Annotated in this window: 50 protein-coding genes (1 of these 50 cut by a window edge); 24 read left to right on the top strand and 26 right to left on the bottom strand. The window is 74.4% G+C overall.

All coding sequences use genetic code 11. The features are described 5' to 3' along the window. Together ACGFNF_RS25085 and ACGFNF_RS25080 are read right to left on the bottom strand one after the other, a co-directional pair. On the bottom strand, positions 1-13,623 hold a 13,623-nt coding region (locus ACGFNF_RS25085), incomplete at its 3' end, for a type I polyketide synthase (RefSeq protein WP_393171121.1). 44 nt (positions 13,624-13,667) lie between these two features. Beyond that, a complete protein-coding gene (locus tag ACGFNF_RS25080) occupies positions 13,668-19,229 on the bottom strand; it encodes a type I polyketide synthase (protein ID WP_393171119.1) in 5,562 nt (1,853 codons plus the stop codon). Positions 19,230-19,513: 284 nt separating this feature from the next. Here ACGFNF_RS25080 and ACGFNF_RS25075 point away from each other — a divergent pair, with 284 nt between their 5' ends. Then, the gene (locus ACGFNF_RS25075) at positions 19,514-20,275 is read left to right on the top strand and encodes a thioesterase II family protein (protein WP_151454782.1); all 762 of its coding nucleotides are present in this window, start codon (positions 19,514-19,516) and stop codon (positions 20,273-20,275) included. A gap of 68 nt (positions 20,276-20,343) precedes the next feature. On the opposite strand, the gene ACGFNF_RS25070 is transcribed toward ACGFNF_RS25075, so the two are convergent. The 3 genes from ACGFNF_RS25070 to ACGFNF_RS25060 form a co-directional block, all read right to left on the bottom strand. After that, positions 20,344-21,231, bottom strand: a complete 888-nt coding sequence (locus ACGFNF_RS25070) for a class I SAM-dependent methyltransferase (RefSeq protein WP_132240759.1) — start codon at positions 21,229-21,231, stop codon at positions 20,344-20,346. Positions 21,232-21,260: 29 nt separating this feature from the next. Continuing rightward, positions 21,261-22,838 (bottom strand): bifunctional 3-(3-hydroxy-phenyl)propionate/3-hydroxycinnamic acid hydroxylase, encoded by a 1,578-nt coding sequence (locus tag ACGFNF_RS25065; protein WP_393171117.1) that lies wholly within the window; start codon positions 22,836-22,838, stop codon positions 21,261-21,263. 79 nt (positions 22,839-22,917) lie between these two features. After that, positions 22,918-37,872 (bottom strand): SDR family NAD(P)-dependent oxidoreductase, encoded by a 14,955-nt coding sequence (locus ACGFNF_RS25060; RefSeq protein WP_393171115.1) that lies wholly within the window; start codon positions 37,870-37,872, stop codon positions 22,918-22,920. Between the two features lie 225 nt (positions 37,873-38,097). Between ACGFNF_RS25060 and ACGFNF_RS25055 the strand changes: the two genes are divergently transcribed. After that, positions 38,098-38,934: a hypothetical protein gene (locus ACGFNF_RS25055; RefSeq protein ID WP_393171113.1), complete on the top strand. Its 837-nt coding sequence runs from the start codon at positions 38,098-38,100 to the stop codon at positions 38,932-38,934. Further along, on the top strand, positions 38,915-39,955 hold the full coding sequence (locus ACGFNF_RS25050; protein WP_393171111.1) for a 3-dehydroquinate synthase family protein: 1,041 nt from the start codon (positions 38,915-38,917) through the stop codon (positions 39,953-39,955). Before ACGFNF_RS25055 ends, ACGFNF_RS25050 begins: the two co-directional genes overlap by 20 nt. Positions 39,956-40,053: 98 nt before the next feature. On the opposite strand, the gene ACGFNF_RS25045 is transcribed toward ACGFNF_RS25050, so the two are convergent. Next, positions 40,054-41,244, bottom strand: coding sequence for an ATP-grasp domain-containing protein (locus tag ACGFNF_RS25045; RefSeq protein WP_393171109.1), 1,191 nt, complete (start codon positions 41,242-41,244; stop codon positions 40,054-40,056). Between the two features lie 1,067 nt (positions 41,245-42,311). Between ACGFNF_RS25045 and ACGFNF_RS25040 the strand changes: the two genes are divergently transcribed. Together ACGFNF_RS25040 and ACGFNF_RS25035 are read left to right on the top strand one after the other, a co-directional pair. Further along, positions 42,312-46,061, top strand: coding sequence for an amino acid adenylation domain-containing protein (locus tag ACGFNF_RS25040; protein ID WP_393171107.1), 3,750 nt, complete (start codon positions 42,312-42,314; stop codon positions 46,059-46,061). A gap of 126 nt (positions 46,062-46,187) precedes the next feature. Next, entirely contained in the window at positions 46,188-49,898 is a 3,711-nt protein-coding gene (locus tag ACGFNF_RS25035) for an amino acid adenylation domain-containing protein (RefSeq protein ID WP_393171105.1), read from the top strand. 39 nt (positions 49,899-49,937) lie between these two features. On the opposite strand, the gene ACGFNF_RS25030 is transcribed toward ACGFNF_RS25035, so the two are convergent. From ACGFNF_RS25030 to ACGFNF_RS25010, 5 genes are all read right to left on the bottom strand, one after another. Further along, on the bottom strand, positions 49,938-50,216 hold the full coding sequence (locus ACGFNF_RS25030; protein ID WP_393171102.1) for a hypothetical protein: 279 nt from the start codon (positions 50,214-50,216) through the stop codon (positions 49,938-49,940). 490 nt (positions 50,217-50,706) lie between these two features. Next, positions 50,707-51,447: a hypothetical protein gene (locus tag ACGFNF_RS25025; RefSeq protein ID WP_393171100.1), complete on the bottom strand. Its 741-nt coding sequence runs from the start codon at positions 51,445-51,447 to the stop codon at positions 50,707-50,709. Positions 51,448-51,620: 173 nt separating this feature from the next. After that, the gene (locus ACGFNF_RS25020) at positions 51,621-52,289 is read right to left on the bottom strand and encodes an HAD-IA family hydrolase (protein ID WP_393171124.1); all 669 of its coding nucleotides are present in this window, start codon (positions 52,287-52,289) and stop codon (positions 51,621-51,623) included. 64 nt (positions 52,290-52,353) lie between these two features. Further along, entirely contained in the window at positions 52,354-53,487 is a 1,134-nt protein-coding gene (locus tag ACGFNF_RS25015; RefSeq protein WP_393171098.1) for a Gfo/Idh/MocA family protein, read from the bottom strand. Next, entirely contained in the window at positions 53,484-54,647 is a 1,164-nt protein-coding gene (locus ACGFNF_RS25010; protein WP_311413973.1) for a DegT/DnrJ/EryC1/StrS family aminotransferase, read from the bottom strand. Before ACGFNF_RS25010 ends, ACGFNF_RS25015 begins: the two co-directional genes overlap by 4 nt. A gap of 334 nt (positions 54,648-54,981) precedes the next feature. Here ACGFNF_RS25010 and ACGFNF_RS25005 point away from each other — a divergent pair, with 334 nt between their 5' ends. The 4 genes from ACGFNF_RS25005 to ACGFNF_RS24990 all read left to right on the top strand — a co-directional run bounded on the left by ACGFNF_RS25005 (position 54,982) and on the right by ACGFNF_RS24990 (position 57,376). Further along, the gene (locus ACGFNF_RS25005; RefSeq protein WP_311413974.1) at positions 54,982-55,413 is read left to right on the top strand and encodes a type II 3-dehydroquinate dehydratase; all 432 of its coding nucleotides are present in this window, start codon (positions 54,982-54,984) and stop codon (positions 55,411-55,413) included. Positions 55,414-55,504: 91 nt separating this feature from the next. Next, entirely contained in the window at positions 55,505-55,858 is a 354-nt protein-coding gene (locus ACGFNF_RS25000) for a DoxX family protein (RefSeq protein ID WP_132240772.1), read from the top strand. 9 nt (positions 55,859-55,867) lie between these two features. Continuing rightward, the gene (locus ACGFNF_RS24995; protein ID WP_393171095.1) at positions 55,868-56,803 is read left to right on the top strand and encodes an ROK family protein; all 936 of its coding nucleotides are present in this window, start codon (positions 55,868-55,870) and stop codon (positions 56,801-56,803) included. A gap of 12 nt (positions 56,804-56,815) precedes the next feature. After that, positions 56,816-57,376, top strand: a complete 561-nt coding sequence (locus ACGFNF_RS24990; protein WP_357578302.1) for an NAD(P)H-dependent oxidoreductase — start codon at positions 56,816-56,818, stop codon at positions 57,374-57,376. Positions 57,377-57,521: 145 nt separating this feature from the next. On the opposite strand, the gene ACGFNF_RS24985 is transcribed toward ACGFNF_RS24990, so the two are convergent. The 7 genes from ACGFNF_RS24985 to ACGFNF_RS24955 all read right to left on the bottom strand — a co-directional run bounded on the left by ACGFNF_RS24985 (position 57,522) and on the right by ACGFNF_RS24955 (position 66,398). Continuing rightward, positions 57,522-59,027, bottom strand: a complete 1,506-nt coding sequence (locus ACGFNF_RS24985; RefSeq protein WP_393171092.1) for an MFS transporter — start codon at positions 59,025-59,027, stop codon at positions 57,522-57,524. Continuing rightward, positions 59,024-60,856 (bottom strand): IucA/IucC family protein, encoded by a 1,833-nt coding sequence (locus tag ACGFNF_RS24980; protein WP_393171090.1) that lies wholly within the window; start codon positions 60,854-60,856, stop codon positions 59,024-59,026. The genes ACGFNF_RS24985 and ACGFNF_RS24980 overlap by 4 nt, the downstream gene beginning before the upstream one ends. After that, entirely contained in the window at positions 60,853-61,428 is a 576-nt protein-coding gene (locus ACGFNF_RS24975) for a GNAT family N-acetyltransferase (protein ID WP_393171088.1), read from the bottom strand. The genes ACGFNF_RS24980 and ACGFNF_RS24975 overlap by 4 nt, the downstream gene beginning before the upstream one ends. Further along, a complete protein-coding gene (locus ACGFNF_RS24970) occupies positions 61,425-62,723 on the bottom strand; it encodes a lysine N(6)-hydroxylase/L-ornithine N(5)-oxygenase family protein (RefSeq protein ID WP_393171086.1) in 1,299 nt (432 codons plus the stop codon). The genes ACGFNF_RS24975 and ACGFNF_RS24970 overlap by 4 nt, the downstream gene beginning before the upstream one ends. A gap of 28 nt (positions 62,724-62,751) precedes the next feature. After that, positions 62,752-64,308, bottom strand: a complete 1,557-nt coding sequence (locus ACGFNF_RS24965; RefSeq protein WP_393171084.1) for a pyridoxal phosphate-dependent decarboxylase family protein — start codon at positions 64,306-64,308, stop codon at positions 62,752-62,754. A 141-nt stretch (positions 64,309-64,449) separates the two neighbouring features. Then, complete coding sequence (locus ACGFNF_RS24960) at positions 64,450-65,691, bottom strand: MFS transporter (protein WP_393171082.1); 1,242 nt, start codon at positions 65,689-65,691, stop codon at positions 64,450-64,452. Continuing rightward, on the bottom strand, positions 65,688-66,398 hold the full coding sequence (locus ACGFNF_RS24955) for a siderophore-interacting protein (protein WP_357578295.1): 711 nt from the start codon (positions 66,396-66,398) through the stop codon (positions 65,688-65,690). The genes ACGFNF_RS24960 and ACGFNF_RS24955 overlap by 4 nt, the downstream gene beginning before the upstream one ends. 98 nt (positions 66,399-66,496) lie before the next feature. On the opposite strand from ACGFNF_RS24955, the gene ACGFNF_RS24950 reads away from it, so the two are divergent. Beyond that, positions 66,497-68,566, top strand: coding sequence for a penicillin acylase family protein (locus ACGFNF_RS24950; protein WP_393171079.1), 2,070 nt, complete (start codon positions 66,497-66,499; stop codon positions 68,564-68,566). Further along, entirely contained in the window at positions 68,563-69,123 is a 561-nt protein-coding gene (locus tag ACGFNF_RS24945) for a GNAT family N-acetyltransferase (protein ID WP_393171077.1), read from the top strand. Before ACGFNF_RS24950 ends, ACGFNF_RS24945 begins: the two co-directional genes overlap by 4 nt. Before the next feature lie 76 nt (positions 69,124-69,199). Here the strand turns inward: ACGFNF_RS24945 and ACGFNF_RS24940 are convergent, their stop codons facing one another. Then, positions 69,200-70,657 carry a cellulase family glycosylhydrolase gene (locus ACGFNF_RS24940; protein WP_393171075.1) on the bottom strand — a complete coding sequence of 486 codons (1,458 nt, stop codon included), beginning with the start codon at positions 70,655-70,657 and terminating at the stop codon, positions 69,200-69,202. Positions 70,658-70,946: 289 nt separating this feature from the next. Then, positions 70,947-72,182: a S8 family peptidase gene (locus ACGFNF_RS24935; protein WP_393171073.1), complete on the bottom strand. Its 1,236-nt coding sequence runs from the start codon at positions 72,180-72,182 to the stop codon at positions 70,947-70,949. 269 nt (positions 72,183-72,451) lie between these two features. Here ACGFNF_RS24935 and ACGFNF_RS24930 point away from each other — a divergent pair, with 269 nt between their 5' ends. Continuing rightward, positions 72,452-73,570: a cellulose binding domain-containing protein gene (locus ACGFNF_RS24930; RefSeq protein ID WP_393171071.1), complete on the top strand. Its 1,119-nt coding sequence runs from the start codon at positions 72,452-72,454 to the stop codon at positions 73,568-73,570. Positions 73,571-73,977: 407 nt separating this feature from the next. After that, positions 73,978-74,844, top strand: a complete 867-nt coding sequence (locus tag ACGFNF_RS24925) for a hypothetical protein (RefSeq protein ID WP_393171069.1) — start codon at positions 73,978-73,980, stop codon at positions 74,842-74,844. Between the two features lie 314 nt (positions 74,845-75,158). On the opposite strand, the gene ACGFNF_RS24920 is transcribed toward ACGFNF_RS24925, so the two are convergent. Both ACGFNF_RS24920 and ACGFNF_RS24915 read right to left on the bottom strand, forming a co-directional pair. Next, entirely contained in the window at positions 75,159-76,799 is a 1,641-nt protein-coding gene (locus ACGFNF_RS24920) for an MDR family MFS transporter (protein WP_393171067.1), read from the bottom strand. Further along, positions 76,796-77,263 (bottom strand): MarR family transcriptional regulator, encoded by a 468-nt coding sequence (locus ACGFNF_RS24915; protein ID WP_357580931.1) that lies wholly within the window; start codon positions 77,261-77,263, stop codon positions 76,796-76,798. The genes ACGFNF_RS24920 and ACGFNF_RS24915 overlap by 4 nt, the downstream gene beginning before the upstream one ends. 109 nt (positions 77,264-77,372) lie before the next feature. Here ACGFNF_RS24915 and ACGFNF_RS24910 point away from each other — a divergent pair, with 109 nt between their 5' ends. The 7 genes from ACGFNF_RS24910 to ACGFNF_RS24880 all read left to right on the top strand — a co-directional run bounded on the left by ACGFNF_RS24910 (position 77,373) and on the right by ACGFNF_RS24880 (position 84,155). Next, positions 77,373-78,044, top strand: coding sequence for a TetR family transcriptional regulator (locus tag ACGFNF_RS24910; protein ID WP_393171064.1), 672 nt, complete (start codon positions 77,373-77,375; stop codon positions 78,042-78,044). Between the two features lie 178 nt (positions 78,045-78,222). Then, complete coding sequence (locus ACGFNF_RS24905) at positions 78,223-78,861, top strand: HEAT repeat domain-containing protein (RefSeq protein ID WP_393171062.1); 639 nt, start codon at positions 78,223-78,225, stop codon at positions 78,859-78,861. A gap of 6 nt (positions 78,862-78,867) precedes the next feature. Further along, complete coding sequence (locus ACGFNF_RS24900) at positions 78,868-79,872, top strand: MerR family transcriptional regulator (protein WP_393171060.1); 1,005 nt, start codon at positions 78,868-78,870, stop codon at positions 79,870-79,872. 177 nt (positions 79,873-80,049) lie between these two features. Then, a complete protein-coding gene (locus ACGFNF_RS24895) occupies positions 80,050-81,018 on the top strand; it encodes a GlxA family transcriptional regulator (RefSeq protein WP_393171058.1) in 969 nt (322 codons plus the stop codon). 7 nt (positions 81,019-81,025) lie between these two features. Continuing rightward, on the top strand, positions 81,026-81,790 hold the full coding sequence (locus ACGFNF_RS24890; protein ID WP_393171056.1) for an HD domain-containing protein: 765 nt from the start codon (positions 81,026-81,028) through the stop codon (positions 81,788-81,790). 91 nt (positions 81,791-81,881) lie between these two features. After that, on the top strand, positions 81,882-82,862 hold the full coding sequence (locus ACGFNF_RS24885) for a DUF2804 domain-containing protein (protein ID WP_393171054.1): 981 nt from the start codon (positions 81,882-81,884) through the stop codon (positions 82,860-82,862). A 66-nt stretch (positions 82,863-82,928) separates the two neighbouring features. After that, positions 82,929-84,155 (top strand): MalY/PatB family protein, encoded by a 1,227-nt coding sequence (locus tag ACGFNF_RS24880; RefSeq protein ID WP_393171052.1) that lies wholly within the window; start codon positions 82,929-82,931, stop codon positions 84,153-84,155. 98 nt (positions 84,156-84,253) lie between these two features. Here ACGFNF_RS24880 and ACGFNF_RS24875 read toward each other — a convergent pair whose 3' ends face one another. Continuing rightward, a complete protein-coding gene (locus tag ACGFNF_RS24875; protein ID WP_393171050.1) occupies positions 84,254-85,396 on the bottom strand; it encodes a hypothetical protein in 1,143 nt (380 codons plus the stop codon). Between the two features lie 94 nt (positions 85,397-85,490). Continuing rightward, the gene (locus ACGFNF_RS24870) at positions 85,491-86,513 is read right to left on the bottom strand and encodes a carboxypeptidase regulatory-like domain-containing protein (protein ID WP_393171048.1); all 1,023 of its coding nucleotides are present in this window, start codon (positions 86,511-86,513) and stop codon (positions 85,491-85,493) included. A gap of 128 nt (positions 86,514-86,641) precedes the next feature. On the opposite strand from ACGFNF_RS24870, the gene ACGFNF_RS24865 reads away from it, so the two are divergent. The 3 genes from ACGFNF_RS24865 to ACGFNF_RS24855 all read left to right on the top strand — a co-directional run bounded on the left by ACGFNF_RS24865 (position 86,642) and on the right by ACGFNF_RS24855 (position 87,864). Continuing rightward, positions 86,642-86,767, top strand: a complete 126-nt coding sequence (locus ACGFNF_RS24865; RefSeq protein WP_393171046.1) for a twin-arginine translocation signal domain-containing protein — start codon at positions 86,642-86,644, stop codon at positions 86,765-86,767. Continuing rightward, positions 86,761-87,582, top strand: a complete 822-nt coding sequence (locus tag ACGFNF_RS24860; protein WP_393171044.1) for a M23 family metallopeptidase — start codon at positions 86,761-86,763, stop codon at positions 87,580-87,582. Before ACGFNF_RS24865 ends, ACGFNF_RS24860 begins: the two co-directional genes overlap by 7 nt. Positions 87,583-87,681: 99 nt before the next feature. Then, positions 87,682-87,864: a hypothetical protein gene (locus ACGFNF_RS24855; protein WP_393171042.1), complete on the top strand. Its 183-nt coding sequence runs from the start codon at positions 87,682-87,684 to the stop codon at positions 87,862-87,864. Between the two features lie 110 nt (positions 87,865-87,974). Here the strand turns inward: ACGFNF_RS24855 and ACGFNF_RS24850 are convergent, their stop codons facing one another. Then, a complete protein-coding gene (locus tag ACGFNF_RS24850) occupies positions 87,975-88,295 on the bottom strand; it encodes a hypothetical protein (protein ID WP_393171040.1) in 321 nt (106 codons plus the stop codon). 141 nt (positions 88,296-88,436) lie between these two features. On the opposite strand from ACGFNF_RS24850, the gene ACGFNF_RS24845 reads away from it, so the two are divergent. Then, on the top strand, positions 88,437-88,634 hold the full coding sequence (locus ACGFNF_RS24845) for a hypothetical protein (protein WP_393171038.1): 198 nt from the start codon (positions 88,437-88,439) through the stop codon (positions 88,632-88,634). Positions 88,635-88,770: 136 nt separating this feature from the next. On the opposite strand, the gene ACGFNF_RS24840 is transcribed toward ACGFNF_RS24845, so the two are convergent. Further along, a protein-coding gene (locus ACGFNF_RS24840) for a hypothetical protein (RefSeq protein ID WP_393171036.1) crosses the window boundary here: on the bottom strand, positions 88,771-88,968 show its final stretch. Its footprint extends 708 nt past the window's final position; 198 of the gene's 906 nt are visible here — the last part of the coding sequence; its start codon lies off the right edge, out of view; it ends in the stop codon at positions 88,771-88,773.

Below are 88,968 nucleotides of genomic sequence, written 5' to 3'. Positions count from 1 at the left end.
CGCACCCACACCCACCGCCCACAACGCCACCCGCGCACCCAACGCCCCCGTACCACCCGTCACCAACACCGTCCCCGACAACCGGAAACCACCCGAGCTTGCGCCCACCGCAGAACCCACACCCGCCGGAGAAACCGCACGCACCAACCGCCGCACAAACACACCCGACGACCGCAACGCCACCTGATCCTCACCACCAACCGACGACAACACCCCACACAACCGACCCCACACACCCCCATCCAACAACCCCGGCAAATCCACCAAACCACCCCACCGCAACGGCACCTCCAAACCCACCACCCGACCCAAACCCCACACCGCAGCACCCACCACGTCGGTCAGGGGCTCCGGGTCGTCCACGGAGACCGCCCCACGGGTGAGCCACCAGAGCCGCCCCTGGACCTCCGTGGTGGCCAGCGCCTGCGCCACCGCCAGCGCCTCGACCACGCCCGCTCCGGCCAGCGACAGCAGCGAGACCAGCCCGGCGACCGGCTGCCCGGCCTCCACCGCTCCGGCCAGTCGGCGCGCGATCCCGTCCCGGTCCAGCGCGTCCAGCACCACCGGCACCACCTCGGCGCCCCGCTCCGCAAGCCCGGCCAGCAACGGGTGGTCCTCCTGGCCGGGAACCATCAGCACCAGCCAGGAGCCGGTCAGGTTCTCGTTCCCGGTCACGTCCTGGCGTCGCCACACCACGCGGTAGCGCCAGGAATCCACCGTCGACCGCTGCTGTGCGGCCCGCCGCCACTGTGCGAGCTTCGGCAGGACCGCGCTGAACGGTTCGTCCGCGCCGACGCCCAGCTCGCCGCCGACCAGGTCGGGGTCGCCGGACTCCACGGCCGCCCAGAACCGCCCGTCGAGAGCCTCGCCGTGCGCGTCCCGGCGGGCCACGGGCGCCGCCTCGGGCCAGTACCAGGTGTGGTCGAAGGCGTACGTGGGCAGGTCGACCACGCCCGGCCGGGCACCGACCTGACCGTGGTAGGCAGCCCAGTCGACAGGCACACCCGCCACCCACAACTGCCCCAACGCCGCCGTCACCGCGGCGACCTCCGACTGGTCCCGCCGCGACGCCGGAACCCGCCGCACCGCCACATCCGCGACGATCTCCGCCACCATCGCCGTCAACGTCGCATCGGGACCCACCTCCAGGAAGGTGTCCACCCCCTGCGCCCGCAACGCCACCACACCATCGGCGAAGCGCACCGGCTGCCGCACGTGCCGCACCCAGTACTCCGGATCCACCAGCTCCAACGGGTCCGCCACGGCACCCGTCACGTTCGACACCACCGCGACGCGCGGCACCCGCCAGTCGAGCCCCGCCACCACCGACCGGAACTCGTCGAGCATCGGCTCCATCAACCGCGAGTGGAACGCGTGACTGACCGCCAGTTCCTTGACCCGCCAACCCCGCTCACGGGCGGCAGCCACCACCGAGGCCACCTCATCGGCGGCACCCGACACCACCACCGACGCCGGACCGTTCACCGCCGCCACGTCGACCGCCGCACCCGACGCGCCGAGCAGCTCGGCGACAGCCTCCTCCGACGCACCCACGGCCGCCATCACGCCACCGGCCGGCAACGCCTGCATCAACCGACCCCGCGCCGCCACCAGCGCGCAGGCGTCCGACAGCGACAACATCCCCGACACGTACGCGGCCGTCACCTCACCGATCGAGTGACCCGCCAGGAAGTCCGCCCGCACACCCCACGACGAGAGCAACTCCCACAACGCCACCTCGACCGCGAACAGCCCTGCCTGCGCGAAGACGGTCTGGTCCAGCAGAGCCCCATCGGCGGTACCCGGCTCGGCGAACACCACCTCGCGCAGCGCACGCGGCAACAAGCCGTCGAAGCGCGCGCACACCTCGTCGAACGACGCCGCGAAGACCGGGAACGCGTCATACAGCTCGCGACCCATGCCCACGCGCTGCGAACCCTGGCCCGTGAACAACACCGCCCGGCGGCCCGCCGACACCACACCCGAGACCCGGCCCTCGGCCACCGCCGACAGACCGGCGACCAGCTCATCGACGTCTGAGCCCCACACCACCGCCCGGTGCTCCAGCGCGGCGCGGGTCGTCGCCAACGACCACGACACGTCCACCGGCGAGACGGACCGGGACCGCACAAACGACGCCAACCGCCCCGCCTGACCCGCCAGACCCCGCTCGGAGCGCCCCGACACCACCCACGGCACCGGCAGACCCACGGGCGCGGGAACCGGCAGCCCGTCCGCCGATCCGCCCCGGTCGGTCTCGCCGCGCTGCTCCGCACCCGAGGGGTGGACGGACTCCGCCGCCGCCACCGGCTCCGCAGCCGACGCCACCGGCTCCGCAGCCGCCGCCACCGGCTCCGCAGCCGCCGCCACCGGCTCCGCAGCCGCCGCCACCGGCTCCGCAGCCGACGCGGCCACAGCCCCCAGCACCGGCTGCGAGGCGGGCTCCGCCGCCAACTCCGGCTGCTCGATGATCACGTGCGCGTTCGTGCCGGAGATGCCGAACGACGACACACCCGCGCGCCGGGGACGCTCCACCCCCGGCCACTCACGCGGCTCCGTCACCAACTCCACCGCACCCGACGCCCAGTCCACATGCGACGACGGCGCATCCACGTGCAACGTCGCCGGCACCGTCCCATGCCGCATCGCCAAGATCATCTTGATGATCCCGGCCACCCCCGCAGCCGCCTGCGTGTGACCGATGTTCGACTTCACCGACCCCAACAACAACGGCACATCCCGACCCTGCCCATACGTCGCCAACAACGCCTGAGCCTCGATCGGATCGCCCAACGACGTACCCGTACCGTGCGCCTCCACCACGTCCACATCAGCCGCCGACAGACCCGCAGACGCAAGAGCCTGCCGGATCACCCGCTGCTGCGACGGACCATTCGGCGCCGTCAAACCGTTCGACGCACCATCCTGGTTCACCGCCGTGCCCCGTACCACCGCCAGGATCCGGCGCCCGTCACGCCGCGCGTCCGACAGGCGCTGGACCACGAGCACGCCGACGCCCTCGCCCCACGCGGTGCCGTCCGCCGACTCGGCGAAGGCCTTGCAGCGGCCGTCCGCCGACAGCCCGCCCTGGCGGGAGAACTCGATGAAGGCACCCGGGGTGGCCATCACGGTGACGCCGCCGGCCAGGGCCAGGTCGCACTCGCCCGACCGCAGCGCCTGAACCGCCAGGTGCAACGCCACAAGCGACGACGAACACGCCGTGTCCACAGTCACCGCCGGCCCCTCGAACCCGAACGAGTACGCCACCCGACCCGACAACACGCTCGCGGAGGCGCCGGTCGCGCCGAATCCGGCGAGGGCCTCCCCGGCCTGACGTACGACGGTCTCGTAGTCCTGCCCGTTCGTGCCGGCGAACACCCCGACCCGGTCGCCGCGCAGCGCGAGGGGCTCGATCCGGGCGTCCTCGAACGCCTCCCAGGCGACCTCCAGCAGCAGCCGCTGCTGCGGGTCCATGGCCAGCGCCTCGCGCGGCGAGATGCCGAAGAACTCCGCGTCGAAGCCACCCGCGTCGGCCAGGAAGGCCCCGCGCGAGACGTAGGAGTCGGTTCCGGCCAGGGACTCCAGGTCCCAGTGCCGGTTGGTCGGGAAGTCCGACATCGCGTCGGCACCGGCCGTCAGCAGGCTCCAGAGCCCCTCCGGGGACTCGGCTCCGGCCGGGAAACGGCAGCCCATGCCGACGATGACGATCGGGTCGTCGCCCACGACGGGGCCGGTGGCGGCGGGGACGGGCAGCGCCTGCCCGCCGAGCAGCTCGGCGTGGATGTGGCCGGCCAGGGCCGCCGAGTTCGGGTAGTCGAAGGCGAGCGTGGTCGGCAGCGCGAGGCCGGTCGCCGCGTCGAGCCGGTTGCGCAGCTCGACCGCCGCCAGCGACGTGAAGCCGAGGTCCTGGAAGGCCCGGTCCGGCGCCACCCGCTCGGCGGACTCGTGGCCCAGGACGGCCGCGACCTCGGCACGCACGAGGTCGCCGAGGGCGCGCAGCTGCTCCGCACCGGACATTCCCGCCAGGCGGAGGCGCAGGTCGGCCGCCGGCACGGGGGCGTCGGCCGCCCCCGCCGCGCCGGCCTCGGCCAGCAGGTCACGGACCAGCGGGTGCGGGCGCCGACCGCCGGCGGCAGCCACCCGGGCCCAGTCGATGTCGGCCACCACGAGGTACGTCTCGTCGCGCTCCAGCGCCCGGGTGAGGGCGCGTACGGCCGTCCCCGGTGCCATCGCGCCGAAGCCGGTGCGGCTCAGCCGCTGCTCGAACTCACCGGCGCTCACCCCGCCGTCGGCCCACAGGCCCCAGGCGAGCGAGGTCGCCGGCAGCCCCTCCGCGCGACGCCGCTGCGCCAGCGCGTCGAGGAAGGCGTTGCCCGGCGCGTAGGTGGTCTGCCCGGCGGCGCCCATGAGGCCGGCGAGGGAGGAGAAGAGGACGAAGGCGGAGAGGTCGGTGCCCCGGGTCAGCTCGTCCAGGTTGCGCGCGGCGTCGACCTTCGCCCGCAGGGCGGTGTCCAGTTGGTCGACGCTCACGGCGTCGACGACGTTGTCGTCGAGGGCGGCGGCGGTGTGCACGACCGCGCCCAGCGGAAGCTCGGCGGGGATCGAGTCGAGCAGCGCCGCGAGCGCGGCCCGGTCGGCCACGTCGCAGGACGCGAGGGTGACCCGGGCGCCGAGCCCGGCGAGTTCCTCGGCGAGGGCGGTCGCGCCGGGCGCCTCGCCACCCCGCCGGCTGACCAGCAGGAGGTGTTCGGCTCCTTCGGCGGCCAGCGTGCGGGCGACGTGTCCCCCGAGCGCCCCGGTGCCGCCGGTGATCAGCACCGTGCCGCGCGGCGTCCAGGAACGACGCGCACCGGTGTCGCCGTACGTCGCGCGAACGAGCCGGCGGGCGTGGCCGCCGGTGCCGCGCAGGGCGACCTCGTCCTCCTGACCGGTGCCGGCGATCAGCGTCCGGAGCATGCGCACGACGCCCTGGTCGGGCTGCTCGGGGACGTCGACGAGCCCGCCCCACCGGTGCGGGTGCTCGGCGCGCAGCACGCTGCCGAAGCCCCACGCCATGGCCTGCACGGGGTCCACGTGCCGGTCCCGGGACCCGACGGAGACCGCGCCGCGGGTGACGATCCAGAGCCGGGCGGTGATCCCGGCGTCCCCGAGCGCCTGCGCGAGCGCGACCGTGCCGGCGAGGCCCGTCGGCACGGAGGCGGCCCCGGCGTACGGCCGGGTGTCGAGGGCCAGCAGGGAGAGTACGGGCAGCACGTCCCCGTCGCGGCCGGTCGACGCCTCGGCGAGGTCGTGGGCGAGGCGCTTGCGGTCGCACGCGGCGTCGACCTCGACGATCCGCCCGCCGGCGGCGCCGAGGGCGGCGGCCCAGTCCGTCACGGCCGCGTCGGCGTCGGCCGGCACGACGAGCAGGAAGTCGGTCGCCTCGGTGCGGGCGGCGTCGTCCGTGAGCGGCTGCCAGGCCACCCGGTAGCGCCAGGAGTCGAGGGCCGCTTCGGCGTCCCGGCGGCGTCGCCAGGTGGACAGCGCCGGCAGCACGTCCGCGAGCGGGGCGTCGGCGTCGACGGCCAGGCTCTCGGCGAGGGTCGTCAGGTCCTCCGCCTCGATCGCCCGCCAGAAGTCCTCGTCGGCGGCGGTACGCCGGGCGGCGGGGGGACGGTAGGACCGCGTCGCGGCATTGATCCAGTAACGTCGATGATCGAAGGCGTACGTGGGCAGGTCGACCACACCTGGCCGGGCGCCGGTCTGGCCGTGGTAGGCAGCCCAGTCGACAGGCACACCCGCCACCCACAACTGCCCCAACGCCGCCGTCACCGCGGCGACCTCCGACTGGTCCCGCCGCGACGCCGGAACCCGCCGCACCCCCGCATCCGCGACGATCTCCGCCACCATCGCCGTCAACGTCGCATCCGGGCCGACCTCCAGGAAGGTGTCCACCCCCAGCGCCCGCAACGCCGCCACACCATCGGCGAAGCGCACCGGCTGCCGCACGTGCCGCACCCAGTAACCGGGATCGGTGATCTCAGCGGCGTCCGCGACCGCGCCGGTCACGTTCGACACGATCGGCACCCGCGGCGCCCGCCAGTCCAGCCCCGCCACCACCGACGCGAACTCCTCAAGCATCGGCTCCATCAACCGCGAGTGGAACGCGTGGCTGACCGCCAGTTCCTTCGTCCGCCAGCCCCGCTCACGGCAGGCCGCCACCACCGAGGCCACCTCAGCGGCGGCGCCCGAGACGACCACCGACGCGGGGCCGTTGACCGCCGCGACGTCGACTGACGCTCCCGCAGCGTCGATGATCTCCCGCACCGCGGTCTCGGGCGCGCCGACCGCCGCCATGACGCCGCCGGCGGGCAGCGCCTGCATCAACCGGCCCCGCGCCGCCACCAGCGTGCACGCGTCCGCCAGGGACAGCATCCCCGACACGTACGCGGCGGTCACCTCACCGATCGAGTGACCCGCCAGGTAGTCCGCCCGCACACCCCACGACGAGAGCAGCTCCCACAACGCCACCTCGACCGCGAACAGCCCCGACTGCGCGAACACGGTCTGATCCAACAGAGCAGCAGTCTCCGAACCCGCCTCCGCGAACACCACCTCGCCCAGCGCACGCGGCAGGTGCGGATCGATCTCCGCGCACACCGCGTCGAAGGACGCCGCGAAGACGGGGAACGCGTCGTACAGCACCCGGCCCATGCCCACGCGCTGCGAACCCTGGCCCGTGAAGAGCACCGCCCGGCGACCCGCCGACACCACACCCGACGACCGGCCCTCGGCAACCGCCGACAGGCCGGCGACCAGCTCGTCGACGTCCGAGCCCCACACCACCGCCCGGTGCTCCAGCGCGGCCCGGGTCGTCGCCAACGACCACGACACGTCCACCGGCGACAGGCCACGATCGCGCACGAACGACGCCAACCGCGCCGCCTGACCCGCCAGGCCCTGCTCGGAGCGCCCCGACACCATCCACGGCACCGGCAACCCGACGGCTGCGGCAGACGCCGCGGCGGGCTCCGGCTCCGCCTGTTCGATGATCACGTGCGCGTTCGTGCCGGAGATGCCGAACGACGACACGGCCGCCCTGCGCGCGCGGCCCGCACCCGGCCACTCGCGCGCCTGGGTCACCAGCTCCACGGCGCCCGACGCCCAGTCCACGTGCGACGAGGGCTCGTCCACGTGCAGCGTCGCCGGCACGGTCCCGTACCGCATGGCCATGATCATCTTGATGACGCCCGCCACCCCGGCGGCGGCCTGCGTGTGGCCGATGTTCGACTTCACCGACCCCAGGAGCAGCGCGTCCCGGTCGTCGCGGTCCTGCCCGTACGTGGCGAGCAGCGCCTGGGCCTCGATGGGGTCGCCCAGCGTCGTGCCCGTGCCGTGCGCCTCCACGACGTCGACGTCGGCGACGCCCAGCCGGGCGTTCGCGAGGGCCTGGCGGATCACCCGCTGCTGCGAGGGGCCGTTCGGCGCCGTCAACCCGTTCGACGCGCCGTCCTGGTTGACGGCCGTGCCCCGCACCACCGCCAGGATCCGGCGCCCGTCGCGCCGCGCGTCCGACAGCCGCTGCACCAGCAGCACGCCGACGCCCTCGGACCAGCCCGTGCCGTCCGCCGCGTCGGAGAACGACTTGCACCGGCCGTCGGGGGCCATGCCCCGCTGCCGGGAGAAGTCGATGAACGTCTCCGGGGTCGCCATCACGGTGACGCCGCCGGCCAGGGCGAGGTCGCATTCGCCCGACCGCAGGGCCTGCACCGCCAGGTGCAACGCCACAAGCGACGACGAACACGCCGTGTCCACCGTCACCGCCGGCCCCTCGAAGCCGAACGAGTACGCCACCCGGCCCGACAGCACGCTGCTGGCGGTGCCGACGCCGAGGTAGCCGTCGAGGGCCTCCGGAACGTCGGCCAGCCCGGCGGCGTGGTTGTGGTACATCATGCCGGCGAACACGCCGACGGGGCGGCCCCGCAGCGCGAGCGGGTCGATCCGGGCGTCCTCGATGGCCTCCCACGCGGTCTCCAGCAGCAGCCGCTGCTGCGGGTCCATGGCGAGCGCCTCGTGCGGCGAGATCTTGAACAGGGTGGCGTCGAAGTCGCCGGCGTCGGCCAGGAAGCCGCCCTCGCGGGCGTAGCTGCTGCCCCGGCGCGCGCCGGACGGGTCGTACAGGTCGTCGACGTCCCAGCCCCGGTCGGCGGGGAAGCCGGTGATGCCGTCCCCACCGGCCACGAGGAGGTCCCACAGCTGCTCGGGGCTGCGTACGCCGCCGGGGTAGCGGCAGCTCATGCCGACGATCGCGATCGGCTCGTCGAGCGCCGCGACGGCGGCGGTCGGGGCCGGCGGCGCACCGGCGGCGGTCCCGGTCTCGGCGTCCAGGTGCTCGGCCAGGGTGAGCGGGGTCGGGTGGTCGAAGACCAGGGTCGCCGGCAGGCGCAGGCCGGTCACCGCGCCCAGCCGGTTGCGCAGCTCGACGGCGGTCAGCGAGTCGAAGCCCAGCTCGGTGAACGGGCGTCCGGCCTCGACGGCGGCGGCGTCGGCGTACCCCAGCACCGCCGCGACCTGGTCGAGGACGAGCCGCAGCAGGGCCGCGGCGCGCTCGTCGCGGTCGAGCCCGGCCAGCCGTTCGGTCAGGGCGGCGGTCTCCGCCGGGCCCGACCGCGCGGCGCGACGCCGGGGCGCGCGGACCAGGCCGCGCAGGACCGACGGCAGGGTGCCCGCCTCGGCCTGGGCGCGCAGCGCCGGGCCGTCCAGCGCCATCGGCACCGTCGTGGGCAGGCCGGTGAGCAGGGCGGCGTCGAGCAGGGCGAGGCCGTCCTCCTGAGGAAGCGGCCGTACGCCGGCGCGGGCCAGCCGGTCGGTGTCGGTGCGGTCGAGGCCGGCGGTCATGCCGCCGCCCGACTCGACCCACGGTCCCCAGGCCAGGGAGTGTGCGGGGAGGCCCGCGGCCCGCCGCCGGTGCGCGAGCGCGTCCAGGAAGGCGTTGGCCGCCGCGTAGTTGGCCTGGCCCGGGCTGCCGGTCACGCCCGCCGCCGACGAGTAGGTGACGAAGAGCGCGAGGCCGTGCTCGGCGGTCAGCTCGTGCAAATGCGCGGCGGCATCCACCTTCGGCCGGAGCACCTCGTCGAGGGACTCGGCGGTGAGCGAGGTCAGGGTGCGGTCGGCCAGTACGCCGGCGGTGTGCACCACGCCGGTCAGCGGGTGCGCCGGGTCGATCCGGTCGAGCAGCGCGGCGAGGGCGTCGGGGTCGGCGGCGTCGCACGCCTCGACCGTCGCGGTGGCGCCCAGGTCGGCGAGGTCGGCGAGCAGGTCGGCGGCGCCGGCCGCGGCGGGCCCGCGCCTGTTGGTCAGCACCAGGTGGCGGACCCCGTGCCGGGCGACGAGGTGGCGGGCGACGAGCGCGCCCAGGGCGCCGGTGCCGCCGGTGACGAGCACCGTGCCGTCCGGGTCCAGCGCCGGCGCCGGCGCGTCGGGTTCCGGGGCGGCGACGAGCCGGGGCACCCGGACCACGCCGTCGCGCACGGCCGCCTGCGGCTCGTCGGCCGACAGCAGGCCGGCGAGGGCGGACGCGGAGCTCTCCTCGTCGTCGAGGTCGACGACCAGGAACCGGCCGGGGTGCTCGGCCTGGGCGGACCGGAGCAGGCCCCACACGGCGGCGCCGGCCAGGTCGGCGACGTCCGCGTCGTCGTCCACGGCGACCGCGCCGCGGGTGAGGACCACCAGCCGGGACCCGCCGGTGTGGCGCTCGGCGGCGAGCCAGCCCTGGAGCACGGCGAGGACCTCGGCGAGCAGGTCGTGGACCGGGCCGGGGCCGGCCGCGGCGGCGCCGGCCACCGGGTACAGCACGACGTCGGGCACCCCCGCGTCGCAGAGCGCGCCGAGGTCGGCGTGCCGGTCGGCGGTCACGCCGGCCGGCAGCGGCGCGGGGCGGTCGCCGAGCACCGCCCAGGTCGTGCCGTCGGGCGCGCCCACGCCGCCGGCGTGCCGGGGCCAGTCGAGGCGGAACAGCGAGCGACGCCACGGGGACCCGCCGGAGGTGAGTTCCCCGGCCGGCAGGGGCCGCAGCACCAGGGAACCGACCCGGGCGACGGGTTCGCCGGCGGCGTCCGCGACCAGCATGGCCACCGTGTCCGCGCCGGTGGGGGTCAGCCGTACCCGCAGCGTGTCCGCGCCGTGGGCGGACAGCGTCACGTCCGACCAGGCGAACGGCAGCCGGGCCTCGCCGGGGTCGACGATGCCGAGCCCGACCGCCTGCACGGCGGCGTCGAGCAGGGCCGGGTGCAGCCCGTACGCGCCGGCGTCGTCGGCCGCCGGCTCGGGCAGCGCCACCTCGGCGTACACGTCGGTGCCGGCCCGCCAGGCGGCGCGCAGCCCCTGGAAGGCGGGGCCGTACGCGAACCCGGCCCGCGCCGCCCGCCCGGTCAGCTCCGACACGTCGAGGGCGGTGGCGCCGGTCGGCGGCCAGTCCGCCAGCGTGGCGCCGCCGTCCCCGTGCGCCGGGGCGAGCAGGCCGGTGGCGTGCCGGACCCACAGGTCGTCGGTGCCGGAGCGGCGGGCGTGGACGGTCACCTGCCACGCCTCGCCGCCGGCACGCTCGGCGGCCACCTGCACGTCGACGCCGCCGGTCTCCGGCAGCACCAGCGGCGCCTGGAGGGTCAGCTCGGCGAGCCGGTCGGCGCCGACCTCCGCGCCGGCGCGCAGCGCCAGCTCCACGAACCCCGTTCCGGGGAAGAGCACCACGTCGCGTACGGCGTGCTCGGCCAGCCAGGGCTGGCTCTCCACCGACAGCCGGCCGGTGAGCGTCACCTCGTCGCCGTCGGCCGAGCGGAACACCGCGCCGAGCAGCGGGTGGCCGGTCGGGGTCAGTCCGGCGGCGGTCACGTCGGCGGCCTGCGGCAGGGGCAGCAGCCAGTAGCGCTCGCGCTGGAACGCGTACGTGGGCAGGTCGACCGGCGCGGGCGGGCCGTCGAACAGGGCCGCCCAGTCCACCGGCACGCCCCGGGCCCAGACGGTGGCCGCGGCGGCCAGCGCCGTCGCCGCCTCGTCGTGTTCGGCGCGCAGCATCGGGGCGCACACCGCCTGGTCCGCGCCGACGATCTCCTGGGTCAGCGCGGAGAGCACCCCGCCCGGCCCCACCTCGACGTACGCGCCCACCCCGAGTTCACGCAGGGTCGCCACGGCGGCCTCGAAGCGGACGGTGTCGCGGACGTTGCGCAGCCAGTACGCCGGGGAGCGCACCTCGTCGGGGTCGAGCACCGCGCCCGTCACGGTGGAGACCACGGGGATCCGGGGCGCGGCGAAGGTCAACTGCCCGAGCACGTCGCCGAACGCGTCGAGCATCGGGTCCATCCGGGCGGAGTGGAACGCGTGGCTGACCCGCAGCCGCTTCGTGCTGCGGCCGAGGGCCGCGAAGTGCGCGGCGACCGCCAGCACGGCGTCCTCGTCGCCGGAGACGACGACGGACTCCGGGCCGTTGACGGCGGCCAGCCCCGCGCCGGCCGCGTCGCCGGCGGTGTCCAGGTGCTGGCGTACCTCCGCCTCGGTGGCGCGGATCGACACCATCGCCCCGCCGGTGGGCAGGGCCTGCATCAGGGTGCCCCGGGCGGCGACCAGCCGGGCGGCGTCGGGCAGCGACAGCACGCCGGCGACGTGCGCGGCGGCCACCTCGCCGACCGAGTGGCCGGCCACGAAGTCCGGCACGACGCCCCACGACTCGGCGAGCCGGTAGGCCGCCACCTCGACGGCGAACAGCGCCGCCTGGGCGTAGCCGGTGCGGTCGAGCACCTCGGCGGGACCGTCGAGCACGGCGCGCAGCGGCCGGTCGAGGTGCCTGTCCAGCTCGGCGCAGGCGGCGTCGAAGGCCGCGGCGAAGACCGGGAACGCCGCGTACAACTGGCGGCCCATGCCGACGCGCTGGGCGCCCTGCCCGGTGCAGAGCACGGCGACGCGGGTGGGGCTGGCGACCCCGCGCCGCACGGACGCCGCCGGGACACCGTCGGCGAGCGCGCCGAGCCCGGCGACCAGCTCGTCCCGGTCGGCCCCGAGCACCACCGCCCGGTGTTCGAGGACGGACCGGCCGGTGGCCAGGGCCCGGCCCACGGCGGCCGGCGCGGCGTCGGGGTGCTCGGCGAGCCAGGAGCGCAGCCGGTCGGCCTGGGCGCCGAGCGCGGCGGCGCTGCGCGCGGAGACGACCCACGGCAGCGGGTCGGGCCCGGCGACGGCGTCGCTGCCGGCGGCCGGCTGCGGCGCGGGCGGGGCGGCCTCGACGATGACGTGGGCGTTGGTGCCGCTGACGCCGAAGGAGGAGACGCCGGCCCGCAGGGGCCGGGAGCCACGCGGCCACGGGCGCGGCTCGCGGAGCAGGCTCACCGCGCCGGCCGACCAGTCGACGTGCGGGGACGGCTCGTCGACGTGCAGGGTCCGCGGCAGGACGCCGTGGCGCATCGCCATGACCATCTTGATCACGCCGGCGACGCCGGCCGCGGCCTGGGTGTGCCCGAGGTTGGACTTGATCGAGCCGAGCCAGAGGGGCTGGTCCTCGGCCCGGTCCCGGCCGTACGTGGCGAGCAGCGCCTGCGCCTCGATGGGGTCGCCGAGGCGGGTGCCGGTGCCGTGGGCCTCCACCGCGTCCACGTCGGCCGGGGAGAGCCGGGCGTTCGCGAGGGCCTGGCGGATCACCCGCTGCTGCGACGGGCCGTGCGGCGCGGTGAGGCCGTTGGAGGCGCCGTCCTGGTTGACGGCCGTGCCACGTACGACGGCGAGCACCGGGTGGCCGTTGCGCTGGGCGTCGGAGAGGCGCTCCAGCAGCAGCAGGCCGGCGCCCTCGCTCCAGCCGGTGCCGTCGGCGGCGGCGGCGAAGGACTTGCAGCGCCCGTCCGGGGACAGGCCGCGCTGGCGGCTGAAGCCGACGAACGTGTCGGGGCTGGACATGACGGTGACGCCGCCGGCCAGCGCGAGCGTGCACTCGCCGGAGCGCAGGGCCTGCACGGCGAGGTGCATCGCCACCAGCGAGGACGAGCAGGCGGTGTCGACGGTCACCGCCGGGCCCTCGAACCCGAAGGTGTACGCGATCCGGCCGGAGACGACGCTGCCGTGGTTGCCGGTGCCGACGAACGCCTCGACCTCCTCCGGCACCCCGTTGAGGCGGGAGACGTAGTCGTGGTACATGACGCCGGTGAAGACGCCGGTGCGGCTGCCCTTGAGCGAGTCGGCGGCGATGCCGGCCCGCTCGACCGCTTCCCAGGCGACCTCGAGCAGCAGCCGCTGCTGCGGGTCCATCGCCAGCGCCTCGCGCGGCGAGATGCCGAAGAACCCGCCGTCGAACTCGCCGGCGTCGTGCAGGAAGCCGCCCTCGCGGGTGTACGACTTGCCGTGCGCGTCCGGGTCGGGGTCGTAGAGGTTCTCCACGTCCCAGCCCCGGTCCGCCGGGAACGGCGTGACGGCGTCGACGCCGGACTCGACCAGCCGCCACAGGGCCTCGGGGGTCCGCACCCCGCCCGGGTAGCGGCAGCCCATCCCCACGATCGCGATCGGCTCGTGGTTCTGCTCGTCGACGGCCCTCAGGCGTTCGCTGGTCTCGTGCAGGTCAGCGGTGACGCGCTTGAGGTACTCGCGGAGCTTGGCTTCGTTCGCCATCGGGTTGATCACCTGTCGCTAAGGGGCAAGCGGCGGACTCGTGGTCAGGATCGGCCGAACTTCTGGTCGATGAAGTCGAACAGCTCGTCGTCCGAGGCCTCGTCGAGGGCCTGGCTGACGTCGGCCGGCCGATCGGTGGCGTCGCTCCACCTGGTGACCAGCGCCCGGAGGCGGACCGCCACGGCGGTGCGCGTCTCCTCGTCGCCGGCCAGTCGTTCCAGCTCCTCCGGCCCGGTCGCGGCGAACGCGGCCTCCAGCCGGTCCAGCTCGGCCAGCAGGCCCGCTTCCGGCGCCGGCGGGGCGGCGTCGACAAGCAGGAAGTCGGCGAGGGCGGCGGGCGTGGGGCAGTCGAAGATCAGGCTCGCCGGCAGCCGGATCCCGGTGAGGGCGGTCAGCCGGTTGCGCAGCTCCACCGCCGTCAGCGAGTCGAAGCCGAGGCCGGTGAACGTCTGCCCGGAGGGCACGACGGTGGCCGGCGGGTAGCCGAGCACCTCGATGACCTGCGCCTTGACCAGGTCCTCCACCAGCCGGCCACGCTCCGCCTCGGGCGTGCCGGCCAGGCGCTGCGCGAAGGACGGTCCGCCGCCGTCGCCGCCGCCGGCGACGGCGCGCCGCCGGGCCCGGACCAGGCCGCGCAGCGGCGCCGGGAGCTGGCCGGCGTCGGCCTGGCGGCGCAACGCGGCGGGGTCGAGCAGCGCCGGCACCAGGTGGGGGCGGCCGCCGCGCAGGCTGGCGTCGAAGAGGCGCAGCGCCAGGTCGGTGTCGAGCGGGCTGAGGCCGTTGCGGCTCATCCGCTGCCGCTGGGCGGCGTCGAGGGCGCCGGTCATCCCGCTGTCGGCGGCCCAGAGGCCCCAGGCCAGGGAGGTGGCGGCGAGGCCCGCGGCGCGCCGGTGCTGGGCGAGGCCGTCCAGGAACGCGTTCGCGGCGGCGTAGTTGCCCTGCCCGGGGCCGCCGAGGACGCCGGCGACCGACGAGAAGAGGACGAACATCGCCAGGTTCCGCCCCCGGGTCAGCTCGTGCAGGTGCCAGGCGGCGTCGGCCTTGGCGGAGAGCACGGCGGACATCCGCTCGGGGGTCAGCGCCGAGATCACCGCGTCGTCGAGGACGCCGGCGGCGTGGACGACGCCGGTGAGCGGGTGCTCGGCGGGGACGTCGGCCAGCAGTGCGGCGAGGGAGTCCCGGTCCGCCACGTCGCCGGCCGCCAGCCGGACCTGCGCGCCCAGCGCGGTCAGCTCGGTCAGCAGCTCCGTCGCGCCGGGGGCGTCCGATCCGCGCCGGCTGACGAGCAGCAGCCGGCGCACCTTGTGCGTGCTGACCAGGTGCCGGGCCAGCAGGCCGCCGAGGGCGCCGGTGGCCCCGGTGACCAGGACCGTCCCGTCGGGGTCGAGGTCGGCGCCCAGCGCCGGGTCGAGGACGGCGGGCGTGAGCCGGGGTGCCAGCACCCGCACGTCCCGGACCGCCAGTTGGGGTTCGCCGGTGGCGACCGCGCGGGCCACCAGGTCCACCGTGCCGGGCTCCGCTCGCCGCGCCTCGTCGAGGTCCACCAGCACGAAGCGGCCGGGGTGTTCCGCCTGGGCCGAGCGCAGCAGGCCCCAGACCGCCGCGCCGGCCAGGTCGGTCGTGCGGCCGGTGTCGCCGGCGGGGACGGCCCCCCGGGTCAGCACGACCAGTTGCCGCTCCGCCAGCCGGTCGTCGGCGAGCCAGCCCTGCACGGCGGTCAGCACGGCGGCGAGCCGGGTCCGGGTGGCGGCGGGGACCGGGGCGCGCTCGTCGTCGGCGTACGCGGCGAGCAGCACCAGCTCCGTGTCGAGCAGGCCGACGTCGACCGCGTCGGCCAGCTCGGCGAGCCCGTACCGGGCGAGTGCCGCCAGGTCGGACGGGGCGTCGCCGAGGAGCACCGCGCCAGCGGTCGCCGGGGAGCCCGCCGGGACGCTCTGCCAGGCGACGTCGTACAGGGAGTCGACGCCCGCGTCGGCGCCGCGTACCTGCTCGGCGGTCACGGGGCGGGAGACCAGGGTGCCGATCCGGGCGACGGGGGCGCCGGCCGGGTCGGCCAGGGTCAGGGTGACCCCGCCGCCGCTGCGCCGGGCGCGTACCCGCAGCGTGGTCGCGCCGACCGCCGAGAGGGTGACGCCGGTCCAGGCGAAGGGCAGGCGTACGCCGGACGCCTCCTGGTCGGCGTCGAGCAGGCCGACGACGTGCAGGGCCGCGTCCAGCAGTGCGGGGTGGATGCCGAAGCCGGTGACCTCGGTGCCGTCGGGCACCGCCACCTCGGCGCAGACCTCGTCGTCGGTACGCCAGACGGCGCGCAGGCCACGGAAGAGCGGGCCGTACTCGACGCCCAGGCGGGACAGCTCGGTGTAGACCTCGTCGACCGCGACGACGGTGCCGGACGTGGGCGGCCAGGGCGCCGGCTCGACCCCGTCGGGCTGCGGTGCGGCGGGTGCGAGGACGCCCGCCGCGTGGCGGTCCCACTCCCCGTCCGGGTCGGCGGCGGCCCGCGAGTGGATGGTGACCGGCCGGCGTCCCTCCTCGTCCGCCGTGCCCAGCTTCACCTGCACCGACCGGGCGTCCTGCCCGGTGAGCGCCAGCGGCGCCTCCAGGGTCAGCTCGTCGAGGGTGTCGCAGCCGACCTGCGCGCCCGCGTGCAGGACCATCTCGACCAGGGCGGCGCCGGGCACCACGACCGAGTCCCAGACGACGTGCTCGGCGAGCCACGGGTGGGTACGCGCGGAGAGTTCGGTGCCGAAGAGCCGCACGTCGTCGTCGGCCACGCGTACGGCGGCGCCGAGCAGCGCGTGGTCGACGGGGCGGGCGCCGAGCCCGGGCGCGCCCGCGCCGCCGGCGGTGGTGTTGAGCCAGTAGCGCTGGTGGTCGAAGGCGTACGTGGGCAGGGCGACCGTGCGGGGGCGGGCCCCGGCAGCGGTGAGGTAGCCGGTCCAGTCGACGTGGCCGCCGGTGACGTACCGCTCGGCGAGGGCGGTGCGCAGCGTGTCGGGCTCGGGGTGGTTGGCTCGCAGCGTGGCGGTGAACCGGACGTCGCCGGTCGCCTCGACGCACTCCTGGGCCATCGCGGTGAGCACGGCGTCGGGGCCGACCTCCAGGAAGTGCGTCACGTCCTGCTCGTGCAGGGTCCGTACGGCGTCAGCGAAGCGCACGGGCTGCCGCACGTGCCGCACCCAGTAGTCGGGATCGGTGATCTCTGCGGCGTCCGCCACCGCGCCGGTCACGTTCGACACGATCGGGATCCTCGGCTGCTGCCAGTCCAGCCCCGCCACCACCGACCGGAACTCGTCGAGCATCGGCTCCATCAACCGCGAATGGAACGCGTGACTGACCGCGAGTTCCTTGACCCGCCAACCCCGCTCCCGGGCGGTCGCCACCACCGAGGCCACCTCGCCCGCGGCACCCGACACCACCACCGACGCCGGACCGTTGACCGCCGCTATGTCCACCGCCGCGCCTGACGCGCCGATGATCTCCCGCACATCGGCCTCAGCCGCACCCACCGCCGCCATGACGCCGCCAGCGGGCAGCGCCTGCATCAACCTGCCCCGCGCCGCCACCAGCGTGCACGCGTCCGCCAGGGACAACATCCCCGACACGTACGCCGCCGTCACCTCACCGATCGAGTGACCCACCAGGAATTCCGCCCGCACACCCCACGACGAGAGCAGCTCCCACAACGCCACCTCGACCGCGAACAGCCCCGACTGCGCGAACACGGTCTGATCCAACAGAGCAGCAGTCTCCGAACCCGCCTCCGCGAACACCACCTCGCGCAGCGCACGCGGCAGACGCGGATCGATCTCCGCGCACACCTCGTCGAACGACGCCGCGAAGACCGGGAACGCGTCGTACAGCTCCCGGCCCATGCCGGCGCGCTGCGAACCCTGGCCCGTGAACAACACCGCCCGACGACCCGCCGACACCACACCCGACACCGCCGGCCCGCCCTCGGCGACCGCCGACAGACCGGCAACCAGCTCGTCCACCGACGAGCCCCACACCACCGCCCGGTGCTCCAACGCGGCCCGGGTCGTCGCCAACGACCACGACACGTCCGCCACCGCAAGATCGGACCGGGACCGCACGAACGACGCCAACCGCGCCGCCTGACCCGCCAGAGCACGCTCGGAGCGACCCGAGACCACCCACGGCACCGGCAACCCCGGGGGGCCCGCCGCCGGATCCGCCTCGATCCCGGGATCGGTCTCGGGCTCGGGCTCCGGCTGCTCCAGGATCACGTGCGCGTTCGTGCCGGAGATGCCGAACGACGACACGCCCGCCCGCCGGGGACGCTCCACCGCCGGCCACTCACGCGTCCGCGTCACCAGCTCCACGGCACCCGCCGCCCAGTCCACGTGCGACGACGGCGCGTCCACGTGCAGCGTCGCCGGCACCACACCCGCCCGCATCGCCGAGATCATCTTGATGATCCCGGCCACCCCGGCAGCCGCCTGCGTGTGACCGAGGTTCGACTTCACCGACCCCAGCAACAACGGCACATCCCGGCCCTGCCCGTACGTCGCCAGCAGCGCCTGCGCCTCGATCGGATCGCCCAGCGTCGTGCCGGTGCCGTGCGCCTCCACCACGTCCACGTCGGCCGTGGACAGACCCGCACTCGCGAGGGCCTGCCGGATCACCCGCTGCTGCGAGGGGCCGTTCGGCGCCGTCAAACCGTTCGACGCGCCGTCCTGGTTCACGGCCGTGCCCCGTACCACCGCCAGGATCTGGCGGCCGTCACGTTGCGCGTCCGACAGCCGCTGCACCAGCAGCATCCCGACGCCCTCGGCGAGGGCCGTGCCGTCCGCCGCGTCGGCGAACGCCCGGCACCGGGCCACCGGGGAGAGGTTGCCCTGCCGGGTGAAGTCGACGAACACCGCCGGGGTGGGCATCACCGTCACGCCGCCGGCCAGGGCCAGGTCGCACTCGCCCGACCGCAGCGCCTGCACCGCCAGGTGCAACGCCACAAGCGACGACGAACACGCCGTGTCCACCGTCACCGCCGGGCCCTCGAACCCGAACGAGTACGCCACCCGACCCGAGGCGATGCTGCCCGCGTTGCCGAGACCCAGGTAGTCCTCGACGCCCGCCGGCGGGGTCTCCGGCGGGTGGGCGTACCCGCTGTGGGTCATGCCGGCGAAGACCCCGACGCGGGCGCCCCTCAGGCTGGTGGGGTCGATGCCCGCCGACTCGACGGCCTCCCACGAGGTCTCCAGCAGCAGCCGCTGCTGCGGGTCCATGGCGAGGGCCTCGCGCGGCGAGACGCCGAACAGCCGGGGGTCGAACTCGGCGGCGTCGGGCACGAAGCCGCCCTCGCGTACCGAGGAGGTGCCCGGCCGGGACCGCTCGGGGTCGTAGAGCGCGTCCAGGTCCCAGCCACGGTCGGTGGGGAAGGAGGCGATGGCGTCGCCGCCGGCCGCGACGAGGTCCCACAGCTCCTCGGCCGTGCGTACGCCGCCCGGGAACCGGCAGCCGGTGCCGACGATCGCGATGGGCTGCTGCGCATCGGCCTCGACGTCACGGAGCCGTTGCCGGGTCCGCCGCAGGTCGGCGGTGACTCTCTTCAGGTACTCCCGGAGCTTGTCTTCGGTGTCCATCAACCCAGCCCATCGCGATTCACGGCGGAGACTCGACGTAAGCGACGGTACGAATGCGCAGAAGTCTCAGGCGACACCTGTATCTGTCGTTCGGCTCGCTCGGCCGAGAGCCACGCAGATCCCCATCTGCGGGGAGAAGTTATTGGGTGTGCGCGAGCGCGGACAACCCCTAACCAGGCAACGGGCCAGCTAGGGGTGTCCGGTCCCCACCCGTCGCACTAGCGTCGCCTCGACCGGGTCCGTGCAGATCCGGTCGGGAAACGCAGCCGCTGGAAGGACCGCCAAGGATGACCACGCCAAATACCGACAACGGCTTGTGGGTGCGACGCTTCCACCCGGCTCCGGGTGGCGCCAGGCGGTTGGTGTGCCTGCCCCACGCCGGCGGGTCGGCCAGCTTCTACTTCCCCGTCTCCCGCAGCCTCTCCCCCGCCGTCGAGGTGCTGTCGATCCAGTACCCGGGCCGGCAGGACCGCCGCCACGAGAAGTGCATCGGTGACATCCACCAGCTCGCGCGGGAGGTCTTCACCGTGCTGCGGCCGTGGCTGGACGAGCCGGTGGCCATCTTCGGGCACAGCATGGGGGCCAGCGTCGGCTTCGAACTCGCCCGGCTGATCGAGCAGGACGGCGGTACGGCGGCGCACCTGTTCGCGTCCGGACGCCGCGCGCCGTCGCAGGCGCGGCACGAGACGGTGCACCTGCTCGACGACGAGGGCCTGCTGGCCGACGTCCGGAAGCTCAGCGGCACCAACTCCGCCGTCCTCGGGGACCCGGAGATGCTGCGGGCCGCGCTGCCGGCGATCCGCAGCGACTACCGGGCGGCGGAGACCTACACCTACCGGCCGGGTCCGCCGCTGAGCTGCCCGATCACCGTCTTCACCGGCGACGACGACCCGAAGACGACGGTCGAGGAGGCCCGGGCCTGGTCGACCCACACCACCGGGCCGTTCGACCTGAAGGTCTACCCGGGCGGGCACTTCTTCCTGGCCGAGCACCAGCCGGCGGTCCTGCGGGCCATCTCGACGGCCCTGACCGCGGCGCCCGCCGTCTGATCCCACGGACGAGGGGCCCGTCCACCGGTGTCACGACCGGTCGGCGGGCCCCTCGTCCGTGCGGGGCGTCACCGCTTGTGGCCGACCGCGATCACGTAGTCGAGCTGCGCCATCTCGCGCTTCATGAGGTCCTGGTTCTTCCAGTGCGCGGCCATGCTCTTGCGCACGGCGGGCTTGACGACGGCGCGGAACTCGGGGTCGTTGGTCCGTCCCGCCATGTACGCCCGCCAGCCCTCCCAGGTGCGCTCCTTGATCGAGTGCACCTCCGGGTTGGCGAAGCCGGCCTCGACCAGCTCCTGCCGGTACGTGTCCCGGTCGTGCCAGTTCTCCTTCGGGATGCTGAACTTGACGAAGCTCAGCGGGCCGGACTGGATGGCCGCGCGGACGACGTCCCCGCTGACCGGGATGATGTCGGCCGTGGCCAGCACGCCACCCGGGCGCAGCACCCGCAGCGCCTCGGCGAAGAACGCGCTGCGCGGGTAGAAGTGGAAGGCAGACTCCAGGGCGACGACCCGGTCGAAGGTGTTGTCCTCGAAGGGCAGTTCGGTGGCGCTGCCCAGCCGGAAGTCGGTGCGGTCCGCGAGGCCCTCCTCCTGCGCCCGGCGCTGCGCCGCCTCGACGTGGTGCGGGGTGATGTTGAGCCCGTACACCTTGGCGACCCGGCGCTCGCGCAGCCACTTGAAGTCCTGGTCGGCGTAGCCGAAGCCCACGTCGAGGACGGTGTCGTCCGGCTTGAGCCCGGCGGCGTCGGCCAGCTTGTCAGCCAGCGCCTCGGCGGCCGTGTCGAGGTCGGTGACGCCGTCCTCCCAGTAGCCCACGTTCATGTAGTGCGTGCGGCGGGCCGCGAACTCGACGTCGGGCGACTGGATCTCGTAGAAGCGCCGGACCCGGGTGATGGGGTCGGCGGTGAAGACCGTGCGGATCGCCCGGCCGGCGATCTTCAGGTTCTCGAACATGTGGGTTCCTTCCGAGGGGTGGATGCCGATCAGCCGCGCCGGACCTGCTGGCGCAGGTCCTCGACGAGCGCGGGTACACCGGCCGGGTCGGCTGCCGTGCCGAAGACGTAGAAGTCGGGCCGGACGAGCACCGCGACGGCGTCGTACCGCTTGAGGTGGGACAGGTACACGTCGTCGAGGTCGAAGGCGGTCGGCGCGGCGCCGGGCCCGGGGGCGGGCGCGCCGGCGGGGACGACCCGGACGACCCGGGCGTCGAGCGAGTCCAGGAAGGCCCGGGCGTCCGCGTCGAGCAGGTCGTCGGGGTCCTCGGCGCAGACCAGGACGAAGCCGGTGCCGACGACCTCGTCGAAGAGGCCGGCGCGACCGTCGACCTCGACGCGGCCCTGCGGCATCGGCACGCCCGCGCCGGCCGCCGGGGCCTCGGCCGTACGGGCGTGCAGGACCCCGCCGGCCAGGGGTTCCAGCAGGGAACGGGTACGCGGCCGGGAGGTGCGCCGGCGCAGTTCGGCGAGCATGACGGCGTCCCGGCCGGCGGCGGCGGTGCGGTCGGTCTCGCAGATCACCGTGCCCGAGTCCATGGACATCCGGATGGCGTGCTGCACGTGCGCGCAGCGCTCCTCCTGGTAGGTGTCCAGCAGCGCCTCGTCGGCCAGGCCGCGGTGCACCAGGTCGAGCTTCCAGGCGAGGTTGAGGGCGTCGCGGAAACCCGAGCTCATGCCCTGCCCCATGAACGGCGGCATCACGTGCGCCGCGTCGCCGGCGATCAGGATCCGGCCGGAGCGCCAGCGGTCGGCCGAGCAGGCCTGGGTGGTGTAGACGCCGTACCGTTCCAGGGTCGCGTTGTCGGGCGTGATGTCGAAGAGGCCGAGCAGCCGCCACACGCTCTCGACGGTCTCGAACTCCTCCCGGCTCTCCCCCGGCACCCGCATGAACTCCCACCGCCGGTGCCCCGGGCCGGCCGACACGGCCGTGCGGGGGCGCGCCGGGTCGCAGACCTGGAGGTTGTTCGGCTTGAACTCGCGGGCCTCGTGCGGCACCACGTCGCAGACCAGCCAGTCGTACGTGAAGCCGAGGTCGGTGACGCCGCTGCCCAGGTGTTCCCGGACGAAGCTGTTGGCCCCGTCGCAGCCGACGACCCAGCGGGCCGCGCGGACCTCCTCGCCCTCCGGGCCGGCGATGGTGACCTCGACCCGGTCGTCGTGCTCGACCAGGCCGGTCACCTGGTGCGGGCGCAGCACCGTCACGCCCGGCAGCTCCGCTCCCCGCTCGGCGAGCAGCGCCTCCAGCCCGGGCTGGTAGAAGGAGACCGAGTCGGGCCAGCCCATCGGGCCGTCGCCGGTCACCTTGACGTGCAGCAGGGTCCGGCCGAAGCCGTTCTTGAAGGTGTACTCGCCCGACGACTCCACCACCGGTCCGAGCCGGTCGGCGACCCCGGCGGCGGCCAGGATGCGGCTCGCCTCCCCGTCGTACGAGACCGCACGCGGGAAGTTGTACGGGGTGGCCCAGCGCTCGACCGCCGTGACGGTGAGCCCGCGCTGCGCCAGCAGGATCGAGAGCATCTCACCGACGGGGCCGTAGCCCACGATCAGGACGTCGGTCATCAGCATCGGTATCGGTTCCTCGGGGGTCGGTCGGACACGGTGTCGGAAGGAACGGCTCGCGCCGTACGGGGCGGCCGGACGGCCATCAGAGACCGAGTTCGGAGTCGATGAGGTCGAAGAGGTCGTCGTCGCTGGCCAGTTCGAGGTCGAGGTCGGGGTCGCCGCCCGAGCCGGCGCGCATCGTCCGCCACTTGGCGATGAGCACCTCCAGCCGGGAGCCGATCTGGTCGTGCAGCTCCGCCTCGACGCTGGCCTCGGTCAGCGACCGTTCCAGGTTCTCCAGGTCCGTGAGGACCGGCGGAACCTCCGGGCCGGTGTCCGGCGCCAGCTGCGACACCAGGAACGTGGCCAGCTCGTTCGGGTCCGGGTAGTCGAAGATCAGCGTGGCCGGCAGGCGCAGACCGGTCGCCGTGGTCAGCCGGTTGCGCAGCTCGACGGCGGTCAACGAGTCGAAGCCGATCTGGCTGAACGCCCGCCCGGGGGCGACCGCCGCGCGGCTGCCGTGCCCGAGCACGCTCGCCGCCTGCTCGCGTACCAGGTCGACCACCAGGGTGTGGCGGTCGGGCCCGGCCAGGGTCGCCAGTTCGTCGGCGAGGGTGCGCCCGCCGCCGGTCGGGGCGCTCGACCGGGCGCTCGGCCGTTCCCGCCGCATGAGCCCGCGCAGCAGGGCCGGGGGCCGCTCGACCCGCTCGCCGAGCGCGGCGACGTCGATCCTGGTCGGCACGAGCACCGGCTCGGCCAGCCGCAGGCCCGCGTCGAACAGGGCCATCCCCAGGTCGGACGGGATCGCGAGCTGCCCGTCGCGGGCGGTGATCCGGGGGTCGGTCCGGTCCAGCTTGGCGGTCATCTCGCTGGCCTGCTCCCACAGTCCCCACGCGAACGACCGGCCCGGCAGGCCCTCGGCCCGGCGCGCCAGGGCGAGCGCGTCGAGGAACGCGTTGGCCGCCGCGTAGTTGGCCTGACCGGGTACGCCGAAGACGCCCGCGCCGGAGGAGAACAGCACGAACCCGGCGAGGTCGAGGTGGCGGGTGAGCTCGTGCAGGTGCCACGCGGCGTCGAGCTTCGGCGCGAACACCGTGTCGACGCGCTGCGGGGTGAGGGCGGTGACGATCCCGTCGTCGAGCACCCCGGCGAGGTGCACGACCGCGGTCAACGGGTGCCGGGCCGGTACCGCGTCCAGGACCCGGGCCAGGCTGCCCCGGTCGGCCACGTCGGCCGCCACCACCGTGGCCTCGGCGCCCAGGGAGCGCAGTTCGGCGACCGTCTCGGCCGCGCCAGGGGCCCGCTCGCCGCGGCGGCTGACCAGCAGCAGCCGCCGTACGCCGTGCGTCTCGACCAGCCGCCGGGCGACCAGCCCGCCGAGGGTTCCGGTCCCGCCGGTCAGCAGCACGGTGCCGTCGGGGTCCCACGCCCGGGGCATGGTGAGCACCACCTTGCCGACGTGCCGGGCCTGGCTGACGTGCCGGAACGCCTCCGGCGCCTGGCGGACGTCCCACACCTGCGTGGGCAGCGGGGTGAGCGTCCCTCCCTCGAAGAGCCCGAGCAGCTCGACGAGCATGCGCTGCACCTCGTCGGGGTCCTCCAGGGTCAGGTCGAAGGCGGTGTAGGCCACCCCCGGGTGGTCGACGGCGACCTGGGCGGCGTCGCGGATGTCGGTCTTGCCCATCTCGATGAACCGCCCGCCGCGCGGCAGCAGCCGCAGCGAGGCGTCGACGAACTCGCGGGCCAGCGAGTCCAGCACCACGTCGACGCCCCGTCCGCCGGTGGCCTCGGCGAACCGGTTCTCGAAGTCGAGGGTCCGGGACGAGGCGATCCGGTCCTCGGCGAGGCCCATCGAGCGCAGGGCGTCCCACTTGGCGGGGCTGGCGGTGGCGTAGACGTCGGCGCCGAGGTGCCGGGCGAGCTGCACGGCGGCCATGCCGACGCCGCCGGCCGCCGCGTGCACCAGCACCGACTCGCCCCGGCCGAGCCCGGCCAGGTTGACCAGGCCGTGGTAGGCGGTCAGGAAGACCACCGGCACGGAGGCGGCCTCCACGTACGACCAGCCGGCCGGCATCGGGGCCAGCAGGCGGCGGTCGGTGACCGCGACGGGCCCGAAGCAGCCCACGAAGACCCCGAACACCCGGTCGCCGGGGCGCAGGTCGGTCACCTCGGCGCCCACCTCGACGACCTCGCCGGCGCCCTCGCCGCCGAGCGGCCCCGCGTCGCCCGGGTAGAGGCCGAGCGCGTTGAGCACGTCGCGGAAGTTCAGGCCGGCGGCGCGGACGCGTACCCGGACCTCGCGGGGGCCGAGAGCGGCGTCGGCGGCGTCGGTCGGGACCAAAGTGAGGTTCTCCAGGCTGCCCCGCACCGGCGCGTCCAACCGCCACGCGGCGGCGGGCGGTGCGGCGAGTTCGCCCGCCGAGCCGGCCCGCGCCAGCCGCGGCACGTACGCCGTGCCGCCCCGGATCGCGGCCTGCGGCTCGTTCGCCGCCAGCACGGCGGCGACCTGGTCGGGGCCGATCCCGTCGCCGTCGACGTCGACGATGACGACCTGGCCCGGGTTCTCCGACTGGGCGGAGCGGACCAGGCCCCACGCCGCCGCGGCGGCCGGGTCGGTCACCTCGCCGGCGTGGTGCACGGCCACCGCGCCCCGGGTCACCAGCAGCAGCCGCGACGCCGCCCAGCGGGGCTCCGTGAGCCAGCGCCGGACGAGGTCGAGGGCGCGGACGGCGGCGTGCCGCGCCGCGGCGGGAGTGGGCTGCGCGGGTTCCGCGTCGAGCGGCACGAGCACGGCCCCGGGCAGGGCCAGTCCCGCGTCGACGGCGTCGGCGAGCCCGTCCAGCCCGGGGTGCAGCCCGAAGCCGTCCAGGCCGGGGGCGACGGCCACGGCCTCGACCGGGGTGGCCGCGTCGGCCGGCGGCAGCGGCGTCCAGTCGAGCCGGAACAGGGCGTCGCGGGTGGCGCGGTCGTCGGTGACGGCCAGCTCGGCGGCGGAGATCGGCCGCATCGTCAGGGCGGTCACCTCGGCGACCGGGGCGCCGGTCGGGTCGGCGACGGTCAGCGCGATGGCGTGCGGTCCCACCTGGGTGAGCCGTACGCGCAGGGCGGTCGCCCCGGTGGCGTGCAGGCTGACGCCGTTCCAGGCGAACGGCAGCAGCAGCCGGCCGGCCCCGGCCCCGGCGAGGCCGCCGAAGTGCGCGGCGTGCAGGGCGGCGTCGAACAGGGCCGGGTGCAGGCCGTACCGGTCGGCGTCGACCCGCTGGGCCGCCGGCAGCTCCACCTCGGCGTAGACCTCGTCGCCGCTGGTCCACACCGCGCGCAGCCCCTGGAACGCCGGCCCGTACGCGTAGCCGTCGGCTGCCAGGCCGGCGTAGAAGCCGGTCAGGTCGACGGGGCGGGCGTCGCGCGGCGGCCACGTGGTGGGCTGCGGCGACGCGGCGGGCTGGTCGGCGGAGAGGGTGGCGCTGGCGTGCCGGGTCCACGGCCCCGCGGCCGGGCCGTCGGCGGGCCGGGAGTGCACGGTCACCGGGCGGCGTCCGTCGTCGCCGCCCGCGCCGACCGTCACCTGCACCTGGGTCGCGCCGTCGGCGGGCAGGGTCAGCGGGGCCTCGATGACCAGTTCGTCGAGGACCGGGTGGCCGATCTCGTCGCCGACGCGCAGGCAGAGTTCCACCAGGCCGGTGCCGGGCACCAGCACGCTGTCGGTGACCCGGTGGTCGGCCAGCCACGGCTGCGCGTCGGTCGACAGCCGCCCGGTGAACAGGTGGCCCCGCGTCTCGGCGAGCGCGACCGACGCCCCGAGCAGCGGATGCCCGCCGGCGTCCAGGCCGGCGGCGCCGACGTCGCCGGGGCCGGAGACGGGCCGGGGCCAGTAGCGGCGGTGGGCGAACGCGTACGTGGGCAGGTCGACCCGCCGGCCGCCGGCCAGCGCGGGCCGCCAGTCCACCGCGACCCCGCACACGTGCAGCTGGGCCAGGGAGAGCAGGAACCGCGCCCGGTCGCCCTGGTCGCGTTGCACCGAGCCGACGACCACGCTCTCGCCGTCGTGGTCGGCGAGGGTCGCCTCGATGCCCACGGTGAGCACCGGGTGCGGGCTGCACTCGACGTACGTGTCGTGGCCCTGCTCGGCCAGCGAGCGGATCGCCTGTTCCAGCTCGACCGGCTGCCGCAGGTTGCGGTACCAGTAGTCCGGCCCCATCTCCTCGCCGTCGAGCCAGCGCAGGTCGGTGGTGGAGAAGAGCGGCACGGCCGCCGGGCCGGGGGCGATGCCCGCCAGCACCTCGGCCAGCTCGTCGCGCAGGCCCGCCACCTGGGCGGAGTGCGAGGCGTAGTCGACGGCGATGCGCCGGACCCGGGCCTGCTCGCCGGCCAGTTCGGCGAGGAGTTCCTCCACCGCCTGCGGCTCGCCGGACACCACGACGGCGGCCGGGCCGTTCACGGCGGCGACCGAGATCCGGTCGCCGAAGCGGACGATCCGGTCGCGGACCGTGTCGGCGGGCAGCGCGACGGAGGCCATCGCCCCGTGCCCGGCCAGGGCCCGCAGCGCCCGGCTGCGCAGCGCCACCACCCGGGCGGCGTCGGGCAGGGAGAGCACCCCGGCGACGCAGGCGGCGGCGATCTCGCCCTGCGAGTGGCCGACCACGGCGGCCGGCTGCACGCCGTACGAGCGCCACAGCTCGGCCAGCGACACCATCATCGCGAACAGCGCGGGCTGCACCACGTCGACCTCGTCGAGGCTGGGCGCGCCGGGCACCTGACGCAGCACGTCCAGCAGCGACCAGTCCAGGTACGGCCGCAGCGCCGCGTCGCAGGCCGCCATCCGCTCCGCGAACACGGGGGCCTGGTCGAGCAGGTCCAGTCCCATGCCGAGCCACTGGGAGCCCTGCCCGGGGAAGACGAAGACGCACCGGCCGACGGGCCGGGCCTCGCCCCGCGTCACCGCCGGGTCGGGCCGGCCCTCGGCGAGCGCGTCGAGGGCGGCGGCGACCTGGTCCGGCGACGCGCCGACCAGCACCGCCCGCGAGTCGAAGGTGCTGCGGCTGGTGGCCAGCGACCAGGCCACGTCGAGGGGCCGCTGGTCGGGCCGCTCGGCGAGGTGTTCCCGCAGCCGGCGGGCCTGCCCCGCGAGCGCCTCCGGGGTACGCGCGGAGAGCAGCCACGGCAGCGCGTACGCCTCCGTCGGCGTGGCTGCGGCGTCGGCGTCCGGGGTCGGCCCGGGGACCGCCTCGACGATCACGTGGGCGTTGGTGCCGCTGATGCCGAACGACGAGACACCGGCCCGCGCCGGCCGGTCCGCCGCGGGCCACGGGCGGGCCTCGGTGAGCAGCTCCAGCGAGCCCGACTCCCAGTCGACCCGCGAGCTGCGGCGCTCGGCGTGCAGGGTGCGGGGCAGCCGGCCGTGCCGCATGGCGAGGACCATCTTGAGCACCCCGGCGACGCCGGCCGCGGCCTGGGTGTGCCCGAGGTTGGACTTGACCGAGCCGAGCAGCACCGGCGGGGCGCCGGCCGGGCGCTGCCCGTACGTGGCGAGGATCGCCTCCGCCTCGATGGGGTCGCCGAGCGACGTGCCGGTGCCGTGCGCCTCGACGACGTCCACCTCGGCGGCGCTCAGCCCGGCGGCGCCGAGCGCGGCCTTGATGACCCGCTCCTGCGAGGGCCCGTTCGGGGCGGTCAGCCCGTTGGACGCGCCGTCCTGGTTGACCGCCGAGCCGCGGACCACGGCCAGCACGGGGTGGCCCCGGCGGCGGGCGTCGGAGAGGCGCTCCACCACCAGCATCCCGACGCCCTCGGACATGCCGAAGCCGTCGGCGTCCTCGGCGAACGCCTTGCACCGCCCGTCGGCGGCGAGGCCGCGCTGGCGGCTGAAGCCGGTCAGCCCGGCCGGGGTGGACATCACCGACACGCCGCCGGCCAGGGCCAGGTCGCAGTCGCCCTGGCGCAGGGCCTGCACGGCCAGGTGCAGCGCCACCAGGGACGCCGAACAGGCGGTGTCGACGGTGACGGCCGGCCCCTCCAGCCCGAGCGCGTACGCGACCCGGCCGGAGAGGACGCTGCCGGCCGTACCGGTGAGCAGGTGTCCCTCGTCGGCGGTGACCTCGCCGTCGTCGGAGACCACGCCGGGGGCGATCCGGTCGCCGTAGTCCTGGCCGTGGGTGCCGGCGAAGACGCCGGTGCGGCTGCCCCGCAGGGTGACCGGGTCGATGCCGCCGCGTTCCAACGCCTCCCAGGAGGTCTCCAGCAGCAGCCGGTGCTGCGGGTCCATGGCGAGGGCCTCGCGGGGGCTGATGCCGAAGAACGCGGCGTCGAAGTCGGCGATCCCGGTGAGGAAACCGCCGGAGCGCACGTACGTGCGGCCGGCCGTGCCGGGCACCGGGTCGTAGAGGTCGGCCAGCGGCCAGCCCCGGTCGTCGGGCAGGTCGCCGATGACGTCGGCGCCCGCGTCGAGCAGCCGCCACAGCTCCTCCGGGGAGCCGATGCCGCCGGGGAAGCGGCAGGCCATCGCGACGATGGCGACCGGCTCGTCCAGGGCGACGGTGCTCGCGTCGGTGACCTCGGTGGCGGCGGTGCCGAGCAGCCGGGCGTGCAGGTGCGCGGCGAGCAGCTCCGGGGTGGGGTGGTTGAACACGGCGTGCGGGGCGAGCCGGACGCCGGTGACGGCGGTGAGCCGGTTGCTCAGCTCCACGGCCATCAGCGAGTCGAAGCCGAGTTCCTTGAACGGGCGGCGCGGCTCGACGTCGTCGGGGCCGGTGTGCCCGACCACGGTGGCGCACCGGGTGCGGACGAGGTCCAGCAGCAGGGCGGCGCGGTCGGGTTCGGCCAGCTCGGCCAGCCGGTCGGCGAAGCCCTTGGCGGAGGCGGGCGCCGAGTCGGCATTGACGGCCCGACGGGGCGGCGGGGGCAGCAGCGCCCGCAGCAGGGCGGGCACCTCGCCGGAGGTCCGCACGGCGGCCAGGTCGAGCCCGATCGGCACCAGCGTCGCCCGGTCGACGCGCAGGGCGGCGTCGAACAGCGCCAGCCCGGCGACCGTGTCGAGGGGACGGGTGCCGCCCCGGGCGAGGCGGGCCAGGTCCGCCGGGGTGAGCCGGCCGGCCATCCCGTCCTGCGCGGCCCACAGCCCCCAGGCCAGGGCGGTCGCCGGCAGACCCTGGGCGCGGCGGTGCGCGGCGAGCGCGTCGAGGAACGCGTTGCCGGCCGCGTAGTTGCCCTGGCCGGGGCTGCCGAAGGTGGCGGCGGCCGAGGAGAAGAGCACGAACGCGGCCAGGTCGAGGCCGGCGGTGAGCTCGTGCAGGTGCCACGCGCCGTGCACCTTGGACCGCAGGGCCCGCTCCCAGCGGCCCGGGTCGAGGTCGGTGAGCAGCGCGTCGTCGGTGGCCCCGGCGGCGTGCACGACGGCGACCAGCCGGTCGGCCAGCGGGGCGACGACCTCGGCGAGCGCCGCCCGGTCGGCGACGTCGGCCGCGATCACCCGGACGGTGACGCCGGCGTCGGTCAACGCGTCCGTCCAGTCGCCGGCCCGGCCGGTGCGGCTGACGAGGACCAGCTCGGCGACGCCGTGCACGGTGGCGAGGTGGGTGGCGACGTGCCGGCCGACGCCGCCCGTGCCGCCGGTCACCAGCACGGTGCCGCCGGCCAGCGCCGGGACCGGCGGACCGGCCGGGGGCCGTTCGACGGGGTGCAGCCGGGGCAGCAGGACCCGGCCGTCGCGGACGGCGATCTCGGGCTCGTCCCCGGCGACGGCCAGCGCCGCCCGGACGGTCGCGTCGTCGGTGGCGTCGAGGCTGAGCAGCAGGAACCGGTCGGGCTGCTCGGCCTGGGCGACCCGGACGAGTCCCGCCACCGGGGCGTGCACCGGGTCGCCGTCGCGGACGGCGAGGGCCAGGCGGGTGGTCTCCGCGCGGGGGTCGACCAGCCAGCTCTGGAGCACGCCGAGCACGGCGAGGCCGACGGCGTGGGCACGGTCGGGCACCGACCGGCCCGGCTCGCCGTCGCCGACGCGCAGCACCAGCAGCGGCGGCAGCGGCCCGTCCGGGGGCGTGCCGTCGGCGAGCGTCCAGGAGGGCGCGGGCGTCGCCGGGAACGCGGCGGGCGACCAGTCGACGGCGTACAGCCCGGCGGGGGCGGGCGGGGGCGCCGGCGTCTCGGCGGGCGGCAGGTCGAGGGTCCGCAGCACCACCCGGTCCACGTCGAGCACGGGCACGCCCGCGGCGTCGACGGCGCTCAGGGTCACCGCGTCCGCCCCGGCGGGGGCCAGGCAGACGCGCAGCGCGTGCGCCCCGGTGGCGTGCAGGCGCACGCCCGCCCACTCGGTGGGCAGTAGCCGGCCGGTGGGCGCGGCGTCGTCGCCGGGCGCGAAGTCGGCGAGCGGGAGCAGGCGCAGGGCCGCCTCCAGCACCAGCGGGTGCACGCCGTACCGCTCGGCGTCCGGGTCCCGGGCGTCCTCGGGCAGGCGTACGTCGACGAAGAGCCGGTCGGCGGCGACCCACGCGGCCCGGGCCAGTTCCCCGCCCATGGCCTGGTGCTGCGGGGTGGCCAGGTCCACCGGTCGGGCGCCGGTGGGCGGCCAGGCCGTGGCGAGGGCACCTCTGCCGCTCTCCGGGTCGACCGGGCCGAGCACGGCCTCGGCGACCTCCCGCCAGGGCTGCCCGTCGCCGGCCCGGACGTGGCAGTGCGCCACCCGGCGCCGGTGCTCGTCCGGCGCGGAGACGCCGACCTGCACCTCGAGGGTCGCCTCGGCGGGCAGCGGCACCGGACCGGGGACGCGCAGCCGCTGCACCGTCGGGGTGCCGAGCTGTTCGCCGAGGTGGGTGAGCATGTCCAGCAGGGCGCTGGCGGGCAGCAACGCGGGAGTGCCGTCACCGGGGGCGGCCAGCCACGGCTGGGTGGCCGCGGAGACCTGCCCGGTGCAGACGACCTGCCCGGTGCCGGCGACCGCCAGCACGCCGCCGAGCAGCGGGTGCCCGGCGTCGGCCAGCCCGACGCCGACCGGGCCGCCGGCCACGGTCGAGGCGGGCAGCCAGTAGTGCCGGCGCTGGAAGGCGTACGTGGGCAGGTCGACGCGGCGGTGCGGCCCGGGGCCGGCGAGGGCGGCGCGGTCGACGGGGACGCCCCGGACGTGCAGCCGCGCCACGGCGGCGAGCAGCGCCTCCGGTTCGTCGGCGACGCCCCGCACGGCGGGCACGAAGGCCAGCTCGTCGGCCTCGGCGAGGAGGCAGTCCTGGGCCATCGCGGTGAGTACGCCGGCCGGACCGACCTCCAGGAAGGTGGTGACGCCCTGCCCGTGCAGGGCCCGCACGCCGTCGTGGAAGCGGACAGTGCCCCGCACGTGCGCCACCCAGTAGTCGGGCGAGCAGAGCCGGGCCGGGTCGACGGGGTGGCCGGTCAGGTTGGACACCACCGGCAGGTGCGGGGTGCGGTACGTGAGGCCGGCCGCCACCGCGCGGAACTCGTCGAGCATCGGCTCCATGCGCGGCGAGTGGAACGCGTGCGACACCCGCAGCCGGCTGGTACGGCGTCCGGCGGCGCGCAGGGTGGCCGCGACGGCCAGCACCGCGTCGGTGTCGCCGGAGACGACGACGCTCGTCGGGCCGTTGACGGCGGCGAGGCCCACCCGGTCGGTGAGGTGCGCGGCGACCTCGGCCTCGTCGGCCTCGACGGCGACCATCGCGCCCCCGGCGGGCAGCTGCTGCATCAGCCGGGCGCGGGCGGCGACGAGCGCCGCCGCGTCGGCGAGGGGGAACACCCCGGCCACGTGCGCGGCGGCCAGCTCGCCGACGGAGTGGCCGAGTACCGCGTCGGGGCGCACCCCCCAGGACTCCAGGAGGCGGTACAGCGCCACCTCGAAGGCGAACAGCCCCGGCTGGGTGTACAGGGTCTGGTCGAGCAGGTCGGCCAGTTCGTCGCCCTCGGCGGCGAAGACGACGTCCGCGACGGGGTGCGGGGCGTGGCCGGCGAGGCAGCGGTCGAGTTCGGCGCAGGCCGCGTCGAAGGCGTCGGCGAAGACCGGGTACGCCGCGTGCAGCTCGCGGCCCATGCCGGCGCGTTGGCCGCCCTGCCCGCCGAAGAGCATGCCGAGCTGGCCGTCGACGACCCGGCCGGTCAGCACGGTCGGCACGTCCGGGTCCGCCTCGCCGCGGGTCAGCGCGGTCAGGCCCGTCCGGGCGGTGGCCGGGTCGCCGGCAAGCACCACGGCCCGGTGTTCGAGCGCGGCGCGGGTGGTGGCGAGCGCGTGCCCGACGTCGGCCGGGTCGGCGTCCGCCCCGGGCCCGTCGAGCCAGGTCAGCAGGCGGGCTGCCTGGTCCCGCAGCGCCTCGCCGGAGGCCGCGGCGAGCAGCCACGGCACGGGCGGTCGCCGGGTGGCGGAGGCCGGCCCGGACGACGGCTGCTGGTCCGCGACCTCGGACGACGGCTGCTGGTCCGCGACCCCGGACGACGGCTGCCGGTCCGCGGTCCCGGGCCCGGAGGGCGGGTCGGCGGCGGGCGCCTCGACGATGACGTGCGCGTTGGTGCCGCTGATGCCGAACGACGAGACGCCGGCCCGCCGGGGCCGTCGCACCTCGGGCCACGGGCGGGCCTCGGTGAGCACCTCGACCGCGCCGGCGGACCAGTCCACCTCGGACGTCGGGGCGTCCACGTGCAGGGTGCGGGGCAGCGTTCCGTGCCGCATCGCGAGCACCATCTTGATCACCCCGGCGGCCCCGGCGGCGGCCTGGGTGTGACCGAGGTTGGACTTCAGCGAGCCCAGCCGCAGCGGTTCGGCGTCGCCGCGGCCCACCCCGTACGTGGCGAGCAGCGCCTGCGCCTCGATCGGGTCGCCCAGCCGGGTGCCGGTGCCGTGCGCCTCGACGACGTCCACGTCGGCGGCGGAGAGCCCGGCGGCGTCCAGCGCCCGACGGATGACCCGCTCCTGGGCGGGCCCGTTGGGGGCGGTGAGCCCGTTGGACGCGCCGTCGGAGTTGACGGCGGAGCCGCGCAGCACGGCGAGGACGGGGTGCCCGCGCCGACGGGCGTCGGAGAGCCGTTCCAGCAGCAGCACGGCGACGCCCTCGGACCAGCCGGTGCCGTCGGCGCCCTCGCCGAACGCCTTGCACCGGCCGTCGGGGGCGAGCCCGCGCTGCCGGCTGAACTCCACGAACGCCTGCGGGGTGCCCATCACCGCCACGCCGCCGGCCACGGCGAGGGAGCAGTCGCCGGCGCGCAGCGCCTGGGCGGCCAGGTGCAGCGCCACCAGCGACGACGAGCACGCCGTGTCGACGGTGACCGCCGGCCCCTCCAGCCCCAGCGCGTAGGCGACCCGGCCGGAGACGACGCTGCCGGCGGTGCCGACGCCGAGGTAGCCCTCGGTGCCGGGCGGCGCCTGGCGCAGGTTCGCGGCGTAGTCGTGGTGCATGACGCCGGTGAAGACGCCGGTGGCGCTGCCGCGCAGCGAGGTGGGGTCGATGCCGGCCCGCTCGAACAGCTCCCAGGACGTCTCCAGCAGCAGCCGCTGCTGCGGGTCCATGGCGAGCGCCTCGCGCGGGCTGATCGCGAACAGGGTGGCGTCGAAGTCCGCCGCGTCGGTGAGGAACCCGCCCACCCGGACGTACGAGGTGCCGGGACGGTCGGGGTCGTCGGAGAACAGGTGCGCCAGGTCCCAGCCCCGGTCGGTGGGGAACTCCGTGAGCCCCTCCCGGCCCTGGTCGACCAGGTCCCACAGCTGTTCCGGGGAGGCGACGCCGCCGGGAAGCCGGCAGGCCATGGCGACGACGACCACCGGGTCGTCCACCGTGGACGACGCGGACGGCCGGTCCGTCGCGGGGCCGGCCTGCCCGGTGGTGCCGCGCAGCCGGGCGGCGAGGTGCCGGGCGAGGGCGTCCGGGCTGGGCCGGTCGAAGGCGGCCGTGGCGGAGAGCCGTACCCCGGTGGCCCGGGCCAGCCGGTCGCGCAGGGCGACCGCGCTGACCGAGGTGAAGCCGAGTTCCTTGAAGGCCCGGCCGGGGCGCACCGCGGCCGGCCCGGACAGGCCGGCCACCTCGGCGGTGGCGGTGCGGACCAGATCCAGCAGGAGCCGGTCCCCCTCGGCGGTGCTCAGCCCGGCCAGCCGGCGGCGCAACTCGGCGGCGTCCCGGTCGTCGGCGTCGGCGTCGGGCGCCGCGACGGGCCCGCGCCAGGCGGGGTGCGCGGCGTCGGCGTGGCCCGCCGGGCGGGCGAGCACGACCAGGTCGTCGCCGTCGTGGGCCACGTCGAACGCGGCGAGATCGGCGCGTACGGCCGCCGGGACGACGCTTCCCGCCCCGGTTCCGGTGGCCGCGAGGGTGGCGGGCGACGGCTCCCGGTCGGCGTGCCCGGTCGTGCCGACGACCCGGGCCGGCAGACCGGCGGCCCGGCGGCGGGCGGTCAGGGCGTGCAGGGCGCCGACGGCCGAGGCGGCCCGCTCCCGGCCGGCGGCGCCCAGCAGCAGGGCGGACGGCGCGAGGACGGTGAACGAGGCGGCCGGGAGCCGGGTCGCGGCGTCCAGCCTCCCGGCGAGGCGCAGCAGCCGGGCGGTGTCCTCGTCGTCGGTCAGGTCGTCGTCGGACGGGCAGAGGAAGACCCCGCCGGGCGGCTCGTCGCCCGCCCGCTCGGCGGGCAGCGCGGCGACGTCGGCGCCGGCGGCGACGAGCTCGGTGACCAGGTCCACCAGGGCGGTCCCGGGCGTGGCGCCGAGGTGGAGCAGCCGCAGCCGGCGGACGCGGTGCGCGGCGACGAGGTGTCGGGCCAGCGCCGCGCCGGTCGTGCCGTCCACGCCGGTGACCAGGACCGGGCGGTCCGGGTCGGCCACGCTGACCGGCCGCGCCGGCACGGTCGCCGGGGCGGGCACGAGGACGGCGTGCAGGGCGGCTCCGGCCCGCAGCGCGACCTGCGCGGCGCCGGCGTCCACCACGGCGGGGAGCAGGGCGGTCGAGCGGTCTCCTGCGTCGCCGTCGACCAGCACGATCCGGTCCGGGTAGGCGGCCTGCAGACTGCGGCCGACCGCCTGGACCGCGCCGGCCGCCGGATCGGCCGGGTGCCACCCGCCGGCGGCGGGCGCGGCGACGGCAGCGTTCCCAACGGGGGCGTCGATTTGGAGGGCGGCGTCGGTCCCGGTGTCCAGGTCGCCGGGTGCGGCGGTCGCGGCGGGTGCGGCGGCCGGGCCGGTCAGCAGCACCAGGCGGGTGCCGGCGAACCGGTCGTCGTCGAGCCAGCCGCGCAGCCGGTCGGCGAGGTCCGCCGCGACGGCGTCGGCCGGCTCGACCAGCAGCACCGTCACGTCGGGCACGTCCGGGGCCTCGCGCAGGGCGGCCAGGTCCCGGTGGGACCGGACCCGGTCCCCCGGCGACGCCGCGCGCAGCGGTTCCACCAGCGCATCGCTCCCGCTGCCGACGAGCGCCCAGCGGCGGGCCGGGGCGGCGGCGGCCTGCGCGGCCGTCGGGACGGGCGCCTCGACCGGCGGTACGGCGGCCAGGTCGAGCGGCTGCCAGGCGAGCAGGCTCAGCGTCTCGTGGTGGCTGCCGTTGACCGCCCGCAGCCGCGCCGGCCGGTCGAGCAGGAGCCGGCGGGTGACCTTGCCGGAGGCGGTGCGGGGCACCTGCCCGATCTCGTACAGCTCCTCGGGAACCTTGTGGTAGGAGAGCTTCTCCCGGCAGGCCGCGTACCCGGCCCGGGGGTCGAAGCCCTCCGGCCCGGGCACCACGAACGCCACCGGCACCTCGCCGAGCACGTCGTGCGGGCGGCCGGTCACCGCCACGTCGGCGACGCCGGGCACCCCGCGCAGGGCCTCCTCCACCTCGGCCGGATGGATCTTCTCGCCACCCCGGATGATGAGTTCCTGGTGCCGCCCGGTGACGAAGATGTTGCCGTCGGCGTCGCGGCGGGCCAGGTCGCCGGTGCGGTACCAGCCGTCGCGCAGGGCGGCGGCGGTGACCTCCGGCAGGCCGTGGTAGCCGAGCATGACGCTCGGCCCGCTGACCCAGACCTCACCCTCGGCGCCGGTCGGCACGTCCAGGCCGGTCTGCGGGCTGACCAGGCGCACCTCGACGCCGGGCACCGCGCGCCCGCAGGAACCCTCGACCCGGGGCTGGTCCGGCCGGGTGACGGCGATCGAGCCGCAGGTCTCCGTGCTGCCGTACGCGTCGAGCAGCGGCGCGTCGAAGACCTCGTCGAACGCCCGACGCAGCGCGCCGGTGGTGATCGCCCCGCCAACCAGGCAGACCCGCAGGGCCGGGGCGCGGAAGCCGCTCTCCCGGGCGGCGGTGACCAGGTGGTGGTACATGGCCGGCACACCGGCCAGCACGGTGGCCTCGTCCTCGTCGACCGCGCGCAGCACGTCGTCGGCGGAGAAGCCGTCGATGAGCCGGGCCGTGGCGCCGACGGCGGTCACGCTGAGCACGCACCCGATGTGGGAGAGGCTGTGGAACAACGGCAGCGGCCAGACCACCCGGTCGGCGTCGGTGAGCCCGGGGATCGGCACGTAGCAGGCGGCGACGGACCAGAGGCAGGTGCGCTGGGTGGAGAGCACGCCCTTGGGCCGGCCGGTGGTGCCGGAGGTGTAGAGCATCCAGGCGACCTCGTCGAGGCCCAGGTCGTCACGGGCGTCCACACCCGGCTCGGTGTCGACCAGGTCACGCCACGCGGTGACCCCGGCGGGCACCGGGCCGTCCCCGGTGACCACGACCCGCAGGGCCGGCCGGCCGGCGCGCAGGCGCAGCAGCTGGTCGAGGTGCCGCGGGTCGGTGACCACCAGCACCGCACCGGAGTCGTCCAGCAGGTGGGCCAGTTCCGCGTCGGTGCTGTGCGGGTTCACCGGTACGCCGACCGCGGCCGCCCGCGTCACGGCCAGCCAGGTCTCCACCGTCTCCACCCGGTTGCCGAGGCAGAAGGCCACCCGGTCGCCCCGCCCGACCCCCGACGCCGCCAGGTGACCGGCCAGCCGGCGGGTCCGCGCCGCCAGGTCGGCGTATCCGACCGCCCGGCGGTCGTCGCGGAACGCGACCTTGTTCCCCAACCTGGCGGCGTGCGCCTCGATCAGATCGGACAACGGCTGGATCAGGTCGCTCCGAAGCATGTCACCACATCCGTCCGTCGGCGAGACTTCTCATCCGCGGCGTAGACCCCGCTCGCCGTAGCGGCCCAAGTCTTCCGAGCACCCTGCCGGCGTCCTACCCCTGTCACCCCCTAAGTCGTCCCCAGTTCGGACCGCTGATCAGGTGGTGGGACGGGCCGCAGGCCGATGATGGGGCCACCCCCCGCAGACCGTCGAGTCCTGTGCTCCACCCGCCCGTCAGCCGAGGTGCCGTCGTTGGAACGCTGCTGGTTGTTCGCCCGCTCGGCCGTGCCGGCCGACGGGTCCCCGGACACGCGGGTGACCGAACTGGTCGGCACGGTCCTCGCCGGTCTGGTCGCCGCCGCCCGCCGGGCCGATCCGGGCATGGACTGGTTCTTCGACCCGGAGGGCTCCCCCGCCGGGCCGCACGTGAGCCTCGGCTTCCACGCCGCCCCGGCCGCGCTCGACGCGGTACGGGCGGGGCTGCTCGCGTACGACCCGGGGGTCTCCTTCGCCGCCGACCGGTACGTGGTGCGCGACGCCGCCCGGGGCGGCCCGCTCGCGTCGGCGGGCAGCGACCTGGCCCTGGCCCTGCTCGGCGGGGACACTCCCTGGCTGGCCGGCGTCGAGCTGCCGCTGGCCGTGGCACACCTGCGGTGCCTGACGGAGCTGGTGCCGGCGGCCGACCGGCTGGCCTTCCTCTTCCTGCACTGGCAGGAACGCAGCCAGCGGCTCACCGCCGCGCAGCGGCGGGACCTGGCCGCCCAGGCGGACGCCGGGGCGGAGAAGATCGTCCTGGCGGCCGGCGACCTGCCGCTGTGCGGGGAGGTCGCCGTGGCCTGGCAGCGTTACCTGGACCGGGTGACCGACGTGGTCGGCCGGCACCACCCGGCGGCGCCGTCGGGCTTCCTGCTGGCGCACCACGCCCAGCTCACCCACGACCGGTGGGGCATCGGGCCGGACGTCGACTCGCTGGCCGCGCTGGCGCTGCGCCTGTCGATGGTCCGGGAGCGCCCGGTCGCCGCCGCGCCGGTGCCCGTCGTCAAGAGGAGGCAGCAGCCACATGCACCCGTCCGCACCTGACCCGCACGCCCCGGCCGAACCGGCCCGGATCGAGGTGGCGCTCGGCGAGCGCGCGTACCCGGTGCTGATCGGCCCCGGTGTGCGCCACCGGCTGCCGGCGGAGGTGGCGCGGATCGGTGCGCGGCGGGTCGTGGTGGTCTCGGCCCGGCCGCCGGAGTGGACGCCCGACCCGGGTGTGCCGCACCGGGTGGTGCCGGCCCGCGACGGCGAGCACGACAAGAACCTGGCCACGGTCGAGCAGCTCTGCCGGGCGTTCGCCGAGTTCGGGCTGACCCGCGCCGACGCCGTCGTCTCCTGCGGCGGCGGCACGACCACGGACGTGGTCGGGTTGGCCGCCGGCCTCTACCACCGGGGCGTCGCGGCGATCCACCTGCCGACCTCGCTGCTCGCCCAGGTGGACGCCAGCGTCGGCGGGAAGACGGCGGTCAACCTGCCGGAGGGCAAGAACCTCGTCGGGGTGTACTGGCAGCCCCGGGCGGTGCTCTGCGACACCGAGCACCTGGGCACGCTGCCGCAGCGGGAGTGGCGCAACGGCTACGGGGAGATCGCCCGGGCGCACTTCATCGGCGCGGGCGAGCTGCGCGACCGGCCGGTGGCGGAGCAGATCGCCGCCTGCGTGGCGCTGAAGGCGCGGGTGGTGGCCGCCGACGAGCGTGACTCCGGTCTGCGGCACATCCTCAACTACGGTCACACGCTGGGGCACGCGTTGGAGCGGGCCACCGACTTCGGACTGCGGCACGGCGAGGCGGTCGGCGTTGGCACGGTCTTCGCGGGCCGGCTGGCCGGCGTCCTCGGCCGCGTCCCGGCCGACCGGGTGGCCGAGCACCACGAGGTGGTGGCGGGCTACGGCCTCGACACCGCGCTGCCCGGCAACGTCGACCACGACGAGTTGGTCGCGCTGATGCGGCGGGACAAGAAGGCCACCTCGGGCCTGTCCTTCGTCCTGGACGGCCCGGCCGGGCCCGAGCTGGTCGCCGACGTCCCCGAGCCCGCCGTGCGCACCGCACTGGCCGGCATGTAGCGGCCGGCACCCGCCCACCGCCGGCGGCCCTGGCTCAGGGGGGTGATCCCGGGCGTCCCCTCCGGACCGTCGCCACGGCCCGGAGGGGACGCGACGCATCAACCGCTCAGTGCCCGCTGGATCTGCGCGACCAGCACCCCGCAGGCGTACCGGTCCGCGGCGCCGACCATGCCGACGATGGTCGCCGGCAGCGGGCCGTTGTCCGTCTCCGCCGGGTCGTGGTGCATGAACGCGACGAACTGCCCCCGGTCGATGAACGGGGCGAGGATCGGCTCGGCGTCGACGCCGGGGGCCAGCGAGAAGAACGTGGTCATGGCGCACGGGTGCTGGCCCAGCAGCGAGCTGCGGTGCAGCACCGAACTGGTGGCCCCGCTGACCCGGAAGTTCGGGTCGATGACCCGCAGGGCGCCGTCGCGGCCGATCCCGGCGTCGAAGGAGCAGTACCCGCGGTACCCGAGGGCACTGGCCTTTCGGACCCCTACGGTCAGCGCTTCGATCAGCTCCGCCGGCGGCTGGTCGTCGTCCAGCACACAACCGACCCACGTCGAAGTGGGCTGCGGCAGGTGTACGGACGCACCGAAGTAGTGCACCGCTCCGCTCTCCGTCACGCCGAACTGGACGCCCCAGATCGTCCGGAAGGGCACCTCCTCCTCGACGATCCACCGGTCGCTCACCTGTTCCAGCTGGTTGAACAGTGCCCGGTGCCGCCGGTCCTGCAACCGCCTGGTGAAGATCGCGATTCCGCTGTACACCTCGACGCCGGCCGGTTTGACCACCGCCGGCCGCCGGTCCTGCTGCACGATGCGGCGCACCTCGGCGGGGGTGGCGACCTGGCGACGGGGCAGGTATTCCGGCGCGATCAGCGTTTCCAGGGTGGTCTTGTTGTTGAGGCGGGCGAGCAGGTTCGGGGCGACCCGGGCGCGCGCGGCCCGCAACTGCGGATCGTGCGGGGGGAACTGGAACTCCAGCGTCTCGCCGCGTTCGGCGGCGTCCCGGGCGAACTGCACCGCCTGCGCGCCGGAGCGGAACTCGCGCAGGTCGCTCGGCGTCTTGAGACCGCACCGACTGAGCAGGCGCAGCGACTTGTCCGCGCTGGAGCCGGTGCTGCAAATGGCCGCCGACTGGTGCGGAAGGGTCAGGTGGAGACCGGTGATCATGTCCAGCCCGTTGTACAGGGCGGCGCCCGCACCGGCGAGATAGCGGCTGTCGGCGGTCGTCACCGGATCTGGTGGCCGGGCCAGCACCACCCCGTCGTGAGCGAACACCTGCACCTGGATAGGTCCGTCCATTGGATCTCCTGACATGCCGGCCCACAAAGGGCCTCGGGGTGGCACGGAGTCCGGGTGCGCAACGGCCACGAACAGCGGAGAACGTGGACGGTCGCGGGCGCTCCCGGTCCTGATGAGGCCGCTCGGCCACGAGAGTCGGGCGTACCGCGTGCACCGATCGGACGGTCTCTGACGGGACCGGCCAGGTAGCAGGCTGGCTTGTGGTCAGCGCTGCGTTTGGCGAGGTGCACACCAACAGGCGGTGACTGAATGTGCCAGTCACCGACTGGGTCATGATCGGCAAAGCATAGTCAATCCTCATTTCCCTGGCATGGGCCGGTCAGCCGACCGCGGGCGGCCCTTTCCGCCGCCGGGATCGCCAATTCTCCGATTCGAACCCTGGACCCGGGCTGACCGAATAGCCGTTTTCGACGAAGACCTCGGGATCGCTCTCCGCCGAAACCCGGACATTCGTGCATCGACCCTCTCGGAGGGCGCCAACCATCCACTATAGAAAAGATATAGCGGCGCGTGTTAATGCCGAAAAATTCGCGGCATCTGGCCGCGATCCTGATCATTCGCCACGAGAAAACACCACACTGACCAGCGCAAATTGCCGGTCCGGCGACGAAGACACCGGACGCGGACCGGTGGCCGCTCATTACTCCGGACGGATCCCCGGCGGCCCCGGTCGGAATCTGCGGCCGTCACCCTAGGGGTCGACGTGCGCATCTCTAGGGGTGTACGCCACTCCACCACGCTTCGTAGGGTCGGGCCCCATCCGTTCGTCGTTCCCTTTCCATTGCACCGGGCGGGGGACGAATGTGGGTGCGCGGCACCCCCGACGGACGGGAGGCGCCGGTGATCGGATCGGGCAGCGACCTGCTCCTTTCGATCGACGACGTGGTGGCGACCCGGAATCCGGACGGTGACCCCGTCCTGGTCGCACCGCATGTCCGCGTCCGGCCACCCGAGTCGGCCGCGGTGCCCGCGAACCGCCCCTGCCGCGCAGACCGCAATGCGCCCGGTGGTGCGGTACCGGGGCCCCGCGCCTTCCGGTCACCCCCTCTCGATCGGAGGTTGAGCTGATGTCTGTCGGGTTCGATGGTGGGCGGACCGTGGACGGCGCGGTCGACGCCGAAACGCTGGACCTGGTGGGGGACCTGCGCCGGCCGACGCTCTGGCCGGCCCGGGCCGCCTCGGTGCACCGGGTGCTGCCCTCCTGGCCGTCGAACGGCGGGCCGGGTGGCGACGTCGCCGCCCCGGCGCACCGGGTGCTGTCCCCCTGGCTGCCGGGCGGCGACGTCGTGGTGGCGGGGGTCGTGGCGGTGCTGGCCCGTTGGACGGCCCAGGAGCAGGTGGTGGTGGGCCTGGCGTCCGGTGGCGGCGGCTCGGCGCTGCGGGTGGACATGACGGGTGATCCGGGTTTCGCCGAGCTCGTGACGCGGGTGCGCGCGGCGCTGGCGGCGCCGGTGGCCGTGGGCCGGGAGCCGGTGGGCCCGGTGGTGCTCGGGCTGGTGGACGCTCCGGTGGCGGACGCGGGGCCGGCAGTGGTGGACGTCGACCTCGTGATCGGTGTGGCCCCGGACGGGTCGGCGCTGCGGGTGGACTACGCGGCGGAGGGTTACTCGGCGCAGTGGGTGCGGGGCCTGGTGGACCAGGTCGTGGTGCTGGTCTCCGCCGGGTTGGCGGGGCCGGAGGTGGGGTTGTCGGCGTTGCCGTTGGTGGGCGACGCGGAGCGGGAGCGGTTGCTGGAGTGGGGCCGGGGCCCGGTGCGTGAGGTGCCGGGTGAGCCGATCCACGAGCTGGTGCTGGAGTGGGCGCGGCGCACGCCGGAGGCGGTGGCGGGTGTCGCGGGCGGTGAGGTGTTGACGTACGGGGAACTGGACCGCCGGTCGGCCGCGCTGGCGGCGTACCTGCGGTCGGTGGGCGTGGGCGCCGGTGACGTGGTGTCGCTGGCGCTGGAACGCGGACTGTGGTCGCTGGTGGCGACGACGGGTGTGTTGCGGGCGGGCGCGGCGTACACGCCGATGGACGTGTCGTGGCCGGTGGAGCGGATGCGGGTGTTGCTGGCCGACCACGGCGCGCGGGTGGTGTTGACCGTCGGTGCGGTGGCGCCCCGGATTCCCGGTGGCGACGGGGTGTCGGTGGTGGCGTTGGATGACGACTGGCCGGTGGTGCAGGCGGGTGAGCCGGTGGACCTGCCGGTGGTGCCGGCGTCCGCGCCGGCGTTCGTGATCTACACGTCGGGGTCGACGGGCACGCCGAAGGGTGTCGTGCTGACGCACGAGAGGCTGACGAACTTCCTGGCGTGGATGACCGACGAGTGCGCCATCGGCCCCGACAGCCGGATGCTGCATTCGGCGGCACCGGTCTTCGACGCCGCCTTCGGGGAGATCTTCGCGACGCTCACCGGTGGTGGCCGCGTCGTCGTCTGCTCCCGCGACGACCTGCTCGACGCGCGTCGGCTCACCGACCTCATCAACCGGCACGACGTCACGCACACGTTCGGACCGGCCACCAACGTCGCCCCGCTCGATCCGGCCGCCTGCCCGGGTCTGCGCTGCATCATCTTCGGCGGCGAGGCCGTTCCGCCGCAGCTGGCCCAGCGGTGGTTGACGGCGGGCGCGCGGGTGGTGAACGCGTACGGGCCGGCGGAGATCGCCGTGGCGTGCACGTGGTTCGACGCCTCGGCGGGTTGGGGCGGCGCGTACGTGCCCATCGGCTGGCCCATGCCCAACCGGCAGATCCGCGTCGTCGACGCCAACCTCGACCTCGTCCCCGCGGGCGTACCCGGCGAAATCCTCATCACCGGCTTCGGGGTCGCCGACGGCTACCTCAACCGCCCCGAACTCACCGCCCAACGCTTCGTCACCGACCCGTACGGCGGCGGGACCGCCTACCGCAGCGGCGACCTCGGACGGTGGAACAGCACCGGCGCGCTGGAGATCCTCGGCCGGATGGACCACCAGGTCAAGGTCAACGGCATCCGCATCGAACTCGGCGAGATCGAGACCATCCTCGCCCAGCACCCCGACGTCGGCGCCGCCGTGGTCGTGCGCCGCGAGGACGACGGCACCGCCCGACTCGTCGCCTACGTCACCGGACGCAACGGCCGTACCCCCGCCGTCGGCGACCTGCGCGCGCACGCCGCCAGCGTGCTCCCGTCCTACATGGTCCCCGCCGTCGTCATGGTCCTCGACCACTTCCCCGTCGGCGGCACCGGCAAGGTCGACCGGCGGGCCCTGCCCGCACCCGACACCCGACGCCCCGACCTCGGGGTGGAGTTCGTCGAGCCGGCGACGAACGAGGAGCGCCTCGTCGCCGCGGTGTTCGCGACAGTCCTCGGCATCGACCGGGTCGGCACGCGCGACAGCTTCTTCGACCTGGGTGGCACGTCGTTGCAGTCGGCGGCGGTGGCGACGCGCATCGACGAGGCCGCCGACGTCGTCGTGCCCGTCTCGCAGATCCACCGCACCCCCACCCCGCAGGCGCTGGCCCACTGGCTGACCACCGCGCCCCGCCGTACGGACGCCGGCTCGACCGCCGGGCAGGCCCGTCAGCGTCCCGGCCCGGTTCCCCTCGCGCAGCAGGTCGCGAAGTGCCTGATGTCGCCGCTGGAGGTCGTCGTCCCGGTCACCTGGTGGATCGAGGGTGAGCTGGACCTGCGGGCGCTGATGGCGGCGCTGGGCGACGTGCACCGCCGGCACGAGGCCCTGCACGCCCGCTACCGGCGGACGGCTCCCCCGGTGGCGCTCGTCCCGCCGAACCCGGCGATGCCCCAGCTGCGGCTGCTCACCGACGCCGCCAGCGAGCAGGAGGCCCTGGACCAGCTCGCCGAGGCGGTGCAGCAGCCGCTCGACTACACCCAGGGCCGCGTCTGGCGGGCCGCCCTGATCCGGGAGAAGTCGACCGGGCGGGTCCTGTTCGGCGTGGGCATCCACCACATCGCCTTCGACGGCTGGTCGTACGCGTTGCTGGTGCGGGACCTGAGCCACGCCTACGCGGCGCGGTTGTCGGGCGCGGCCCCCGAGTGGGCGCGGCCGGCGCCGACGCTACGCCAGTCGTACGAGGAGTACGCCCGGCTGCGCGACGCCGCCGACCTCGACGCGCAGCGGGCCTACTGGCGCGAACACCTGCGCGGCCTGCCCCGCCAGGGCCGGGGCGACGCCACCGCACCGCTGGAGCAGGCGCTGGCGTGGGGTCCGAAGGCCGGACACATCGTCACCGTCACGCCGGAGGTCATGCGGCGCTGGGACCGGGCCGCCCGGGAGCAGCGGTTCAGCCGGTCCAGCTACTTCGTCGCGGCGTTCGCCTCCGCGCTGCGCGCCGTCCACCAGCAGGACGACATCGGCCTGCTGATGGTGGTGGCCAAGCGGGGCAGCCGCGTCCTCGACTCCGCCTTCACCACCCGGCTGAACCTGAACTGCGTCCGGGTGCGCTTCGACGGGCCGGAGGACGACAAACTCGTCCTGCGGGTCAACGAGACGATCAGCGAGCTCATGCGGGCCCAGGACGTCCCCTTCGCGGAGACCGCCGACGACCCCGCCGCCGGGCTCTCCGGCGAGGTGGTCGCCAGCCTGCCGACCTTCGTGTTCCAGGACAACGTGGTGCTACCGCTGGAACTGCCCGGCTGCCGGGCCGAGGAGGTCGTCGACCCGTACGCCCGGGAGGTGCCCAACGGGCTCACGGTCGAGGTGCTTCCCCGCGCCGACCACGCCCTCCTGCGCGTCACCATCCGCACCGACTACCTGCCGTACAGCTTCGCCGAGGAGCTGAACGGGCACATGCTGCGCTTCCTCGAAGCCGGGCCCGCGGTGTCCCCCGCCGCTGGCTGAGCGTCCGTCCCCCATCGAACTGCTCTCCCATGCCGACGACGCGGAAGGCCGCGTCCCCGGCAGTCCTGCTTCTACTGCCCCGGGGTACCCGTGCGGGTGCCGCCGGCCCTGATCGGAGGTTGGCTCATGTCTGTCGGGTTCGTTGGTGGTCAGGCACAGGCCACGGGTCTCGCCGGGCCCGGTACCGACTTCGAGGCCCTCGACCTCATGGGCGACCTGCGTCGGCCGCTGGGATGGCCGGCCCGGGCGGCGTCGCAGGTGCGGACCTTGCAGCTGCCCGTCCCGGCCGGCGCGGAGCCGGCCGGGACGGTGGTCCTGGCGGGACTCGTCGGGGTGCTGGCCCGCTACACCGGTCAGGAGGAGGTGGTGCTGGGCCGGTCCTCGGGGGGATCGGCGGTCCGGGTAGGTGTGTCGGACGATCCGACGTTCGGTGACCTGGTGAGCCGGGTAGGTGTGGCGTGGGCCGCGCCGGTGGTGACCGCCGGTGTGCTGGGTCCGGTGGCGGTGGGCCTGGTCGACGGCCCGGTGGCCGAGGTGGGTCCGGAGGTGGTGGACGTCGACCTGGTGGTGACCGTCGCCTCGGACGGCTCCGGGCTGCGTGTCGATTACGCGGCGGAGGGTTTCTCCACCGACTGGGCACGGGGCCTGCTGGACCAGACCGGGACGCTGCTGTCGGCCGGGTTGCGGGAACCCGACGTCCCGCTGTCCGGGTTGCCGTTGTTGGGCACGGCCGAGCGGGACCGGCTGCTCGCATGGGGCCGGGGTCCGAGCTGCCCGGTGCCGGGCGAGCCCCTGCACGAACTGGTGCTGGAATGGGCACGCCGGACGCCGGACGCGGTCGCGGGTGTCGCCGACGGCGAGGTCGTCACGTACGAGGAACTGGCCCGCCGCTCCGAACTACTGGCCCGCTACCTGCGCGCGGTCGGGGTCGGGGACGGGGACGTGGTGTCGCTGGCGTTGGACCGCAGCATGTGGACCCTCGTCGCCACCCTGGCGGTGCTGCGGGCGGGAGCGGCCTACACGCCGATGGACGTGTCGTGGCCGGCGGAGCGGATGAAGATGCTCCTGGCCGACCACGGTGCCCAGGTCGTGCTCACCGTCGGCGAGGTCGCCCACCGCATCCCCCGCCCCGACGGCGTGCGGGTGGTCGCCCTGGACCAGGACTGGCCCGCTGTGGAGGCGGTCGAAGCGATCGACCTGCCGGTGGTGGACGCCTCCCAGCCGGCGTTCGTGATCTACACGTCCGGATCGACCGGGACGCCGAAGGGCGTCGTGCTGTCCCACGACAAGCTGACGAACTTCGTCACCTGGATGCGCGACGAGTGCGCGGTCGGCCCGGACAGCCGGATGCTGCACTGCTGCGCCCCGGTCTTCGACGTGGCCCTGGGCGAGATCTACACCGCGCTGACCTCCGGCGCCCGCGTCGTGGTCTGCTCGCGTGACGACCTGCTCGACGCCCGCCGGCTGACGGAGCTGATCGCCAAGGAGCAGACCACCCACGCGTTCTGCCCACCCACCAACCTCGCCGCCGTCGACCCGGCCGACTGCCCGAGCATGTCCTGCGTGACCCTCGCCGGGGAACCCATCCCGCCCCGCATGGCCCAACGGTGGATGGCCGCCGGCACCCGCCTGATCAACGCCTACGGCCCCGCCGAGGCATCCGTCGCCTGCACGTGGTTCGACGCCAAGGCCGGCTGGGGCGGCGCGTACGTGCCGATCGGCTGGCCCATGCCCAACCGCCAGATCCGCGTCGTCGACGCCGCACTCGAACTCGTCCCCATGGGAGTCCCCGGCGAGATCCTCATCACTGGCGCCGGGGTCGCCGACAGCTACCTCAACCGCCCCGACCTGACCGCGCAACGGTTCGTCACCGACCCGTACGGCGGCGGGGTCGCCTACCGCACCGGCGACCTGGGCCGGTGGAACGCCTCCGGGGCGCTGGAGATCCTCGCCCGGATGGACCACCAGGTAAAGGTCAACGGCATCCGCATCGAACTCGGCGAGATCGAAGCCGTCCTCGAACAGCACCCGGGCGTCGGCACGGCCGTGGTCGTCCGCCGCGAGGACCGGGGCGTCGCCCGGCTGGTCGGTTACGTGACCGGGCACGATGGCCGGGCCCCGGCCGTGAGCGAACTGCGGGAGCACGCCGCGACGGTGCTGCCCTCGTACATGGTCCCCGCCGTGATCATGGTGCTCGACCGGTTCCCCGTCGGCGGCACGGGGAAGATCAACCGGCGGGCCCTTCCGGAACCGGGCTCGCAGCGCCCGGACCTCGGCGTGGCCTACGTCGAAGCCGCGACCGCCGAGGAACGGCTGGTCACAGGCGTGTTCGCCACCGTACTCGATATCGATCCCATCGGCACCGAGGACAGCTTCTTCGCCCTCGGCGGCACCTCCCTGCAATCCGCCGCCGTCGCCGCCGCCATCGACGAGGCCGCCGACGTCGTCGTACCCGTCTCGCAGATCCACCGCACCCCCACCCCACACGGATTGGCCCGCTGGCTCGCCACCGCACCCCGCCGGCCCAGAGCCGAACCGGAACCGCCCGTCACCGGACGCCCCGCCCCGACCGGGCCCGTCCCGCTGACCCCGTCGGTCGCCAAGTGTCTCGTGCTGCCGTTCGAACTGGTCTGTCCGACCACCTGGTGGATCGAGGGCGAGTTGGACCTGCGCGCGCTGATGGCGGCGCTGGGCGACGTGCACCGGCGGCACGAGGCGTTGTACGCCCGCTACCGGCGGGTGGACCCGCCCGTGGCGGTCATCCCGCCGAACCCGGGGATGCCCCAGCTCCGGCTGCTCACCGACGCCGCGAGCGAACAGGAAGCACTCGACCAACTCGCCGAGGCGGTGCAGCAGCCGCTGGACTACACCCAGGGCCGCAACTGGCGGGCCGCCCTGATCCGCAACAAGACCACGAACCGGATCCTGTTCGGCGTCGGCATCCACCACATCGCCTTCGACGGCTGGTCACACGCGCTGCTCGTGCGCGACCTCAGCCACGCCTACGCCGCCCGGGTGTCCGGCACGGCCCCGGTGTGGGCGCGACCCGCGCCCACCCTCCGCCAGTCGTACGACGAATACACCCGGCTCCGCGAGGCCGCCGACCTCGACGCGCAGCGGGCCTACTGGCGCGAGCAGTTGCGCGGGCTCGCCCGTCAGGGCGAGGGCCGACCCCAGGAGCTCCTGGAGCAGACCCCGATGTGGGGTCCCAGGACGGGGCACATCGTCGCCGTCTCCGCCGACGTGTTGGACCGCTGGGACCGGGCCGGCCGCGAACAGCGGTTCAGCCGCTCCACCTACTTCGCCGCCGCCTATGCCTCCGCGCTGCGCACCATCCACCAGCAGGACGACATCGCCCTGCTGATGATCGTCGCGCAGCGCGGCAGCCGGATCCTCGACTCCGCCTTCACCAGCAGGATCGGTTCCAACTGCCTCCGGGTCCGGTTCGACAGGCCCGAGAAGAACCTCGTCCGGGCCCTCCAGCAGACCGTGGACCAGCTGATGGCAGCCCAGGACGTCACCTTCCTGGAGATGACCACCGACCCGGTCCTCGGGATGCCCCGCGAGGTGATCAACAGCCTGCCCTCCTTTGCCTACCAGGACAACCTCGTCCTCCCGCTGGAGCTGCCCGGCTGCCGGACCGAGGAGGTCGTCGACCCGTACGCCCGGGAGTGGTCGGGTGGCTGTGTCGCCGAGGTCCTGCCCGGTAACGGGGGCGCCCTGCTTCGCGTCACCATCCGCACCGATCTGGTCCCGACCCCGGTCGCCGAGATGTTGGCCACCAACATGCTGCGCTTCCTGGAGGCCGGACCGGAGGCCGCCGACCAGGCGGACTGAGCGGCCCTCGCCGGCGGCAGCCGCCACTGGCCGTGCCGCTCAGCGCGCGGCGGCGTCAGCGAGGATCGCCTGAAGGCGGGCTCGGCATTCGGCGATGAAGGCCGGATAGGTGTGCAAGTAGTAGGAGATTCCGCTGACACCCACCGCGACGGCCCACGCCCTGGCGCGGATCCAGGTCAGATCGTCGAGGTCCACGGCGTTCCAGTACGCCCGTCGCGCGGGGGGCGGCAGGTCCCAGACGGTGGAGTGCTCGGCGTCGGGTAGGCCGACCGACAGACCACCGAAGTCGATGACGGCGTGCAGCTTGCCTTCCCGCACCAGCAGGTTGGTGGGCTTGAGGTCGCCGTGCAGTCACACGTGTGGCCCGGAGGGCTCAGGCAGGGCGAGCGCGGCGCGCCAGAGCTGTGCCAGGGTCTCGACGTCCAGCTCCGCGCCCACGGTGCTCCGACAGTCTTCGAAGCACACGGGTCGCAGTCCCGCAGGCGGCCTCCGCGGTACCAGCTGAGGTCACCCGTGCGGGTCGCTCCCATCAGGTCGGTGCGGTGCAGTTCCCGTACGAACAGCCAGGCCCGCCGGATCGTGCGATGCCCCGGTTGTGCGGGTGCCGAGTCGTGGGAGCTGTCGAGCTGCCCCTACAGACGGGGCATGGTGCGCGGCTCCGGTTGGTCGCATACATGGGGCAGCTCGACAGCGTCATACCAACACACGGCCGCCGGTCCGCGATCGCCGCGCGACCCGGCAGCCGTGTAGAACGCCGCGTACCGCAACCGATCCCACGCGCGCGACGGCTTGCGACCGGTCCCGGTGTTCAAGGGGCCCGGCGGGGCGAGGGCTGCCCGTGCGGGGTGCCGGACGTGCGTTTGCCGGTCCTGCCCCGGGTGCGCCTGCCGCCCGGGAGGGCTCCGGCTCTGGCGGCGGAACGCTTGGCAGGCCGCCGCCGGCGTGCGGATGTCGTTCGGGCGTGGTGGGCGACCGGCCGCCCGGCCAGCATGCAGAACACGGCGGTGACGACGAGGACAGCGGGCCCGACGATCCACATTCCACCGGCGTCGGTGAGCTCCTCGGGCAGGCGCGGGTCGACCAGGCCCTCGGGGTCCCGCACCACCGTGACGCGGTGCCCCACTGTGCCTTCCGGGTTGTCCGAGGCGCCGATGCTGCTGCCGGGCCACTGCCCCAGCTCCCCGGCAATGCGCCGACCGTCCGGATCGGCGAGGGTGTAATAGAGGTGACGACCGTCTTCCTGGCCCTCGCGCACGGCGGTGACGGTGGCCTCGACCCGTTCGCCGCGATGCGTGAGCACCGCCGACCACAGGCCCTCGGCGGCCACGAACATGAGGAGGGCACCGACCACCCAGGCCGCGCACAGCAGGCCCATGCGGGGCGGTTCCGCGGGCCAGGTCACCAGCACCGCCAGCGCCAGGGCGGCACTCCACAGCAGGGTGCCGGGCCAAGCCACGATGTCGGCTCGGATCCAGGTTGTCCCCGCCAGGGCGCCGACCGCCCCGGCGACGGTGAACACTGCCAGGTACGCCGCCCCGAGCGGGTTCATCCACCAACGATCACCGATATGCCGCACGGCCGCAGCGTAGACCCGGTGCACAACGGCCCAGGACCGCGCCACGGGCGTACGCGGCGGAGTGTGTCGTGGTCACGACGGGCAGCGGACCGGCCGGCCCGCGCGGCGAGGTCCGCGTCAGCCTGGTATCGAGCGACCGGGGTCGGTCAGTGGACGAGGGCCGCCGGGCAGTGCGCGAGCAGCTCGGTCGGGGCGTGCACGACCAGGTCGGGGCCGGCGGCGAGCAGCGCGGCGACGTCCCCGCCGTGCCAGGTGGTGGCGACCGAGGTCGCCCCGGCGTCCCGGCCGCTGAGCAGGTCGATGACCGCGTCGCCGACCATCATCGCCTGGCTGGGCGGCACGTCGAGGTGGCTCAGCGCCTGGAGCACGATGTCCGGGGCGGGCTTGGGGCGGGCCACCTCGTCGGAGCCGATCACCTGGCCGAAGAGGCCCAGCACGCCGAGCTGGTCGAGCAGGGAGCGGGCCCGGGGGCCGGCCTTGCCGGTGGCGATCGCCATCCGGATCCCCCGGGAGTGCAGCGTCTCCAGGGTCTTCCGGACGCCGGGGAAGAGCGGCACCAGGTGGGCCATCCGGTAGCTCTCCCGGACGAACGGCTCCTCCATCTCCAGGGGCAGCCCCATCAGCCGCATGATGTCCGGGAAGTACCGGCCCATGTGCCGGTTGTACTCCTCGAACGGCGCCGGCCCGTCGCCCACCACCTCGGCGTACGCGATACTGAACGCCTCACGCATGACGGCCGAGCTGTCGACGATGACGCCGTCGAGGTCGAACACGACCGCGCGGATCGGGCCGCGGCCCGGCGGCGGCGGGGTCATCTCGACGGTGGACGATGGATGGCTCATGGCTGCTCCCGGAAGCGAGTGTGGCCGACGGTGGTTCTCACCTGTCGCGATGGCCCGCCAGCGCGTGCTGCCGCTCCGGCGCGGTGGGCCGGGCGGACTGGTAGATCCGTTCGATGATGTCGATGGTCCGGCGGGCCTCGGCGACGGCCGCGCCCCGCGACGCCGGGTCGGCGAGCAGCGCGGGCAGCTCGTCGAGCTGGCGGTCGTACTCGGCGCCGATCGGCTCCTCGGGCAGCGACAGCCGGACGGTCTCGCCGTCCCGGGTGCGGGTCAGCACCGGCGCCGGCTCCCGGTTGGGGCTGAAGCCGAACGTGCAGCGCAGCGTCGCCGACCCGGCGGCGCCGTGCACGATGACGGTGGTGCGGTCCAGCGACTCGTGCGAGGCCCAGCAGGCGTGCAGGGCGACCGAGGCCCCCTCGGCGGTGAGCAGGAAGCCCCGGGCGGTGTCCTCGACGTCCCCGGGGGCGCGACCACCGGCGGCGGTGTCGCTGCGCCAGGCGGCGTGGGCCGCGCTGTCGTTGACGAAGTCGTCGGAGACGCTGCCGATGGCGTGGGTGACCCGGGTCGGGCCGAGCATCGGCAGCACCGTGTCGAGCAGGTGCCAGCCGAGGTCCACCAGCGCTCCCCCGCCCGAGAGGTCGCGGCGGGTGAACCAGCCGCCCGCGTCGGGCACCCCCCGGGCGCGGACCCAGGCCACGTCGACGTGCCGGATCGGGCCCAGCTCGGCGGCCACCCCGGTCAGGGCCCGGATGTCGGCCCGGTAGCGGGCGGCGCTGCCGGCCAGCAGCACCGCGCCGCCGTCGCGTTCCGCGTCGGCCAGCAGGGTCGCCTCGGCGGAGGTCAGGCAGACCGGCTTCTCCAGGAACACCGGTACGCCCCGGCGCAGCAGCCGGACGGCGACGGTGGCGTGCAGGTGGTTCGGTACGGCGACCACCACCAGGTCGACCGCCCCGGCGGGAAGGTCGTCGACGTCGGCGTACGCGGACGGGACGTCGTGGGTGGCACGGGCCCGGTCGCGTACGCCGGGCTCCGGGTCGACCACGGCGGTCACCTCGAAGCCCGGATGCGCGGCGAGCCGGGGCAGCCAGATCTCCCGCCCGGCCCACCCGAGGCCGACCACCGCGACCCGCACCGGTCGGTCGGGCGCGGCGGCCGGGGGCAGGGCCGTCATCCGGCGAGGACGTCGGCGAGCACGGCGGCGATCTCGTGCATCTGCTGCTCCGTGCCGAGCAGGGTGCGGTGGTGCAGCCAGATGCAGTCGGAGTGGATCTGCTCGACGTTGGGGCAGCGGGCCGCGATCGCCTCGACCGACTCGTCGGGGGCGCCGGCCTTCCAGAAGCCCTCGCACCGGTAGATCGCCCGGAACGCCACGAACGCCGGGACGCCCCGGGCGATGAGCGCGTCGACCACGGCGCGGCGGCGCTCGATGGTGATCCCGGGGACGCGGAACATCGCCATGTAGTGCGGGTTGCGGTCGGTACGGGGGTCGGTGGTCTGCGGCACCACGCCGGGGATCTCGGCGAGCAGGCTCGACAGCAGCGGCCAGCGCTGCTCGCGCAGCGCGATCTGGTCGTCCAGGCGGGACAGCTGGGCGCGCAGCACGGCGGCGGTGAACTCGCCCATCCGGTAGTTCGAGCCGGTGGTGCCGTGCAGGTAGTCCCGGTCGGTGCGGGGCCGGCCGCAGCTGTGCACGAGGAACGCCCGCTCGCGCAGCTCCTCGTCGGGGAAGAGCACCGCCCCGCCCTCGCCGGCGGTCATCAGCTTGCCGTTCTGGAAGCTGAACGCGGCCACCGAGCCGAGCGCCCCGGACCGCTTGCCCTGCCACTGCGCGCCGTGGGCGTGCGCCGCGTCCTGGAGCACCGCCACCCCCGCGTCGGCGGCGAGCTTGTCCAGCGCGTCCATGTCGGCGAACTGGCCGGCCATGTGCACCGGCATGACGACCTTGGTGCGGGGGGTGATCGCGGCCTCGACGGCGGCCGGGTCGATGCAGTAGGTGTCGAGGTCGACGTCGACCGGCACGGCGACCGCGCCGAGGCGCTGCGCGGCCAGCGAGGACGAGATGAAGGTGAAGGCCGGGACGATCACCTCGGTGCCCGGCCCGACGCCGAGCACCTCCAGGGCGACCTCGAGGGCGTGGGTGCCGTTGGTGACGGCGAGCGCGTGCGGCGTGCCGTGGTAGTCACCGAACTCCTTCTCGAAGGAGTCGACCTCGCTGCCGCCCATCCGCCACCACTGCCCCTGTTCGAGGGCGCGGATCAGTCCGGCGCGCTCCTCGTCGCCGAACTGCGGCCACTCGGGGAACTCCGACACCGTCGAGGGCTGACCACTCATGACTTCCCACTTCCCAACTCGGGCAGACCAGGGGCTTCGCCGGACCATCGGGCGGGACGACCGGGTACCGCCGGCACGCGGTCCGGGCGCACCGGGGCGCCGATGGCCGGTTCGAGGTAGGTGACGCTTCCGTTGGAGTCGGCGGCGTCGCTTCGGCAGGGAGGACGGTAACCGAAGCGGACGCGCGGTCACCGCCCCTAACAGCCCCTAGCCACCCCTTAGTCCGCCGCGCCACGGCCACCGCCGGTTCGCCCGACGTCGCGGGCGTTGTAAGACTGCGGTGGACCAGTCATCGGGCCTTGTCGGGACAGGGCCACGCCCCGCGAGGTGAAGCGTGTCGGACGTGTTGCTGCTGAACGGCCCGAACCTGGGCATCCTCGGCCGACGGGAGCCGGAGATCTACGGCACGGACACCCTGGACGACATCGAACGGGCCGTCGGCGAGGAGATCGCGGGACGGGGCTGGCGGGTGGTGGCCGAGCAGCACGACTGCGAGGGCGCCCTGATCCGCGCCATCCAGGACAACTACGACACCGTGGGCGCCATCGTCAACCCGGGCGCCCTGATGATCGCGGGCTGGAGCCTGCGCGACGCGCTGGCCAACTATCCCCGGCCCTTCGTCGAGGTGCACCTGTCCAACGTCTGGGCCCGGGAGAGCTTCCGGCACGACTCGGTGATCGCCCCACTGGCCAGCGGCGTCATCGTCGGGCTCGGGTCGCTGGGCTACCGCCTGGCCGCCCGCGCCCTCGTCGCGACCGTCCGATGACGATCCGGCACCGCACCGTCCGGCCTCATCGGCGTCGATGCGCCAGCGGTACGGTCGTCCGCACGTTCCGACTCTTCCCGAAGGACATCACGTGCACATTCCCATCCTCGTCCTGACTCTCATCCTCGCCGCGGTGTTCCTGGGCACCGCCGTGCCGAAGCTCACCGGGCAGGCGCAGATGCGCGAGCGGATGGACCATCTCGGCGTCTCGCCCGGGCTGACGCGCCTGCTCGGGGTGCTGGAACTCGCCGCGGTCGCCGGGCTGCTGCTCGGCCTGCTCTGGGCGCCGCTGGGCATCGCGGCGGCGATCGGCCTCGCCCTGCAGATGGTGGGCGCGGTGGTCTACCACGCCCGCGCGAAGGACCCGGCCCCGATGACCCTGACGCCGGTGATCTTCGCCCTCGCCGCGGTGGCGCTCGTGGTCCTGCACGTGCTCGAGGGCTGAGGCGCGGGCGTGACCGGTCCGCAGCGGGGCGACGGCGTGCTCGGTGTCGACGTCGGCGGCACGAAGGTGGCGCTGCGCGCGGAGACGCCCGGACGGCCGGCGTACGACCGGACCTTCCGCTGGCCACCCGGCGCCGACCCGGCCGCGGACCTGGCCGCGCTGGCCGCCGAGGCGGACCGGCTGCGCGAGGCGTGGGGACCGGTGGGCGCGGTCGGGGTGGCGATGCCGGCGACCACGGACCCGGCGGGCACCGTCACCACCTGGCCCGGCCGGCCCGGCTGGGCGGGGCTGGACCTCGCCGGTGCGCTGCGCCGCATCTTCCCCGACGCGGCGACGGCCGTCGCCGACGACGGTGACCTCGCCGCGCTGGCCGAGGCCCGGCACGCCGGCCGGGACGACGTGGTCTACCTGGGCGTCGGCACCGGGATCGGCGGCGGTGTGGTGCTGGCGGGGCGGTCGGTGCCCGGCCGCTCCTCCGCCGAGATCGGTCACATGGTCGTCGCCCTCGACGGCGAGCGCTGCGACTGCGGCCGGCGCGGCTGTCTCCAGTCGATCGCGTCCGGCCCGGCCACCCTGCGCCGGGCGGGCGCCGGCCGCGGCGCCGAGGTGAGCTTCGACGACCTGCGGGCGGGGCTCGACGAGCGCCGGCCGTGGGCGGTGGCGGCGGTCGACGCGAGCTGCCGGGCGCTCGCGGCGGCGGTCGTCAGCCTCGGCGAGCTGCTGGATCCGGCGCTGGCGATCGTGGGCGGCGGGTTCGCCGCCGGCCTGCCCGACCTCGTGCCGCTCGTCGCCGAGCGGGCCCGCGCCGCCGGCCGGCCCGGGCGGCCGGCGCCGCCGGTGCGGGCCGCCGCCCTGGGCGGCCTGTCGTCCCTGCACGGCGCGGTGGAGCTGGCCCGTGGCCTGACCGCCCCGCCGGCCCCCGTGCGTTCCGTACCCACCCTGTAGAGGAGTTCAGCCATGGTCAGGATCGGTGTCATCGTCGGCAGCACGCGGCCCGGCCGCAAGGCCGACGCCGTTGGCCGCTGGGTGACCGACGTCGCCGCCAAGCGGGGCGACGCCACGGTCGAGCTGGTCGACATCGCCGACCACGACCTGCCGCACTTCGACGAGGTGCTGCCGCCGTCGATGGCGCCGTCGAGGCGCCCCGCCGTACGCCGCTGGGCGTCGACCGTCGCCGGGTTCGACGGCTTCGTCTTCGTCACCCCGGAGTACAACCACTCGATCCCGGGCGCGCTGAAGGACGCCGTCGACTTCCTGTTCAAGGAGTGGCAGCACGCCTCCGCCGGCCTGGTCAGCTACGGCGTGCACGGCGGCACGCGGGCCGCGGAGCACCTGCGGCTGGTGCTCGGGCAGCTCGGCGTGGCCGACGTCCGGTCCCAGGTCGCGCTCTCCCTGACGACGGACTTCGTCAACTTCCGCGACTTCCGGCCGGCGGCGCACCAGGAGCAGGCCCTCAACACCATGCTCGACGAGGTGGTCGCCTGGGCCGGCGCGCTCCGGACGCTCCGCCGGCCCTGAAGCCGGCTTCGGGCCGACGCCGGCACAGTCCGGCCCTGACCCCGGCACCGTCCGGCCCGGACGTCGACGCGGTCGGGCCGGACGCCGACGCCGCGGCGGGCGGCGTCGGCTCGCCGGAGCGGAACGGGCCGGGTCGGGTCGGCGCTCAGCCGGCCCGCTCGGCGCGGCGCAGCAGCGCGGCGGCCACGCAGCCGCCCGCGAAGACGGCCACGGCGCCGACCGTCTGCCCGGTCTCCAGGGCCGAGCGGAACGCGTCGGAGACGAGCGCGCGCTCCGGCTCGCTGCGCGCGGCGGCCAGCGCGGCGGGGAACGATCCGGCGCCGGCCACGGCGGCGGGCAGCAGCGCGGCGAAGCGGGCGTTGAGGATCGCGCCCAGCACGGCGACGCCGAGGCTGCTGCCGACCTCCGTCATGGTGCCGTCCACGCCCGCGCCCGCCCCGGCCTTCTCCGGCGGGATGGCGCTCATCACGGCCTCGACGATGGCCGGGTTGGCCACGGCGCAGCCGGCGCCCATCACCAGCAGGCCCGGCAGCAGCACCCCGTAGCCGTCCGACGGGGCGTGGGTGATCAGGGCGAGACCGGCGGCGAGCAGCGTCATGCCGAGGGCGATCGAGTACGCCAGCCCGAGCCGGTGGATCACCCGCGCGGCGACGCCGCCCACGTTCAGCAGGACGATGGAGAGCGCGAACGGCATCATCCGCAGCCCCGCCTCCCAGGCCGGGTAGCCGCGGACGAACTGGAGGTGCTGGGTGAGCAGGAACAGCGCGCCGGTGGCGCCGAAGGTGATCAGGACGACGCCGGAGACCGCGCCCACGAAGCGCGGGTTGCGGAAGAAGTGCATGTCCAGCATGGGGTCGGCGACCCGCCGTTCCCAGGCCACGAAGGCGGCGAGCAGGAGCACCCCGGCAACCGCCGCGCCGAGCACCGGGGCGGCGGTCCAGCCGTGTTCCGGCCCGGCGATGATCGCGTAGACGACCGCGGTCAGGCCGGCCGTGGAGAGCAGCACCCCGCCCAGGTCCAGTCGGCCCTTGGCCGGCTGGCGCGACTCGGGCACCAGCGCCCAGGCCGCCACCAGGCAGACCAGCACGATAGGGACGTTGACCAGGAAGATCGCCCCCCACGGCAGGTGGGCGAGGACGAGCCCACCGAAGGGCGGCCCGGCCGCGAAGCCCAGCGCGCTCGCCGCCGCCCAGAGGCCGATCGCCCGGGACCGCTCGGCGTCGTCGAAGACCTGCATCGCCACCGCCAGGGTGGCGGTGACCAGCAGCGCGCCGCCGATCCCCATGCCGGCGCGGGCCGCGATGAGCTGGCCGCTGGACTGGGACAGCCCGGCGGCCAGCGACCCGAGCCCGAACAGCACGAGGCCGGCCAGCAGCATCCGACGGCGGCCGTACCGGTCGGCGGCGCTGCCCGCGGTGAGCAGCAGACCGCACTGGACCAGCGCGTACGCGTTGATCATCCACTGCACGTCGGCGGTGCTGGCGGCCAGCTCGGTCGTGAGCACGGGGATCGCCACGGTCAGCACCGTGTTGTCGAGCACCACGGTGACCTGCGCGAGGCAGAGCACGGCGAGGATCAGCCACCGGCCCCGCACCCGACCGTCCGCGCCGCCGGCCGGCGCCCCGGCGGGGGGCGCGAGCGTCGTCGTCATCGGGCGGCCGGGGCGAAGCGGGCGATGGGGTTGGTCAGGGTGCCGACGAGTTGCAGCGCGGCCGACGGATCGGCGAGGTCGACCATCTGCTGGTTGTTGCGCAGCTGGAGCCGGTTCAGGCAGGACAGCGCGAACTCCGGGGCGAACAGGTCGTAGCGCCGCAGCCGCTCGGCCAGGTGCGGAACGCTGTCGGCGTAGTCGGCGGCGCACCCGGCGACCGTCCGCCAGAAGGTCTCCTCGTCGAGGACGCCCTCGGTGACGAGGATGGCGCTGAGGTAGCGCAGGAAGCCGTCGAAGACGTCGGTGAAGATGGACAGCAGCTTCATGTCCTCCGGCACGTCGGCCCTGATCCGTTCGACCAGCGGGGGCAGGTCGGCGTCCGGGTCCATCACCACGATCTCCTCGGCGATGTCCTTGAAGATCGCCCGCTCGACCGTCCCGCCGTCCAGAACGAGGATGACGTTCTCGCCGTGCGGCATGAACGCCAGGTCGTGGGCGTAGAAGCTGTGCAGCAGCGGAGTGAGGTAGGCGTCGAGGTAACGCCGCAGCCACACCTGCGGCGCCAGCCCCGACCGGGCGATGAGCGCGGCGGCGAACGAGCGGCCCTCTCGGTCGGTGTGCAGCAGGGACGCCATCGTGGCCAGTCGCCGGCCCGGCTCCAGCGCGGGCACCGGGCTCTCCCGCCACAGGGCCGCCAGCATCTTGCGGTACGGGGAGTACCGGTCGGTGGCCGCCTCGTACTCCAGGTGCCGGTACCCGACGGCGGCCCGCTCGCGGATGATCGTCAGCCCGGTGCGCTTGAGGACCTCGTCGCCGTCGATCAGGTCGGCGAGCCACTCGTTGATGGCCGGGGTGGCCGCCATGTACGCGGCCGACAGCCCCCGCATGAAGCCCATGTTCAGCACGGACAGCGCGGTCTTGACGTAGTGCCGGGACGGGTCGGTGACGTTGAAGAAGGTGCGGATGGACTGCTGGGCCAGGTATTCGTCGGGGCCGGGGCCGAGGCACACCAGCCGGCGCTGCGCCACCTCGGCGGCGAACGTGACGGAGATCCGGTTCCACCACTGCCACGGGTGCACCGGGATGAGCAGGTAGTCGGCCGGGTCGAGACCGAGCCCGGTCAGGGTCTCGGCGAACCCGGCGCGGGTCTCCTCGTCGAGTTCGGCGCGGATCAGGGTATCGTAGTCGAGGTCGGCGGCGCAGCTGAAGCTCGTCCGGTCCCGGTGCCCCGCCACCCAGAGCAGCCGCAGCGGCTGGCCGGCCTCCGGGGCGTACGCCCGGTATTCGTCGACGCCGAAGCCGATGCGGCCGTTGTTGGCGACGAAGCCCGGGTGGCCCTCGGTCATCTGGGTCTCGATGGCCTGGAAGTCCGCGTCGGCGAGCTCGGCGGCGCTGACCGCCGGCTTGTCGAGCTTGTACGCGGTGCTGGCCAGCGTGGAGCTGATCTCCTCCAGGTAGACGGGGAGGATCTCATCGCTCAGCCCGAGCGCCCCGCGCAGGTCGAGGCAGAACTCCAGGGCGTCCAGCGGCAGCTCGGCGTCGCCGCGGTGGCGGGTGATGCTGTCGGCGTCGATGCGCCAGTGGTCCAGGGCCAGCAGGCTCGCGGTGAACCGGTAGACGACCTCGCCGTCGTCGCCGCGCACCTGGTACCGCCGCTGGCCCGCCGCGGAGCCGGCGGAAGCGGGCTCGCCGGCCTGGTCGGCGGGGACGGGCTCGGGCGCGAGCAGGCGCTCGTGGGCGAACTCGGCCAGCGCCTTGCGGACCAGCAGCCGGTTGGCGTGCGCCCAGTTGGCGGGCGTCAGGTGGGCCACGGATGCGAGCGGGTTCACGCGGGCACGTCTCCTCGGGTTGCGGCGTGGAACTGGTCACGGGTGCAGACGCTGAGCAGCGCGTCCTTCTCGGGCTTGCGGATCGGGCCGACCACGGTGAAGCCGACGGCCGCGTTGAGCGCGTGCACCGCCGTGTTGCGCACGTCGGGCTCCACGACGACCCGGCGGGTGGCCGGGTCGGCGAAGAGCCACGCCATCACCGTGGTGATCACCGCCCGGGTGAAGCCGTGCACGGGGGCGTCGGCGGGCGCGCAGAGGAAGTGCATGCCGACGTCGCCGTCGACCGCGTCGTACAGGCCGACGAGTTCGACGTGGGCGGGGTCGTACCGCTCGGCGAGGAAGGCCGGTCGGCCCTCGTGCAGGCCGAGGAACGCGTCGTGGTGCGGGTGCCCGGCGATCCGCCGGTACTCCTCGGCGACCCGGGCCACGTCGGCGTCCTGCATGAGCCAGAACGCCGCCTTCGGGTGGGTCACCCAGCGGTGCAGCAGCGGCGCGTCGGCGTCCGGGTCGAGCGTACGCAGGGCGAACTCGCCGAGCCGGCCGTCGACGCGGCGGTGGACGACGTCGGTCACGACGCGGCCCCGGCCGGCACGCCGAACTCCTGGAAGGCGATGCCCTTCTCGATCGGGTAGTGCTCGCGGCCCAGCAGCTCACGGATGATCCACGAGTTGCGGTACGGGCCCATGCCCAGGTCGGGCGAGGTGACGCTGTGCGTGTGGGTGCCGGCGTTCTGCAGGAAGATGCCCCGGCCGGTGTGGTCGATGCTGTAGTTGCGGGCCACGTCGAAGCGCCCGTGCGCGTCCCAGCGGATCCGGTCGCGCACCGGCTCCAGGAACTCCGGCACCCGGTAGTGGTAGCCGGTCGCCAGCACCAGCCCCTCGGTGTCCAGCGTGAAGTCGCGCTCCTGCTCGACGTTGCGCAGCCCCAGCGTGTACGTCCCGCTCGCCTCGTCGTGGGTGGCGGTGGTCAGCGCGGTGTTGGTCAGCAGCCGGGTGCGGACCGGGCCGGGGATGCTCTTGGCGTACAGCAGGTCGTAGATCTCGTTGATCAGGTCGGCGTTGATGCCCTTGAACAGCCCCTTCTGCTCGGACTCCAGCCGGTAGCGGGTGGGCTCCGGCAGGGCGTGGAAGTAGTCCACGTAGTCCGGCGAGGTCATCTCGAGGGTGAGCTTGGTGTATTCGAGGGGGAAGAACCGGGGCGAGCGGGTCACCCAGTTGAGCTGGTAGCCGTACGTGTCGATGTCGCCGAGCAGGTCGTGGTAGATCTCGGCCGCGCTCTGCCCGCTGCCGACGACGGTGATGCTCCGCTTCGCGCGCAGCGCCGCCCGGTGCTCCAGGTACCGCGAGTTGTGGATCGCGTCGCCGCCGAGGTCCGCGCAGGCCTCCGGCACGTACGGCGGGGTGCCGGTGCCGAGCACCAGGTGCCGGGCCCGGTAGGTGACCGGCTCCCCCGTGGCCGCCACCGTGGCCGTGACGGTGTAGTGCTCGTCGCCCGGGTCGAAGTCGACCGCCGTGACCTGCTGCCCGAACCGGACGCTGCCCAGCTTGCCGGCGGCCCAGCGGCAGTAGTCGTCGTACTCGCTGCGCAGGGGGAAGAAGCTCTCCCGGATGTAGAACGGATACAGCCGCCCGGACTCCTTGAGGTAGCTCAGGAACGAGTACGGCGAGGTCGGGTCGGCGAGCGTGACCAGGTCGGCGATGAACGGCGTCTGGAGCCGGGTCGACTCCAGCAGCATCCCGGGATGCCAGCTGAAGGCGTCCCGCGCCTCCAGGAAGATTCCGTCGAGCTCGTCGATCGGCTCGGTCAGGCAGGCCAGGCCCAGGTTGTACGGGCCCAGCCCGACGGCGATGAAGTCGTGCGTCGACATGCGGTTCTCCAGAGCGGGGGGCGGATCGTCAGCCGACGGGGCAGGACAGCTCGGCGGTGGCCCTGGTCTGGGCGTACCAGCCGGCGTGTTCGGCGAGGAGGTCGAGGACGTGGGCGATGTCGTCCATCGTGGTCTCGGGGTTGAGCAGGGTGAGCTTCAGGTAGTGCGCGCCGTCGACCTTGGTCCCGGCGACGAGCCCGGCGCCGGAGGCGGCCAGCGCCTCGCGGGCGTACAGGTTGGCGTCGTCGACGACCTCCCGGCCGGCGGCGGCCGGCAGGTAGCGGAAGACCACGGTGCTCAGCTGCGAGCGGGTCACCACCTCGAAGCGGGGGTCCCCGCTGAGCAGCTGCCACGCGGCGGCGGCCCGGTCGACCACCTCGTCGAAGAGCTCGCCGATGGCGTCCGGCCCCATGATCCGCAGGGTCAGCCAGAGCTTGAGGGCGTCGAAGCGGCGGGTGGTCTGGATGCTCTTGTCGACCTGGTTGGGGATGCGCTGCTCGACCATCCGCGCCGGGTTGAGGTAGTCGGCGTGCCAGGTGGCGTGCCGCAGCACGCGCCGGTCGCGCACCAGCAGCGCGCTGGAGCTGACCGGCTGGAAGAACGACTTGTGGTAGTCGACGGTGACCGAGTCGGCCCGCTCGATGCCGTCGAGCAGGTGCCGCCGGGTCGGCGACACCAGCAGCCCGCAGCCGTACGCGGCGTCGACATGTAGCCAGACGCCGGCGGCGGCGCAGATGTCGGCGATCTGCGGCAGCGGGTCGATGGTGCCGAAGTCGGTGGTGCCGGCGGTGGCGACGACGGCCATCACCGTCAGCCCCTCCTCCCGGCACCGGGCGATCTCCCGGGCCAGGTCGGCGGTGCGCATCCGCCGGTCGGCGTCGGTGGGGACGGTGACCACCGCGTCGGCGCCGAGGCCGAGCAGCTTGGCCGCCTTCTGCACGCTGAAGTGGCCGGCCGCCGAGGTGATGATGCGCAGTCGGGACAGCAGCTCCGGGCGGGACTGCCGCTCGGTCGTCCGGCCGACGAGGTTCGCGCAGGTCTCCTCGCGGGCCAGCAGCATCGCCTGAAGGTTGGACTGGGTGCCGCCGCTGGTGAAGATGCCGTCGGCCGCCGGCCCCAGGCCGATCCGATCGGCCGTCCAGTCGATGAGCCGGCGCTCGATCAGAGTGCCGCCGGCGCTCTGGTCCCAGGTGTCCAGCGAGGAGTTGACGGCGGTGAGCACCGCCTCGCCGAGCAGCGCCGGGATCACCACCGGGCAGTTGAGGTGCGCGAGGTAGCGGGGGTGGTGGAAGTAGACGGCGTCGCGCAGGTAGACGTCGTGCAGCTCGTCGAGCGCGGCGCCGCTGTCGCCCAGCGGCCGGTCCAGGTCGATGCCGGCGACCCGCGGCACCAGCTCGTCCGGTGTCACGCCGGTGAACGGCCGGTCCACCTCGGCCATCCGGGTCGCGACCCGGCCGATCCCCTCGGCCAGCACGCGCCGGTAGTCCTCCACCGTGCCGGCGGTGAAGAGGTGGGCGCGGGCGCCGTGGGAGGCGGGGGTCACCCCGGTCGTAGGCACCTGGACGGTGGGTCCGGGCAGGCTCATGCGGGTCCTCAACGGTCGGGAATGGACGGTACGGCGAGATGGCGGGACGTCACCATCCGCCCGCAGTCGGTGATCGAGCGAGCTTAGGTTACCCTAACCTAAGGATGTGTCAACATCGTCGCCCACATTGAGCGATATCACTCAGCCGGGCACCTTCGACAACTCGCGTTCCCCCGGCGCCGCAACGGATCGGGGCGGGAACCGCCGCTGGTGCCCGAGGCCCAGCGCGACGCCGAGCGCCACCAGGACGACGGAGGCCACCGCGACCGCGGGATAGCCGAACACCTCGGCCGCGGCCAGCGCGACGGAGGCCGCCACGAACGAGCAGACCAGCCCGAACGACGACAGCACCGTGAAGTCCGTACCGCCGGTGCCGGGCCGGGAGTAGTCCATGTTGACCGTGTAGAGCACGACGTTGGCGATCGTGTAGGCGGCCATGAAGCAGCAGAGCGCGGCGACCGTCCCGGCGAGCGGGGCCCGGCCGTTCAGCAACGGCAGCAGCATCGCCGTGGACAGCGCGAGCGCCACTCCCCCGGCGACGAGCACGCGAGCCCGCCCGAACCGGCCGATCGCGGCCCCGGAGACCAGACCGGCCACGATGGCCGGCAGGCTGGTCACCACGCCGGTCACCACGCCGATGCGCGCCAGGGACCAGTCCGCGTCCACCAGGGCCGGCGTCACCAGGGCGTACGTCGCGCCCGCGCCGATGTAGACCAGCGGCACCACGCCGAAGGTCCACCGGCGGCAGCCGGGCTGACCCAGCACCGACAGCAGCGCCCGGTACGCCGCACCGGCGCTGGCGACGCGGTCGGTGCGGTCCGGCTCGCGGAACCGCCACACCACCAGCAGGCCGACGGCGGTCAGGGCGGCGAGCAGCAGGATCGCGGGCGCCCAGCCGAAGCGGTCGTAGACGACCACGCAGGCGCCGCCGCCGAGCAGGTTGCCGACGTAGCTCGCGGCGACCTGGATGCCGTTGCCGGTGCCCCGCGAGCGCTCGGAGAGCAGCCGGACGGCGACGGCGTCGACGGCGATGTCCTGCGTCGCGGAGAGGAACACGTACGCGACGCAGATCGCGACGACCGGGCCGAGCTGCGCGGCCGGGCGGTCGAACGGCAGCAGCGCCAGCAGGGCCAGCACCAGGCCGCCCTGGAGCACCAGCAGCCAGGACCGGTAGTGACCACGGTTGCGGGAGCCGTACCGGTCGAGGACGGGCGCCCAGAGGAACTTGATCGGCCAGACCAGGCCGACGAACTGCAACAGCGCCAGCGTGTCGAGGGAGGTGCCGCCGTCGCGCAGGATGGCGGTCAGCCCGACGGTGATGAAGCCGATGCCGAGGTACTGCGTGACGTAGAGCGCGGTCAGCGTGCCGAGCCGACCTCTCACCTGGCGCTCCAGTAGGCCAGCGAGGTGAGCTGGTGCTTGCCGACGCCCAGGTTCCGGCGCACGTGCTTGGTGATGCCGCGCGTGCTGGCCGCCTCGCAGGCCACCCAGTAGTGGGCGTCCTCGGCGGCGGGCAGGGCCGCGCAGACCGTCTCGACCAGGTGCTGGCCCTCGTCGCGGCGCGGCACCCAGGTGACCTGGTGCCTGGCGTGGGCGCGCGGCCCCAGTTCCTTCTCGCCCTCGTGGGCGTACTCCAGCCAGACCGTCGCCGGGGTGTCGGGGGCCGCGGCGAGCAGGCTGTTCACCGCCGGGAGCGAGGCGGCGTCGCCCACCAGGTACAGGTGCTGCGGGGCGGGGTCCGGCAGGTTGAAGGCGGTGCCCTGCACGGTGGCCTCGATGGTGTCGCCGACCTGGGCGGCGGCGGCCCACCGGGCGGCGCAGCCGTCGTGGATGGCGAACTCCAGGTCGAAGCGGCCGGTCTCCGGGTCGGGGTCGACGAGGGTGTACGCGCGCTGGTGCGGCTTGCCGTCGTTGTCGAACCACAGCCGCACCCACATGGTGGGGTGCACGCCGCACGCCTCCAGCAGCCCGCCGCCGTCCATGCGCAGTCGACGGTAGCGCTCGCCGACGGCCTCGGTGCCGAGCACGGTCAGCCGGAATTCGCGACCGCCCATCGCCTTGAGCACCAGGGCTTCCCAGTTTCGCTTCACGCACCCCTCCAGGTAAGGTCTGCCTCAGTTAGGGGAGGGTAGCCTAAGTTGACATTCCTGTGGCAGGCGGGACGACCGCCCATCCGCCCGGCGCGACGATGACCGGCGCCCATCGCGACCGGTGGGGTGTGCCGCACCTGAGCGCCGACAGCGTCGACGGCCTCGCCCGGTTGCAGGGGCGGGTCGCCGCCGTCGACCGGGCCTGGCAGATCGAAGTGGAACGGTGGCGCTCGGAGGGCCTGCTCGCCGAGCACGTCGGCCCCGCCGAGCTGGGCTGGGACCGCTTCGCCCGCCGGGCCCGCCTCGACGACACCGCCCGGCGCTGCTTCGAGGGGCTTGCCCCCGCCACCCGGCGGTGGGTCGGCGCCTACGTCGACGGGGTCAACGAGGGACTCGCCGAGGGCGCCGCCGCGGCACCCGAGTTCGCGGCGGTCGGCTGCGCCCCGGGCCGGTGGCGGCCGTGGTCGCCGCTGGGGGTCTTCCTCGTCCAGCACGTGCTCTTCTCCACCTTCCCCAACAAGCTGTGGCACGCCCACGTCGCCGCCACCCTCGGCCCGTCCGCGACCGACCTGTTCGCCGTCGAGGGCCCCGACGGGTCGGGCAGCAACGCCTGGGCCGTGCCCGGGGACCCCGGCACCGGACGGGCGCCCGTCATCGCCGGCGACCCGCACCGCATCCTCGAACTGCCCGGCATCTACCACCAGGTGCGCCTCGCCTGCCCCGAGTTCGACGTGTTCGGCTTCGCGTTCCCCGGCGTGCCCGGCCTCCCCCACTTCGGACACGCCGGCGAGGTCGCGTGGGCCGTCACCAACGCGATGGCCGACTACCAGGACCTCTACCGCGAACAGCTGCGCCGCGACGGCGACCGGGTGCTGGTCCGCGAGGCGAACGGCTGGGTGCCGGCGCACCGGCACGTCGAGCGGATCGAGGTCCGCGGCGGCGAAGCGGAGTCCGTAGAGGTGATCGAGACGCCGCGCGGACCGGTCGTCGACCACGACCGGAGCACCGGCGAGGCGATCAGCCTGCGTACCCCCAGCCGGGTCGAGCAGCGCCTGGGCTTCGACGCGCTGCTGCCACTGCTGCGCGCCCGCAGCGCCGACGACGTCGCCGACGCGCTGCGCGACTGGGTCGAGCCGGTCAACAGCGTCCTGGTCGCCGACCGGCGCGGAACGGTCCACCAGCTGGTCGCCGGCCTCGTCCCGCTCCGCGACGACCGGTGCCGCCGGGAGCCGGTGCCCGGCGACGATCCCCGGTACCGGTGGCACGGCGGCTACGCCGAGCCGCGCCGCACCGCCGTCGACGGGTTCGCGGTCTGCGCCAACGACCGCCGCCCCGACGTGGCGGACCTCGGCACCGGCTTCGCCCCGCCGCACCGGGCCCGCCGCATCCGCACCCTGCTCGCCGAGGGCGCCCGGGCGGAGGCCGTACACATGGACACCCGGCTGGCGGCCGGGGCCCTGCGCGGCCTGCTCGACCGGGTCGACCCCGGCGGGCTCAGCGGGCCGGCCCGGCGGCTGCGGGACCGGCTGACCACGTGGGACGGGGACATGCGGGCCGACAGCGCCGACGCCGGCGCCTGGGCCGCCTGGCGCGCGGCCCTGGCCCGCCGGCTGTACGACCACCCGTGCCTGCGCCCGCTGCGCGACGCCCCGAGCGCGTTCGACGGCCTGTTCGCGCCGTGGACCGACCCGCTGTCCCGCATCGGCCACGCCCTCGACGGGGTGGCCACCGGGCTGCACCGCCTCGGCGGCGAGATCGGTCCCGTGGCGGCCGGGGCGCTCGAGGACGTCGCGGCGGGCGACCCGCCGGAGCCGTGGGGCCGGCGGCACGTGCTGCACCCCGTCCACCTCGGCGTGGCGGCGGCCACCGACGAGGCGGTACGGGGCATGCGGGAGCGGGTCGCGCTGGCCGGCGACGCCGACTGCGTGCTGGCCACGTCGAGCGTGCCCGGCGTGTCCGACGCGTGCTGGCGGGGCCCGGTGGCCCGCTACGTGTGGGACCTGACCGACCGCGCCGAGAGCCGCTGGATCGTCCCCTTCGGCGCGTCCGGGCGCCCCGGTGACCCGCACTTCGACGACCAACTGCCACTGTGGGCCGGCGGCGAGCTGGTTCCGGTGGTCACCGACTGGCGAGAACTCACCCCAGAACCAGGAGACGCGACACCGTGACATATCAGGAGAACATCCCCGGCTTCGGCGAGCTGTCGCTCGTCGCGCTGGCCCCGGAGGCCCACGCGGAGCTGGTGCACGGCTGGGTGACCGAGCCCTGGGCGGCGTTCTGGGGCATGGGTTCGCACTCGGTCGACGAGGTGCGGGAGATCTACGAGTTCGTCGACGGCCTCGACACCCACCACGCGTACCTGATCATGCTCGACGACGCGCCGATCGGCCTGTTCCAGACCTACCAGCCGGAGGCGGACCCGGTCGGCGAGCGCTACACCGTGCGGCCCGGCGACGTCGGCATGCACCTGCTGCTCGCTCCCGGGAGGCGCCCGCCGAAGGGCCTCACCACCGCCATCGGCCCCGCCCTCGCCCGCTACCTGTTCGCCGACCCCACCCGGCTCCGGATCGTCGTCGAGCCCGACGTCCGCAACGAGCGCGCGCTCGACCGGCTGCGGCGGGAGGGCTTCACCTTCGCCGACGAGATCGACATGCCCGACAAGCGGGCCCAGCTGGCGTTCCTGACCCGGGAGCGGTTCGAGGCGGACCACGCCGTACCCGCCTGAGCAGAACGGCCCGGGACCCCGGCCGACGACGCGGCGAGGCCCCGCCGGGTGCGGCGGGGCCTCGCGCGGGACGGGATCAGGCGGTGGGGAAGTTGTCCGGCGTACGGATGCGGTCCCGGATCAGGGCGCCCGACTCGGTGAGCACGCCCGGGCCGGTGTAGGTGCTCCCGGCACAGGTGCCCGGCCGCAGCGCGGCGCTGCCCTCGGCCTTGTCCGAGTAGGTCCAGTTCGCGTAGCTGATCTTGAGGCGGTCCAGCAGGTCGAGCCAGGCGTTGCTGCTGGCGGCGTCGACCCCGCCGTCACCGGTGTAGTCCACCGTGCCGAACTCGGTGACGAACAGCGGCAACCGGGCGGCGGCCCGCTCCACCTCGGCCCGGTAGTTGTCCCGGTGGGACGCGGCGTAGAAGTGGAACGTGTACATCACGTTTGTCGCGTTCACCGGGTTGTTGATGATCTCGTTGGCGTTGGAGCCGTCGGAGACACCCAGCGACGACCAGCCACGGGTGCCGACCACGACCACCGCGTCCGGGTCGTTGGCGCGGATGACCGGGATGACCTGCTCGGCGTAGCTCTTGATGGTCGCCCAGCTGACCCCGTTGGGCTCGTTGGCGATCTCGTAGATGACGTTCTTCTTGGCGGCGTTGCGGGCGGAGACGGCGGCGAAGAAGGTCTTGGCCCGCTCCAGGTTGTGCATCGGGTCGCCCGGCGTCAGGGTGTGGAAGTCGATCAGCGCGTACATGCCGCGCTGCTCGGCCTCGTCAACGAGGTTGTTGACCCGGTTGGTGAACCCGGCCGGGTCGGTCTCGTAGCCGTCCTCCTGGACGTACATGGCGATCCGCAGCAGGTCGGCCCGCCAGTCGTCGGCGAGCGCGTCGAGCGAGGCGTCGTTGAGGCAGTTGGCGAACCACTGGATGCCGTGGGTGCTCATGCCGCGCAACTGGATCGGCTTGCCGTACTGGTTGCACAGGTTGGCCCCGCACACCCGTAGCTGGCCGTTGATCGCGACCGGCGTCACCCCGCCGGGCGGCGGCGTCGTGGGCGGCGGCGTCGTGGGAGGCGGCGTCGAGGGCGGCGGAGTCGAGGGGGGCGGCGGGGTGGTCGGCGTGGTCGTGCCGGTGCACGCGACGCCGTTGAGGGTGAACGCCGTCGGCACGGGGTTGGCGGCGCTCCACGTGCCGTTGAACCCGATGCTGGTCGACGCACCGGTCGCCAGCGCGCCGTTCCAGCTCACGTTGCGCGCGGTGACGGCGGCGCCGGCCTGGCTCCAGGTCGCCGACCAGCCCTGGCCGACCCGTTGGCCGGCGTCGGGGAAGGCGAAGCCGAGCGTCCAGCCGTCGACCGCGTCGCCCAGGTTCTTGATCGTGATGTTGGCGGTGAAGCCGCCGGACCAGCTGCTGGTGGTGTAGGTGACGGCGCAGCCGGTGGCGGCCTGGGCACTGGCGACCGGGACGGCGGCCGACGCCGCGACGGTCAGCGCGCCGACCGCGCCGGCCATGACCAGGGTGCGCCGGGACAGGCGCGGTAGGAGCTTCATGCGGGGTGCCTTCGCTTCCGATCGGTGGTGGGGGTGCCGGCAGCGCAGGGCGGCGGGACGCCACGTCCGCCCGACGGCTACGGCAGTTCGTACGCCGACGGCCCGCGGGCGGGTCGTCGGGCCGGGAGCCTCGCGTCAGATCCCCGCCCACGGGCCCGGGAGCGCTCCCACTGACGGCAGCTTAGGCGCGCCCCGGGCTCCCCGCAACATGGACACCCGTCGACCTCTTCCGCACACGCGCCGGCCCCGGGGCGCGGACGCCCCGGGGCCGGTGTGCCGACGGTGTCGGTCAGAAGGTGGGAGCCAGGTAGAGCAGGCGGTTCGGCGAACCGGTGCCGGGGCTGGTGATCACGTTCGGGGTGGCCTGGCTGACGATGTACGAGTGGACCTGGGCGGGCGTCCAGCTCGGGTTGACGCTGAGCACCCGGGCGGCCGCCCCCGCGACGTGCGGCGAGGCCATCGAGGTGCCGCTGATGGACGAGGTGGCGGTGTCGCTGGTGGACCAGGCCGACAGCACGCCCACGCCGGGGGCGAACAGGTCGGTGCAGGTGCCCCAGTTGGAGAACGACGCCCGAGCGTCGTTGCTCTGCGACGCGTTGACGGTCAGCGCCGTCGGGACGGAGGCCGGCGAGAAGTTGCAGGCGTTGGCGTTCGAGTTGCCGGAGGCCACGGCGTAGGTGATGCCGTCGGCGATCGAGTTCGCCACGGCGGTGTTCAGGGAGGCGTTGGTCGAACCGCCGAGGCTCATGTTCGCCACCGCCGGCTGGCCCGCCTGGTGGTTCGAGGTCACCCAGTTGATGCCGGCGATGACCTGCGCCCAGGTGCCGCTGCCCTGGCAGTTCAGCACGCGGACGGCCACCAGCCGGACGTCCTTCGCCACGCCGTAGGTGTTGCCGCCGACGGTGCCCGCGACGTGGGTGCCGTGGCCGTTGCAGTCGGCGGCCGGCAGCGCGTTGTCGATCGCGTCGTAGCCGTCGACGGCCTGACCGGCGAAGTCGACGTGGGTGGTCCGGATGCCGGTGTCGATGATGTACGCCGTCACGCCGGTGCCGCTGCTGTTGTAGGTGTAGGTGCGGCTCAGCGGAAGGTTCCGCTGGTCGATGCGGTCCAGGCCCCACGGCGGGTTGTTCTGGGTGGCCGTCATCTCCACGGTGTGGTTCTGCTCGACGTAGGCGACGTCGGGGTGCGCGGCGAGGCGCTTGGCGGCCCGCTCGGAGAGCTTCGCCTCGAAGCCGTTGAGCGCGTCACCGTAGACGTGCCCGACGCTGCCGCCGAAGCGGGCGGCGAGGGAGCCCGCCGTGCTCTTCACCTCGCCCTGCCGGGTGCCGGCGCGACCGCCGACGCTGGTGTCCTTGAGTACCACGATGTAGCTGTCGGCCACGGCGGTCGCGCCACCGGCGCTGAGGATCTCGCCGGTGGCCGAGGCCGCCGCCGGCGCGCCGATCATGGTGGTGACCATGGCGGCGCTGGCGAACACGCTGGCCGCAGCGGCGAGGGTCCGCCGATGAGTGCGAGGGAGTGACATCTCCCGGTCCTCCTACTGTGGTGGCCCCCGGGTGGCTCGTGGCACACCCGACAGGCGGTCTGGACGATGAGCAAACCTTAGCCGCCACATTCATGATCGTAAATTTTGTTGATGTTCACGATATGAGGAAGATGTTGAAGAGAATTGGTCGTGAATGCCTTGCGTGAAACGGGATTCCATTGAGATACGTCGACTTTGCTGGTTGACTGTCGGGGGAGCACCGGGCCGTCACACACCGCACCTCGACCTGTGACAGGAGTTCCTCCACCATGCTCCGAAGGCCCCTGCTCCACGCCCTGCTCGCCGCGCTGGCGGCGGTCCCCCTCACCCTCGCCGCCGGGCTCACCGCCCCCTCCCCCGCGCTGCCGGCGGTCGCCGCGCCCGTACGGGTGATGCCGCTGGGCGACTCGATCACCGGGTCCCCCGGCTGCTGGCGCTCCGTGCTCTGGAACCGCCTCCAGGCCACCGGCCACACCGACGTCGACTTCGTCGGGACGCTCGGCCCGCAGGGCTGCGGCCAGCCCCACGACGGCGACAACGAGGGGCACGGCGGCTACCTGGTGACCAACGTGGCCAACCAGAATCTGCTGCCGGGCTGGCTCGCCGCCACCCGGCCCGACATCGTCCTGATGCACTTCGGCACCAACGACGTGTGGAGCAACATCCCGCCCGCCACGATCCTCGCCGCGTACGGCAGGCTGGTGGACCAGATGCGGGCCAGCAACCCGGCGATGCGGGTCCTCGTCGCGAAGATCATCCCCATGGCGCCGCCCACGTGCCCGGAGTGCGGCCAGCGGGTGACGGCCCTCAACGGCGCGATCGACGGCTGGGCGGCGGCGACCGGCACCCCGGCCTCGCCGGTGGTGGTGGTCGACCAGTGGACCGGGTTCAGCACGGCCACCGACACCTACGACGGCGTACACCCGAACGCGGCCGGCGACCAGAAGATGGCCGACCGTTGGTACCCGGCCCTGGCCGCCGCGCTGGACGGCGTCACTCCCACACCCACCGCCAGCCCGACGCATACCGTCAGCCCGACGCCGACTCCTACCGTCAGCCCCACGCCGACGCCCACCGGCCCGGCCGGCGGCTGCGCCGCGAGCTATCGCGTGGTGGGCCAGTGGCAGGGCGGCTTCCAGGGCGAGGTGACGGTACGCAACTCCGGCGCCGCGCCCATCTCCGGATGGACCGTCCGCTTCGCGTTCACCGACGGCCAGCGGATCAGCCAGTCCTGGAACGCCCGGCTGACGCAGGACGGGGCCGAGGTGACCGCCCGCCACGTCGACTGGAACGGCGCCCTCTCCCCCGGCGCGCAGGCCACCTTCGGCTTCCTCGGCAGCACCACCGGGGGCGCCGCCACGACGACGGTGACCTGCGCGCCCGCCTGACAACCGCCACATCAACACGTCGCGCCGGCGCGGTCGGCCCGGACGCCTGAACAGGCTTCCGGGCCGGCAGCCGCGTCCTTCCTAGCCGAATGTCGGCTAGATCTCGGTGCACAAATGAGTGATCCTGATCACAGTACCGCCTCGGGCCCGCCCACCGGCCCGCGCCCGGGGCCGCACAACGGAATTCCCTTCCGGCGGCCCGGATTGACGCCGCCCGCAACCCCCGGACGTTCGGGCATCTCGCCACGTACTGAGCCGTAACTCGCACGCAGCGTCACGCGTGACGCCGTCGGTACCGAACTGTGCCTCGATCGAATTCAGCCGCCCATCGTCACGGTTTGCGGCGCTCACTACCCTGATCCCTGATCCCGTGCCTGGGCACACGTCGACAGCGATAAGGGCTTCACATGAGCGACAGTTACCCTCCGTACGGAGGGCAGCAGCCGGACCCGAACGTCACCCCCTGGAGCGGGCCGCCGGCGCCGCAGCAGGGCGGGTACCCGGGTTACGGGCAGCCAGCGCAGGCGCCGCAGTTCGGCGCTCCCTTCCCGCCGCCGAAGAAGTCGAACAAGGGCCTGATCATCGGACTGGTCGCCGGCGCGGTGGTCCTCGTGCTCGCCATCTGCGGCGCAGGCATCGGCCTCGTCCTCGTCAACGGTGACGACGACGAGCCCACAATCGTCGCGACCGGCGGCCCCAGCCCCGACGCCGGCACCAGCAGCACGCCGGGCACGGACGCCTCCCCCACCCCCGGGCAGCAGGAGACGCAGGAGCCGAACAACAACGCGGTCACCGCCCGCTACTCCAGCGACCTGTCCAACGTCTGCGACGGCGGCCAGATCCTGAACGCGGCCACCTACAACGGCCCGTCCGGCGCCAAGGCGTACACGTTCTCGAACAACCCCGACCGGCCGAACTTCTGGTCGTCGAAGTCGGTCGCCTCGAACAAGCCGTACTACGCCAAGAGCGCCGACTTCCAGACGGTGTCCGTGGTCGGCTGCCTCAAGTTCGTCGAGGGCAGCGAGGGCGCGCCGAAGAAGTGCCAGTACAAGGACAGCGCCGGCAAGCAGGTCACCATCGACTACATCTCGTCGCGCTACACCCTGACCTTCTACGCCGCGAAGACCGGCGAGAAGATCGGCGACGGCGGCACCATCAGCGCCCCGGCGGCGCGCTGCCCGAGCTTCATCTCGTACAACAAGACCACCATGAAGTCGCACGCGGCGCCGGACTCCGGCAGCATCGAGGCCGCCCTGGACAAGTTCCTGTCCTGAGCGGCACGGTCGACGGTGGGGAGGGACGGATCACCGTCCCTCCCCACCGTCGTCTCTGCGCAGGGCCACCCGTGCGGGCGGCGACCGTGACCTGGACCATCACGCCGATCGACCGTGGTGGAGAAGCCCAGGCGGGGTAGGTCGCGGCGGCCTCCCGCAGCGCCTGCGGCTCGACGTCCACCTGCGATCCGGCCGCGCCCGGTCCGCCGGGCGCCGGTGGGATCGGGCCGATGGCACCGGCCCTCTGGGTGCCCGACGACGGCGGGGCCGCCACCATCGAGGATGGTGGCGGCCCCGCCGTCGTGGGTTCCGCGTCAGCGGCGCGCCGGCGCCTCCCGACCGGCGGCGTCCACCGCGACCTGGTCGAAGGCCGGAGCACCGTCGACGGCGTCGGCGGCCACGGCCGTCGACCTGGCGGGATCGGGCAGGTCCAGGCTGCTGCGCAGGCCGACCGGCTTCAACAGGACCGCGGCGATGATGCCGACGACGGCGATCGCGGCGGAGATGAGGAAGATGTGGCCGGTGGCGTCCCCGTACGCCGCGCGGACGATCTGCTGGACCGCGCCGGGCATGGCGTCGAGGTTCAGGCTGCCCGCTCCCGCGCTGCCGGAGGCGGGGATGCCGGCGGCGGAGAGGTCGGCGGTGATCTGGTCGGTCACCCGTCGGGCGAGGACCGCGCCGAGCACCGACACGCCGATCGTGCCGCCGAGCGAGCGGAAGAACGCGACGGTCGAGCTGGCCGCGCCGATGTCCCGGAGCGAGACGGTGTTCTGCACGGCGAGGACGAGGTTCTGCATCGTCATGCCGACCCCGACGCCGACGATGAACATGGCCACGCCGACCAGCACCAGCGAGGTCTCGTGGTCGATGGTGCCGAGCAGGGCGAACCCGATGACGAGCACGATCGCGCCGAACACGATGTACGGCTTGATCTTCCCGGTCTTCGTGATCAGCCGGCCGGCGATGATCGACGATCCGAGGACGCCGGCCATCATCGGGATGGTGAGCAGCCCGGCCTCGGTCGGGCTGTAGCCGCGGCCGATCTGGAAGTACTGGCCGAGGAAGACGGCGCCGCCGAACATCGCCATGCCGACCGCCAGGCTGCCCAGGATGGCCAGGGCGGTGGTCCGCTGGCGGACGAGATCGAGCGGAACGACCGGCTCGTCCACCCGGGACTCCACCCAGACGGCCAGGGCGAGCAGCGCGACCGCACCGCCCACCATGGCGGCGGTCTGCCAGGAGGCCCAGGCGAACGAGTCGTCGACGAAGGAGATCCAGATGAGCAGCACGCTGACGCCGGCGGCGATCAGGGCCGCGCCCAGGTAGTCGATCTTGACGTTCTCGCGGCGGACCGTCGGCAGGCGCAGGGTGAACTGGAGGAGGACCAGCGCGATGGCGGCGACGGGGACCCCGACGAAGAAGCACCAGCGCCAGCCGAGCCAGGACGTGTCGACGATGAGCCCGCCCAGCAGCGGGCCGCCGACCGTCGCCACCGCCATCACGCCACCGAGGTAGCCGTTGTACCGGCCGCGCTCCCGGGGCGGGATCATCGCGGCGATGGCGACCTGGACGAGGGCCTGGAGGCCGCCGACGCCGATGCCCTGGAACGCGCGGGCGGCGATGAGCTGGCCGGCCGTCTGGGCGAAGCCGGCGATCACGGAGCCGACCAGGAAGACGACGATGGCGACCTGGACCAGGAGCTTCTTGTTGAACAGGTCGGCGAGCTTGCCCCAGATCGGGGTGGTCGCGGTCGCGGTGAGCAGGGTGGCGGTGACCACCCAGGTGTACTGGGTCTGCGACCCGTTCAACGCGCCGATGATGTTCGGCAGCGCCGTCGAGACGACGGTGCCGCTGAGCATGGCGACGAACAGCACCAGCAGCAGGCCGCTGAGGGCCTCCAGCGTCTGCCGGTGTGTCATCGGCGCGTCGCCGGCCGTGGTGGTGGGTGCGCTCATCGCGCGGCCTCCAGGTTGTCGTGGTGTCCGAGGACGGTCTCGATGTCGCGGGTGAACCGGCCGAGCGCGGTGGCGAACGCCGCCACCTCCGCGGGGGTCCAGTCGGCGAGCGCGGTGTCGAGGATCCGGCCGTACCAGTCGTAGGTGTCGGTCAGGGCGGCCCGCCCGGCCGGGGTGACGGTCAGCAGGCTGGCCCGCTTGTCGGCGGGGTCGGCGCGCCGCTCGACCAGGCCGTGGCTGACGAGCGAGGCGACGGCGCGACTGACGGTCGACGGGTCGAGCCCGCTGCGGGCAGCCAGCTCCCGGGCGTGGCAGTCGGCGGGCAGCTTCTCGATCTGCATGAGGAGGCCGGCGAGGCCGACCGGCACCGTCGGCCGGACGTCGGCCCGGTGCCGTTTGATCAGCCGTACGCTCCGGATCAGCTCGGAGAGCCTCGCTCCGAGCTCGCGGCCAGCAGTTTCCACGCCGCCTCCCCTGTCGCAGATGGTTGCCGCACACAAGCATCTGCCGATCTTGCTCACAGTGCAAGTTTGCGCGATGAGAACTGAGTCACCGCCCCGTAGGCTGTCGCCCATGGCGGAGACCACCGGGCTGCGGGAGCGCAAGAAGGCGGCCACCCGCCTCGCCCTGCACGAGGCGGCCCTGCGCCTCGCCACGGAACACGGGCTCGACCGGGTCACCGTGGAGGCCATCGCCGACGCCGCGAACGTCTCCCGCCGGACGTTCTCCAACTACTTCTCCAGCAAGGAGGAGGCGGTCTTCCACGGCGACGCCGTACGGCTGCGCCGGCTGTTGGAACTGGTCCGCCGGCAGCCGGCCGACGCGCCGCCGTGGGCCGTGCTGAGCGCCGCCGCCGAACGCCTCGCCGTCGAGGCGTACGGCAACGCACCGCCCTCCTGGCTGCTGCACCGCCGTCAGCTACGCGGGCACCCGGGCCTCGTCGCGCACCAGATCGCGGCCTACACCGCCATCGAGCGCGATCTCGCCGACGACGTCGCCCGGCGGTTGACCGGCCCCGACCGGGCGCTGCGGTCCCGGGTCGTGGCGGCGACCTTCCTGGCCTCCCTGCGCGTCGCCATCCAGCACTGGATCGACCACCCCGACGGGCCGCTGCACGACGTCCTGCGCACCGCGCTCGCCGAGACCGCGACCACCCCGCCCGTCACGTCGGCCCCGCCGGTCACGTCCGCCCCGCCGGTCATCTCCGCCCCGCCCGCCACCTCCGCCCCACCGACGGCCGGCTGACGCCCGGCAGCAGGAGGCGCGCCTCAGGCCGGCCCCGCCGAACCTGCGGCAGCGTGAAGGGGATCGACCGCCTGGCCGGCGCGTCGCGCGGGGCGCTTGACCTTGTCACGGTGACAAGCTCTTCACTGTGGCCGAGGAGGTGGTTCCGATGACCATGCCGGAACGAGACACGGGCACGATGCGAGTTCTCCTGCGGCTGGAGGACAGCAACCCGTCGGTGCGATTGCAGGCAGCGCTGGCGCTCGGCACGACCCCGGACCTGCGGTTCGTCGACAGGCTCGTCGAGCGGTGCGCGATCGAGTCCGACTTCCACGTGCGCGAGATGCTGACCTGGGCGCTCATCCGCCACCCGGCACCGACGACGCTCCCGAAGCTGGTCGACGAACTCCGCTCGGAGTGCGCGCAGGCCCGAAGCCAGGCGTTGCACACGCTGTCCAAGATCGGGGACCGGCAGGCGTGGCCGGCGATCACCCGGGCGCTGCTGACCGACGCCGACGACGAGGTGGCGCGGAGCGCCTGGCGGGCAGCGGTGGCACTCGTACCCGAAGGTGACGAGCCCGCGTTGGCCGCGGTGTTGGCGACGCAGCTCGGGCGCGGCGGGCGCGCGACGCGGTTGAGCCTGAGCCGGGCGCTGATCGCACTCGGCGAGGTGATCGTGCCGATCCTGCGCGCCGCGACGACGGACCCCGACCCCCGCGTACGCCAGCACGCCAGCGCCACGGAACGGCTGTCGCGCGACCCGGACGCCGGGTTCGAGTTCGCGCTCGACGAGGCGACGCGCATCGTGGCCCTCGGCACGACCGGCCAGGAGGGTTGACAGGCGTTGTTGATCGGTGAGGTGGCACGGCGCTCCGGCGTCAGCGCCCGCATGCTCAGGCACTACGACTCGCTCGGCCTGGTGCGGCCGACGGGTCGTACCCGGGCCGGCTATCGGGAGTACTCGGGCGAGGACATCCGGCGGATCCTCCACATCGAGAGCCTGCGGTCGTTGGGGCTGTCGCTACGCGAGGTCGGGCGCGCGCTGGACGATCCCGGCTTCACGCCCTCGGGGCTCGTCGACGATCTCATCCGCCGGACGCGGGAACGCATCGCGGCGGAGACGGAACTGCTCACCCGACTCCGTCAGATCGACGCCACGGAACCCGCCGGCTGGGACGGCGTCCTCCGGATCGTCGCGCTCCTGCAGGCACTGGGATCGGAGAGCGCCGGCAAGCGCCAACGCGCGGCCCTGTCCTCGGCCGAAGAGGCTCCGGTGCCGGTGGAAGCGCTGGTCGAGGCAGCGTTGAGCGAGACGGACCCGAACGTCGCCGGTGCCCTCCGGTGGGCGCTGGCACGGTCGGGCGACGGGGGCCTGGCACTGCTGGCGGAGGGCCTCGACTCACCGGTGGCCGAGGTGCGCGAACGTGCCGTCCGGTCCGTCGCCGAGATCCCGGGCGGTGCGGCGACGGCGCTGCTGCGGGACGCCCTCACGCACCCGGACCTCGCGGTCCGCAGGTGTGCCGCTCTGGCGCTCGGGGCGCGTGGGGCAGCAGACGCGGTCCCGACGCTTATCGACATGATCGTCGAGGAGACCAGCGACGCCGATGCCGCCGAAGCGCTGGGCGCGCTGGCGACCGATCCCGCGTCGGCCGACCAGATCGCCACCGGGCTCGTCGACCGCCTCGCCCACGCAGCGGTCGGCTCGTCGGCACGTCGGCGGCTGACGCAGGCGCTCGCGGACGTCCCGGGGATCACGACGTCGCGTGCCCTCGCGGAGCTGTCACAGGACGAGGACCGCGCCGTCGCGCTCACTGCGGCGTACGTCCTCAGGCTGCGCGGCGCGCGGTGACGGTTACCCCCTGACCGGAAGGTTGCCCGCCGCGTTGCCCGCCGCGTTTCCCCCCGCTCCGGTGCTGCCGCGTCGCGAGCCGCGGATGGCGCCCCGACCGGGGACGGCTCCGCCATGTCCGGATCTGCGGCCTGGCCGTCCTTGTGGCCCTCCACAGAGGATGACCAGACTGCTCGTGTGGAGATCGCCCGGATCCGCGAGGTGGTCGTGGTGGTGCACGACGGCGTCGTGCTGCTCGACGTGGCGGGGCCCGTCCAGGTGTTGCACGGCAGCGGCGGCTACCGGGTCCGGCTGGCCTCGGTGGACGGCCGCCCGGTACGCACGGACGTGGGCGTGCCGCTCGACGTCGAGTTGGCCCTGCACCAGGTGCGGCACCGGTTCGACACGCTGCTGGTGCCCGGCCTCTCCCTCGCCACGGCGCAGCCTCCGCCGGCGCTCGTCGCCGAACTCCCCCGCGTCAGCGGGCTCGCCCGCCGCACGGCGGCCATCTGCACCGGCGCGTTCCTGCTCGCGGCGGCGCGCCTGCTCGACGGCCGCCGGGCCACCACCCACTGGGCGGCCTGCGCCGACCTCGCGTCGCGGTTCCCGGCGGTCCGCGTCCGGCCCGACGCCCTCTACGTGCGGGACGGGCCGCTGTTCACCTCGGCCGGCGTGACCGCGGGCATCGACCTGACGTTGACGCTGGTCGAGGACGACCACGGGCCGGAGCGCGCCCGCACCACCGCCAAGTACCTCGTGGTCTTCCTGCACCGCCCCGGCGGTCAGTCCCAGTTCACCGTCCGCGGCAACACCACGGCCGCCCCCGGCAGCGCGCTGCGCCGGGTCCTGGACGCCGTCGCCGCCGACCCGGCCGCCCCGCACACGCTCGCCACGATGGCGGCGCACGCGTCGGTAAGCGAACGGCACCTCTCCCGCCTGTTCCGCCGGACGGTCGGGACGACCCCCATCCGGTACGTCGAGCAGGTCCGGGTCGAGGCCGCGAAGACCCTACTCGAAGCCACCCACGACGGGGTGGCTCGCATCGCCCGCGCCTGCGGCTTCGGCTCGGACGACAGCATGCGCCGCGCGTTCCTGCGCGGCATCGGCATCACCCCGGCCGAGTACCGCCAACGCTTCCGGTCCACACACCCGACACCCGAAAGATGAGGTACCCGTGACGCCTTCCTTCTCGCGGCGAACCGCCCTCGGCACCGGCCTGGCCGCCGGCGCCGGCATGCTCACCGGGCTGGTGCCCGCCGCCCCGGCCGCCTCCCACCCCGCGCCGGACGCCGACCTGTCCTTCCCCTCGACCCGGCTGGCCCGGGAGGCTGCCCGACTGATCGGCGAGGCGCAGGAGGCCTACCTGCGCAACCACAGCCTGCGTAGTTTCCTGTTCGCCCGCGAGGCCGCCGCGCAGGCCGGTCGGCGGCCCGGACGCGACTACGACGAGGAGGTCGTGTTCCTGATCTGCGCCCTGCACGACATGGGCCTGACCGCACGCGCCAACTCCGACCAGCGGTTCGAGATGGACGGCGCCGACTTCGCCGCCCGGTTCCTCGAGGAGCGGGGCGTCACCGACCGCCGGGTCGACACCGTGTGGGACGCGATCGCCATGCACACCACGCGCAGCTTCCGCGACTCACCCGTCTTCCAGCGTCGCCGGCCGCCGGAGATCGGCATCGCCCAGACGGGAATCAGCATCGACCTCATGGGCATCAACAGCCCGGTGCCACCCGAGTACGCCGACCGCGTCCACCGACGTCATCCCCGCCTCGGCGGCGCCCGGGCCGTCACCGACGCGATCGTGGCGCAGGCACTCGCCAATCCCCGCAAGGCCCCGGCCGCCACCCTTCCCGGCGAGATCCTGCACCAGCGCCACCCCGAACTGCCCTACCTGACCTGGGACATGCTCCTGGACTCCAACGCCTGGGGCGACTGACCCGGCCCGGGCACCAGGGCCTTCCTCGGCGACCTGACCTCGCAGTGCTGATCCCGGCAACAGAGGCGGCGGGCCAGCTACCCTCGCCGTCGTGACCCACGAGAACGAGATCACCGAGCCGGTCGACCTGTGCCTCGCGGGTGGGCGGCTCAATCCCGCCGCCGTGGGCTGGAGCCGCCGCCCGCTGCACCGGGCGAACCTGCGCGGCTGGGGCCGCAACAAGCGCTGGGAGTACTGGGGGGTCGTCACGCCGACCCACATCGTCGGCCTGGTCGCCTCGTCGCTGGACTACGCGGGGGTGCACAGCCTCTACGTGCTCGACCGCGCGACGAAGGCCGAGATCGACAGGAACGCGGTGGTCCCCTTCGCCCGGGGCGCCCTCTTCCCGCCGGTCAGCGGGGCGGGCGCCGTTCGGGCGCGCGGCGGCGGGCTCTCGATCGACATCGACCAGGCGCCGTCGGGCACCACCATCCGCGCCGCCGCCCCCGGTCTGGAGGTCGACCTCGTGGTGCCGCTGCCGGCGGGTCACGAGTCGCTCGGCGTGGTGGTGCCCTGGGACACCCGCCGGTTCCAGTACACCGTCAAGGACCTCGGCCGCCCGGTGCGCGGCACCCTGCGGGTCGACGGGGTGGCCCATCCGGTCGCCGAGGCCGATTCCTTCGCCGTGCTCGACCACGGTCGCGGCAAATGGCCGTACGCGATCCGGTGGAACTGGGCCGCCGGCAGCGGCCCAGGTCGGGCGATCCAGCTCGGCGGTCGCTGGACCGACGGCACCGGCTCGACCGAGAACGGCCTCTTCCTCGACGGCCGGCTGCACAAGATCGGCGACGAGCTGCGCTGGGAGTACGACCGCGCCGACTGGTCGCGGCCGTGGCGGATCAGCGGTGCGCGGGTGGCCGTGGAGTTCCACCCCTTCCACGAGAAGATCGCCAGGACGAACCTCGGTGTGCTCGCCAACGAGACGCACCAGTGCTTCGGGCACTTCACCGGCTGGGCGGCGGCCGACGACGGCGAGCGCGTCGACCTGGACGGGCTGGTCGGCTGGGCCGAGGAGGCACGCAACCGCTGGTAGCGGCCCCGGGGCCGGACGTGGGCGCCGGGCGGGCCGGGTGCGGCACCTGGCCCTATGGTGGGCGGTATGGCAAGCCCTGGCCCCTCCGCCGACGGCTCGGCGGCCCGGAATCCGCTCACCCTGCTCACGCTCGACGCACTCCGGCAGCGCACCAGCGTGAAGTGGCGCATGTTCCCGCCCGACGTGCTCCCGCTCTGGGTGGCGGAGATGGACGTGCCCCTCGCTCCCCCCGTGGCCGACGCGCTCCGCCGCGCGGTCGACCTCGGCGACACCGGCTACTCCTACGGGACGGCGTACGCGGAGGCGATCGGCGACTTCGCCGCACGGCGTTGGGGCTGGCGGGACTTCCGCGTCGCGCACACCTCGGTCGTGCCCGACGTGATGATGGGCGCCGTCGAGCTGCTCCGGCTCGTCACCGACCCCGGTGACGCGGTCGTGGTCTGCTCCCCCGTCTACCCGCCCTTCTACGCCTTCGTCACCCACGCCGACCGGCGGGTCGTCGAGGCCCCGCTCGGGCCCGACCGGCGCATGGATCCCGCCGCCCTCGACGAGGCCTTCCGCCGCGCGCGGGCCCACGGCCGCCGGCCGGCGTTCCTGCTGTGCAATCCGCACAACCCGACCGGGGTCGTCCACCGGCGCGAGGAGCTCGAGACCGTCGCGGCGCTGGCCGACCGGCACGGCGTGCGGGTGGTCTCCGACGAGATCCACGCTCCCCTGGTGCTGCCGGGGGCGCAGTTCACCCCGTACCTCACGGTGGCCGGCGCCGAGAACGCGTTCGCCCTGGTCTCCGCCTCGAAGGCGTGGAACCTGGCGGGTCTCAAGGCGGCGCTCGCGGTCGCCGGACCGCAGGCCGTGGCCGACCTCCGCCGCATGCCGGAAGAGGTCAGCCACGGGCCCAGCCACCTCGGTGTCATCGCGCACACCGTCGCGTTCCGCGAGGGCGGGCCCTGGCTCGACCTCCTCCTCGACGGTCTCGACGCCAACCGCGCGCTGCTCGCGACGCTGCTGGCGAAGCACCTCCCGTCCGTCCCGTACCACCGCCCCGAGGGCACTTACCTCGCCTGGCTGGACTGCACGGAGCTGGGCGTCGACACGGAGCAGCCGGCCGACGACACCGGGGTGGTCAGCGACGTCGCCGGGCCGGCGAAATTGTTCCTCGACCACGCGCGGGTCGCCCTCAGCTCCGGGCACGTCTTCGGCACCGGCGGGACGGGCTTCGTGCGGCTCAACTTCGCCACCTCGCCGGCGATCCTCACCGAGGCCGTCATCCGCATGGGCGACGCGGTCCGCTGAGGACGCCCGCCGTCGGCAGGGGCCTGGGGCGACATCGCGTCCGGCGCGCGTTCGCGGTTCGCGCACGGGTCGTGGGCTGGCCCGACAACCCGAGGCGTTCAGTCACCGTCAGCGCCGCCGGTGCGCCCGGCGTCGGCCGGCTGGTCGAACAGCCGCTGGTAGCGCTGCACCGCGAGCAGGACCGCCAACTGACCGAGCGCGCTGACGGCGGCGGCGAACTGGTCGAGGTAGAACACCAGCAGGTTCACCACGCTCAGTGAGGTGACCAGGCCGGCCTGGGCGAGCTCGACGGCGCGGCGCGCCATCCCGCGCAGCAGCAGCCCGGCCGCCACGATGAGCGCGGTGCCCACGCCGGCGTCCAGCAGCGCCCGGACGAGCAGGAGCAGCACCCCACGGTGGTCCTGGATGTCGACGCGGGCGAACTCGTTGGCGGTGGCGAGCACCCCCTCGCTGGTTCCGTCACGCAGGTCGACGGCGACGGCGACGATCGTGGTGAGGTCGCTGAGGGTGGCGAAGCCGAGCAGCCCCAGCGCCAGGACCAGCCCGACGCGCAGCCGACCCCGGGTCAACGACCGCGCCAGCCACGCCCGCACGGCGACCGCGAACCGGGCGATCCGTCCGGACCGGTGCTCGTACGGCGGCAGCACACCGGGCCCCGTCAGCTCCAGCAGCGCCGCGGCCAGCGGCTGCAACCGGTCGTCGTCCGGACTCGCGGCGGCGGCGCCGAGTCGTCGCCGCAGCTGCGCCCGGTCCCGTTCGCTGAGCCTCCCGTCGACGGCCTCGCCGAGCAGTTCCAGCGCGGCGTGCAGTTGCGCCCGGGTGCCCTCGACCCGCGTGCCGCGGGCGCGCACGTACAGCCACACGCCGATGAGGAAGGCCGCGTAGGCGATGGGCGCGGCGGCCGGGAAGAAGTAGTCGTTGTCGGCGGTGATGAACTTGCCGACCTCGTCGATGAAGAGGCCGGTGCCGATCCCGGCCAGCAGCGCCGCCCCGAGCAGCGCGGCCCGGTTGACGACAAGCAGCGGGACGAGCGCGGCGACGAACAACGACAGGCCACCCCACAGGGCGTGCGAGATGTGCAACGTGCCGCCGCCGACCTGCGGATAGCCGGTCAGCGCCAGGAATGCGCGGGTGCCGAGGACCGCGCCGCCGAACCCGATCAGCATCAGCAGCATGTAGTGCTCCGCGTCCAGTCGCGCCACCAGGCATCGAGAGGGGCGACGGTGGGACGGGAAGCTCATGTGGACAGCAAACACCTGACGGCAGGGTGCCGGTGGCGCCTCCGCCAAACGCGGGCACGGCCTCGATCCGTCGACCGGCGGGCGGTGCCGGGCGTCAACCGCCGGTGCCGGCGGTCAGGTCGAAGTCGGCGACGACCGGCGCCCGCCCCACCCACACGAGGTTGCCGTCGGTGAACCTGTCGCCGGCCGGGTACCAGCGGCCCGGCCCGTAGGAGCAGTCGCACCGCAGTTTGACCAGTTGCCCGGGGAGCATCGGAAGTCCGTACGACGTGCCGACGTCCACCGCGCCGACGACGTCCCCGGTGAGGGCGTCGAAGGCGACGACCGTGCTGTAGGCCGCCAACTCGTCGGCGCGGATCGCGCCGCCCACGGTGGTCGGAGACCGCAGGGCCTGGTGAAGCGTCGCGGTGCCGCCGGGGCGCACCCGGACCGTCCGGGCCAGCAGGGCGGCGCCGACACCACCGGACCACTGGGTGGCGATCCCCGTGCCGGAGAACCGCAGGGCCCAGTCGTACGGCCCGAGCCCGGTGATGCTGTAGCGGCCGGTGTCGTCGGTGATCGGCGTGTCGGGGCTGTACTTCGGGTGGGGCACGAACGGCACCACGGCGACGTGGACACCCGGAACCGGACGCCCGCTCGCCGCGTCGGTGACTACGCCCGAGATCCGGCCGGGCGGGTCGAGCCGGACCGGTGGGGCGGCGGTCGTGGCACCGGCGCCGACAGTGACCACCCACGCGCGGTGGCGCTCGCCGGTGCCGCCCTGCCCACCGACCCATTGGCGCCCGTACCGTGCCGCCTCGTAGGGCTGGGCGAAGAGCCGGTAGCGTCCCGGCTCCACCCCGGTCACTTCGATCCCGCCCCGGTCGTCGGTGCAGCCACCGACGCTGCCGAGCTGGCTCTCGCCGATGGACACCCGGGCGAGTCGTTCGCGGTCCAGCGGTACGAGGCTCACGCAGGCGCGGGCCGGCTCCCCGGTGCCGGCGTCCTGCACCGTCGTCGTCACGCTGCCGGTGGCCGCCGCGGCGCTGGCGGGAGCGGGCGCGACCGGCAGCAGGAGGAGCGCGGCGGCCACGCCGACGGCTGCCCGGATACGTCGTCTGAGCTGAGGATCGGTCATCGAGGGCTCCGGTGGGCTGCGGTGACGGCCGGCATCCGCCACCGTAGCGGCCACTCGTGGGCCGGGCTGTCGGATCGATGACCGCCACGCTGTCAACCCGCGGGATGACACTGACTATGATCGATCGAATGAATCAGCATGACGGATCCGGCTGCTGCGGGGGCGGCGACGAGGGCGTACCCGGCATCAGCCGCCGTGGCGTGCTGCGCGCCGCGGCGTGGGGCGCGGGCGCCATGACCGTGGGCGGGTGCTGATTCCCGGAACCGCGCACGCCGCACCCACGATCTACAACCCGTTCACCGCGTACCCGGTCACCGACACCTGGGAGGGCCACCTTCGCCGGGGCTCGCTCGGCGGCATCGACTACGGCATGGGGGTGGGCACGGCACTGCCCGCCTGCGGCGCCGGCACCGTCCAGAACATCCCCTACAACGGTACGGGTGGACACACCGTCACGATCCACCACGGCGACGGCTACCGCAGCCAGTACATGCACCTGTCGCAGTTCTCGCTCCCCGACGGCGCCAGCGTCGGCGCGGGCACGGTGGTGGGCCGCTCCGGCGGTGCCGCCGGAGCCCCCGGCTCGGGCAGCTCGACGGGCCCGCACCTGCACTGGCACATGATCGACCCGTCGGGCACGAGGATCAGCCCGCTGGTCTACATCGCGCAGAATCCGGGCCAGCAGTCGCGTCAGGTGTTCGAGGCGCCCAGCTTCAACGGCTGGCAGGCCCTACCGATCTCCGGCAGCGCGGGCGCGGTCACCGGCTCGGCGGTGGCCACGATCGGGGTGAGCACCACGAAGATCGTCTACACCCTCGACGGCGGCCGGATCTTCGAGGCGGCCAGCAACGCGGGCTGGCGCAACCTGTGGACCGGCGTCTCCGGCGCACAGGGCACCGCCCTCGCCGCGTTGCACTTCAACGGGACGAAGCTGGTCTACAGCGTCACCGGCGGCTACGTGCACGAGACGGCCAGCAACACCGGCTGGCGCAATCTGAACAGCGGGGTCCGCGGCTCCACTGCGGCCGTGCTGGCGGTGAGGAACAACAAGTACATCTACGCCGCCTGAGCCACCGGCGGGGGCCTCCCGGGCGGGAGGTCCCCGCCGAAGACCGCTGTGATCCAATCAACCATGGTTCGACAGCGGGTCCTTGCCGTCCTTCTGTTCTTGATCGCGCTTGGGGCGCTGGCCGCCTCGCACACGTTCCCGTTCCTCGACGACCTCCCCGAGCTGGCCGAGTCGGCGATCGCGTTCCTGGGCGCGGCGTGCCTCCTGACCGGGGTGTGGCTGTGGTTGCGGAAACCACCGAACCGGTCGTCGCATTCGGCCGGCGACGGCGGCAGACACTGACGGACCCGGGCGGGCAAGGATCACCAGGGGCCTGCGACACCCAGGAGGGTCCGCCGCGATTGCTGCTTCGGCGCGCCCCCGCAACTACGAACCTCACCCGATCTGACGCGTCACCGTTCGGCGCTCCATCCGAGCGCCGACAGGCGGCTGACCAGTCGTTCGACGTCGAGTGTCCGGAACATCCACAGCTCGTCGCGATCATCGACGTCGAACTCCAGCCCCGTGTTTCGCCATCGCCGGATCGCGATCAGATTGTCGGCGGTGATCACGAGGGTTCCGGCCCAGATCTCCCGCAGCGTGATGGCGTGCTGATCCGCCCGTAGCCTCGCCATCGGCCAGCCGGAGTCGGCGCGGACACCGCCCCCGACCTTGGGGACGACCCGGATACCGCCACGCGACGAGAAGCCGCCCGAAGGCACTGATCTTGCCATTTCGATGCTCCTACGGTGGTCGCGGGTAAGGGCAGGGAGGGCGGATCCGCAGGGCTGCCTTGCCCACGCAGCCACCCGGAACGCCCGGTCTCGCTTCGGAAGTCCTTCGGCGCAGCGGCGAGCGGGGGTAGCGTCGCCGGTGTGAGGGTGTTGCTGCGGCACGGCCCTGGCGACGGGCAGGTGGTCGACGGCCGAGGCGAGACAGTGGTGTGGGGTGCCTGCCTGTACGAGCGGACCGGCGACCGCGAGGAGCGCCACGGTCACACCCTGGTCGTGTTCCGGCACCGGCCGGACTGCTGCGAGCCGTACGGGCGGGGCAGCGAGGACCGCTGCGAATGACGCCCTCGACGATCCGGTGTCCGCGCCGGTGTTCCTCGTGCTGCCACGTGGCGGCCCGGACCCGACGGCGTCCTGGAATCGGGTACGGGCGACTGCCGCGAGGCGCGCGGGGCGGTTGACGGCGGTTCCGCCAGCCTCAGCGGCGGGCGCCGCCGGGCCGACCCCGGCCGGTTCCCGAGGCCCGGTGGCCGATGCGCGGAGCCCGTACCACCGCGGTGTTGCCCGCCCCCGGGCGGAAGTCCCGCGCCGCGGCGGCGACCATCTCGTCGGGATCGCCGGCGAGCGCCTGCCGGATGTGCGGCGGCACCACCTCCGACGTCGCCAACGCCATCCG

It is taken from the genome of Micromonospora sp. NPDC048868, assembly GCF_043198195.1.
Classification (GTDB): Bacteria; Actinomycetota; Actinomycetes; order Mycobacteriales; family Micromonosporaceae; genus Micromonospora; species Micromonospora reichwaldensis.
The sequence above is the reverse complement of the archived record's forward strand: the minus strand, read 5'-3'. Positions and strand labels throughout refer to the sequence as shown.

Excerpts from the sequence above, each read along its gene's own strand:
- ACGFNF_RS25075 (WP_151454782.1), top strand. The coding sequence starts at position 19,514 with ATGACCACGCCAAATACCGACAACGGCTTGTGGGTGCGACGCTTCCAC.
- ACGFNF_RS25070 (WP_132240759.1), bottom strand. The coding sequence starts at position 21,231 with ATGTTCGAGAACCTGAAGATCGCCGGCCGGGCGATCCGCACGGTCTTC.
- ACGFNF_RS25065 (WP_393171117.1), bottom strand. The coding sequence starts at position 22,838 with ATGCTGATGACCGACGTCCTGATCGTGGGCTACGGCCCCGTCGGTGAG.
- ACGFNF_RS25060 (WP_393171115.1), bottom strand. The coding sequence starts at position 37,872 with ATGCTTCGGAGCGACCTGATCCAGCCGTTGTCCGATCTGATCGAGGCG.
- ACGFNF_RS25050 (WP_393171111.1), top strand. The coding sequence starts at position 38,915 with ATGCACCCGTCCGCACCTGACCCGCACGCCCCGGCCGAACCGGCCCGG.
- ACGFNF_RS25045 (WP_393171109.1), bottom strand. The coding sequence starts at position 41,244 with ATGGACGGACCTATCCAGGTGCAGGTGTTCGCTCACGACGGGGTGGTG.
- ACGFNF_RS25040 (WP_393171107.1), top strand. The coding sequence starts at position 42,312 with ATGTCTGTCGGGTTCGATGGTGGGCGGACCGTGGACGGCGCGGTCGAC.
- ACGFNF_RS25035 (WP_393171105.1), top strand. The coding sequence starts at position 46,188 with ATGTCTGTCGGGTTCGTTGGTGGTCAGGCACAGGCCACGGGTCTCGCC.
- ACGFNF_RS25025 (WP_393171100.1), bottom strand. The coding sequence starts at position 51,447 with ATGAACCCGCTCGGGGCGGCGTACCTGGCAGTGTTCACCGTCGCCGGG.
- ACGFNF_RS25020 (WP_393171124.1), bottom strand. The coding sequence starts at position 52,289 with ATGACCCCGCCGCCGCCGGGCCGCGGCCCGATCCGCGCGGTCGTGTTC.
- ACGFNF_RS25015 (WP_393171098.1), bottom strand. The coding sequence starts at position 53,487 with ATGACGGCCCTGCCCCCGGCCGCCGCGCCCGACCGACCGGTGCGGGTC.
- ACGFNF_RS25010 (WP_311413973.1), bottom strand. The coding sequence starts at position 54,647 with ATGAGTGGTCAGCCCTCGACGGTGTCGGAGTTCCCCGAGTGGCCGCAG.
- ACGFNF_RS24990 (WP_357578302.1), top strand. The coding sequence starts at position 56,816 with ATGGTCAGGATCGGTGTCATCGTCGGCAGCACGCGGCCCGGCCGCAAG.
- ACGFNF_RS24985 (WP_393171092.1), bottom strand. The coding sequence starts at position 59,027 with ATGACGACGACGCTCGCGCCCCCCGCCGGGGCGCCGGCCGGCGGCGCG.
- ACGFNF_RS24970 (WP_393171086.1), bottom strand. The coding sequence starts at position 62,723 with ATGTCGACGCACGACTTCATCGCCGTCGGGCTGGGCCCGTACAACCTG.
- ACGFNF_RS24965 (WP_393171084.1), bottom strand. The coding sequence starts at position 64,308 with ATGAGCCTGCCCGGACCCACCGTCCAGGTGCCTACGACCGGGGTGACC.
- ACGFNF_RS24950 (WP_393171079.1), top strand. The coding sequence starts at position 66,497 with ATGACCGGCGCCCATCGCGACCGGTGGGGTGTGCCGCACCTGAGCGCC.
- ACGFNF_RS24940 (WP_393171075.1), bottom strand. The coding sequence starts at position 70,657 with ATGAAGCTCCTACCGCGCCTGTCCCGGCGCACCCTGGTCATGGCCGGC.
- ACGFNF_RS24935 (WP_393171073.1), bottom strand. The coding sequence starts at position 72,182 with ATGTCACTCCCTCGCACTCATCGGCGGACCCTCGCCGCTGCGGCCAGC.
- ACGFNF_RS24930 (WP_393171071.1), top strand. The coding sequence starts at position 72,452 with ATGCTCCGAAGGCCCCTGCTCCACGCCCTGCTCGCCGCGCTGGCGGCG.
- ACGFNF_RS24925 (WP_393171069.1), top strand. The coding sequence starts at position 73,978 with ATGAGCGACAGTTACCCTCCGTACGGAGGGCAGCAGCCGGACCCGAAC.
- ACGFNF_RS24920 (WP_393171067.1), bottom strand. The coding sequence starts at position 76,799 with ATGAGCGCACCCACCACCACGGCCGGCGACGCGCCGATGACACACCGG.
- ACGFNF_RS24910 (WP_393171064.1), top strand. The coding sequence starts at position 77,373 with ATGGCGGAGACCACCGGGCTGCGGGAGCGCAAGAAGGCGGCCACCCGC.
- ACGFNF_RS24905 (WP_393171062.1), top strand. The coding sequence starts at position 78,223 with ATGCGAGTTCTCCTGCGGCTGGAGGACAGCAACCCGTCGGTGCGATTG.
- ACGFNF_RS24880 (WP_393171052.1), top strand. The coding sequence starts at position 82,929 with ATGGCAAGCCCTGGCCCCTCCGCCGACGGCTCGGCGGCCCGGAATCCG.
- ACGFNF_RS24875 (WP_393171050.1), bottom strand. The coding sequence starts at position 85,396 with ATGAGCTTCCCGTCCCACCGTCGCCCCTCTCGATGCCTGGTGGCGCGA.
- ACGFNF_RS24870 (WP_393171048.1), bottom strand. The coding sequence starts at position 86,513 with ATGACCGATCCTCAGCTCAGACGACGTATCCGGGCAGCCGTCGGCGTG.
- ACGFNF_RS24865 (WP_393171046.1), top strand. The coding sequence starts at position 86,642 with ATGAATCAGCATGACGGATCCGGCTGCTGCGGGGGCGGCGACGAGGGC.
- ACGFNF_RS24850 (WP_393171040.1), bottom strand. The coding sequence starts at position 88,295 with ATGGCAAGATCAGTGCCTTCGGGCGGCTTCTCGTCGCGTGGCGGTATC.